Raw genomic sequence first — 113,310 nt, forward strand, 5'->3', positions numbered from 1 at the left:
CGACGCGCCGGCCGCGTTCGATTCCACGAGAGCCGTCGCGAGGCGCTCGAGAGACTGAGACCAGCCCGGCTTCTGGCCACGGGCCATCATCGGATCGCTCGGGATGGTCTGTCGCACCGTGAGGCGTGTCTTCCCGCCCTCTTCCTCGAACGTCACGGTCGTCTCGACTCGGATTTCGTCGTGGTCGAGCGCCGACCAGACGAGGCGCGAAGGCGCCTCCACCTCGCGGACGAAGCCGTCCAACGGGTACTCGGTCCCGTCCGGCGCGCGCATGACGAGCGAGAACGGCCCGCCGGGGCGCAGCGCGACCTCGCCGCGCGGCGCCGTGAAGCCCATCGGCCCCCACCAGCGCGCGAGGTGCGCGTGCGAGGACCACGCCTCCCACACGAGCGCGCGCGGCGCGTCGAAGAGGCGAGAGATGACGACGACTTCGAGCGCCCCGGGCGCGCCTTCAGGGGCGGCGGGTTTTACGGCCATGGCGGGTCTCCTTCTTGGCGGCTTTTTCGTCCCGCGCCTTCAGCTCGCGCAGGTAGTCGTCGAGGCGGTCGAGGCTCTCTTCCCAGAATCGGCGGTAGTGCTCCACCCAGTCCGCGACCTCGCGCAGGCGGCCCGCCTCGAGGCGGCACGGACGCCGCTGCGCCTCCCGGCCGCGCGCGATGAGTCCGGCGCGCTCGAGCACTTTCAGGTGCTTGGAGACGGCCGGCAGGCTCATGTCGAACGGCTTCGCGAGCTCCGTGACTCCGGCCTCCCCCGCGGCGAGGCGCGCGAGGATGGCGCGCCGGGTGGGATCCGCGAGCGCGGAGAACGTGGAGCTGAGGGCGTCAGGCGAGGGCGTCATGATCCGTGTGGCGTACTTAACCACATGGTTAAGTTATGGCGACGGAGTCTCGACGTCAAGGAAATTCTTCAACCCGGATTGCACGCCGCGGCGCGGGCGAGGAGCAGCTCGCGCTCCCTGCGGTTCGCGGCGAGGGCCGCGGCCCTCTCGAACTCCTCCCGCGCCTCGTCCGGGCGGCCGAGCCTCGCGAGGAGGTCGCCACGCACGCTCGGCAGGAGGTGGTAGTCCGCGAGCGCGGGCTCCCCCGCGAGCGCGTCGACGAGCGCGAGGCCCGCGGCCGGTCCGTCCGCCATCGCGACCGCGACCGCGCGGTTCAGCTCGACGACGGGGGACGGCGCCGCCACCGCGAGGTCGCCGTACAGCGCCGCGATCCGCGCCCAGTCGGTCTCCCCCGCCGTGCGCGACTGCGCGTGACACGCGGCGATCGCGGCCTGAAGCGCGTACGGCCCGCGGCCGCCGAGCGCCTCGGCACGCGCGAGAGCCGCGAGCCCGCGCCCGATGAGGAGGTGATCCCATCGGCCGCGGTCCTGGTCGAGGAACAGGACGGGCTCTCCCCGGGGCCCGATCCGCGCCTTCGTCCGCGAAGCCTGGATCTCCATGAGCGCGACGAGCCCGTGGACCTCGCGCTCCGAAGGCGCGAGGGTCGCCAGGATCCGGCCGAGACGGAGCGCCTCCTCGCAGAGCTGCGGGCGCATCCAGTCGTCGCCCGCGGTCGCCGCATACCCTTCGTTGAAGATCAGGTACAGGACCTCGAGGACCGAGGAGAGGCGCGCGTCGCGGTCCGGACCGCGCGGCACCTCGAACGGTACGCGGGCGTCCGCGAGCGTCCGCTTCGCGCGCACGAGGCGCTGGGCGATCGTGGCCTCCGGCACGAGGTAGGCCCTCGCGATCTCCGCGGTGGAGAGCCCACCGAGGAGGCGCAGCGTCAGCGCCACGCGCGCCTCGCGGGAGAGGACGGGATGGCAGGACGTGAAGACGAGCCTCAGGAGGTCGTCGCCGATGTCGTCGTCCAGCGCCGCGTCGAGGTCGGCCACTGCCCTCTCGCGCTCCGCCTCGAGGTCGCGGCCGATCTCCCCGTGCGCGCGCTCGACGCGCCGCCCGCGGCGAAGGTGGTCGATCGCCCGATTCTTCGCGGCCGCCATGAGCCAGGCCGCCGGGTTGTCCGGCACGCCCGTCTCGGGCCAGCGCTGGAGCGCCGCGACGAGCGCATCCTGCGCGAAGTCCTCCGCGAGGCCGACGTCTCCCGTCATGCGCGCGAGTGCCGCGATGAGCCGCGAGGACTCGATGCGCCAGATCGCGTCGATCGCGCGATGGGCCTCGGGAGCGGACACGGGGGAGGATTAGAGCATCGTCCCCTCGTGTCCGCGGTGCATCACGACTTCGACTGCTTTTCGAACTGCGCGCGCAGCTGCGCCTTCCGCTCCTGGCGTTCCGGGGGGACCTCGAGGCCGAAGTCCTCCCATTCCATGACCTGGCGGATCTCGATCTCCGAGTCGCCCGGCATCGGGTTCGGGCAGCGCTTCACCCACTCGATGGCCTCTTCCTTCGACTTCACCTGCCAGAGCCAGAAGCCCGCGACGAGCTCCTTCGTCTCTGTGAACGGCCCGTCGACGACCGTCCGCTTCGTCCCGGAGAAGCGCACGCGGACGCCCTTGGAACTGGGCTGCAGGCCCTCGGCCGCCAGCAGGATCCCGTTCTTGACGAGCTCCTCGTTGAACTTGCCCATGTCGGCGAACGCCTGCTCGCTCGGCATGACGCCCGCCTCGCTGTCCTTCGTCGCCTTGACCATCACCATGAATCGCATTTTCGTCGCCTCCCTTCGGCCGGGATGTCCCCGCCTCCATCCCTACGACGACGGAGGCCCCCCGAAATCGACACGCCGGGCGAGAAATCTTCTCAGCCGCGTTCGAGGCTCCAGCATGTTTCGTGGGGCTCGTGCTCTATCCTCGATCGGGATGTTCGGTCGACGACTCGTCCTTTTGGCCGGCCTGCTCCTCCTCCTGCTCTGCTGCGGGTCGCCCGTCTGGGCCGCGCGGTATCGCGTCGTCGACTCGAACGGAAAACCCGTGCCGGCCGCCCGTGTCTCGATCCTCGGACGCGCGGATTCCGTCGCGGCTGGCCCGCAGGGAGAGCTGACGCTCGTTTCCGAGCCGACGCCGCCCTTCGAGCTCGGCGTCTTCGCGCCGAGCGGCGCATGGCTCGGCAGCGTTCGCGTCGAGCGCCTGCCGTCCGAAGGCTCGATCCAAGATCTGGCCCTTCCCGACGCGCGACGCATCGAGGTAGTCGTGTCGGCTCCGACCACGCCGTCGCTCCTCGCGCCGCCGGCCGACGCGGTCTCGCTCATCCCGCGGCGCGAATGGGAGCAGCGGAACCCGAACCGGCTGACCGAGATCATCGAGACGCTGCCCGGGGTCAGCAAGAGCGACGAGAGCACGAGCTCGGTGCCGGTCATCCGCGGACTCGATCGCGGGCGAACACTCGTGATGCTCGACGACGGCCGGGTCACCGCCGAGCGCCGCGTCGGGCCGTCGGCCTCGTACCTGAACCCGTTCGCCCTCGAGAACGTCGAAGTCGTGCGCGGGCCCGGCACGGTGGCGTACGGCTCGGACGCGCTCGGCGGCATCGTCCACGCGAAAACGCCGATGCCCACTCCCGGCGACTTCGGCCTCCGCTACAGCTTCACCGCGGGAACCGGCGGCACCCCGGAGACGACCGGCGGCGTCGGCCTCAACGTTCCGGTCGGGACGACCGCATTCGGGCTCAGCTTCTACCAGCGGGCCCAGAGCGACTACGAGTCCCCGGCCGGGACGCAGGACAACTCGGCCATGCGGGACCGGGGCTTGTCGGCCCGCTGGCTTGTCCCCGCGGGCGCGACGCGCCTCTGGGTCGGCTACCAGATCGACCAGGTGCGCGAGATGGGCAAGCCCCAGGCAGACCTGCCCACGACGCGCACCTTCTATCCGCTCGAGGATTCGTCGCGGTTCACGCTGGGGCTCGACACCCAGGACGTCCTCGGCTTCTCGTCGGTCGAGCTCCGCGCCTTCGGCGGCGACTACCGGATCGTGACGAACCGTCAGAGGCGTCCCGTCGGGACGACGCCGCTCCGCAACACGATGTCCGACGTCGACGCGAAGGACTTCTCCGTGCGGCTCCTCGGACGGCGGGCGGCCGGACCCGCGGGGCTCCGCGTAGGTGTCGACGTCAACGGGCGCTTCGGCCTCAGCGCCCTCAACATCACCGGGAACTTCGACGCCGCGGGGAATCCCACAACGACCACCATGGAGGTCGCCATCGAGGACGCCCGGCGGACGGACTGGGGCGCCTTCGTCGAGGGCGACGTGCCTCTCGTCGCCGACCGGCTGACGCTCACCGCCGGGCTGCGGGGCGACCTGGTCTCGACTCGGAACACGGGGGGCTACTACGGCGACCGTTCGACCTCGGACGGGGCCTTCTCCGGCTTCGCGACGCTTTCCTTCGACGTGGCCCGGGACTGGAAGATCGCCGCTCAGTACTCGCACGGCTTCCGTGACCCGTCGCTCTCGGACCGCTACTTCCGCGGCGTCTCGGGCCGCGGGTTCGTGATAGGCAACCCGGATCTCACCGCCGAGACCTCGAACCAGTGGGACCTCGCCGTGCGCGGTCGTCTCGGACCGGTGGGAGTCGGTCTCTTCGGCTACGTCTACCAGATCGCAGATCTCGTGGAGCGATACCCGTCGGGGACGGACAACCTCTTCCGGAATCGGGGCGAAGCCCGGATCGAGGGCGTCGAGCTCCAGGCCGACTGGCAGGTGTCGAGGCGGCTCGTCGTGCGTGTCACCGGTTCGCTCTCGCAGGGAAACATCCTCGACGATGGCTCCTGGGCGACCGACATCCTCCCGCCCACGGCCCAGCTCATCGTCGAGCACGAGCCGATCGACGGGCTCACCTGGCGGGCCCGGTTCCTCGCGATGGCGCGCGACGACCGGCCCGGCCTTGCCGAGGTCCCGATCGCGGGCTACGGGCGGCTAGACCTGTCTGCCGGTTACCGCCTCTCCGACTTCCTGACGATCAACGTCTCGGTCCGAAACGTCTTCGACAAGGCGTACGCCGACTCCGCGGACGAGAACAACGTCCTCGCGCCGGGCCGAGGGGCGATCCTGAGCCTCGCGGGACTGTTCTAGGGGGTTCGCCGAAATGAACAGCGCCGAACCGGAACGCGGCGGGCCCGTCGGCCTCGGGTGCGGCCTCTTGCTCGGACTCGCCGTGGGCGCGGCGTGGGTCGTCCTCGACGGATTCCCCCCGTGGACCTTCGTCGTCCCGGCCGTGGCCCTCGCGGCGGTCGCGTACTTCTACGGCGACCGTTTCTGGGAGTGGCTCGCCGAGCACGGCTGGAAGCTGCCCTGGTTCTAGGCCGCCGCGCGCACGCCAGCCGGGCCTCGTGAACCTTTTCCCGCTCCTCCCGTTTGACAACGGCATGAGCGTCCGACCTCTCCGTGCCGCCCTCGCCCTCTGCCTTGCTCTCCCCGCCCTCTCGACGCTCGCCGGGGACTTTGGCGGCGTCGAGCAGGCCCTCCGATCGGAGATGGAGGCGAAGCGGATCCGCGGAGCCGCCGTCGCGGTCGTGCACGGCGACGCCGTCGTCTTCGAAACGGGCCTCGGCGATTCCGACCCGCAGAATCTCCATCCCGTCACCGCGGGGACGTTCTTCCGCATTGGTTCCACGACGAAGGTGTTCGTCGCGACGGCGGCCCTCCTCCTCGCGCACGACGGGCGTCTCGATCTCGACAGGCCGGTGTCCGAATACGTCTCCGGCCTCGCCCCGAAGGTCGGGCGCCTCACGACGAACCAGCTCCTGACCCACACGGCGGGCCTCTTCGACGACGCGCCCATGGAGGGCGCCGGGGACGACGGCGCTCTCGGGCGTGAAGTGCGGACGTGGACCGACGAAAGGGTCTTCCTCCCGCCCGGCCGATTCCTCTCCTACTCGAACCCCGGCTACTGGCTCGTCGGGCACGTGATCGAGACCGTCGCAAAAGAGCCGTTTGCCGATGCGATGGAGCGCCTCGTCCTCAGGCCTCTCGGCATGGCGCACTCGACGTTCCGCCCGGAGGCCGCGGCCCGTCTCCCCCTCGCGTCGCCGTTCGACGGCCGCCGCCGGGAGATCGTGCCTGCTCCCAATCACGCAGGCACTCTGCCCTCCGGATCGCTCTATTCGAGCGCGCGGGAGATGGCGCGCCTGCCGATCGCCCTCATGAACGGCGGCCGCCTCGACGGCCGCCAGGTCCTCCCCGCGGACGTCGTCACCGCCCTTCTCACGTCCCGCGTCGACGTGCCCGAAAGGCCCGGAGGCCGCTACGGTTACGGCCTCCTCTTCGAAACGCGGCGGGGCGCCCGCCACGTCTTTCACACCGGAGGCCGGGCGGGCTACGGCTCGATCCTCCGAATGGTCCCGGACGAGAAGTTCGCCGTGGTCGTCCTCGCGAATCGGACGTCAGCCGTGATGGGCCGGACCGCCGACGCCGCGACCGCCGCGTTCGTCGCGCAGGGTCCCGCGGCGCCGCAGGCGACCTCGAAGCCGTTCCGGAACGACGCCGCGCCCTTCGAAGGGACGTTCGAGTGCCCCATGCCGTTGAAAGTGGAGCTCTACACCCGGGGCGTTCTGCACCTCAAGCGGGGCTTCATGCGGGCACCCCTCAATCGGCGGTCGGACGGCCTCTTCACCGATTCCGTGCTCGTCCTCGCCGTCACGCGCGGGCCGGACGGGCGCGTGGACTACCTCCACACCGAGCTTCACACGCTCGCGCGCAGGAACTGAGGCCGTATCGCCGGAATCGCAGGCCTATTTCAGCCGCGGCGCCAGCCAGTCGACCCACCGGCGGAAGACTTCCCGGGTGCGCACGGGGTCGCCCGGGAAATGGCCCTCGACCGGGATCGCGACGAACGACGTCTCGACGCCGGCTTCCTTCAGCGCCCGGAAGAGCTTGAACGCCTGCGTGTACGGGACGCGGAAGTCGCCGGTGTCCGAAAGGATGAGCGTCGGCGTCTTCGCCCGCGTCGCGTACGTGATCGGCGACTGCGCGCGGTAGAGCGCGTCGCCTCCGGCCGAGAACGGCGTCGCATTCCCCTTCATCGCGTACCGCATCTGGACGTTGAAGTCCGCGAAGGAGTACTGGTCCGCGAGGTCCGTCACGGGGGCGCCCGCGACCGCCGCCTTCCAGCGCGTGTCGTGTCCGATGAGCCAGCTCGTCATGTACCCGCCGTAGGACCACCCCGACACCGCGATGCGCGCCGGGTCGACGAAGCCCTTCTTCACGAGGGCGTCGACGCCCGCGAGAACGTCCCGGCCGGGGCCGTCGCCCGCGTCGTTGAAGATCGCGCGCTGGTAGGCGTTCCCGCGGTTGTCGCTCCCGCGGTAGTTGGGCATGAACACCGCCCAGCCCTGCGCGGCGAACAGATGGGCCGGGGCCGGGAACGCGCGCGTCGACGCGGCCTGCGGACCGCCGTGGATGTAGAGGACGAGCGGGACCTTCGCGCCCGGCGCGAGGCCCGGCGGCAGGACGACGACGCCGTCCTCCTCGAAGCCGTCCGGCCCCTTCCACGTGAACGTCTCGACCTTTCCGAGGTCGCGGCCGGCGATCTCGGCGTTCAGGTCGGTGAGGCGCTTCGGCGCGGACGCGGCCGACGCCATCCACCACAGCTCCCCGGGGCGCCCGGGCTCGCTCCCGACGAACGCGATCGAGCCGTTCGGGCCGACGGACGGGTCGACGAAGAACGACCATGCGGGATTGACGTCGCCGAGCTCGAGCCTCTTCGCGGGGCCGTCCAGCGGCGCCAGCCAGAGCGAGATGTGCGTCCCGTCGTTGCCCCCGACGATCAGGGCCTTCCCGTCGGGCGTCCAGACGGACGCGTAGAGGCACCGGTCTATCGGCTTCGTGAGGTTTACTCCCTCGCCGCCGGCCGCCGACGTCACGTGAATGTCGTTCACGTTGTTCGGGTCGCGGTCGCGCGGGCACCAGTACGAGACCCTCGACCCGTCGGGCGAGAAGACCGGGAACCCCTCGAAGTGCGTCTTGCCCGTCAGCGCGCGGATCGCGCCGGACTCGACGTCGAGGATCCGGACCGTGGCGGCGTCGTTGTCGCCCGAGTGCGGCGTCTCGACGCGGACGAACGCGAGGGACTTCCCGTCCGGCGACCACGACAGGGGCGAGGACGGCGGGCTGGGAGGAAGAGCCGCGGGCAGGCTCCACGCGCCCGACGTCAGCCGCTTCGCCTCGCCGCCCTCGGCCGGAACGAGCCAGACGTGCACCGGCATCGGCGGCTCGGACACGTAGAGGCTGTCGCTGCCGACCTCGAACAGGTCGTTGCCCTTCTCGATCTCGGCCTTGTTCGGCCGCTCGTCCTCGGCGGCGAAGGCGAACGCCTTGCCGTCGGGCCGCCACGCGAAGTGCTGGACGCCCGCCGGCGCGCTCGTCACCTTCCGGGCCTCGCCGCCCGCCATCGGCAGGACGAAGACCTGCGGCTTCGCGTCCTTCCCCGCCCCGTCGGCCGCGAGGAACGCGAGGCGGTCGCCGGACGGCGACCAGCGCGGGTGGGAGACGCCCTTGCGGTCGTGCGTGAGGGCGCGCATCGCGCCCGTCGCGGCGTCCACGAGATTCAGCTCGGGCAGCCACTTGTTCTTCGCGGGGTCCGCGCGCGTCACGACGACGGCGATCGACTTGCCGTCCGGCGAGATCCGCGGCGACGACAGCCGGACGATCTTCTCGAAGTCGTCGACCGAGAAGCGCTTCTTCGCGGGAGCGGAGGCGGCCCCGGGCGCGGTCGGGCCCCGCTCGAGGATTCCACCCTCAGGTTCGAGAAGTATCCGTCGGTCGACGCGTGGGACCAGAGCGCGACCGCGCCCTGGGCGGCGCCGAGCTTGAGGTCCTTCACGACGAGCGCGGGGTTTGCGGCCCCGTTCACGTAGAGACGCGCCGTGGTCCCCGACACGACGATCTTCATCGACGTCCAGGCGCCCGTCTCGAGGTCGGCGTACGCCTCGTAAACGCCCGGGCTCTCTTTCCGCAGCCGGTGCCAGGGGAAATCCGGCAGCGACTCGTACTGCACGGAACGGTTGCGTCTCAGCTGGTCGTCCGCGCGGCCGTTCGTGGGGCGCAGGTAGACGATCTCCCCGCGCGCGCCGCTCTCCGAGAGCCGGAACTCGACGCCGATGAAGCCCCTCGAGTCGGCGGGCGCGCCGGCGCGCGGCGCGCCCGCGACGTCGACCTCGATGGTGCCATCCCCGAAGTCCGCCCCGGTCACGATCGCGACCACGGCCTTGTCCGCGGAGCCCGGCGCGGCCGAAGGCGCCAGGTGCACCGCGCGCCTTCCCCGATACGTTACGACCTCGGCGGCTCCGCCGACGACTTCGAGACCACTCGGTGTGTCGAGGCGGTGCGCCGTCGAAGCGGCCGGAGGGACCGCGGGGGGCGCCGCCGCCGCTGCGGAAATCCAGAGACACGAGGCCAGGACAAGTCCGCGACCGTACATGGATCCTCCATGCGAACCGGCAGTATGTTCGTCGAGGGATCCTACGCAGGCGGGGGGCGAAGGTTTAACAGGAGGAGCCGTCGGACCGCGCTTCGCGTGCCGGCCTGCTGCGCCGCACCGCCTCGCGTCTCCCGAGCTCCTCCCGGACCTCCCGGACGAACTGCGCCTCGAGCGCCGCGCGCACCCGGGCCTCGGCCGCGACGCGGGAGGCCTCGATGAGAGCGCTGCACTCAGGGCAGGCGAGAGGCCTTACCCATGCGCCGGCGACGCCGTGGACGCAGGGGATCCCGGGCAGCGCGAGCGCGATCTCACGTTTCCGGGCGGCGATCCCGTCGGGATCCCATCGACTCCGGAAGCCAAGCACGAGGCGGCCCAGCAGCTCGATTCGCGTGCCCCGAACATAGTCCCGGCCCGGCGAATGAGCCACTCCAGGGGAATTGCTCGCGGTGACGAGAGGAAATGGTCGGGACGGTGGGATTCGAACCCACGACCCCTTGAACCCCATTCAAGTACGCTACCAGGCTGCGCCACGTCCCGACCGGAGACACGCGTCGAAAGGCCGTAAAGCCCTTCGGGGGTAGCGGTTTATACCACGCTGCCGAGCCCGTTGCAGGTCAGTGGCAGGGCGCGTCCGCCGACGCCGGCGCGGCCCCGCCCATGTGCAGGTAGCGCATGACCGGGACGCCGAAGCCACGCGCGATCGTGAGCGCCGCGAACGCGACGAGGAGGACGCCGGCGATCCGCGCGACGTTCCTCCTCCACACGGCCGACAGCATCGACCCGAACGCGGCCGAGAGGAGCAGCGCCGGCACCGTCCCGAGCCCCACGCCCGCCATCGTGAGCGCGCCCTTGAGCGGGCTGCCCGTCGCCGCCGCCGCGCCGACGCCCGCGTAGACGAGCGGGCACGGGAAGAATCCCATCGCCATCCCGACCACGAGCGGGAATCCCGCGGGCCGCTGCTGGAGGAGCGGGCCCATCACGCGCGCCCAGTGCGGCGCGAGCCAGCGCGACAGCGCGTCGTCGCCGCGCCCGAGGAGGCCGAGGAGGGCGAGGCCCGCGAAGAGAAGCGCGAGACCCGCGGCCACCGTCACGATACGTCCGCCCATCGAGAGCGCCGCGCTCTTCACGATCGCGCCGCCGAGGGCTCCGGCGAGCGCGCCCAGGAACATGTACGACGTGGCCTTGCCGAGCTGAAGGAGGAGCTGGCTGGCGAGGAGCCTCCAGCTGCGCGCGCCCGCCGACGCGGCGGCGGCAAACCCGCCGCACATCCCGACGCAATGCGCGGACGCGGCGAACGTGAGGGCGGCGGCGACGGCGAACTCGTTCACGCGGAGACTCCCGGCAGCGGGAAGCGGGTCAACCGCTGCGAGTGGACGACGACGAGAAGGCTCGACGCGATCATCGCGACCGCCCCGAAGAGCGGGTGCAGGAGGCCGCAGACGGCGAGCGTGATCCCGATGCCGTTGTAGAAGAAGGCCCAGAAGAGGTTCAAGTGCGCGGTCCGGACCGTCCGGTGCGCGAGGTCGATCGTCCAGGGCAGCTTTCGGAGGTCGCCGCCGAGGATCGTCACGTCCGCGACCTCGCGCGCGAGGTCCGTGCCGGACTCCAGAGTGACGCCCGCCGACGCGACGCCGAGGGCCGGCGCGTCGTTGATCCCGTCGCCCACCATCACGGGCGACTCCCCTGCCCGCACCGAGGAACGGATCACGTCCAGCTTCCCCTCCGGCGAGAGGCCGCCGGCCGCGCGAAGGCCCGGAAAGTCCGCCGCGAAGGACGTGACGCGGGAAGGAAGATCTCCGGAGAGAACCTCGATGGAGAGTCCGCGTCCCCGGAGCGCGGCGACGGCCTCGGCGGATTCGGGACGGGTGCGATCGGAGAAGAGAAGAGTTCCTGCGAAAGTGCCCGAGCACGAGACATAGGCCGCTGCGAAACCCGGGGGCGCCGACGCGTCGGGAGCGCCTGCAAACGCGGCGGTTCCCACGCGAACGACCTCGCCGCCGATTCGCCCCTCCACGCCTTGCCCCGGCCGCGCCCTGAATTCATCCACCTTCAAAGAAATCTTCTCTTCTCTTTTCTTTTCTCCGGCGCCCGCGGCCGAGCAGATCGCACGGCCCACGGGATGTTCGCTGCCGTGCTCGAGAGCCGCCGCGAGAGCGAGGAGGCCGTCGCGGTCGAACCCTTGAGCAGGGCGCACGTCCGCGAGGGAGAGGATGCCGGTCGTGAGCGTGCCTGTCTTGTCGAGGAAGACGCGCTTCGCCCGCGCCAGCGCCTCGAACACCGCCCCCGAGCGCACGAGAACGCCTGCCGCCGCGGCCCGCCCGACGGCGGCCGTCGAGGCGAGAGGCGTCGCGATGCCGATCGCGCACGGGCAGGCGATGAGGAGGACCGAGAGCGCGTTCATGAGGCCTTCGCCGGGGCCGGCGCGATGCGTCCAGTACGCGAGCGTGCCGGCCGCGACGAGGAGGACGAACGGCACGAACGCGGCGGAGAGCCGGTCGACGAGCGGCGCGAGCGTGTAGCGGCCCGCGCGCGACTCGGCGACGAGCTTCACGAGGCGCGCGACGGTCGTCTCGGGCCCGGTGCGCCGGGCTTCGATCAGAAGGCTCCCGTCCTGGTTCAGCGTGCCGGCCGCCACGTGGTCGCCCGGGCCGCGCGAGGCGGGGACGCTCTCCCCGGTGATCTCGGCCTCGGAGACGCTCGCCGTCCCGTCCACGATCGTGCCGTCCACGGCGATGCGCTCGCCGGGGCGGACGCGGATGACGTCGCCGGGGCGCAGCGCGTCCACGCTGACGCGTTCCTCGAGGCCATTCACGACCCGCGACGCCTCCGACGGGAGCTCCTGGACGAGCGCGACGAGCGCGTCGGTCGTTCGGGCGCGCGAGGAGGCCTCCAGGTATCGCCCGATCGTGACGAAGAGGAGAATTCCCATGGCCGTGTCGAGGTAGATCGGGCCGCCGCCCGACAGGACGGAGCGGACCGAGAGCGCGAAGGCGGCGGCGACGCCGATCACGATGAGCGCGTCGGTGTCGAGGCTCCGGTCCTTCAGGCGCTTGAGTCCGCGGTTCAGGAACGGCAGGCCGAGGAGAAACAGCGCCGGCGTCGCGAGGACGAGGAGCGCCCACCGGACCCACGCCTCGCCCGCGGCGCGGTCCGTCTCGGCGCCGCGCGTGTAGAGGACGAAGCTGCACATCATGACGTTCATGGCGAGAAACGCGCCGACGCCGACCGCCATGAGGAGGCCCGAGACCTGCCCGTGCCCGGAGGCGCCGCCCGTCAGCCGGTGCGCGAGGGCGCAGCCGCCGCAGCAGTAGCAGGGGCCGCTCGGGAGACGGAAGAGGCCCGCGACCGGGAGACCGCAGTGCGCGCAGAGCGGCAGCGGCGGAAGCGTCTGGCTGGACGCCGCGACGGCCGCGACCGCGCTCAACGCCGGGGCGCCGGGGTCGCGACGGGCTGGCCCGTCTCGAGGTTGAGGAGGACGGGGTTTGCCTTGCGCGCGCCGAGCCAGACCCAGATCAGGCCCGCGATCGCGGCGAACGAGACGATCCAGAGGAGCGCGTAGAGGACGCGCCCCTCGCTCGGGTGAAACGAGGCCTTCGGCGTCTTCATCAGCCCTTCCTCCCCGCGACGAACAGCGCGGCGGGAAACGTCTCCGAACGGTCCTTCGCCTTGACGGTCAACGTGAACGGAACGACGCTCGACGCAACTTCCGCCCGCGGCACGCGCACCGTGATCGTGAACCTCTTCTCCGTGCCCGCCGGGACGCTCGGATCCTGCATCCCGTCGAGGGCGACGTCCTTCGGCAGGCCCTCGGACGTCACGCTCAGGGCCACCGGGGTCTTCCCCTTGTTCGTGGCGCGAAGGAGGAACCGCGACTCCGCGAACTCGGAGGGCCCGGCGGCCTGCTCCATGTAGACCGGCGAGAGACGGAAGGAGACGTCCTGACGGAGCGCGATCGCGAGGACGAGCGCGACGCCGAAGCCGACGGTCGACACCGCGACGAGGACGCGCTTGGCGTCCCAATGCTTCAGGCTCGCGCTCCCGAAGTCGAACGCGAGGAGGCCTGGGCGTTTCTTCTTGCCAAGGATCAGGTTGCAGGAGTCGATGCAGTTGCCGCAGCGCGTGCACTCGATCTGGTACGGGCCGTTGCGGATGTCGATCTCCATCGGGCAGACCTTCGCGCAGAGGTTGCACTGGATGCACGGGCCCGTCGTCTCGTCGAACGTCACGTGGAGGCTCCGGCCGTCCTCGAGGATGCCCTGCAGCAGGCCGTACGGGCACGCGGACCGGCAGAAACCCTCGCGCAGGAACGCGAAGTCGAGGAAGAAGAAGACGGCGGTGAGAACCCCCAGGAGACCGACCCACGGACCGACGTCGAAGCGCGCGAGCCGCCGGACGACCTCGGGCAGCGGCGCGAAATATGCCATGAAAAGGACGGAGAAGAGGACCGAGACGGGCGCCAGCAGCCCGAGCGACACGACGCGCACCGCGGCCCCTCTTCCATTCGCAGAGATCTTCCGGGCAATCCTCTTCGCGAGCGCGTCGAGGTCGTTCGCGAACTCGGAGAAGACCATCTGCGGGCACGCGTACGCGCAGTAGACGCGCCCGAGGATGAGCGACGCGGCCCCGACGAGCCACATCGCGAACATGAGCGCGAGCCAGATCAGCGTCCACTCGTCCAGCCAGATCTCGTTCCGGAAGAAATAGAAGCGGCTGATCGTGAAGTCGAACCGGAAGAGGTCGAAGAGCGGAAGCAGCGCGAAGACGACGAGGAACCCCAGCTGGATGAGTCTCCGCTGCTTTGTGAACCGTCCCGTCCACCCCGGAAGTGCCATGGTCAGTACTTCAATCGCGCGTTCGGGACCAGCTCGACCTGGAGCTCCCGGTGGAACGCGTACCGCTGCATCGTGAACGCTCTCGTCGGGCAGCGCGTGGCGCACATCGAGCAGCGGATGCAGGCGGTTTCGTCCTTCAGCATGACCCCGCCGAGGGCGTCGAGCTCCGAGGGCTCGAACGCGGCGAGCGTCTCCTTCGTGATCCCGAGCTGCTCCCCCGCCATCGCGAGGAGGCGCGGGTCGGAGGCGACCTGCGAGAGCCCTACGAGGTGGAGGCAGTCGTCCGGGCAGACGTCGACGCAGCCGTTGCACGCGATGCAGTGCTGGCCCTCGAAGTACGTCTGGACGTCGCAGCGCAGGCAGCGCTCGGCCTGCCGGCGCGCCTCGGCCTCCGGGTAGTTCCGCTCGACCATCCGGTCGGCGGCCGTCGGGAGCTCTTCGGCCGTCGGGGCGTCGGAGGGCGGCAGGCGCCGCTCCTCGACTTCCCAGTCCTGACCCATCGTGTACGCCGCCGGCGACCACTCGTAGTTCAGGACGACGCTCGTCGTCGACTTGCGGAGGTAGTCGTGGATGCTGCGGGCCGCTACCTGGGCCGACGCGATCGCGTCGATGAAGAGGCGCGGGCCGAGGACGACGTCGCCGCCGGCGAAGACGTCCGGACGGGACGTCTGCAGCGTCTCGCTGTCGACCTTGATGAGGCCGCGGTCCGTCAGCTCGATGCCGTCCTCGGGCGTCAGGAAGTTGAATTCGGCGCTCTGGCCGATCGCGAAGATGACGGTGTCGACCTCGATCGTCTCCTTCATGGACTCGTCGAACTTCGGGTTGAACCGCTTCTCGGAGTCGAACACGGAGAGGCAGGACGCGAACTCGACGCCCGCGACCTTGCCGTCCCCGAGGACGGCGCGCGGCCCGAGCGACGTGTGGAGCTGGAGGCCCTCGTGGAGGCCCTCCTCGATCTCGACGGCGTCCGCCGGCATCTCTTCCCGGGACTCGAGGCAGACGATGTGGACCTCGGTGACGCCGGCCCGGCGCGCCGCCGTGCGGGCGACGTCGGCGGTCACGCGGAAGTCCTCGCTCTCGTTCGCGTCGTTGCGGAGCGCCGAGCGCGCGACGTCGAACGCGACGTTGCCGCCGCCGATGACGAGGACGCGCGGTCCGATGTCGATCTTCTGGCCGAGGTTCACGAGCTTCAGGAACTCGAGGCCGTTCACGACGCCCGGCAGGTCGGCGCCCGGGATCTTGAGGCGCCGACTGCCCTGCAGGCCCGCGCCGATGAAGAAGGCCTTGTAGCCCTGCGCCCTGAGGTCGGAGATCGTCAGGCCCGGAGACCCGACCCGCGCGTTGAGGCGCAGCTCGACGCCGAGCGACAGGATCGCGTCGATCTCGGCCTTCACGAGCTCGCGGGGCAGGCGGTAGAGGGGGACGCCGAGCGTCAGCATGCCCCAGGAACCGGGTTTGCCTCGAAAACAGTCACGGCGTAACCGGCCCGCGCGAGGTCGTGGGCGACGGTGAGGCCGCCCACGCCCGAGCCGATCACGGCGATCTTTTCCGCGTAGTTTCCCTTCGGGACGAGCATCCGCTCGTCCGCGTAGCGGTGGTACTTCTCGAAGCTGCCGGTGTCGGTCCCGTGCAGCTCGCAGGCCCAGCGCTTGATCGCGCGGATCGCGACGGGAGCGTCCACGCTTCCGCGGCGGCAGGCCGCCTCGCAGGGCGCGCCGCAGATGCGGCCGCAGATCGAGACGAAGGGGTTCGTCGCGCGCGCCGCCGCATACGCGTCCTCGTCCCGGCCTTCGGCCACCGCCGTCACGTACCCGCAGGCGTCGGTGAACACCGGACACCCGACGCGGCACTTGACCTGCTCGACCCAGTACCGCTCGGCGTCCGGGATCCGGAGCCGCCGGTACGCGGAGGAGATCGCCGTGCTCATGGAGCCCTACTCGCCGTCCTCTCGCGACCTGAACGCGAAGACCAGCAGGCCCACGATGAACGTCAGCAGGATCACGCCGATGACGGCGTGCCAGCCCGTGCCGGGGACCTGCATGATCCGGTTGGCCTCCTGGACGAGCGTCCCGCGCGTGGCGTGCGTCGTTTCGCCGGCCCAGTACGTGAAGAGGTACCAGAGGGCGAAGAGGCAGAAGCCGACGTAGGTGAACTTCAGGAACGTCGGGATCGGCGTCCCGGCGCGCTCCGTGATCCAGCCCCCCGCCAGCTCGTGAATCTTTTCGTCTTTCGGCTTGTCAGCCATTTCCATTTCCTCCGTCGTCGTCGTCCAGCATCCGGTACTTCGGGGTCTCGTCGTCCTTCATCGCGCCGGTCCTCACCGCCCACACGAGCAGGCAGAGCGCCGAGGCGACGAAGGACGCCATGAGGGCGTACACGCCGAAGATCGGATCCCAGACGGCGAGCGTCATGTTCACTGCTCGTAGTCGTGAGCCGGGCGCCAGTCCTTCTGGCGGCCGAGCGACTGGATGTAGGCGACGAGTGCGTCGAGCTCCTTCGCGTCGTTCGCGATCCACGGGAAGGGCGGCATGACGGAGCCGGGCACGAGGGCGCGCGGGTCTTTGAAGTGCGTGACGTGCCACTGGCGGTCGTACTTGCCGCCGACGCGCGAGAGATCCGGCCCGACGCGCCGGGTCCCGAACATGTGCGGGGCGTCGTAGACGAACTCGTCCGGCGTGGAGACGGGGCTCTTCACGCCGCGCCAGCCGTAGCGAACCGTGTCGGCCTCGATCGTGCGCGTCTGCTGCGTGTGGCAGTACCAGCAGCCCTCGCGCACGTAGATCGCACGGCCCTGCATGACGAGCTTCGCTTCGGGGTCGCCGGCCTTCGCCATCGCAGGGTAGTTCTTCAGCCCGGGGACGGGCTTCGTCCAGCTCGCGTCGAAGAACGGCGGCGCGAACGTCGTGAGGATCGCGCCGATCGCGAAGAATCCGACGGCGGCTCCGATGAAGAGACCGCTCGATTTGTCGATCTTGCTCATCGCGTGCTCCTTACGCGGCGGCGACGGCCGCGCGGTCGCGCCGTCCCGTCCACGTCATGAGGAGGTTCCAGAAGAAGATCAGGATGCCGGTGAACATGAGCGTCCCGCCCACGAGGCGGACGAGCCAGTACGGCCTCATGAACTTCACCGTGTCGATGAACGGGATCGTGACGTCGTTCCACTGCAGGCCCTGGAGGAACCCGCCGATCCAGAGCGACACGAAGAACGAGAGCCCGCCGATGAGCCACAGCCAGAACGTCGCGTTCGCGAGCTTGTCGGAGTGGAGGGACGTCTTGAGCATCCGCGGGATCGCGTAGTACGCCGCGCCGATCGCGAAGAACGAGAACGCGCCGAGGACGGCCATGTGGGCGTGCCCGACGATCCAGTCCGTCTTCGAGACGATCGCGTTGACGCTGCGCAGGGAGTGCATCGGGCCCTGGAAGCAGGTCAGGAGGTAGAAGATCGTGCCCGTCATCAGGAACTTGATCGGGACGTTGTCCTTCAGCTGGTGCCATTGGCCCTTCATCGTCGCGAGGAAGTTCCAGACGAGGCTCCAGACCGGGATCATGAGCATGACCGAGAAGAGGATCGCGACCGTCTGCAGCCACTGGCTGATGGGCCCGTGGAGCATGTGGTGCGCGCCCGTCCACACGTAGACGAAGGCGAGCGACCAGAAGCCGACCATCGAGAGCCGGTGCGAGTAGAGCGGCGTCTCGGAGGCCTTCGGGATGAAGTAGTAACCGATCCCGAGGCCGAGCGGCGTGAAGATGAGGCCGACCGCGTTGTGGACGTAGAACCAGTTCAGGTTCGCCTGGTTCGTGCCCGACGTGAACATCGTCGCGAAGTTCCCGACGATGTAGACGACGGCCGTCCAGAGGATGCCGCCCACGATGTACCAGATCGCGACGTACATCTGCTGGTACTTGCGCGTCACGACGGTCATGACGATGTTCAGGCCGAACATCACCCAGGCGATCGTGACGAGGACGTCGAGAACGAACGGGAGCTCGGCGTACTCGAGGCCCTGCGTCATGCCCGCGAGGAGCGTGCCGACGGCGCCGAGAACGATCGCGACCCAGAGGTACAGCGTCGCCATCCCGAGCTTCTCGCTCCAGAGCCGGACGCCGCAGAGGCGCGGGATCAGGTAGAAGGACAGCCCCATGTCGGCGGCGAGGAGCCAGCCGAAGAGCATCCCGTTGACGTGCAGGGGCCGGAGGCGCCCGTACTGCAGCCACGAGATGTTTCCGAGGAGCGTCGGCATGTTGAGCTTGCCGGCGACGATCAGGGCCACGAGGCCCGAGATCACGAAGAAGAGCGAGGCCACGAGGATGAAGCCGAATGCGGCCTTGTCTTCGTGCTCGAGAACCGGGGCCGCGCTGCCTGGTCTGGCCGCGGCCGGGACGCTGCTCATGCGCTTTACCTCCCTGACGTATTGCGGATTTCGGCGACCTTCGCCGGCTCGCTCCTCGGAGCGGGCCGGGTCAGGCTCGTGATGTAGTTGATGAGGTCTCCGATCGCCTTGTCGTCGAGCGAGAAGTCGAAGCCGGCAGCCGGCATCGCCGTCCCCTGGACGCCGTACTTGATGCTCTCGTGGAGCCGCGTGTACGAAACCGACGCGACGAACGGCGCGTTCCGGAGGTTGCGCGGGCGCGGGACGATGTCCTCGGCGTTCGGGCCGTGGCCGTCGGCCTTCTTGCCGTGGCAGCCCCAGCAGCGGTTCAGGAAGATCTCCTCGCCGCGGACGACGCTCTCCTTCGAATACGCCACGGGGTTCGCCGCCGGGATCTGGCGGCCCTTCGGGACCTGGGCGGTCGAGTTCTTCGACCACGTCGCGAGAACGTAGTCGACGAGCGCGGTTGCCCCGGCCTCGCCGCCGAGAACCCTGCCCCACGGCGCCATGCTCGTGCCGGGCACGCCGTTCACGAGGCTCGCGACGAGGCGCTCGCGCGTCTTCGTCCGCATGAACGCCGCCTTCGTGAGGTCGCGCGGCTTCGGGTCGAGGTACTCGGCGATCAGGCCGTTGCCCTGCCCCTTCTCGCCGTGGCAGCGCGCGCAGAGCGCCTCGTAGCGCTTCCCGGGCTCGGGCGGCACGTCCGGCACGCGGCGCGAGAGGAGATAGGCCGAAAGCGACTCGAAGATGTCGTCGGGGAGCGGGTACGGCGGCATGAGGGAGCCGGGCACGACGCTCTTCGGATCGCGGAAGTGCGCGAGCATCCACGTCTCGTCGCGCTGGCCCGCCGTGAAGGCGAGCTCGGGGCCCACGCGTCCGTCGTGGCCGTCGAGCTTGTGGCAGGACAGGCAGCCGACGCGCTGGAGAAGGGCTTCTCCGCGACGTGCGGGCGTCTGCGTCGCGAGGGCGACCTCGGCGTCGTGGCCGACGATGAGCCCCAGCGGCAGCCACTTCGGGCGCTCGGCCTGGGCGGCCTGGAACCGCGCGAGCGGCGCGCGAGAGACGTTCGCGCCCTGCTGGGCCTTCAGGAAGGCGACGAGCTGCATGCGCTGCTCGTCCGTGAGGTCCTGGCCGGGCATCGTGGAAGTCGGGTTGTTCCAGCGCGGGTTCTCGATCTTGGCCTTCACGAATTCCCAGCGGCGGCGGCGGCCGACCTCGGAGAGCTCGGGGCCGATCGAGCCGTAGGAGAGGCCCGCGATCGTGTGGCACGTGTAGCAGGCGCGCTCGAAGAAGAGGCGGCGGCCGGCGTTCACGAGCGGCGCTCCCGGCCACTCGCTCTGCGTGTGGCACTGGACGCAGTTGGACTGGATGAGCGCCTTCGGGAGTACCGGCCACGGCCACTCTTCCCCGCCGTGGGCCTGCTCGGCGTCCACGGCACGGCCCTGCCCGTCGTGGCAGATCGTGCAGCCGAACGTCTCGAACCGGTGGCCGGGGACCGGCGGGTGCGTGCGCAGCGGCTGGTCGGCCTTCGTGAAGCGCGGGTCGTCCGCGGCGATGTGGCAGGTCTGACAGCGGTCGACGCGCTCGGACCCGAAGCTGCGGACGATCGTCTGCTCGATCGCCGGCCGGCGCGCGACGAGAGTCGCCTTGACCGCGTCGTTCGTGGACGCGGCGGCGGCGTCCTTGAAGTACTTCTTCTGGTGGTCCTGCCAGCGCGCGAAGAACTGGTTGTTGAAGACGTAGGCGTGGAGGGCGAGGACGACGACGGAGATGAACGCGAGTGCGGCGCGCATGGGCTACCTCCCCGCCGGGGCCGTGGAAGGCGCGGGTGCGGCCGGAGCCTTGGCGGCGGCGCGTGCTCGGAGGCGGCAGGCTTGTCGAACGGGCTGACGAACGCCCAGTTCGGACCCCGGAAGAACGTCCCGACCACGACGAGGACGAGGTTGACGAGGAGGAGCGTCGTGAACGTCGTCGTCGCGAGCAGGCGGTGCCGCGAGAACCACACGCCGACGCCCTTCGGGCTCCGGTCGAGGTACGGAAGGAGGAGGAGCAGGAGGACGAAGATCGTCGGGATGCCGACGCCGCCCCAGAACGCCGAGTAGGAGACCATCTCCTGGAGGCCGAGGAAGTACCACGGGGCCTTCGACGGGTTCGGCGGATGCGTCGGGTCGGCCGGCGCCTCCAGCGGCGCGTTCAGGACGACCGCGAGGACGAGGATCACGAGGAGCGTCACCGCGAAGACGAACAGCTCCGCGATGAACAGGTACGGCCACGACGAGACGGTGTTGTCGGGCACGTTCCCGACCTTCGGGAACGGCCCGCGCACGATGCCCATGACGCCGAACGTCTTGTTCTTCGCGAGCTTCGCCTTTGGAGCGAGTCCCTCGAGCTTGGCCTGGAGCGCGAGCGCGTTCTTCTCGCCCGCCTCGGGCAGATCCGAGCCTTCGGGGCGCGAGAGGCCGCCGTCCTTGCGGATCCTCCAGAAGTGGACGCCGATCAGAACCGTCATGAAGAACGGGAGGACCGCTACGTGGAGGACGTAGAAGCGGATCAGCGCCTCCTGCCCGACGACGCGGTCGCCGAGGAGGAGGAACCGCACTTGCTCGCCGACGACCGGCGCGTACCCCGCGATCGCCGTGCCGACCGTGATCGCCCAGAAGGCGAGCTGGTCCCACGGGAGGAGATAGCCCGTGAAGGAGGCGAAGAGCGTCAGGAGGAGCAGGATCACTCCGACGACCCAGTTGAACTCGCGCGGCTTCTTGTAGCTGCCGGTGAAGAACACGCGGCAGAGGTGCAGGAGGACGACGGCGACCATTCCGTGCGCCGCCCACCGGTGCATGTTCCGGAGCAGCACGCCGAACGCGACCGTGCCCGAGAGGTCGAGCATGCGGTTGTGGGCCTGCTCGACCGACGGGACGTAATAGAACATGAGCAGGATCCCGGTCACGAGAAGGATCAGGAACAGGCTGAACGACATGACGCCGAGGCCCAGCGTGTAGGTGGCCCTGAGCGAGTTCGTGTGGGTCTTGACCGGGTGGATGTGGAGGAAGAAGTTGCTGAACGTCGTCTGGGACCGGCCGAGGTCCGACGACGGGAGCGGGTTGCGGAAGATCGAGTTCCAGACGTTCGCCGGGAACGAGCGGAGGGTGCCGAGAAAGCCGCTTTCGGATTTCATCGCGTGCGCCTCAGACCTTCAGGAACGTTCCGGCGGGCACGGCCTCGGCCGTGTCGACCTCGAGCTCGCCGTTCGGCGAGAGCGCAATGCGGAACCAAGGCAGGGGCCGCGGCGCCGGGCCGCCGAGCACGGTCCCCTCGGCGTCGAACCGGCTGCCGTGGCAGGGGCAGTCGAAGCCGATCTCGGTCGTCGCAATCACGCAGCCGAGGTGCGTGCACGTGTTCGAGATCGCGCACATGCCGGCCTCGGTCCGCACGATCGTGACGCGCTGGCGCGTCATCGGGAGGCGCGTCCCGGGCGGATAGGCCTCGGGCTTCCCGATGCGAAAGCGCGAGGGCTCGCCGTACGTGACGCGCGGCTTGAAGAAGAGCAGGTTCGAGAACACGGCGACCGCGTTCGCGCCGAAGAGGGAGACGACGCTCGTGATCGTCAGCGCTCTCCGGCGGCTCATCGTCATGCTCGGCTTGGCCTCGGTCGGCTTCGTCATGTCCGCCTCCGCGGTTCGGTGTTCGGACCTTTCCCGTCGCCGCCGTCGTCGGCGAGATCGGGCCAGAAAAGCTGTTCCTTGGTTTTCTCGAGGTCGCGGAACTGTCCGCTGCGGACGCCCCACGCCCACGCGAGCGCGCCGGCGATCCCCATGGAGATTCCGGCCGCAAATAACATTACCGTTATGGTCATCATTGCGGCTTCACGCTTCCGAGGGGGGGAAGGACCGCTTGTGCGCCCATGGCGCAAGGATCGGGAGGCGGGCGCCGCGCAGCCATAGTTCATCTGCCTCATGGAGAGGCAGGTTGAGCGGGAAAACGCCCCGTCTCAGGGGGGCGCGGTCAGGGCTCGGACCGCGAGAGAAGGGCGAGGATTTCCTGCAGCTCGGCCACGGCGCGCGGCACCCGGTCGTCCGCCGGGGCCAGCGGAACGGCCGCGGGAACTTCGATGGGCTGCGTGGTTTCCGGCGCGGGCAGCTCGACGGCCGAGGCTTCGGTGAACGTCGGCGCGGCGGCCTTCGGGGGACGGGGCGGGCGTGGTTTTTCGGCCTTCGCGGGCTTCGGCGCCTCGGGAATCGGCGCGACCGCGGGATTCGTGTCCGCGCCGGCGTCCTTCGACTCGGCCTTCCCGCTCCCCTCGCTCTCGAGGCGCTTCTTGGCGCCGGCGATCGTGTAGCCCTCGTCGTAGAGCAGACGCTTGATCTGCTCGATGAGCTTCAGCTCGCGCGCGCTGTACGTGCGGGGGCCGGGAATGGACTTGTCGGGTGCGAGGACCGGGAACTCGGACTCCCAGTAGCGGAGCACGTAGGGCTGAACGTCCGCGATGCGGCAGACATCCCCGATCTTGTAACGAGTTTCGCCGCCGGAACCGTTCGCTTCGGCCATCTGCAATCCGTTTTTAGCACGGATTTTCGGATTATTTCTCTTTCTTTCCCTCTCGCTTTTCGTCCCCGGGCTTGACGATGAACTTCACGGGGACGCCGTCCAGCTTCCAGTGCTCGCGGATCCGGTTCTGCAGGAAGCGCTCGAACGAGAAGTGCAGCGCCTCGGCCCGGTCCGCGAAGAGCCGCACGAGCGGCGGCTCGGAGGCGACCTGTACGGCGTAGCGGATCCGGAGCTCCCGGCCCGAGCGCCCCTTGGGCAGCTCGCGCTGGAACGCCTTCTGAAGGACGCGGTTCAGCTCGCCGGTGGACATGCGCGTCGCGAAGCGCTTCGCGAGCGCGTCCGCCTCGGTCAGGATCCGCCCCACGCCCTTCCCCGTCAGGGCGGAGATCGGGAGGAACGGCGCGTTGCGCAGGAACACGAACCGCCTCACGACGTCCTGCTTCATCTCGCGGACCTTCTCGTGGTCCTTCTCGACGAGGTCCCACTTGTTCGCGACGAGGAGGAGGCCGCGGCCCGCTTCTTCGGCGTAGCCCGCGATGTGGGCGTCCTGCGCCGTGATGCCGTCGCCGGCGTCGAAGACGATGACGACGAGCCGGGCGCGCTCCATCGACTTGCGCGCCGCCACGACCGAGAGCACCTCGGGGGCGTCGGTCGTGCGGCCCTTCTTGCGGATTCCGGCCGTGTCGACGAGGACGTACTCGCGGCCGTTGACGGACAGCCGGCAGTCGATCGCGTCCCGGGTGGTTCCGGCGATCTCGGACACCATCACGCGGTCGCGGCCGAGGAGCGCGTTCACGATGGACGACTTTCCCACGTTCGGGCGGCCCACGATCGCGATCGGCAGCGGTTCGGTGCGGGTGTCGGGGTCGAGGTCGGGCGGGACGGCGGCCTCGATGGCGTCGAAGATCTCGTCGGCGCCCGTGCCGTGCAGCGCCGAGACCCCCACGACCTGCGGGAAGCCGAGCTGGTACCCGTCCGCCGTCGAGTTCGCAGCGGACTTCGCGTCGATCTTGTTCCAGGCCACCAGAACCGGCTTGCCGAGCGCATGCAGCCGCTGGGCGATTCTCTCGTCTTCCGGCAGCCGGCCCGATACGCCGTCGAGGACGAAGATCAGGAGGTCGGCGTCGACGACGGTCGAGAGCGTCCGGTCGCTGGTCCACGCCGCGAACCCGCCCGCGGCGTCGAGGTCCAGCCCGCCCGTGTCGACGAGCTCGTAGGCGCGGCCGCTCGGCGTCTTCGCGACGACCGCGAGCGCGTCGCGCGTCATCCCCGGCTGGTCGTGGACGAGCGCCCGCCGCTCGCCGGCGAGGCGGTTGAAAAGCGCGGACTTCCCGACGTTCGGGCGCCCGACGAGGACGACCTTGAAGGCGGCCATCAGCGCCGCCTGCGCGGGGCGGGGCCCCGCCTTGGCGAGGCGCCGCGGCGCGGAGCCGGCTTGCGCGCGTGGTGCTGGAGCGCTTCGACGCGGCTCGCGCTCTTCGGGCCCGCGCTCGCCCCCACCGGGACGAAGTCGAGGCCGCGCTTCTCGGAGTCGGCCTTCACGAGCTTGACGCGCAGCCGGTCGCCGAGGCGGAAGACGCGCCCCGTCGAGGCGCCGACGAGGCGGTGCTCGACGTCCTCGAACCGGTAGAAGTCGTCCTGGAGCGACGAGATCGGGATGAGGCCGTCGACGTAAATGTCCTCGAGCGTCACGAAGAGACCGAAGCCGACGACGGCCGAGACGTACGCCCAGAACTCGTCGCCCACGCGCTTGCTCAGGAAGACGAACTTCTTCCACGAGATCGCTTCGCGCTCGGCGGACTCGGCGCGCCGCTCGCGCGACGAGCAGTGCAGCGCGGCTTCCTTGAACCAGCGCGTGCGGCCCTCGGCCTCTTCGGGCCGCGGGGCGCGGCGGGCCGCGATCCACTCCACGAGCGCGCGGTGGACGAGAAGGTCCGGGTAGCGCCGGATCGGGGACGTGAAGTGCGCGTAGTACGTGGCCGCGAGCGCGTAGTGCCCGCGGCAGTCTTCGGAGTAGAGGGCCTTCTTCTGCGAGCGCAGGACGAGGTCGTCCACGAAGCGCTCCTCGGGCTTGCCCTGCGCCTGGTCGAGGATGGCCTGGAACGTCGCGGGCGTGACCTCCTCCTCATCCTCCGGCAGGTCGTAGCCGAGGGGGCCGAGGACGACGCGCAGCGCCGCGAGGCGCGTCTCGTCGGGGCGGTCGTGGACGCGGTAGAGCGCGGGTGTCGGCACGAACACGAGGTGACGCGCCACGGCCTCGTTGGCCGCGAGCATGAACTCCTCGATGAGCCGGTGCGCCTCGTTCCGCACGGCCTTGAGGATCGCGACGGCCTCGCCTTCCTCGCCGAGGATGACGTCCGAGTCCGGCAGGTCGAAGTCCAGAGACCCGCGGCGCACGCGCCGCGACTGCAGCGCATGCGCCGCGCGCTGCGCGACCCCACTCGGGAAGGGAGAAGAAACTTCTTGAGGAGGGAAGGCTGGCGCGCCGTCGCGCCTCTGCCCCTCTTCCTTTTCTAGGAAATCCCCGACTTCGTTGTATGTAAGCCTCGCGCGTGACTTGATGAGCGAGCGGTAGAACTCGCTCTTCACCGTCTCCCCGTGCTTGTCCAGCGTGAGGACCGCCGACACCGTGCGGCGCTCCTCGTCGGGGCGCAGCGAGCAGAGGTCGTTCGAAAGGCGCTCGGGGAGCATGGCGATCGCGCGGTCCGGGAAGTAGACGGATGTGCCGCGCTCGTACGCCTCGGCGTCGAGCGCGCTCCCGACCGGGACGTAGTGCGAAACGTCCGCGATGTGGATGCCGATGCGGAAGCCGCCGTTCGGCAGCTGCTCGGCCTCGATCGCGTCGTCGAAGTCGCGCGCGGTCTCGCCGTCGATCGTCACGATCGTGCGGGCCGTGAAGTCCGTGCGTTCGCGCCGCTCGCCCTCGCCCACCTCGCGCACGGAGGCCTCGGCCTCCGCGATCACGGTTTCGGGGTACTTCCGCGGGATCCCCCACTTGCGGGCCACTACCTCGACGTCCACGCCGGCGTCGCCCTCGAAGCCGATCGTGTCGGTCACCTCGGCGAGCGCGAGGCGCTTGTCGTCGGGCCACGCGATGATCCGGGCCTCGACGAAGATCCCGTCGGGCGCGTTCAGGTCCTTGCCGTCCGGCACCGCGAGGCGCGCGTCGATCTTCCGGTCGAACGGGACGACGAACGTCCCCTCCGGCCCGCGGACGAGCTTGCCGACGACCGTCTCGCGCCGGCGGACGAGCACCTTGACGACCGTCCCGGTCGGGCGCGGGTCGAACCGCGGCGCGCGGCCGCCCTTCGACTTCGGCGCGGCCTTGGCCGCCTCGACGCGGACGAGGACGACGTCCCCGTCGAGGGCGCTGGCGAGTCCGGTCACCGGTGTGTCCGGAACTCCGGGCACTCCGGAGAGGAGGAACGCGCGGCCCTCGCCGCGTACGGCGAGCGTTCCGGCCTGAAAGTCGGTGAACTCGATGAGGGAGAGCTTCTCGCCGCGCACGCGCACGATCTCGCCGCGCCGCTCGAGGTCGGCGACGACGGCGCGCAGATCGTCCTCGTCTGCCGCGGTGGGAGCGAGGCCGAAGACCTTGCGGGCAAGGTCGTTGAAGGGAAGGACGCGCTGGCCCCTCGGCTTGAGAGCCGAAAGGGCCGCTTCACGGATCTGATTGGGGTTCATGAAGAGGGTCTCGAACCCGGCCGTTTCAAGCCTAAATGACTCTGGGCAGGGAATTTCTGGTCGAGCTGGCGATTCCGGGCGGGATGCCCGATGCCGCGCTCAACCGGGACAAGGCTACCACGGAGACGGACAAACCCGCCTCAAGGCCGGTACACCCTTTGCGATTCCGGGGTTGCACGAGGAGGACGCCATGAGAAAACCCAACGACATCTCCAGCCCCATCAGGATGTTGGGCGCCGCAACGATCGCCGTCACGGCGGCCGCCGCGTTCGTCGCCGGCGGCTGCGGCTCCAGAACGGAGCACGCACAGCTCGTCTCGGAGAAGAAATACCTGGCGACGGAGAACCGCCGTGTCTCCGACGCCCTCGAGGCGAAGAACGTCCAGACGCGCGAGCTCGAGGTGGCGCTCCTCGAGGTTCAGAACGGCCTCCAGGAGATTCGCGGCCAGGAGCTCGCCGCGGTCCGCACGTCGATCCGCGTCGCCAGGGAGGGCCGGGCCTCGGCGACCCTGCGCGAGGAGCTGCGGACCGAGGTCCGGACGATCCGGGATGCCGTCCGCGAGAACCTCGCGAAGCTCGCCCGGCTGGAGGCGCAGAGCGCCGAGAGCGGCCTCAAGACCGCGACTCTAGAGAGGCAGACGGGAGAGCTGCGCCGGTCACTCGAGGCGAAGGACGCCCTCGTGAAGGACCTCGACGCGCGCGTCCGCGACCTCTCCCTCGCCGTGAAGACGCAGGCGGCGAGCCTGAAGGAGAAGGACGCCGCCCTGCGCGACGGCGAGGCGCGGCTCGCCCGCAAGACGAAGGAAGCGAACACGGCCTGGGTCGCGGTCGCTTCGAAGCGCACGCTCGCGCAGAAGGGCGTCGTCGCACGCGCGGGCCTCGGCGGGGCGTGGACGCAGACAGGCCGTTTCGACCCGGACGTCTTCCGCGAGGTGGACGTGACGCGGGACCTCTTCGTCGAGATCCCGGCGCCCGCGAAGAGCATCCGCGTCGTGACGGCGCAGCCGAAGGAGAGCTACCGGATCGTCGATGCGGACGCGAAGACGTCGAAGCTCGAGGTCGCCGACGCCGAGGCGTTCTGGAGAGGCGAGCGTTTCCTCGTCGTCATGCTCCCCGACTGAGGTCCGGGGGACCCGCCCTTCTCCTGCCCCGGGCGCCGGGGGGCAGGTTGCGCAACGAAAAGCCCCGCCGGTGAGGCGGGGCCGTTCGTTCAGGCTGGTGCGAAAGGGGGGACTCGAACCCCCACAGCCGGTAAGGGCTACAAGGTCCTGAGCCTTGCGCGTCTACCAATTCCGCCACTTTCGCGCGGGCGAGGAGAATAAGCGGGCCCGAAGGCCCCGTCAATTCCCTAGCGCCGGAAGCCGGCCCGCTCGCGCTCGGCGACGTAGCCGTCGATGCGGACCTGGTCGACCTCGCCGATCTCCGTGAAGCGGATCCCGAACGCGGGGTGGAAATGATCGAGGTCGTTCGTGCGCCTCACCACTTTGCCCGAGGCCCTCAGGGGCTTGGGGTCGTCGGGCAGGAAGAACTCGAGCGTGACGGCGCGGCCGATCGGGATGGGCGTCTCGATCTCGACGAGGACGCCGTTGGACGAAACGTTCAGCATCTTTCCGAGCTTCAGCGAGCCCTCGCTCGTGACGCGGGCGATCGTGTTGACCTCGCGCCGGGCCGGGATGAGCGTGAGGCGGCTCGCCTTGTCGAGGAGCTCGTCGGCCGGGAACGGGGCGAGCATGAAGTCGTTGATGCCGGGGACGAGCGCCTCCTCGAGGTGCGGCATCCCGGCCGGCACGACGAGCATCATCGAGACGGCGCGCCAGTGCGCCTTCTCACGCAGCCGCCGGCAGGCCCCGACGCCGCCGTCCGGAGGGAACGAGGCGTCGAAGATGACGAGGTCGGGGATCTTCTCGGGCACGAGCGCCTCGAGCTCCTCGACGCTCTCGGCGACGCGCACGGCGTAGCCCGCGAGCGAGAGGACCGACGCTCCGCCCCGGAGGAGGCCCGCGGGCGGGCCCGCGAGAAGCACTTTCTTCTTCGCGAAGAGGCCCGAATCGCGCGGGAACGTGCCGGAGTCGGGGGTCACGCCGCACTCCCGTGCCGCACCACGATCGAGCCGCGCGCGATCTCGGCGCCCGCGGCGTCGGAGATCCGTCCGTCGAACTTCACCGAGTCGCCGAAGCGGCCCGCGACAGCCACGTCCACGTCGAAAACGTCTCCCGGGACGGCCTGCCGGACGGCGACGAGGTCCGAGATCCCGGCGAGGAATCCCCGGCGGCCGAGGTCCGCGTCTCCGCCCTCGAGGAGGAGCGCCGACTGCGCGATGAGCTCGCCGTAGAGCGTCGCCGCGAGCGGCCCGCCCTGCGACGCCTGCGCCCCCGCCGTCACCATGACCCGCACGCGGCCCTCCGCCCGGCCCGAGGACGCGACGACCGCGTCGGCGAAGCGGAACGGAAAGACGTGCGGGAGGGGCTGGAACGTCATGCGGCCTTCGCGCGGATGAACTCGCAGAGGGCGTTCACGGAGGCGAACGCCTTCACGCCGACCTCTTCGTCCTGCACCTTGATCCCGAACTCCTTCTCCACGCCGAGCACGAGCTCGAGCGCGTCGATGGAGTCGAGGCCGAGTCCGCCGTCGGCGTCCCCGAAGAGGGGGGTGTCGTCCTTGATGGAGGCCGGGTCCACGTCCAGCTTCAGCTGCCGGACGATCAATTCCTTCACGCGTGGCTTCAAGTCCTCTGATGACAACGTCTCTTCTCCCGTGCCGGTGGAAACCGGATCTTCGAGAATATCAGGCTCAGCCGACGAAGCCGCCGTCGATCCGGACGGTCTGCCCCGTGAGGTAAGCGGCGCCGTCCGTGCACAGGAACGAGACGAAGGGCGCGATGTCCTCCGGGCGGCCGAAGCGCTGGACCGGGACGCGCTTCAGGAAGTCCTCGCGGGCTTCCTTCCCGAGGAAGGAGATCATCTCGGTCTCGACGAAGCCCGGGGCGATGGCGTTGACGGTGACGCCGAACGGCCCGACCTCGGCCGCGAGCGACTTCGTGAACGCGACGAGCGCGCCCTTGGCCGCCGAGTAGTTCGTCTGGCCCGCGCTGCCCGAAAAGGCCGCGAGGGACGAGACGTTCACGATGCGCCCCCAGCGTCGCCTCAGCATGCCGCGCACGAACGCCTTCGTCGTGCGGTACGTCCCGCCGAGGGCCGTGTCCATCACGAGGTTCCAGTTCGCGTCCGGCATGAGAGCAAAGAGGCCGTTCTTCAGGACGGCCGCGTTATTCACGAGGACGTCGATCCCCTCGCGTTCCTTGTCGAGGCGGTCCGCGAGCGCCGTGATGTCCGCGGCGGACGTCACGTCGCACTTCACGGCTTCCCCGCTGCCGCCCGCGGCGCGGATCGCCTCGACGGCCGCCTCGGCGCCAGCGGCGTCCGCGCGGTACGTGAGGACGGCGTGGTACCCGTCGGCCGCGAGGCGCTCGCCGACGGCGCGGCCAATGCCCCTCGAGGCGCCGGTCACGAGCGCAACGCGGGCGCGCGGGGCGTCCGTCACGGGATCACCGGGGCCGGCACCCGATGCGGGCCGGCAGGCACGACGGTGGCGGCGAAGACGTGCACGTCCTCCGGCCGCTCGAGCGACGGCCGCGCGACGATCGCGTCGCGCAGCGTCCAGCGGACGAGACGCGTCAGCACGTCACCGGGGCCGACTTCGGCGAAGCGGTGGATGCCGGCCGCCCTCATCGACGAAAGAGTCGGAGAAAACAGAGATGGAAGAGAGATTTGCTTAGAAAGAACATATGCAGCCTCCGCGCCGTCGGCCACCCGCCGCCCCAGCATGGGGGCATAGAGAGCAGCGCGGGGCTGCCCCACCCTCACACCACCTTCTAAGAAGTTCTTCAATCTCTCGGTTACGGATTCGAGGCTTCTCGAGTGCATCGGGAAGCCGATGCTGAGCATTTCCGCTTTCAGCGCCCGCGGCCGCAGGAGGTCGAGGGCCTCTTCGACCAGATCCCGCTCCCCCGTCAGGACGAACTGCGCCGCCGCGTTCTCCGTCGCGATGGCGAGCCGGGAGAGGTCCGGGCAGACGCCCGCGAGGGCCGCCTCGACATCGGGCCGCCCGAGGCCGATCACGAAGCCCATCGTCCCGTCCGCGTCGCCGCTCGCGCGCGCCTCGGACAGGAGCCGCTCGGCTTCGAGCAGGACGTCGAGGGCCGCCTCGCGCGAGAGGCAGCCGGCGGCGACGAACGCCGCGTACGTTCCGAGGCTGTACCCGCAGGACGCATCCGGCACGAGACCGTGCTCGCGCCGAAGGACCTCGAGCGCAGCCAGGGAAGCGGCGAAGACGCCGACCTGGGCGGGCTTGTCGTCGTGAAGTGAGTCGGACCCCGCGCCGAAGAACGTCGCGCCGATGGAGATTCCGGACCGAAGAGAGATCTCTTCGAATAGTGAAGAGACATATTCAAAGCGCGCCGCCAGCGCCTCGCCCATCCCCGGCTTCTCGCTGAGCTGGCCGGGGAACAGCGCGCCGAACGTGGCGCCGTGGAAGGCGTGGCCCTCCCCGGAAACGCGAGCCGCGGTCATGCGGCGGCTCCTCTTCTCTCTTCTCTCTTCACTTTCAAAGAAATCTTTTCTTTCTTTTCTTCCTCTTCGACTCTCGCGGACGAGATGGGCGCGAACGTCCAACGCTTCAGCCAGCGCCCCCAGCGCGCTTCCGTCCGCCCGCGCCCGGCGAAGTGGACGAGGCGCTGGACGGTCGAGAGGCCCGGCATCTCCGGATGCTCGGGGTCGAATTCCCACGGATGCGCGTAGAGGACGGGCGGAATCCCCGCCGAAAGCGACTGCTCGATCGCCTCCTCGACGCGGCTCTCGCGCGTCAGACGCGAGCACACGCCGCCGCCCCACAGCGCGCGCTGCCCGAAGAACGTCCCCATCAGGGGTGGGACTTCGAGGATGGGCCCTGCGGGCGTCTCGAGAACCGTCGGGCGCGCCGGGTTCGCCGGGTCTCCGACGGGCGGCGCCGTCGTCAGGGACGAGTCGACCGTGAAGCCTTCCTCGACGAGGACGGCGAGCGCCGGATTGTCGGCCTTCAGCATCGACCACTCCGGGGCGCGGAAGGCGGTGACGGGCTTGCCGACGATCTCCTGGAGCGTGTCGCGGCTCCGCCGGATCTCGTCGCGAAACTCCGCGGGCGTTATCTCGAAGACGCGGCGGTGCGTGTCGCCGTGGCAGCCGATCTCGTGCCCGGCCGCGGCGATCCGCTTCACGAGCGCCGGGCTCTGGCGGGCCACCCAGCCGAGGACGAAGAACGTCGCCCTCGACGCCGTCCCGGCGAGAATGTCGAGGATCCGGTCCGTCCCGACGTGCACGCGCTTCTCGCGCGCGGCCCACGTCGCGGGGTCGGAGTAGGCGGCGTGCCCGCACACGTGGAACCAGTCCTCCACGTCGACGGTCAGGATCGGGGAGACGGGCACGCCCGGATTATGACGCGTCGGAATCGAGCGTCTTGTAATACACGGAAAGCCAGGACGTGATCCACGTGTCGCGGAACGGACGGTAGTGCGAGCGCACGCCGTAGATCGTCTTCACGGGCACCGCGGCGAAGCGGCGGACGCGAGGCGCGGCCTTGATGAGGATCTCGTTCTCGATTGAATACCGCTCGGCGCGGAGGTTGAGCGTCCGGAGGAGATCCGCCGTAATCACGCGGTAGCCCGACTGGCCGTCCTCGACGGGCAGGCCCGTCATGCGGCCCAGCACCTTGTCGCCGATGGTGTTCGCCCAGTAGTTCTTCGCGGGCATCGTCGCCGTGTCTTTCAGGCGCGACCCGATGACGAAGTCCGCCCCGCCCTTCGCGGCCGAAAGGAGGGCCGGCAAGTCGGCCGGATCGTGCTGGCCGTCCGCATCCACGAACGCGACGTGCGACACGGGCTCGTTCAGGAGCACGGCGAGTCCGTCTCTCAGGGCCGAACCCTTCCCCCCGTTCGCGGGTCGGACGAGGACGCGGGCTCCAGCGGCGCGGGCCGCGTCGGCGGTGCCGTCGCCGCTCCCGTCGTCCACGACCAGGACCTCCGGGACGACGCTCTTCAGCCCCGCGACCACGCCGCCAACCGTCGAGGCGCAGCGGAAGGCGGGCACGAGCGCGGCGGGGCGAAACTCTCCGGAAATCTTGTCGAACATCACGGTTGGGGATTGACGGGAGAGCCCTGTTTGTGAAAAGTATCACGAGCGACGAATGGGCAGCCCGCTGGCCTTCCTTCCGATCCTGATGATGCTCGTGGGCGCCATGGGCGTCGGAGCCTTGCTCCTCGGCCTGAACTACGTCCTCGGCCGCAAAGTGAGGACGAAACGCAAGCTCTCCCCCTACGAGAGCGGCATGCCCCTCCTCGACGACAGCCACAAGCGGATCAGCGTGAAGTTCTTCATCGTCGCGATGATCTTCATCCTGTTCGACGTGGAGGCCGCGTTCCTCTACCCGTGGGCGGTCGTGTTCCGCGAGGGCGGCATGGCCGTCTTCGTGGAGATGCTCGTCTTCGTCGTCGTGCTCTTCCTCGGCTTCGGCTACCTCTGGAAGAAGGGCGCCTTCGATTGGAAATGATGTGAGCGGCGGAGCGAACGTCCCCGTAGCCGAGCAGGCCGGACTCCCCCGCACGGGCGAGCACGGCGCCCTTTCCTGCGGAAAGGCCCTCTCCTTCTCGAAGGAAGCGCGCGCCGAGCTCGACCGCCTCCTCACCCGCTATCCGACGAAGCAGGCCGCGCTCCTCCCGACCCTCTGGCTCGCCCAGAAGGAATGGGGCTGGATCTCGCGCGAGGCCGTGGACGCCGTCGCCTCACTGCTCGGCCTCGCGCCCGCGTTCGTGTGGGGAGTCGTGACCTTCTACACGATGTACAACCGCGCGCCCGTCGGCAAGCACCTCATCCAGGTCTGCACGTCCATCTCGTGTCACCTGAACGGCGCCGAAGAGGTGTTCCACGAGTGCAAGAAGCGGCTCGGCGGCCTGAAGACCGGCGAGACGTCGAAGGACGGCAAGTACACGGTGATCGAGGTCGAGTGCCTCGCCCAGTGCGACAAGGCGCCGGCCGTGATGGTCAACGACGACGACTACGCGGTGATCACGAAGGACAACCTCGACGCGTTCCTGAAGGGTCTGGGCTGAGGCGATGAGCGGACTCGACACGATTCCTCCCGTCCTTCTCGCCCGCCTCGGCAAGCCGGACTCGCGCGCGATCGACGGCTACGTCGCCGACGGCGGCTACGCCTCCTGGAAAAACGTCCTCGCCGGCGCGAAGTCCGGCGAGTGGACGCCCGCGAAGCTGACGGACATGGTCAAGGCCTCGGGCCTCCGCGGCCGCGGCGGCGCCGGCTTCCCGTGCGGCCTGAAGTGGACGTTCGTGCCGACGAAGGAGAAACGCGGCGAAAAGCCCGTCTACCTTCTCTGCAACGCGGACGAGTCCGAGCCCGGCACGTTCAAGGACCGGCTCCTGATCGAGCAGGACCCGCACCAGATCCTCGAGGGGATGATGCTCGCGAGCTTCGCCCTCGACGTGAAGCACGCGTACATCTACATCCGCGGCGAGATGGTCCACGGCGCCGAGTACCTCAACGCGGCGATCGCGGAGGCGCACGCGAAGGGCTTCCTCGGGACGGACATTCTCGGCTCCGGCGTCGACCTCACGATCACCGTCCACCGCGGCGCGGGCGCGTACATCTGCGGCGAAGAGACGGCGCTCATCGAGAGCCTCGAGGGCAAGCGTGGCCACCCGCGCATCAAGCCTCCCTTCCCCGCCGTGTCCGGCGTGTGGGGCTGCCCGACGGTCGTCAACAACGTCGAGACGCTCTGCTGCGTCAAGCACATCGTCGACCGCGGCGCGGACTGGTTCAAGGGCGTCGGGCGCAACGAGAAGAACACCGGGCCGAAGCTCTATGCCGTCTCGGGCCACGTCGAGAAACCCGGCGTCTACGAGGCTCCGATCGGGATCCCGTGGGAGCAGCTCCTCGCGATGGCGGGCGGCGTGCGCGGCGGGCGGAAACTGAAAGCCGTCATCCCCGGCGGCTCGTCGGCGCCGATGCTCACGGCCGCCGAGATCGCGGGAATCCCGATGGACTTCGACGGCATCGCGGCCGCGAAGTCGATGTTCGGGTCGGCCGCCATCATCGTGATGGACGAGACGACCGACATCCCGAAGGCCGTCACGAACATCGCGAAGTTCTACGCGCACGAGTCCTGCGGCCAGTGCACGCCCTGCCGCGAGGGCACGCCGTGGCTCCTCAAGATGCTCCGGCGCATCGTGAACGGCGAGGGCAAGAAGACCGACCTCGACCTCCTCCTCCAGATCTCGAACCAGATGGGCAACGGCATGACGATCTGCGTCTTCGCCGACGCCGCCATCGCGCCGGTGATCTCGGGAATCACGAAGTTCCGCGGAGAGTTCGAGGCGTACATCGAGAAATCGACAAAGCCGGGATTCGAAACCGCCGCCTCTTCCGACATCACCGCGGCCATCGCGGACCGCACGGCCGCAGGAATGCATTCCTGATGGCGAAAGTAACCGTCGACGGGAAGACCGTCGAAGTCCCGAACGACGCGAACGCCCTCGAGGCGTGTCGCGCCGCCGGCGTCGACATCCCCCACTTCTGCTACCACCCGGCGCTCTCGATCGTCGGCCAGTGCCGCATGTGCATGGTCGAGGTCGAGGGCGTGCCGAAGATCCAGGCCTCGTGCACGGTGCCCGTGCGCGACGGGATGGTCATCAAGGCCTCGACGGAGAAGGCCCTCGCGGCGCGCAACGCCACGATGGAGTTCCTCCTCATCAACCACCCGCTCGACTGCCCCATCTGCGACCAGGCCGGCGAGTGCAAGCTGCAGGACAACGCCGTCGCCGGCGGCCTGCCGGTCTCGCGCACGTCCGAGCCGCGCCGCCAGTTCCCGGGCTACGACCGCACGGAGATCGGCCCCCACGTGATCGCGGACATGACGCGCTGCATCCAGTGCACGCGCTGCATCCGCTTCTGCCAGGAGATCACCGAGACCGGCGAGCTCACGTTCATCGAGCGCGGCGGCCACACGATCGTCTGGACGCACGAGGGCAAGGCGCTCGACAACGACCTGTCGGGCTGCGCCGCGGACGTCTGCCCGGTCGGCGCGCTCACGACGAAGGAATTCCGGTTCCGCAAGCGCGTGTGGTGGCTCGACAAGACGCGCTCGATCTGCGACGGCTGCGAGATCGGCTGCAGCCTCTCGATCGAGCACCGGGACGGCGTCGTCTACCGCTACACGCCCCGCGTCCAGCCCGCCGTGAACGACTACTGGCTCTGCGACTACGGCCGCTTCCGCGCCGAGCAGCTCAACGAGCTCGACTTCACGAAGCCCGAGATCCGGGTCGCGGGAGGCACGGAGAGAAAGCGGACGAACTGGGGCGAGGCGCTCGACGCGGTGAAGACTGCGATCGAGAAGGCACGGGAAGAAGAGAGAGCCAAAGAGAAGATTTCTTCGAGTGTAAGAGTCCTCGGGTCCGCCTTCCTCACGACCGAGGAGGCCTGGCTTCTCGCCACGCTCTGCAAGGATTCTCTGAAGGTGAATGCACCCGAGTTCACCGTGGACATCGGGCCCAGGAGGCGCATCCGGAACAAGAAGGACGGCTGGCTCTACGGAACCGAGGCGGCCCCCAACAGCAGAGGCTGCGAAGCGGCCGGCCTGAAGCGCGCCAAAGAAGACGGGACGACGCCCCTGTCCCTCCTACTTTCAAAGAAATCTTCCTCTTCTCCTTCGGTTCTCTACATTACGGATGCCGAATTCACGGAGAAGGCGAACGACCCTGCTTTTGTTTCCCTCCTTCGGCAGGCGTCCGTCCTCATCGTCCACGCCCGCAAGCGCAACGCGCTGACCGACGCGGCGGACATCGTCCTGCCGGTCGCGTCGCTCGCCGGGACGGAGGGCACGTTCGTGAACGCAAAGGGCCGCGTGCAGCGCGTCGACCTCGCGATCCTCGCGCCGCCCATCGTCCGCACGAGCCTCGAGATCTTCCTGCACCTCGGCGCGAAATACGGCGCCTTCGACACGCAGTGGACCGCCCGCGACGTCTTCGACCGCATGAAGGCGTCCGTCTCCGGCTACGCCGGCCTCGACTGGGATTCCGACGACCTCGTCGGCAACCCGCCGTCCATCTCTCCCGCCGCCGCCTACGACGCCATCGGCCTGAACAAGGACGCCGACGTCGAGGTCTTCACGCGCCCGTCCGTCGCGGCGCCGGATCGCAAGCCGTGAGCCCGACGCTCTCGGCCGCCCTCGAGGGAGCCGGCAAGATCGCCTTCATCTGGGGCGTCGTCCTCGCGGCCATGCTCCCGAACCTCATCTGGATGGAGCGCCGCGTCGCGGGCCTCATCCAGGACCGCCCGGGCCCGAACCGCGTCGGTCCGTTCGGCCTCCTGCAGGCCATCGCGGACACCCTGAAAATGTTCATGAAGGAGGACGTCGTCCCGCTCTACGCGGACCGCGTCCTGCACACGCTCGCGCCGTTCATCCTGCTCGTTCCGGCTATGGCGACGTTCGCCGTCATCCCCTTCGGCTCGAAGATTCCGCTCTTCGGCCGCGAGATTCCGCTCGTCGTCGCGGACGTGAACATCGGGATCCTGTACGTCTTCGCGCTCACCTCGGTCGGCGTCTACGGCCTCGTCCTCGCGGGCTGGGCGTCGAACAACAAGTTCGCGCTCATGGGCGGCATCCGCTCGTCCGCGCAGGTCATCAGCTACGAGCTCTCGATGGGCCTCGCCGCGATCGCGACGCTCATGGCGGCGGGCTCCCTGCGCCTCACGCGCGTCGTCGAATACCAGGCGGGCGGCACGTTCCTGGGGTTCCTGCCGCTCTGGAACTGCTTCACCCAGCCGCTCGGCTGCATCATCTTCATCATCGCGGCGTTCGCCGAGACGAACCGCATTCCCTTCGACCTTCCCGAGGCCGAAGCCGAGCTCGTCGCGGGCTACCACACGGAATACTCGGGCTTCCGGTTCGGCGCGTTCTTCATGGCCGAGTACCTGAACCTCGTCGCCTCCTCGATGATGATGGCGACGCTCTACTTCGGCGGCTGGTCTCTCCCGTTCCTCCCGCACGCCGGGCTCCTCGGCGGCCTCCTGTCGGTCGTCGTCTTCTTCGCGAAGACGATGTGCTTCATCTTCCTGTTCATGTGGGTCCGCTGGACCCTTCCCCGCTTCCGGTTCGACCAGCTCATGGACATCGGCTGGAAGGCCCTGCTGCCGCTCTCGCTCCTCAACCTCCTCTGGACGGGGGCGCTCGTGCTCCTGAAGGTGATCTGATGCCGGCCCTCAGCGGAGAGCTCGTCGTCTTCACGATCGCATCCGTGCTCGCGATCGGGTTCGCCCTCGCGATGGTCGTCCAGAAGACGCCCGTGAGGAGCGTCCTCTCGCTCGTCGTGACGTTCATGGGCCTCGCGATCTTCTCGATCCAGCTCGCGGCGCCGTTCATCGCGGTCCTCATGATCTTCGTCTACGCCGGCGCCATCCTCGTCCTCTTCCTCTTCGTCATCATGCTGCTCAACCTGAGCCAGGAAGCGACCGAGGAGGACACCCGACCCGTCCAGCGCTGGCTGGGGCTCGTGGCCGCGCTCGGCCTCGGCGGCCTCCTGTCCGGCGCGGCCCTCCGGGCGCCGATGCCGAAGGGCGCCGCCCCCGCTCTGACGCCGCTCGCCGACGAGATCCCGACGATCGGCCGGCTCCTCTTCTCCGACTACCTCCTCGCGTTCGAGGCGCTCTCCTTCCTGCTCCTCGTGGCCGCGGTCGGCGCGCTCCTCCTCTCGAAGAGGAGGTTCGAATGACCGGCGTCCTGCCCGGCGTCGTCCCGATGGCCGTGCCCCCCGGCGCGTACCTCGTCGTCGGAACCCTGCTTTTCGCGATCGGCCTCGCCGGCGCGCTGCTCAAGCGAAACGCTCTCTCGATCTTCCTGTCGATCGAGCTGATGATGAACGCCGTCAACCTCCTGTTCCTCACGTACGCGCGCATGCGCGGCGACATGGCGGGACAGATGATCGTCTTCTTCGTGATCGCGATCGCGGCCGCCGAGGCCTCGATCGGGCTCGCGATCTTCGTCGCGCTCTTCCGCGCCCGCCGCACGGTGGACGTGGACAAGATCGCGCTGCTGAAGTGGTAGGCCGCGCATGAACCAGCTCTGGCTCATTCCGGTCCTCCCCCTCGCGGGATTCCTTCTGAACGGCCTCGTCGCGCTTCTCTTCGCGAGCGCCCGCTCGGAGGCGGAGCGCGGCGCCGACCAGCCGAAGGTCCGCCTCCCCTACTTCCAGCGCCTGTTCCACGGCGTCGTCGGCGTCGGCTCGGTCGGCCTCGCGGCCGTCCTCTCGTTCGCGGCCCTCGTCCCGTACGTCCTCGAGTCCCTGAAGAGCCACGAGGGCCTCGCCCCCGTCGTCCAGCACGTCTACACGTGGATGGCCGCGGGCGACTACTCCGTCGACGTCGCGTTCCGCCTCGACGCGCTCTCGGCGCTCATGCTCTCGTTCGTCACGTTCGTCGGGACGCTCATCCACGTCTACAGCGTCGGGTACATGCAGGACGAGGAAGGCTACGGACGCTTCTTCGCGTACCTGAACCTCTTCATGTTCGCGATGCTCACGCTCGTCCTCGCGGACAACCTCCCGCTCCTCTTCGTGGGCTGGGAAGGCGTCGGCCTCTGCTCGTACCTCCTGATCGGCTACTACTACGACAAGGACTTCGCGGCCGCCGCCGGCAAGAAGGCGTTCGTCGCGAACCGGATCGGCGACTTCGGCATGGTGCTCGGGATCTTCGGGATCTTCGCCCTCTTCGGGACGGCCGACTTCTCGTTCGTCGAGCTCGCGAAGCGCGCGGCGCTCGCGCCCGGGTCGCACATCTCCGTCTACGTCGTCTGCCTCCTCCTGTTCCTCGGGGCGTGCGGCAAGAGCGCGCAGGTCCCACTGTACGTCTGGCTGCCGGACGCCATGGCCGGCCCGACGCCGGTCTCGGCCCTCATCCACGCCGCCACGATGGTCACGGCCGGCGTCTACCTCGTCGCGCGCTGCAGCGCCGTCTTCGTCCTCGCGCCCGACGCCCTGACGCTCGTCGCGTGGATCGGCGCGGGCACGGCGATCTTCGCGGCGACGATCGGCCTCGCGCAGAACGACATCAAGAAGGTCCTCGCCTACTCGACGGTCTCGCAGCTCGGCTACATGTTCCTCGCATGCGGCGTCGGCGCGTTCTCGGCGGGCATGTTCCACGTCTTCACGCACGCATTCTTCAAGGCCTGCCTCTTCCTCGGATCCGGCTCGGTCATCATGTCCATGCATCACGAGCAGGACATGCGGAAGATGGGCGGGCTGGCTGCGCGCATTCCGCAGACGTTCCGGACGATGCTCGTCGCGACGATCGCCATCGCGGGCATCGCGCCGCTCGCGGGCTTCTTCTCGAAGGACATGATCCTGGGCTCGGCGGCCGCCTCCGGCCACTGGGGCCTCTTCGCAGTCGGGCTCTTCACGGCCTTCCTGACGGCCTTCTACATGTTCCGCCTCGTCTCGATGACGTTCTGGTCCTCGCCGCGCGGCGACCACCACGCCCACGAGCACGCCCACGAAAGCCCGGCCACGATGACGGTGCCGCTCTGGATCCTCGCCGGCCTCTCCGTCGTCGCCGGCCTCGTCGGCGTACCGGCGGCGCTCGGCGGCTCCGACCTGATCGGCCGCTTCCTCGAGGCGTCCGTCGCCCACCCCGAGATGCACGAGATGTCGCACGGGGCCGAGATCGGCCTCATGGCGTTGTCCCTCGCGGTTGCGTTCGGGGGCATCGGGCTGGCCCTCTCCTGGTATCGCAAGGCCTCCGGCCCGGTCGAGGCCGTTTCCCCGCAGGCCGCTGCCTTCTTCGCGAAGACCGGCGCGCTCGGCCGCCTCGTCGCGAACAAGTGGAACGTGGACGAGGGCATCGAGGCGCTCGTCCTGAATCCCTTCCGGAAGATCGGCACGTTCCTCTGGCGCGGGTTCGACGCCCTCTTCATCGACGGCATCGCGAACGCCTCGGCGTTCCTCGTCGAGCTCGCGGGCGACCTCATGCGCTTCTTCACGACCGGCCACGTCCGCAATTACGCCCTCGCCTTCTCGCTGGGCGCGCTCGTCTTCGTTCTGTACGTGTGGGTGAGGTAGCGCCATGAACCTCCAGCCTCTCGGCGCCGACCTCCTCACGACGCTCGTCTTCCTCCCGTCGCTCGGGGCGCTCGTCCTCGCGCTCGTGCCCGGGGAGTCGAAGACGGCCGCGAAGGTCGTCGGCCTCGCGACCTCGCTCCTCACGTTCGCGGTCAGCGTCGTCATGCTCCGGGGCTTCGACGCGGCGGCCCCCGGCATCGCGGGCTTCGCGATCGACCGCCCGTGGATCCCACGCTTCGGCATCCGCTACCAGATGGGCGTCGACGGGCTCGCCGTCGCGCTGATTCTCCTGACGACGGTCCTCACGGTCTCGGTCCTGCTCGTGGCGTGCGGGCAGAAGATCGACCGGTTCAAGGGCTACGTCGCCGCATTCCTCGTCCTCGAGACGGGCATGCTCGGCAGCCTCGTCGCCCTCGACGTCCTCCTCTTCTATGTGTTCTGGGAAGTCATGCTGATCCCGATGTATTTCATCATCGGGATCTGGGGCGGCAAGCGGCGCATCTACGCCACGATGAAGTTCTTCCTCTTCACGATGGCGGGCTCGCTGCTGATGTTCATCGCGATCCTGTACGCCGCCGGCGTGCACACCCGGACGACGGGCGTCCAGAGCTTCTCGCTCCTCGACTGGACCCGTGCCGCGTCGTCGGGCGCGTGGGGCCTCACACCGGGCGTCGAGGCGCTCCTCTTCGGCGCGTTCGCGCTCGCGTTCCTCGTGAAGGTCCCGCTCTGGCCGCTCCACACGTGGCTGCCCGACGCGCACGTCGAGGCGCCCACCGGCGGCTCGATCATCCTCGCCGGCGTCCTCCTCAAGCTCGGGACGTACGGCCTTCTGCGCTTCGCCTGGCCGCTCTTCCCGAACGCCGCCGCCCGGTACGGACCGTTCATCGCCGTCCTCGCCCTCATCGGGATCGTCTACGGCGCGTGGGTCGCCGCCGCCCAGAAGGACATGAAGAAGCTCGTCGCGTACTCGTCGGTGAGCCATCTCGCGCTCGTCGTCCTCGGCATCGTCGCCGGGACGGGCGCCGCGCTCTCCGGGGCGATCTTCCAGATGATCGGCCACGGCCTCACGACGGGCCTCCTCTTCCTCCTCGTCGGCGTCCTCTACGAGCGGCGCCACACGCGCGAGATGGCCGACTACGGCGGCATCGCGGCGCGGGTTCCCGTGACCACGACGCTGTTCGTGGTTGCCACGCTCGGCTCCGTGGGCCTCCCGGGCCTGAACGGCTTCATCGGCGAGTTCCTGATCCTCGGCGGCGTCTTCCAGGTCAACATCGTCTGGGCCGCGATCGCCGCCACCGGAATGGTCCTCGGCGCGATCTACCTCCTCACGCTCGTCCAGAAGGTCTTCTGGGGCCCCGAGACGGTCCCCGCGAACCGAACCCTGACGGACATCAACGGCTGGGAGCTCGCGGGCGCCTTCCCGCTCATCGTCCTGATCGTCCTCCTCGGCGTCTTCCCGCGGCCGCTCCTGAACCTCGTGGACGGCTCCGTGAGGTCGCTGCAGAAGCCCGCCGCGACGTCGGCGGTCCCCACGGCGGAGGCCGCCCGATGACCGGCTTCCTGCACGTCACCGGAGCGGACTTCGCCGCCGTCGCGCCCGAGATGGTCCTGTGCCTCGCGGCGACGCTCATCCTTCTCCTGGACGCCTTCGCCCGCCCCCTGCGGTCGTTCCTGCCGTATGTCGCCCTCGCGTCCCTCGCGATCGCGAACCTCGCGGGCCGCGACGTGACGGGGACGTTCTTCTCGGGCGCCGTAGAAGTCACCGGCTTCACGCGCTACATGGAGCTCGTGGCCCTCGGGGCCGTGGCGCTCGCCATCCTCGGCGGCGCCGCCGCGCTCGAGCGCGACAAGCGCGACCAGGGAGAGTTCTACGCCCTCCTGCTCTTCGCCGCGGCGGGACTGATCCTCATGGTGCGCGGAGGGGACCTCCTCGTCGTCTTCATCGGCCTCGAGCTGATGTCGCTCTGCCTGTACGTCCTCGCCGCCTGGTACCGCGACAACCCGGCCGCGACCGAGGCGGGGATGAAGTACTTCCTCATGGGCGCCCTCGCGTCGGCGTTCCTCCTCTACGGCGTCGCGACGATCTACGGGCGCCTCGGGACGACGTCGTTCGCGAAGATCCAGGGCCTCGCGTCGACGCCCGGGCTCGTGGCGTTCGACACGATGCTCGCGGCCGGCATCCTCGCCGTCGTCGCCGGGTTGGCCTTCAAGATCGCTCTCGTCCCGTTCCACGGGTGGGCTCCGGACGTCTACCAGGGCATGACGACGCCCGCCGTCGCCTTCCTGTCGACGGCTCCGAAGGCGGGCGCGGTGCTCGTCCTCGCCCGGGTCCTCCACGCGCTCTTCCCCGCCGGGCTCGGCGACCCGTGGCGGCCGCTCCTCGCGATCCTCGCGGTGCTTTCGATTCTCTTCGGGAACATCGTGGCTCTCTCGCAGCGCGACCTGAAGCGCATGCTCGCGTATTCGGGCATCGCGCAGATGGGATACGTGACGATCGCTCTCGCCACGTTCACGACGAGTGCCCTCGAGGGCGCCGGCGTCTTCCTCGCGGGCTACCTCGTGACGAACGCGGCGGCCTTCCTCGCCATCGCGGCGCTGTCGTCCGGCGAGAACGAGCCGAAGGTCCTGTCGGATCTCGCGGGCCTCGGGAGGCGCAAGCCGCTCGCCGCCACGGTTCTGACGCTCTCGATGCTCTCGCTCGCCGGCCTCCCGCCCACGGTCGGGTTCATCGGCAAGCTCCTCGTCTTCCGCGCCGCGGTCGACGGCGGCCTCGTCCCGCTGACGATCATCGGCGTCTTCGGCAGCCTCGTGTCCGTGGGGTACTACCTGCGCGTCGTCTACCACCTCTGGATGAAGGAACCGGTGCGCGAAGTCTCCCTCGTGCCGGACGACGTCCTTTCCGGAGCGGCGTTCCTCCTCACCGCGGCGCTCATGCTCCTCTGGGGCGTGTTCCCGCGCGCCCTCCTCGATGTGGCCCGCCAGGCCGCGGCGGCCCTTCTCGGCCGCTGACGATGTCCGAGAAATCCTGGGACCGTCCCGACGGGGTCGCCGCCCCCACGAGTGAGCGTCTGTCCCTGGTGCTCCGCGGGCTGCGCGCCCTCGAGGCCCAGGGCGTCCACACGGTCTCCTCGTACCAGCTCGCCGAGCGGTTCGGGATGAACCCGGCGCAGATCCGCAAGGATCTCGCGCAGTTCGGCGAGTTCGGCGTGCGCGGCGTCGGCTACCGCGTCGCGGACCTCAAGGCGAAGCTCAAGGAGCTCATGGGCCTCGCGAAGACGCGCACCGTCGTCATCGCGGGGGCGGGCAACCTCGGTCAGGCCCTCGCGGACTCGCGCAACTTCAACGTAGACGGCTTCAAGGTCGCGGCGCTCTTCGACGTCGACGGCCGCAAGGTGGGCGGCCGCTCGCGGACGGGCGTTCCGATCCTCGACATCGCGGAGCTGCCGAAACAGGCTGGCGAAATGAAGGCCGACATCGGCGTCCTCGCCGTTCCGGCCGAGGCCGCCCTCGAGGTCGCGCGCCTGCTCGCGGCTGCCGGCGTGCCGGCGCTCCTCAACTTCGCGCCGGTCTCGGTCCCGCCGACCGAGGGCACGTTCGTGCGCAACGTCGACCTGACGTTCTTCCTCGAGAACCTCTCCTTCCAGCTCGCCGTCAGGCGGCGGTAGGGGGTACTTGATGACGGTTCCTAGATCTGCTCACCGGCCGGTGGCTACTAATAGGAACCTGGGCCTGAATTCGGGCAAGAGTTCCTAGATATGACCACCGCGATTGACGTCGAATACTAGTTAGGCGGCTTAACCAGCTGTGCGCCGTGCCTGTTCACGGAGGGACATGATCGGAACCCCAAACATCCCGGATCGCGTTCAACATCGACGTCTCGGTCCTGTGGCGTCCCGGCGCTCAGAACATAGCCCTCCGCGGCATCTTTAACGGCCGGACCCACCCTCCTATGCCTACACCGGCGTGTTTGCCATTTCCGCTCGCAACCGTTTCGGCGCATCTGGCCAGGTCATCGGGTCACTCCTTTGGCACCCACTGTCCTAGACTCACGCTTCATCTTGGCCGCAGGACACGGCCACGGCGGCGCCGTGCGCATCGCCACGGCCGAGGACGAGCAGCGCTTGCCGGAAATGGACGTTCTTGGGGCGCAGGCCATCTAAACAGGCTTCAGCGCGTACCGGGCGCCGCCTAACACCTCATTGCAGCGGACTCGGCGTCAGTCGCTGCGCTCCTTCCTTCTCGCCGCTGAACTCGATATCGTTAGGCAGCCCTTGCGTCCGACTGGCCCTGTAACTACAATGTAGTTATGGCGTTCGATCTTCGTTTCGAATGGGACGCCGCGAAGAACCGAGCGAACGTACGGCGTCACGGAGTGTCGTTCGAGGAGGCCTCCTCGGCCTTCCTCGATGAGAACGGCATCCTGATCGACGATCCGGGTCACTCCATCGGGGAGGAGCGTTTCGTCCTCCTCGGGCTCACCTCGAGCCTGCGGCTCCTCGTCATCTGCCATTGTTATCGGCAACACGCCGATATCGTCCGCCTCATTTCGGCCCGGAAGGCCGACAAGGGCGAGCGAGAACACTATTTCGGGAGATTCAAAAGATGAGAAAGCACTATGACTTCTCAAAGGGCCGGCCGAACCCCTATGCAAGGCGCCTCAAGCGCCAGATCACGCTTCGCCTGGACGAGGCTACGATCACGTACTTCAGGTCCCTCTCGGTCGAGACGGCAATCCCATACCAGTCCCTGATCAATCTCTATCTCCGGGAGTGTGCCGCGAGCAAGAAACACCTGAGGCTCTCCTGGGAGAGGTCCCCGCAAACCGGGGCTGCCTGAAGACGCACTCCGCCGAGGTCGGCGCCTACTCCGCCCAGAGGACGAGGTTCGTCTCGTTCGGGTGGAGGAGCAGGGGGTGCGACGGGCGGACGCGCACGGAGTACCCGCGGCTGTCCTCCGCAGGCCGGCCCACCGTGCCGGTCCACGTCGCGGTGCCGTCGAGACGGCCCTGCGACGCCAGCGGCGTCGAGAAGCCGGCGTCCACGACCCCGTCGTGATCCGGCTCGCCCTCGAACCAGTCCACCGCGAGATCGCCCGGCTCGAGGCTTCCGAGACGAATCTGGACCTCGACCGTGAAGCTCTCCCCGGGCGCGACGCGCGCCGGCTCCTCGGGCACCGTGGTCACGGAGACGAACCCGACCTCGTCCCACGCGGAGCGGACCTTTTCCTTCCACGCGGCGAGCTCCTTCGCCTTCGCATCGCCGTCCGCAGACAGCATCGAGACACGGCTTGCGGCGGGCGTGTATGCGAGCGACACGTACTCTCCGACCATCCGGTCCGAGTGGAAGATGCGCCCCAGCCGGTGCGCCGACGTCGCCATGCGCGCCGCCCAGCCGGCCGGCACGCCGGAGCGGTCGCCGTTCGGCCGGTCGTAGAAGAGCGGGACGATCTCGGTCTCGAGGCGCTCGTAGAGGGAGTTCGCCATCTCGTCGTCCGGGCGCCCCTCGGTCGCGTCACCGATCGTGAAGCCCGCGCCGTCGCGCGGCGCCTCGTCCCACCAGCCGTCGAGGACGGACAGGTTCAGGACGCCGTTCATCGCCGCCTTCATCCCGGACGTGCCCGAAGCCTCGAACGGCCGGCGTGGATTGTTCAGCCAGACGTCGACGCCCTGCACGAGCCGGCGCGCGAGGCGCATGTCGTAGTCCTCGACGAGGACGACGCGCCCCAGGAACTCCGGCTGCGCCGCGAACTCGCCGACGCGCCGCAGGAAGTCCTTCCCCGCGTGGTCGCGCGGGTGAGCCTTGCCCGCGAACACGAGCTGCACGGGCCGGTTCGGGTCCGAGAGCAGGCGGGAGAGCCGCGCGGGATCCTGGAATATGAGCGTCGCGCGCTTGTACGTCGCGAAGCGGCGCGCGAATCCGATCGTGAAGGCCGTCGGGTCGAGGAGCTGCCACGCGGCGGCGACCTCCACGTCCGGAGCGCCCCGGCGCGTCCGCGCCGCGGCGGACCGGATTCGCACCGTCTCGACGAGAGCCGCCCGGCGGTGCTCGTGCCGCCGCCAGAGCTCAGCCGGGTCGGGGCCGTCGCCTTCGCGCGGGTTGAGAGCCCCGATCTCTTTCGAGGTCCATGAGGGGCCGTGGACGCCGTTCGTGACGGCGCTGATCGGGATCTCCGAGAGCGGCGCGTCCGGAAAGACACCGCGCCACAGGCGGCGCGAGACCTTCGCGTGGAGCTGGGACACGGCGTTCACGCGGGAGGACAGGCGCAGGCCGAGAACCGCCATCGAGAAGTATTCGTTCGGGTCCTCCGGGACCTGCCGGCCGAGGCCGAGGAGCTCGTCGAGGCCGATGCCGTAGGCCTCGAGCTTCTTGTCGAACGTGCGCTGCATGAGGTCCCGCGGGAAGAGGTCGATTCCGGCGGGTACCGGCGTGTGCGTCGTGAACACGTTGCCGGCCGTCGCGATCTCCCGCGCCTCGGCGAAGCTCAGCCCGCGCTCGGCGCGAAGCTGCCGGATCCGCTCGAGCCCGAGGAACGCCGCATGGCCCTCGTTCGCGTGGCGCACCGTCGGCCGGAGCCCCGCGACCTCGAGGGCCCGCATCCCGCCGATCCCGAGGACGATCTCCTGGCGGATGCGCATGTCGGTGTCGCCGCCGTAGAGACGGTTCGTGATCTCGCGGTCGGCGGGCCGGTTCGCGGGCAGGTGCGCGTCGAGGAGGAGGAGCGGCGTCCGCCCCACGCGCACGCGCCGGATCAGGAGATGGACGTCGCGGTCGCCGATACTCACCGTGACGACCGGCGCGACGCCCGCGGGCGTCGGGAGGACCTCCACCGGAAGGTCGAGCGGGTCGACGATCGGGTAGCTCTCCTTCTGCCGGGCGTCCGCCGTGAGCGTCTGCCGGAAGAAGCCCTCGCGGTAGAAGATCCCGACGCCCACGAGCGGCACGCCGAGGTCGCTCGAGGACTTCAGGTGGTCGCCCGCGAGGACTCCGAGGCCGCCCGAGTAGATCGGCAGCATCTCGGAGAGGCCGAACTCTGCGCAGAAGTAGGCGACGCGCACACCCGCGGCGGCAAGGTCCGCGATCCCGGGCACACCCGGCGCCGCGGCGTCCTCCGCGGCGAACGCGGCCGCGGCCGCGTGGACGCGGGTGACGTAGTCCCCGTTCCCGGCCAGCGCCGCGAGACGGGCCGGGTCCACGGACCTGAGGAGCAGGACGGGATTCCCCGAGCGATGCCACTCCTCGGGGTCGAGCTCGCGGAAGAGGGCGCGCGTCGCGGGACGCCACGTCCAGCGCATGTCGCGGGCGAGGTCGGCGAGGGGGGCGAGTTCCGGCGGCAGGGCGGGCGCGGCGCGGTAGGTCCCGAGTGGTCTCATCGGCGCGCGGAGGATAACCGATCGTTCACGGGTTCATCGCACGGACCGTCTTGACCTCGGCGTCGCGCTCGGCGACGTGGGGGTCGTACGGCCTGTACGAGCCCGCATCCGGCACGTCGCGGTACTCCGTATCGCACCGGTAGCAGATGACGACGGGCGGCACGCGCCGCGCGAGGACGAAATCAATCGCGGCGAACGCGAGCAGGACGGGCACGAGCCAGACGCCTCCGAGCCTCCACGCCGCGAGAAGCGCGAGCGTCGCCCCAACCGCGAGAATCGCGCAGCCGAGGCGCTGGTCGAAATCCTTCTGGACGTAGAACGCGGTGGATTTGCAACGAGAGCACGAATCCACCCTCTCCGCGCGGCAAACCGAAGGCGAATGAGAAAAGGCGATTGAGGATTTCTTAGAAGGTGAGGAACAGGAGACCTCGCCGGATGCGCGCTCCGAGGGCGGCGGGAGCTCGATGCGCTCCATGCAGTCGGAGCAATACACGGCCACGCGCACTTGGGGTGGATTATTCCCCTCCCCTCTTCCACCTTCTAAGAAAATCTTCTCTTCGGTTCTCCTCCCACCATACGATCCCAACTGACCGATGCCCCGCTCCCCCGACCGCAACGCCCTCGCGATCCTCGCCGCCGCCCACGCCGTCAACGACGCGTACCAGAGCGCCGTGCCGGCGCTGCTGCCGTTCCTCGTGGCCGACCGGGGCCTCACGTACGCCGCCGCCGGCGGCCTCGTCCTCGCGGCGTCGGCCGTGTCGTCCTTCGTCCAGCCGCTGCTCGGCGCGGCCTCCGACCGCAGGGCCCTCCCGTTCCTGATGCCCCTCGGGATCCTCATCGCGGGCGCCGGCATCGCGGGCGCCGCCCTCGCCCCGACCTACGCGCTCACGGCGGCCGCGGTCGTCTTCTCGGGCGCGGGCGTCGCCGTCTTTCACCCGGAGGCCGCCCGCCACGCGAACTACGCGTCGGGCGACCGGCGCGCGACGGGCATGAGCATCTTCTCCGTCGGGGGCAACCTCGGGATCGCGGCAGGGCCCGCGGTCGTGACGCTCCTCGCCACCGTCGGCGGCATTCCCGGAGTCGCGTGGATGGCCGCTCCCGCGGTCCTCGCGGCGCTCCTCCTCGCGCGCGAGCTCCCCCGCCTCGCCGCCTTCCGTCCGGCCGCCGAGGCCGTCCGGGCGGTCTCGCCCGAGCCCCCGCGCTGGAGGGCGTTCCTCTCCCTCTCCGCGATCATCGCGATCCGCTCGATGATGTCGTTCGGCCTCGCGGCGTTCGTGCCCCTGTGGCTCGTGAGCGCGCGCGGCGTGCCGCGCTCGCGCGCGACGCTCGCCCTCACCGTGATGCTGCTCGCGGGAGCGGCCGCGACGCTCGTCGGCGGGAGGCTGGCGGACCGCTTCGGGCGCCGCCGCGTCCTCGTCGGCTCCCTGCTGCCGCTCGCGCCGCTCATCTTCCTCACCCTCGCGACGCCGGGGCCCGCGGTCCTCGTTCCGCTCGCCCTCACGGGCGCGTTCTCGATCGCGAGCTACAGCGTGGCGGTCGTCATGGGCCAGGAGTACCTGCCGGGCCGCGAGGGGATCGCGGGAGGCGTGACGATGGGCCTCGCGATCGGCCTCGGCGGCGCCGGCGTGCCGATTCTCGGCCTCGTCGCCGACCGCTGGGGCGTGGCGTCGGTTTTCGGCCCGATCGCCGCGCTGCCCGTGATCGCCGCGGCGCTCGCTCTCACGCTGCCGGGCCGCTCCGTTTTCAGACGGGCAGTCCCGACCGCAGCGTGAGGTACGCGGCGAGGAGCTCGCCGACGAGGACGAACACGACGCCGACGTAGAGGAGCCCCGTCGCCGCCTGGTTGGACTTCATGCGGGCCGTCTTCACGACGAACGGCGCGAGGACGAGCGGCGCCGCCAGGCCCCACAGGACGCGCGACCCGAAGAAGAAGCCGTCGCGCATCGGGTCCACGAGGTCGGCGAGCGCGTCGCCGGCCGGCCCGCGCGACGTGCGCGCGAGCCACCCGAGCGCGACGAGCGCGAGCACCGTACGCGCGAGCGCGAGGAGCGCGAGCGCCTCCGTCGCGCGCACGAGGAGGCCGAACGGCAGCGACTTCGAGACGAGGTACCAGTGCCCGAGGTTCATCGCCCAGATGACGCCGCCGAAGAGGAGCGCGCCGAGCACGAGGCCCGCCGCGAGCCACCCCGCGCCGAGCGCGGGGCGCGAGGCGAACGGCTCCACGCCGGTGCGGGAGAGGAGGAGGACGAAGGAAGAGAAGACCGAGAGGAAGAGGGAGGAGAAGAGGAAGATTTTCTTAGAAGGTAATAGGGCGGGGGTGACGTCCGCGCGCGCGATAAGCGTTGCCGCCAGCGCGCCGCCGATGGCCAGAGCAAAGAGAAGCCCCGGGGTCACGACCGATTCGAATCCCCCGCTGGCGCCGCCGCCTCCCGCCGCCCCGCCCGCGGGAGCCGCGACCAGCCCTGTCCACCTTCTAAGAAGAAAACCACCGTTGCCCGAGACGAGACGTGCCAGCAGAAGGCAGGCGGCCGCAATTCCTCCGTGCAACGCAAAGAAACCCCCGGACAGGTCCTTCGAAGGAGTGAGGAGGGTGAAGAACAGGACGCCGACCGCGAGCTGCAGCAGGACGAGCGCGAGGACGTCGGCGAGCACCGGCGCAGTGTAGCCGGTGCCCGCGACTCAGGCCGGAGGCGCGGGGATCGCCGACGGCTCGTGCGCCGCGCCCTCGAGGGCCTCGCGCTTGGCGCGCGCGACGGCTTCGGCGCGGCTGGAGTCGTTCGGGCGGTCGTCGGAAATGCGCCCGTCGCGGATGCGGATGATCCGGCGGGCGTGCGCCGCGATGTCCTCCTCGTGAGTGACGAGGATGATCGCGTTCCCCTGCTCGTTCAGCTCGCGGAAGAGCCGCATGATGTCCTCGCCCGTCGCCGAGTCGAGGTTGCCCGTCGGCTCGTCCGCGAGGAGGAGCGACGGACCCGTGACGAGCGCGCGCGCGATCGCGACACGCTGGCGCTGGCCGCCCGAGAGCTCGTTCGGGTTGTGGTGGGCGCGGTCCGTGAGGCCGACGCGCTCGAGCGCCTTCTCGGCCCGCTCGCGGCGCTCCTTCTTCGGGAGGCCCGAGTAGACGAGCGGCAGCTCGACCTGGGCCAGAGCGCTCGTCCGTGCGAGGAGGTTGAACGTCTGGAAGACGAAGCCGATCTCGCGGTTCCGGATGCGCGCGAGCTCGTCGTCGGTCAGGGTCTGGACGGGCGTCCCGTTCAGCAGGTACTCGCCGCCGGTCGGCGTGTCGAGGCAGCCGATGAGGTTCATGAGCGTCGACTTGCCGGAGCCGGAGGGACCCATGATCGCGACGTACTCGCCGCGGTCGATCGTGAACGTTACGCCGCGCAGGGCGCGGACCTTTTCCTCGCCGACGGAATACGTCTTCTCGATGTCGCGCATCCCGATCAGCATCGGCTTCATCCCATGACCGCCTTCCACGCGACCTTGACGGCCACCGCGACGAGCCACAGGACGATCGGCGTCCACGTGGCGGCGCCCTTCGAGAGACCCGGGAGCTTGCGGAATCCGAGGACGAGCAGGCACAGGACCGCGATCGAGAAGATGTCGACGGACGAGGCGAGCGAGCGCAGGGCGACCGGCGTCGACTCGTCGAGGAACGCGCCGACGTTGGACTTCAGGACGTGCTGCGCGCCCTCCTGCGTGAGGGAGGCGTCGGGCAGCTGCAGGAAGATCGGAATCGAGATCAGGACGCCGACGAGGCTTGGGAGCCCCGAGTGCCCCCAGATCGCGAGGAGCTGCGCGTACCGCGCCTCGGCTCCCATGGCCTTCGCGCCGCCCCAGAGGACGAGCGCGATCACGAAGAAGAAGACGATCGCCGCGACGACGCCGATGCCGAGGTAGAGGGGCGTCATCTTCTTCGCGGCTTCGACCTGCCGCTGGACGACCTCGGGCGAAACCGTGCGGCCACTCTTCTCCATGCGCTTTTCGATCGACTCGCGAATCGTGCGGTCCATGTCGATCTTCGGCATCACGATCCAGAACGACCCCGCCGTCGCCAGCAGAGTGAGGAGGAGCGGCAGCCACCACGTCGGGCGCGCGACGAGCCGCCCGAACGTGTCGGACGGCTTCGTGAACGTGCCGACGACCGCCTCGACGGGGCCGATGCCCGGGACGGGGGCGGAGGCCGCGGGCGCGAGGTCGCTCACCGGACGTTCCCTTCCTCCGCCGGCGCCGGGTCGAGCGACACGTTCAGGCCGCTCAGGACGACGTTCTTCTGAGGGAGGAGGTCGCCGATCGCCTTGTGCCACGAGACGAGGGACTTGAGGTAGCCCGCGACCGCCTGCAGCTCGATCGTGCGTGCGGTCGTGAGGTCGTTCTGGATCTGCGCGACCTGGAACGACGTCGTCATCCCGTTCTCGTACTTCTTCTTCTCGGCATCGAGGTTGCGCTCGGCGAGCTCGCGCGCCTTCGAAGCGGCCTGCACGCTGCGATACGCGGTGTCGATGTTGCGCGCGGCGGTGCGCACCTCGACCTGCAGGTTCGCCTTCGTGATCGCGAGGCTCGTCCGGGCGAGCTCGAGGTCGGCGTTCGCGATGGCGGCGTTGCCCTTCGCGGCGCGGTTCCCGATCGGGATCGCGAAGACGAGGCCGACGCTCCACGCGGGGTAGTCGCCACGGCCGATCTGGGTCAGGGCCGACGAGTAGGAGAGATCGTACGGATTGCCGTCGGCGTCGACGCCGAGCCCGTTCGCCCCAAGACCGGCCCGGCCGTAGCCGCCGGAAAGGTCGAGGCGCGGCCTGAGCTGGTTCTGCTGGTACGAGGCCGTGACCTTCTTCGCCTCGATGTTCAGGAGGGACTGCCGGATCTCGGGCCGGACCTTCAGCGCCGACTCGTAGCCCTGGTTCACGTCCGCGACGAAGCCGGAGCGGAGCGACTCGCGCGTGGGGCGGTCGGTGGGGACGATGGGCCGGTTCCAATCCGGCACCGACTGGACGTTCAGGAGGCGCCGGAGGCGGTCCTGCGCGTCGCCGATGAGGCCCTCGGCGATGATGATGTCCTGCTCGCGCTGGGCGATCGTGACCTCGGTCTGGACGATGTCGATCGGCGCGAGCGCGCCCACGTCGATCTTGATCTTCGTGATCCGGTTCAGGTCCTTGGCCCGGTCGAGCGCCTCCTGCTTCGCCCTGAGGTTCTCGACCGCGTAGACGAGGTCCCAGTACGCGTTCTCGGCGGTCTGGATCGCCGTCTGAACCGCGATGACGAAGCCGTAGGCGCTCTGGTTCTCCCCGATCTTCGCCTGGACGACGAAGCGCTCCGTCACCGTCTTTCCGAAGTTCCGGAGGAGGGGCTGCGTGACGCCGAGCGAGAGGTTGCTCGAGTACGTGGGGTTCAGGAGCGTCCCCGCGCCCACGACGTCGCTGCGCGTGTTCGTCCAGCCGAGGGTGTACGTCGTCCCGTACGGCAGGAGCCCCGTCAGGTAGGGGTTCGCGTATCCGGTCTTCGTCTGGTTGGCCTGGTAGATCGAGCTCCGGGGCGTCTGCGTGTCTTTGATGCCGAGGTCCAGCTCGAACGTCGGGTCGAACGCGCCGCGTGCCGAGAGGATGCCGAAGCGGGACTCCTCCAGCGTGTAGGCGGACACGTCGAGGTCGAGGACGTTCTGGAGCGTCATCTCGATCGTCTTCTGGAGGGTCAGCTCGATCCTGTCTCCCGCGGGGAGGGGGATGGCCTTGCGGGCCTTCGAGCCGATGGGCACGGAAACGGAGTCGTCCGCGAATGCGACGCCGGCGGAAAGGACGAGGGCGAGGGCCGCCGCGGCCGCCCGCCGGCCGGCGCGCGCGGGGCTGCCGGGCTTCTGCTCAGGACTCACGAAAACCTCCTCGAACCGAAAGCCGATGATAGTGGACGGGCACCGTTTCAGAGTACGGCATACGGGCGGAAAGGTTTCCGCCAGAACGGGTTTCTTCAGTTTTTAGAGAGGGGCGTGACAGGCCACCGAGCGCTCGGCGTTCGCCGGATCCACGAGCAAGCGCGGGACCTCCTGCGAGCAGACCGGACGGGCGGACGGGCACCGAGGGTGGAAGGGACACCCCGGAGGCGGCGCGGCGGGCGACGGCGGCTCGCCGGGCGCCTGGAGGGTCGCCGCGGCGGGGTCGCCCGGGTGCCGGCGCGGCTGGGAGGCGAGGAGAAGCGCGGTGTACGGGTGGCGAGGCGCGGCAAAGAGAGCCTCCGTCGGCGCTTCCTCGACGATGCGCCCGAGATACATGACGGCGGTCCGGTCCGCGATCCATCGGACGACGGAAAGATCGTGCCCGATGAAAAGGTACGCCGGCCGCGACGGGGTGTCGCGCTGGAGGTCGAGGAGCAGGTTGAGGACCTGGGCGCGAACCGAGACGTCGAGGGACGACACGGGCTCGTCGAGAACGACGAGGCGGGGCTCCGTCGCGAGGGCGCGCGCGATCGCGATCCGCTGCCTCTGACCTCCGGAGAACTCGTGGGGCTTCTTTCCGAGCGCGGACGAGGCCAGGCCCACCGACGCGAGCAGCCCGGCCACGCGCTCGCGCCGCTCGACGCGCGAGCCGATCCGGTGGATGACGAGAGGCTCGCCGACGATCTCGCCCACGGACTGCCGCGGGTCGAGCGAAGTCGCGGGATCCTGGAAGACGACGCCGATCTCGCGCCGGCGGGCGTTCAGCTCCTTGAGCGGGAGCGACAGCCAGTCGGCGCCCCCGAAGAACACCGTCCCACGGTCGGCGGCGAGGAGCCTCAGGATCAGCCGCGCGGTCGTGCTCTTGCCCGATCCCGACTCCCCCACGAGCGCAAGCGTCCGCGCGGCCGGCAGGTCGAACGCGACACCGTTTACGGCGGCGACGCGAACGGGCGGCGCGAAGAAACCCCCGCGGCGCTCGAACGTCCGGTGGAGATCGCGGACGGAGAGGAGCGGCTCCGCCTCGCCCGGACGCGGGAGCGCGCTCATCGGGCCATCTCCGCGGGAGCGTCGACGAGAAAGCACGCGGCCTCCGAGCCCGTTCCGGGCACGCCGAGCAGCGTGGGCCGCGCGGCCCGGCAGCGGCCGAACGCCTCCGGGCAGCGCGGCTCGAAGGCGCAGCCCCGCGGACGCTGCCCCGGCTCGGGCACGGTTCCCGCGAGAGCCGGCAGCCTCCGCCCCCCTCCGGCCTCTCCGGCAGCGGGGCGCGATGCGAGAAGCCCGCGCGTGTACGGGTGCGCGGGCCGGTCGAAGAGGTCGGCGACCGAGGCGCTCTCGACGATCTCGCCCGCGTACATCACGAGCGCGCGGTCCGCCGTCTCGGCCACGACGCCGAGGTCGTGGGTCACCAGAAGGATCGCGAGGCCGAGCTCGCGCTTCAGGTCGAGCAGGAGCGCGAGGATCTGGGCCTGGATCGTGACGTCGAGCGCAGTCGTCGGCTCGTCCGCGACGAGAAGGCGCGGTCCGCCCGCGAGGGCGAGCGCGAGCATCGCCCGCTGCCGCATCCCGCCCGACATGAGGTGCGGGAGCGCGTCCATCTGCCGCTCCGGGTCCGGCAGGGCCACGCGGTGGAGCCACGTCACGGCCTCGGCTTGCGCCTCGGAGCGCGAGAGTCCGCGGTGGCGGCGCAGGACCCCGGCGAGCTCGGACCCGATCGTCCGCACGGGGTCGAGGGCGCTGCCCGGCTCCTGGAAGACGAGGCCGATCCCGCCGCCGCGCAGCCGCTCCTTCTCGCGCGGCGCCAGCGCGCGCACGTCGCGCCCCTCGAAAATCACCTCGCCCGAAGCGATGCGCACCGGAGGCGGAACGAGGTCGAGGAGCGCGAGCCCCGTGAGGCTCTTGCCGCAGCCGGATTCGCCCACGAGCGCCACGACCTCCCCCGCGAGGATCTCGAACGAGACGCCGTCGACGACCGTCTCCGACTCGCCCGTGAGGCCCGGGACGGCGATCGTGAGGGCGCGGACGGTGAGGAGTGGGGTCGAGGTGGAGGCCGGCGGCGCGCTCACGCCGGCGAGAGCTCCTTCAGCCGCTCACCGACGTCCCGGAACGAAGCGTTCGCGCCGTAGATCTCGAGGAAGGTCTTGTAAGCGTTGTCGCGGTCGCCGAGACCCGCATAGACGCCCGCGAGGTCGTACTGAAGGCCGAGGCGGTCGTCGTCGCGGATGTTCGGGGCGTCGAGGCCCTTCCGGTACCACTTGATCGCGAGCTGCGGCATCCCCTTCTCGAGGAAGCACAGGCCCAGCATCGAGCAGCACTCCACCGCGTACAGAGGGCTCTTGGCCGCGCGCTGGAACTCGCTGATCGCCTCGTCCGTGAGGGACATTTCCTTGTAGGCGATCCCGAGGTTGTAGTGCGTCTCGAAGTCCTCGGGCGAGAGCTGCTGCTCGACGCCCTTCTTGAACTCGCGGAAGATCTCCTCGAGCGGGATCTCGCGCCCGGAGGCGTCCACGGACGCCTCCGGCGTGTGCGTCTCCTGCCGCATCTCCGACTGAAGCTCTCCGGCGAAGTTGAAGAACTCCTGCTCGTCGGAGAACAACGCGGACTCGTCCGTCAGGACGGGGGCGCCGGCCGGCGCCTCGGGCGCCTCTGGCGGGGCGGGCTCCTCGGCGCCCTTCGTCATCTGGTCCGTGAGGGCCCGGCCGAGCTCCGCGTCCAGGACCGACTCGAAGTCTTCCGACAGGATGTCCGAGAGCGCGGGCCTCGCGTCTTCACCGCCGCCGCCTTCGAGGCGCGACCGTCGCTTGGCGATCTGGGGATGGCCGGGGAACTTGCGCTCGAGAGCCTGCAGGCGCTCGGAGGCGTCGACGACCATCCCTTGCTCGAGGCAGAAGTCGATCTCGAGGAGCTCCTCGGCCGACGGCTCGTCCGCCGTGGCGACGGCCGACGGCGGCGGCTCCGGAGAGGACGGCGGCTTCGCGCCGCGCACGCGCGCTCCCGGCGCGGTCGTGCTGCGCTCCGCTTCCGCGGGCTCCCCCATCTCGGCCGACGTCCGTTCGACGAGGAGAGAGTCCAGCGCCGAGACGCGATCCTCGCGGCCGGCGCTCCGGTAGAGGTCCTTGAGCTTCTCGGCCTCGGCGAGCGCGACCTTTCTCCGGCCGCCCTCGAGCGCGAGCTCGAAGACCTTCTCGCGCAGCGCGAGCGTCGCGGGGGCGTGCTTCAGGACGGACCGGAGGTGCTCGATCGCCTTGTCGTAGAGGCCGTACTTGCGGAAGACCTCCGCCTCGCCGAGAGCGCCTTCCACGATGTCGGAGGAAAGGCTGGCCGGAACCTCTTCGGTCGCGGCGGGAAGGGCAGCGCCCGCGGGCTCGGGTTCGGTCGCCGCCTCGAGCTCCGTCGCCGCCTCGAGCTCCGTCGCCGCCTCGAGCTCGGTCGCCGCCTCGAGCTCGGTCGGCGCTTCCACCTCGACGGTCGGCTCGGCCTCCATCGCTGCAGGCAGGCCGGCTGACGCGACCTCCGGGAGAGGCTGCGACGCCGCCCAATCGAAACCGCTCGCGTCCGAATGAGCCGCGCCCTGGCCGAAGTTCGGCGCGGTCGAAAGCGGCGAGACCTCCGGGAGCTGCTCGAGCGCGCCGAGGGCCGGCGCGGGCGCCGCGGCCGGCGTCGGCCGCTTCCCGGACGCCGAGCGGTCGAACGCGGAGGTGCCGGGCTGCGAGAGGCGGCGCACCGCGGCGGGGACGGGGCCAGTCGAGCCCGGGTCGTGGACGAGGTCGCCGTCCTCGAGCTCGAACACGAACTCACCCGTGGACTCGGGCGCCGCCGTAGCGGCGGGCACGGCGGAGAAGGACGGCGGCGGCGGAATGGGAGGAACGGGTGCGGCAGGCGCCCGGCGCGAGCCGGTCACCTCGATCGGCGGCACGTCGAGAGGCGCGCTCTTCTCCAGCGACGCCGGCTCGGAAGCCGGCGGCCCGGGTCGAGGCGTTTCGTCGGCCGGCGCATCGGGCCGGACGGGCGCCGCGGGCGCGGGCTGCGCGCGCCGGCCGCTCGTCTCCATCGACGGCGGCGGGATTGCGGGGCGCTCGCGAGAACCGCTGCGTTCCACTCCGCGCCCGAGCGACGGGTCCAGCTGCGCGAGGCGGTTACGGAACTCCGGCGAATCGGGAACGAGCTTCAGGAGGGCGCGCAGTCCCTCCGCCGCGTCACCGATCCGGTTCTGCTTTCTGTGGAGGTCCACGAGCGCCGAACGCCAGTGAATCACCGCGGCCTGGTCGCCCGCGGCTTCGGCCACGTGGATGACGCGAGAGAGAACGTCCTCGCGGTCGAGGGAAGCCTCCGCGAGCGGCACGAGGATTCCGAGGGCCCTCTTCGCCTCGCCGCGGCGCATGGCCTGGTCCGCGAGCGCGGCGGCGGCCTCGAACGTGAGCGTGGCGGTGCCGCCCGCCTGCTGCACGCGCACCGCGAGCTGGAGGACTTCCTCGCTGGACGCTTCGATGGCCTGGGCCTTCCCGAGCCACTCCTGCGCGTCCTTCACGTCGCCGTCCTGGAGGGCGGCCTCGGCCGCGAGCAGGAACAGGGGCAACGAGCGCGGCGTCGTGTCGAGGGCGCGCTTGACGAAGAGGCGCGCTTCGCGGGAACGCGACGCCGAGACGAGGAGGGGGACGAACGACCGCAGGACCTCGACGTTGTCCGGCGCCATCTGCAGCGCCTTCTCGTAGACCTGGATCGACTCGTCGAGGGCTCCCCGATCCTTGAGGAGCGCGGCGACGATCGTGTATTCCTTGAGCGCGTCGGGCTTGCGGCGGGCCTGCGTGAAGAAGTCCGCGAGCTTGACGTGCAGCTGGATGTTCTGCGGGTCGATTCCCACCATCTTCTGGTAGATGCCGATGGCGCCGATCGCGTTGTCGTTCCGGGCGTGGTAGTCGGCGAGGACCTGGTACTGGCTCTTGGCGTCCGTCGTGAGCCCCTGCTTGGCGTACAGCTCCGCGAGCCGCTCGTAGACGTCGAGTCGCGCCGGGTCGAGGCGGTTGATGCGCTTGTAGATCGCGATGCCGCGCAGGAAGAAGCCGTCCCGCGCGAAATGCTCGGCGATCCGCGTGAGGTACGGGATCGCCTCCTCGTTGCGGTTGAGGCGCGTGTATAGGTCGCCGACCTTGTTGAGGATGTTGATGTCGCCCGGCGTCTCCTCGAGGACCTTCAGGTAGTCCTTGAGAGCCGAGTCGACCTTGCCCTTCTGGAGGCTTTTCTCCGCCGAGGCGAGAAGAGCGTCTCTCTTCGTTCCGGCCATGCTTCAGGCCGCCCGGGGCGCCCCGGCGCGGCGGCGCACGAGGACGCGTTCGAAGGTGAGGCGGTGCTCCGGGCTCGGCCCGTGGCGCCTCAGCGCCGCGAGGTGCTCCGGCGTCCCGTAGCCGCGGTGCGACGAGAAGCCGTAAAACGGGAAGACGTCGTCGAGCTCGTCCATCCGCGCGTCGCGCGCGGTCTTGGCGACGATCGACGCGGCGGCGATCGCCGCGACCCGCGCGTCGCCCCGGATGAAGGCGCGCTGCGGGACGTCGAGGCCGGGCATGTGGACCGCGTCGAAGAACACGAGTGACGGAGTCGCGCCGGCGCGCGCGAGGTTCTCGAGGGCCCGGCGCATCGCGAGAAGCGTCGCGTCCACAATGCCGAGCGCATCAATCTCCGCGGCGGTCGCCGCGCCGACCGCGGCCCCCGCGGCCGCGGCACGGATGCGGACGTCGAGGTCCTCGCGAACCTCGGGCAGGAGCGCCTTGGAGTCGTCGAGGCCGAGGAGCGGCTGCGGCCCCTCGAACACGACCGCGCCCGCGTAGACCGGTCCCGCGAGGCAGCCCCGCCCGACCTCGTCGACGCCGGCGATCAACCGGTGGCCTTCGGCACGCGCGTCGTCCTCGATCCGAAACAATGCAGAGACACGTTTCCTCTCAGACCCCAGGTCGCATGCATTCCGGCCGGCGCCAGGTCCCATCGTGCCTCAACTGTACCCCGCCCCGGGGCGACCCGCGGCGGAGAGTGTGGAGCTTAGTTGTCGCGCTTCTCGGCGATGCGGGCGGCCTTGCCGCGGCGCGCGCGGAGATAGTAGAGCTTCGCGCGGCGAACCTGTCCGTGGCGCTCCACTTCGATGCGCTCGAGGACGGGAGAGTGCACGGGGAACGTGCGCTCGACGCCGACACCCTGGGAGATCTTGCGAACCGTGAACGTCTCCCTCACGCCGCCGCCCTTGCGGGCGATGACGAGGCCCTGGAAGACCTGGATGCGTTCCTTTTCGCCTTCCTTGACCTTGACGTGGACCTTGACCGTGTCGCCGGGAGCGAACGGGGGAACATCCGACCTGAGTCCGGCCTTCTCGGCCATCAGAAGCTTGTCCGACATCTCGGAACCTCCAACACGAAACTGACGGGGGGAATCAGGCAGGGACACGTACATCCGCACCCCGGAAAGTTCGCCCGTAGCCGCCGATTCTACGTGGATCGCGGCCGCCCGGCAAGTCGCTCAAGGGTGGCCCTTTCCTCCGCTGAGAGGGGAGCCCTTTCGAGCAGATCGGGACGGCGCTTCCACGTGGCCTCGAGCTGCTGCTGGCGCCGCCAGCGGCGGATCAGCTCATGGTGGCCCGAGAAAAGGACGTCCGGAACGGCGAGGCCCCGGAACTCCCGCGGCCTGCTGTAGTGGGGGTGGTCGAGGAGGCCGTCCTCGAAGCTGTCCGCGCGAACGCTCCCCGCGTCGCCGACGACGCCGGGCACGTAGCGCGAGACGGCCTCGACGATCGCGAGGGCCGCGACCTCCCCACCGGAGAGGACGAAGTCGCCGAGCGAGATCTCCTCGTCGAAGAGGCCGGCCTCCCGCGTGCGCTCGTCGACGCCTTCGTAACGCCCGCACACGAGGGCGACGCGCGGCCGGGCCGCGAGCTCCTTCGCCACGGAGGCGTCGAACCGGCGCCCCTGCGGGGAAAGGAAGACGACATGCGGCGCCGGAGCGCCCGCCTCGCCCCGCAGCGCGTCCACGGCCGCGAAGATCACGGGAGCGGTGAGGACCATTCCGGGGCCGCCGCCGTAGGGTTCGTCGTCCACCTTCCGGTGGGCGTCGTCGCTGAAGTCGCGCAGGTCCAGGACACGCAGGTCGAGGAGCCCGGCCTCCACCGCTCGGCCGACGAGCGACTCGTCGAAGGGCGAGGCGAAGTACCCGGGAAAGAGAGTCACGACGTCGAAGCGCATGGCGGACCTCAGTCGAGGAGACCTGGTGGCGGATTGAGGACGATGCGTTTTCGCGCGACGTCGACCGACACGACGATGGGGGCCGTGAACGGGACCTCCCGCTCCCCCCGTACCGTCTCGAGGACGAGGATCGGGCGCCCGCCCGCGTCGGCGAGGGAACTGACGCGCCCGAGCCGGCTGCCCTTCTCGTCGAAGGCCTCCGCCCCCTCGATCTCCCAGTGGTAGACGAAGCCATCGGGGCGGGGAGCGACGTCCTGCGCGTTCACGCTCAACTCCGCGTTCCTGAGCGTCGCGGCCGCCGAAACGTCCGAAATTCCTTCGAAGGTGAGGAGAACGCGGTCCTGATGCGGGCGTGCCGCCGCGATGCGGACCTCTCGCACCTCGTGCGCACCGCCGGAGAGGCGGACTCTTAACCCTTCAGAGAATCTCTCCGGAAAATCCGTCAGCACTTCGACGACGACCTCGCCCTTCAGGCCGTGGGGCTTCACGACCCTGCCGATCACGACCCGGTCTTCGGGCGAGGTCACTCGATCGTTCTCGCGCGCCGGCGCTTCGCGCGTCAGGCGGGTTTCGCGATGAGCTTCCGCACGGTCTCGGAGGCGGAGGCGCCCTTCGCGATCCACGCCTTCGCCTTCTCACGATCGAGCTTGAGAAGCGGCGGGTTCTTCGTGGGGTCGTAGTGGCCGAGCTCCTCGAGGACCTTGGCGGTCGGCGTGCGGCGGCTGTCGGAGACGACGATACGGTAGGCCGGGGCGTTCGTGCCGCCGACGCGGCGCAGACGGATCTTGAGCATTTCTTTCCTTTTCTTCTGGACGTCAGCCGCGCATGCGCGCGGCGCCCTTCATCATCTTCTTCATCGAGAGGTATTGCTTGAGGAGCTGGTTGACCTCGGGAACGCTCGTCCCCGAGCCCTTCGCGATTCGCTTCTTGCGGCCGGCGTCGAGGATCTTCGGATCCTCCCGCTCGGCGGGCGTCATCGAGTCGATCATCGCCTCGAGGCTCTTTGTGGCGTTCTCGGGGATCTCGAGGTCGTGGAGCTGCTTCATCGGCCCGACCTTCGGGAGGTGGCCGAGCAGGCTGCCGAGCGAACCCATCTTCTTCAGCTGCGTCATCTGCTCGCGCAGGTCCGTCAGCGTGAACGTGTTCTTCCGGAGCTTCTCCGCCGCGCGGAGGGCCGCGGCCTCGTCGGTCTCGGCGGAGACCTTCTCGATGAGGGTCAGGACGTCGCCGAGGCCGAGGAGGCGCGATGCGGCGCGGTCCGGGTGGAACGGCTCGAGGTCCGCGACCTTCTCGCCGGTGCCCGTGAACTTCAGGGGCTTGCCGACGACCTTCGCGAGCGAGAGCGCGGCGCCGCCGCGCGCGTCGCCGTCCGTCTTCGTCAGGATGACGCCCGTGAGCGGGAGCTTCGCGCCGAACGCCTCCGCCGAGCGCACGGCGTCCTGGCCGGTCATCGCGTCCGCGACGAAGAGGATCTCGTCGGGCTCGGTGGCGGCCCGGATGCGTGCGACCTCGTCCATGAGGACCTCGTCGACGTGGAGCCGGCCCGCGGTGTCGACGATCGCCACGTCGTAGCCGAAGAGCTTCGCATCCTTCACGGCCGCCCGCGCCCGGGCCACGGCGTCCATCTCGCCCTTCGGGTCGAACGCCATCAGGCCGTTCTCTTTCGCGAGCGTCCGGAGCTGCTCGGTCGCGGCCGGGCGGTGCACGTCGGCCGGAATGAGAAGAACCTGCTTGCCGAAGCCCTTCTTGAGGTGGAGGGCCAGCTTGGCCGCGGTCGTGGTCTTGCCCGAGCCCTGAAGGCCGACGAGAAGGATCACGGACGGCCGCTTCTTGATCGCGAGAGGCGCCTGCTGGCCGCCGAGGATGGCCGTCAGCTCGTCCCGGACGATCTTGATGACCTGCTGGGCGGGCGAGAAGGAAGTCAGGACCTCCTGCCCCACGGCCTTCTCCCGGACGGCGGCCGTGAAGTCCTTGACGACGCTCAGGTTGACGTCGGCCTCCAGGAGCGCCGTGCGGATCTCCTTCAGCGCCTCGTCGACGTGGAACTCGGTCAGGTGGCCTTCGCCGCGCAGCTCCTTGAAGACACGCTGCAGCCGGTTGGAGAGGGACTCGAACATCGCCGCGCGGAGTGTATCAGGCGACCTTTCCGGGCCAAGTCACTGACAGGCTTGACAGAACGGGCGTTTCCCGTATCCTCTCCCCGAAGCTCGAGGCGGAGTGCATTCCGTCGGAGTTGGAGTGTTCCCGCCCGTTTCGCACGTCAAGCCCGGTTTCAACACGCTCGTTCCAGAAGACGCCAGAAGGCGCAACGTTCCACAAGAACGAAATCGAAAAAGGAGAACCCAGAACATGAAGAAGCTCACGTCCACCCTCGCCCTCGTCGCCCTCGCCACGTCGCTCGTTGCCTGCTCCAAGCCCGAGGAGAAGAAGCCCGAAGTGAAGGCCGAGGCCCCGAAGGTCGTCGAGGAGACCAAGACGACGTCCACGACCACCACGACTACGGCCCCCGACGCCGCCACGGCGACGACGGCCACGACCACCACCACGGTCACGACGACGTCCGCCCCCGCCACGAAGTAAGTACCGCTCCCTTAACGGAGCACGAGGACGCCCCGGCTCGCCGGGGCGTTTCTCTTTTTTGGGCCGGGCAGGCTGGCAGGTTCCTTGCGAAGATCGGAGATGGAGACGGACCATGACGAAACGCTTCGTACCCGCCCTCGCCCTCCTCGCGCTTCTTGCCGCCGCCTCCGCGCCCGCCGCCGAGCCGGCTTCCGATCCCCGGCCGGCGCCCGTCGCGCCGCGGGCGAGCGTTCCCGCACCGCCGCGAGACGCCGCCGGACGGACGGCGCTCGATTCGATCGTCTCGTCGGATTCGTTCCTGCCGGCCGTCCACATCAACGGCGCGTCGGGCGTCTTCCGCACCGACGTCTGGATCTTCAACCCCGACCCGAACATCAAGGCCGTCGTGGACCTCTACTACACCGAGGCGGACCGCGACGGCGCGGCCTCGCCGGGCATCCGCATCACGCCCGACCTCGATCCGCGCGAGTCGGTGACGCTGTCGGACATCGTCAAGGACTACTTCGGCAAGAGCTCGAGCTACGGCCTCCTCGAGGTGAGGGGCAGCCTCCCCCTCATCGTCACGAGCAACACGTTCAACGTCGCGGGAGCGACGCCCGGCACGTACGGCCAGTTCTCGCCCGGACAGGCCCTCCGCAACGCGCTCGGTTTCGACAACTCGATTTTCGGCGATCTCTACGTCACGGGGCTCGTCAACGATGCGAACCACCGCACGAACGCCGTCGTGATGAACCCGACGGGCACGACTCTCGAGGCGGGCGTCCAACTCGTGGACTCGGTCGGGAACGTCTACAAGACGGTCGTCAAGGTCGTCCCGCCGTACTCCCTCACCCAGCTCAACGACATCTTCTACCAGGATTTCGCTTCCTCGAACCCGCCGCCGGGCGGCCCGTGGCGCCTGAACGTCTACGTGGACCTCTCGAACGGCGCCAAGGTGCTCTGCTACGCCACCGTCACGGACCTCCGGACGGGCGACCCGTACCTCATCCCCGGACAGGCGGCCCGACCGTAGCGTGGCGCGCGCCCTCCTTCTCGACCTCGGCAACGTCCTCGTCCGCTTCGACCACGGGCTGACGCTCGCGCGGCTCGAGGAAGTCACGGGCATTTCCGCAGCCACGCTGAAGCCGCACGTCTTCGGACCGCTCGAGCGCGACTTCGACCTCGGGCGCATCGGCGCGGGCGCGTTCTTCCGCGCCGTGGAAGCGGCCGCGACCCTCCCCCGGCTTCCCGACGACGTCTGGATTCCGGCGTGGCGCGACATCTTCTTCCGAGACGAGCGCGCCCTCGCGCTGCTTCTGCGGCTTGCGCCGGGCGTCACGCCGGTCCTCGTGTCGAATACGAACGCGCTCCACTGGGAGGGCGTTCTCGCCGTCGCTCCCGAGATTCCCCGCCTCCTGCCGCGGCGCGCTCTCTCGTTCGAGATCGGCGCCGCCAAGCCCGATCCGGCGCACTTCGCCGCGGCTCTCGCCCTCGCAAACGCGGCGCCGCGCGACGCCGTCTTCGCGGACGACCGCGCCGAGATGGTCGAGGCGGCGCGGGCGCTCGGGATCGACGCGTTCGTGGTCCGGTCCTCGAAGACGCTGGAGGAAGATCTCGCACGACGGGAACTTCTGAGCTCGTGAGCCGGTGATCCGGGGATATTCTTTGAAGGTGAAGAGGGGAACGGTTCTCGCCGGCGTGCTGATCGCTTTTGCCGTCGCCGCCACCGGCTGCCGCGGCCGCGAGGAGGGTGCTTCGCCGGCGGGTGAGCCTCTCGACCATTCGAAGAAATCTTCCTCTTCCTCCCTCTCTCTCCCCTTTGTCGCCCTCTCCTTCGACGAGGCCCTTGCCCGGGCGCGCGCCGAGAAGAAGCTGGTCTTCGTCGACCTGTACGCGGACTGGTGCACCTGGTGCACGAAGATGGACGAAGAGGTCTTCGTCGAACCGCGCGTTCAGAAGGCGCTTCTCGCCTTCGTTCCGATCAAGGTGGACACCGACAAGAGCAGCGGGCGCGCGGTCGCGAATCGCTATCGGGTCGCGGGCCTGCCCGCGTATCTCGTCGTGAACGGCGACGGGGAGCTCGTGGCGCGCTTCGACGGCTACCTGCCCGTCGAGGCGTTCCTTCGGAAGCTCGGTCGCACCGCGGGCGGCAGCGGCTGAACGCAACGGGCGACCCCTCCCGCCATCCGCTCTTCATGAAGGGCCTCGAGGAGTTCCGCGCCGGGCGCTTCTTCGAGGCGCACGAGGAGTGGGAGTCGCTCTGGATGACGTCGGAGGGCGACGCGAAGCTCTTCCTCCAGGCGCTCATCCAGGTGGCGGCCGCCTGCGTCCACCTCACGCGCGGCAACGCCGCGCCCGGGGTACGGCTGCTGACTCTCGCCGACGAGAAGCTCGCGCGCTTCGCGAACGCCTTCGGAGGAATCAATACGGATTTTCTTAGAAAGGAAATCAGGCAGGCAGCGGAGCGAGTCGGGCGGGGCGACGCGCCGGACGAGGTCGCGAAGGCAATTCGGCTTTAGCGCAGGAGCGGCGCGAGGCGCGCCGCTGCCGCGGCGACGAGCGCCGCGTCGGGCTCGCGGCTCGCGGTGCCGAACGCGCCCGGGCGCCCGACGCCCACCTCGGCGAGCGCGTGCGCAACGTAGCCCCGGAGGCCGAGCGGGCGCGCTCGGCCTTCCGCGGCCTCTCGCAGGACGCCGGCGTACGCCTCGGCGACGCGATCGGGCCGCCGCGCCTCGCCCCAGGCGACTGCGGCCTCCGAGCGCGCATGCGTGCGCTCGGAATCGAAGGCGAGCGCTTCCATCTCGGCCGCCAGCCTTGGCACCTCGTCGCCCCCGACCGGCACCCTGGACGCGAACGCGTCGGGCAGCTCGCGGAACCAGCCAGTGTCCGAGACGATGAGCGGCAGGCCGAAGCCGGCGAGCCGGCAGACCGCGCCCGACGTCTCCCCCATCGTCGGGTGCCTGAGATTCACGCCGAAGTCGGCCGCGGAGGCGGCGCGCCAGAAGTCGTCGTCCGAGAGGTAGCCGCCGAAGGCGACGTCTCCCTCGAGGCCGTGCTCGTCGACGTACCGATGGAGCGGGTCGTCCTCCCCGACCGCACCGCCGACGAACAGGAACGGCCGGCGGCCGGCCGGAAGGGACGCGAGCGCCTCCAGGATCTTCCCGACTCTCTTCGCGGGCGTCACGACGCCCAGCGACGCCGCGACCGGCCGGCCGAGTGGCAGCCCGAGCGCGCGGCGCGCCTCGTCCCGCGGCGTGCGGGGCGCCTCGACCACGTGGTGCGGAATCTCGACCACCCGTGTCTTCGGGCTCTCGCGCAGCACGGCGCCCCGGACGAGCGCCGAGTGTGCGATCACCGCGTCCGCCGCGCGGACGACCGCCGCCGACATCGGGAACGCCCACGGGTCGAGGTCCCAAACCGGGATTCGCGGGCCGCGCCTCCCCTCCTCGGCGTGGGCGCGTCCGCGCGCGCCGTGCGCCGCCTCGAGGGCGCGCGCGTACTCGGCCTCCCGGCCGCGGTCGAGATACGCGGCGGCGAAGAGGTGGTGGAGGACGAAGTCGTGGAGGACGACGACGGCCGGCGTCCGGCGTCCCGGTGCGCACAGCGCCTCGACGGACGGAGCGTGCAGCGGGTCGTTGCCGACCTGGAAAAGGAGGACATCGTGGGCGGCCCGGAGGGCCTTCTCTGCATGGTCGGGTTCATAAGAGACGAGAGAAAGAGAAGATTTCTTTGAAAGTGAAGAGAGGATTTCGAAGTCGTAGTCTGCGATGCCGGAGCGCGTGGGCGGCAGCGGGCCGATGAAGCCGACGGAAAGAGGGGTCATCGAATTCCGCCCGCCTCGAGCAGGGACCTGACCGCATGGCTCCAGCTGATCCCTCTTACCCTTTCAAAGCCTCTCTCTCCGAATTCCCTGGATTTCTCCGAATTCGCCAAAAGGTCGGCGACAGCGGAGCCAAGTGCGGCCGGATCCGGCTGGACGACCCGCCCGTTCTCGCCGTCCACGACGAACTCCAGCGGGCCGCCGGAGTCCGTGCAGGTCACGACGGGCTTTTTCGAGAGAAACGCCTCGAGAGCGATGTAGCCGTAGTCCTCGTCGGCCGGCGGGAAGATGACCGCGCTCGACGTCGCATAGAGGGTCAGGAGCTCCTCGTCCGAGACCCGCCCTGCGAACCGGACGTTCGCGCCGCTCTTCTTCGCGATCGTCTCGAGCCGCGCCCGGTCGGGCCCGTCGCCCGCGATCACGAGGTGGAACTTCCCCGCCGCCGCGGCGCCGATCGCGAGGTCCATCCGCTTCCACGTGTCGAGCCGCCCGGCCGCGAGCGCGAACCCCTGCGACGGCTCCGCGCGGTACCGCCCCGCGAGCGGCGGCGGGTGGTAGAGCGCCTCGGCGGCGATCCCGTTGAACCGTGCGAGGCGGTCGGCGGTGTTCCTCGCGTTCGTGAAGATCTTCCGCGCCTCCCCGAGCCCCGTGCGGTCGGCGTCCGCGATCAGCTCGCGCCAGCGCGTGTCGGCCGGCGACGCCGTGAAGTCGCTCTCGGGCGTCCCGAACCGGTCGTACGCCTGGCGGAACTGGTGGATGAGCCAGACGACCTTGTTCTCGTGCCTCACGAGGTACGACGGGAACTTCATGGGGATGACGAGGTCGACGCGCTTGCCGTCGGCCTCGGAGACGTCGAGGAGCCGCCACGCGAGCGCGGACGTCAGGATCTCCTCGCGCGGATACCACTTGAACGGCAACCTCACGAGCTCGGCCTCGTGCCCGGCCGCGCGGATTTCGCGCACGAGGCCGTCGGCGTGCCGCTCGGCGCCGCCCGAGGCGAACGGCACCTGCGCGTTGCAGACGAGGATGCGGGCCATTTCCGAACCTACTTCACGCCCGTGACGGCGTAGTCCTGCGGCGCGAAGAGGAGCCGCGCGATCGGTGCGAGACGCGGGTCCTTCGCGGCCTCCGCGGTCAGGCCCTCGCTCTCCGGAACCGGAGACCTGAAGTCGACGGAGACGTCCCGGAACCCGCTCGCCGTGAGCAGCTGCGCGAGGGATGGCGCCGGCACGGGCCGCACGTGAGTGAGGTCCATCCAGAACCAGCGCATTGCGTAGACCGACTCCGGGTTGACCGTCTCGAAGAGGACGCGCCCGCCCGCGGCGAGCTTGCGGGCGGAAAGCTCGACGAGGTCGAAAAGCGACGACGGCGCAAGGTGCTCGACCACCTGGAACGCCGTGATCCCGCCGAGCGAGCCGTCCGGCCGGGCGGCGAGCCACGCGAAGAGGTCGGCCGCGTCCACGGCGAGCTTCTTCTCCTTCGCGCGCGCGGCCATGACGGGGTTCGCGTCGCATCCAATGCCCTTCACACCCTCGGCCGCGAGCGCCTCGAGGAACTCGCCGCGGCCGCATCCCAGGTCCGCGACGGGTCCCGGCGCCCCGCGGAAGAGCGCGGCGTCGGACTTCTGCCGGCGGCGGATCTCGTCCTCGCTGCCGCGGAAATGCTCCTCGAAGCTCACGTAGAGGCCCGCGCGCAGCGGGTCGTCGGCGCGGAGAGCGCCGCCGCCGGAATGAGCGCGGATTGCTTCGGACCCTCTCACCTCGGGTGGCGCCCCGGCGACGGCGACGTTCTGCAAATTGCTTCGAAGGGAGGACCAGTCGAGGCGCAGCATCCTGAGACCTTCGCCCGCCTCTTCCACCTTTCTAAGAATCTCCCCGGTCTTCTCGTTCTCTCGCTCTCTCTCCCGGGCGAGCACCTCGAAGCGCACGTCGCGGTCCCTCTCGAGCGCGTCGATCCTCTCGAGGCCCGCGTGGAGGTTCCCTACGATCGCCCCCGCCTCGGCGTCGAGGCGAGCCTCGAGTGCGGCCGTCGCCTCGGAGAGCCGAACCGCCGCCTCCGACCCGACACGCGCAGCGGCCTCCTCCGCGCGGCGCGACGCGTCGCGGGCGGCGACGGCCGACGTCGAGACGTCGCGCATGGCCTTCTCCGTCTCGAGAAGCGCCCCGCGCACGGCCTCGAGAAGCGCGGAATTGAACGTCGATTGGTCGCGCGTGACGATGCGGAGGAGCCTGAGGAGCGCGGCCTTGAGCGGGCGGAGGGCCGCCTCGGCCGGAAGGACCGGGCTCACGAACCGGCCGGCGTTCTCGAGGAGCGCGCGCGGCCACTCGTATGCGGGCCCGGCGCCGGGCGCCGCAAGCGGTGCGCCGGAGCGGGACTCGAGGCCCGAGGAGAGGCTCGCGGAGATCGCCGAGATCTGCGTCACGAGGTCCCGGGCGAGGGCGGCTGCGTCGCGGCCGGCCGCGTCGTCCTTGTTCGGGCTCATCTGTCGCTTATATTAAGCGCGAAACATGAGAAACCACCGCAGGTCCCTCGCCGTCGTCGCCGCCGCTGCCCTCGCCGCAGCGGTCCTGGCCGGTCTCGCCGCGATCGCCGCGGACGGGCCGCCGCCGAACCCGTTCGAGGGCACGCTCTCTCCGCTTTCGTACGAGGGCGAGAAACACCTCGCGAACGTCCGGCAGCTCACGTTCGGGGGCGAAAACGCCGAGGCCTACTGGTCGGCGGACGGGAAGAAGCTCATCTTCCAGTCCACGCGGCCGCCGCACGCGTGCGATCAGATCTTCGAGATGGACCCCGGCGCTCCGGAGAAGACGACGCGTCTCCTCTCGACCGGCAAGGGCCGGACGACGTGCGCCTACTTCTTCCCGGACGGGAAGCGTTTCCTCTACGCCTCGACGCACCTCGGCGGCGACGCCTGCCCGCCTCCGCCCGACATGTCGCACGGGTACGTCTGGGCGCTGTTCCCCGAGTACGACATCTTCTCCGCGAGCGCCGACGGGTCGGGCCTCAAGCGGCTCACGACGACGGCGGGCTACGACGCCGAGGCGACGATCTCGACGGACGGCAAGCGCATCGTCTTCACGTCGGCCCGCGACGGCGACCTCGAGCTCTACGCGATGGACGCGGACGGCTCGAACGTGAAGCGCCTCACGAACACCGTCGGATACGACGGAGGCGCGTTCTTCTCCGACGACGGGCAATGGCTCGTCTACCGGGCGCACCACCCGACGGAGCCGAAGGCCGTCGAAAGCTTCAAGGCCCTTCTCGCCCGCTCGCTGGTGAAGCCGACGACGCTGGAGATCCGCGTGATGCGCGCCGACGGCACGGGCGACCGCCAGGTCACGTCGAACGGCGCCGCGAACTTCGCGCCGTTCTTCTTTCGCGGCGGGCACGACCGGATCCTCTTCTGCTCGAACGCGGCGGACGCGAAGGGACGAAACTTCGACCTCTGGGCCGTGAACACGGACGGCTCGAGCCTCGAGCGCGTCACGTTCAACCCGACGTTCGACGGCTTTCCGATGTTCTCCCCGGACGGCAAGCGTCTCGCGTTCTGCTCGAACCGCCACAACGCGAAAGCCGGCGAGACGAACGTCTTCGTGGCGGACTGGGTGCCCTGACTCCCCGGATCCTCGTCGTCAGGATCCTGCACCCGGCTCGCGCGACTCTCTCGCGATCTCGCGCAGGATCTTCACGAGCATCACGCCCACGGCGAGGGACATCGGCCCGACGAAGACGCCGAGAAGGCCGAACGCCGTGAGGCCGCCGAAGACGCCGAGGAAGACGAGGAGCGTCGAGAGCTCGCTCCCCTTCTGACCGATCAGCATCGGCTTGAGCACGTTGTCCGCGAGCGTCGACGTCACGAGGACGTTCCAGAGGAGAAACGCGATCGCGGTCCCCGTCCGTCCCTTGACGAAGAGGACGACGAGCGCCGGTCCCCACACGATCGCCGTCCCCCCGACCGGGAGAAGGGAAAGGATGCTCATGGCGACGCCCGCGAGAATCGCGGACGGCAGGCCCGCGGCGACCCACGCGAGGGCGCCGGACGTGCCCTGGACGACCGCGCAGAGAAGCGAGCCCTTGAAGATGGACTCGAGCATGCTGCCGAGCGAGCGCACGATCCGCCGCCGTTCGGCGTCGTCGATCGGGATGAGGTCGGTGAGAGCCTCCACCATGCCCTCGCCGTCCCTGAGGAAAAAGAACAGCAGGAAGAGCGTCAGGACGAACGTGACCAGGATGTCGAGAAAGGAAAGCACGGCGGCCCCGCCCGCCGACGCGAGCCAGGAAGAGGCGTTTCGTGCGATCTCGAGGGCCTTGGTCTGGAGGTCCTCCGCCGAAAGACCGACGGTCTCGCGGACCCAGGCCGACACGCGCTCGACGCCGGGGATCGCGAGGACGTCGTTCCACGAGTGGACGTCGCTCTCCTTCAGCCTGGCCGCGGCGGCGGTCGCCGCCCCGGCCGCCTGGTTCAGGATTGCCGCGCCGAGGAGCACGGCCGGCAGAAGGACGACGAGCGCCACCGCGAGCGTGAAGAGTCCCGCAGCGAGGCCCTGGCGGTTTTCAGCCCGGGAGCGGACTCTCGCCCAGAGCGGCCAGAGCGCCACCGCGACGATGGTGGCCCAGAGGATCCCGGAGAAGAATGGGCGCAGGACGGCATAACTCAGCCCGCCCACGGCGACGAGGAGGACGAGCAGGAAGACGATGGGGTACAGGCGGGCACTACGGAACTGCGGCATGACCGTTCGATCATACGAAAGACGTTGATAGACTGGGTGGTTATGCGGCCTGCCGTGGCGCGCGTTCCGCGCCATCCTCCTCCTCCCGAGCCCTCCGACCCGGCCGCCCTCTCGCGGGCGGCGGTCGCGTCCGCGCTCACGCGGGGGTTCGCAGCCGCCGGCGTTCTCGCGGCCTCGCGTCCCGTGACCTGGGAGACGTACCGCGATTGGCTCCGCGAGGGCCGGCATGCGGAGATGGCGTACCTCGAGCGCGACGCGGCGGCCCGCATGCGGTTCGACTCGATTCTGCCGTTCGCGAAATCGGTCGTCGCCGTGGCCCGCGCCGTCCCCGGGACGGGCCGCGGGAACGTCGCGGCGTACGCGCGGGGCGAGGACTACCACCGGGTGGTGCGGCGGCACCTCAAGGGCGTCGTCGACGACGTGAAGCCGCTCGCGCCGAAGGGCTCTCACTTCCGCGTATGCGTCGACACCGCGCCCCTCCTCGAACGCGAGATCGCGGTCCGGGCGGGTCTCGGCTTCATCGGCAAGAACGGGATGCTCATCGTCCCGGGCGTCGGCTCGCACGTCGTCCTCGGGGAAATCCTCACGGACGTCACGCTCGCGCCTTCCGCCTCGCCGTTCACGGACGGCGCGGACCGCTGCGGATCGTGCACGGCCTGCCTCGAGGCGTGTCCGACGCAGGCGTTCGTCGCGCCGCGGGTCCTCGACTCGGCGAAGTGCCTCTCGTACCTGACGATCGAGAAGCGCGGACCGTTCACGGAGGTCGAGGAGGCCGCGCTGAATGGCCGACTCTTCGGCTGCGACGACTGCCAGGACGTCTGCCCCTTCAACGCGGCCCTGGACCCGGCGGGCCCCGCCCGCGGACCCGCGGCCTCGCTGGATCCGGAGGAGATCTTCGGTCTCGACGAGGACGGGTTTCGCGGCCGGTTCTTCGACTCCGCGATCTGGCGCGCCACGCGGAGCGGGCTCGTGCGGAACGCGCGCGCGGCGGTGAAACGGTGAGCGCGCCCGCCACCCTCCTCGTCGTGGCCGGCATCTTCGTGCGCGAGAGGCGGATCCTCCTCGCGCGCCGGCCGGCGGGCCGCCCGTGGGCCGGACTGTGGGAATTTCCGGGCGGCAAGGTGGAGGGCGGGGAGACGCCGGAGGACGCGCTCGTGCGGGAGTGGCGCGAGGAGATGGACGTCACGCCCGTGGGGCTGACTCCATTCACGTTCTCCACGACCGCCGGAGCGGGACCGGGGGACTCCTCACGGCACGTGACGCTGCTTTTCTTCGAAGTGAATGGGATCGTGGGCGAGCCGCGTGCCGTGACGGTCGACGCCGTTCGCTGGTGTTCCGCAGCGGAGGCGCGGCTTCTTCCGACGCCACCACTCGACGCTCCGGCCCTCCGCCAACTCCTCGAGGAGGCCGGCAGCGCCCACTTCCGCGACACCGAATCGGAAGCCGGGCTGGCGCTCGCGCGCGAGCACGCTTCCCGCACGCCTTTCATAGAAAATTCCGAATCTCTCTCCTCGGTCCGTGCCCTGGCGTTCCGGAAGCCCCGGAAGGACGGCGCGGGCACGGTCTCCGGCCTCCTCGTCGCGACGCCGGACGGCGGCGCCCGCGCGTACCGGAACGTCTGCCCGCACGTCCCGATCCCGCTCGACCGCGGCGGCGAGCCGCTCCTGACCGAGGAGGGCTTCCTCGCGTGCCGTAACCACGGCGCGCTTTTCGCCGTGGAAGACGGGTTCTGCGTGGCCGGGCCGTGCGCGGGCGAATCCCTCGAGGCGATCCCGGTGGAGCCACGCGGCGCCGGATGGGCCCTTGCCGGAGGCGGAGCATGAACGACGGCCTGCTCCTCGCCCTCTACGCCCTCTGCGCGATCGGATCGGCGTTCTTCTCCGCGGCAGAAACCGCGATCACGTCCCTGACGGATTCGGCGGTCTTCCGCATGAAAAGCGAGGGCCGGAAGGGCGCCGAGCGCCTGGAGCGCCTGCGCGCGGACCTGCCGAAGACTCTGGGGACGCTCCTGGTCGGGAACACGCTCGTGAACGCGGCCGCCGGCTCCCTCGGCGCGGGCCTCGCGATCTCGGCCTTCGGCGAGAAGTGGGGTGTCCTCGCCGCAACCGTCCTCACGACGATCCTCCTCCTCGTCGTCTCGGAGGTCACGCCCAAGACGCTCGCCGCCCGCCGGCCCGAGGCGCTCGCCATCCTTTTCGTCGGCCCCGTCGAGACTTTCGTGAGGCTCCTGTCCCCCGCGACGATCTTCTTCTCGGCCATCGCCCGATGGATCCTCGGGCCGTTCGGCGTCGGGGAGTCCGCGGACGTCACCGAGGCGGACGTCAAGAGCGTCATCTCGCTCTCGCGCGAGCAGGGCGGTCTCAAGCGCGAGGAGAGCGACCTCCTGCACGCCGTTCTCGCGTTCGGCGACACGCCGGTACGCGACGCGATGGTGCCGGGGGCCCGGATCGTCTCGCTCGACGTCGCGTCGTCGTTCGAGCGGGTCGAGGCGGTCTGCCGCGAGCACCGTTACAGCCGCTACCCCGTCACGCGAGGCCACGAGGACGAGGTCATCGGGGTCCTCCACGTAAAGGACCTCTTCGACGTGACGGACGCCGACGAGGCGACCTTCGACCTTTCGCGCTACCTGCGGCCCGCCGTGTTCGTCCCCGAGCTGAAGCGCGCCGAGGACCTCCTGCGCGAGATGCGGCGCCGCCGCTTCCACATGGCGGTCGTCGTGGCCGAGAGCGGCGCCGTCGCCGGTCTCGTCACGCTGGAGGACCTCATCGAGCAGATCGTCGGAGACATCTTCGACGAGCACGACGAGCCCGCGCGGCCGCCCGTGGCCGAGGGGACCTCCCTGCTCGTCGAAGGAGGGTATCCTCTGGCCTCACTCGAGCGGGACCTCGCCGTCTCGTTCGACGACCCGGAGGCCGAGACGGTCGCCGGATTCCTCCTCCGCAAGTTCGGACGCATCCCCCGCGCGGGCGCTCGCACCCGCGCGGGCGGCGTCGAGTTCCTCATCGAGCGCGCCACTCCCCGGGCCATCGAGCGCGTTCGCATTCTCCGACCGGACGCGCCGCGGCCCGCGGACGACGCCGACAACCGAAAGGCGACCCCATCGTGACCCCGAAGAACCGCATCGTGACCCTCGTCCCCGGCGACGGCATCGGCCCCGAGATCACGGCCGCCGTCGTGGAGATCCTCGCGGCCGCCGGCGCCCCCATCACGTGGGAGCGCCACGACGCCGGGGAGGTCGCGTTCCGCGACACGGGCAATCCGCTTCCACCCGACATCGTGGCCTCCATTCACCGCACCAAGGTCTGTCTCAAGGGCCCGGTCACGACCCCGATCGGCGGCGGCTACAAGAGCGTGAACGTCTCGCTTCGCCAGGCCCTCGACCTCTACGCGAACCTCCGTCCCGTGAAGAACCTCCCGAACGTCGCCTCGCGATACGGGGACCTCGACCTCGTCGTCGTCCGCGAGAACACCGAGGATCTCTACTCGGGCATCGAGCACGTCGTCGTGCCGGGTGTCGTCGAGTCCATCAAGATCATCACGGAAAAGGCCTCCACGCGCATCGCGCGCTTCGCCTTCGAGTACGCCCGCACGCACGGCCGCCGGCGCATCACGGCCGTCCACAAGGCGAACATCATGAAGCTCTCGGACGGTCTCTTCCTCGACTGCTTCCGCACGGTGGCGAAGGAATACGCGGACATCCAGGCCGACGACGTCATCGTGGACGCCGCGTGCATGAAGCTCGTCATGAACCCGAAGCAGTTCGACATGCTGCTGCTCGAAAACCTCTACGGCGACATCATCAGCGACCTCGCCTCCGGGCTCGTCGGCGGGCTCGGCATCACGCCCGGCGCCAACCTCGGAACGCAGTGCGCGGTGTTCGAGTCGGTGCACGGCTCGGCGCCCGACATCGCGGGCAAGGGCATCGCGAACCCCACCGCCCTTCTCCTCTCGGCGACCATGCTCCTCCGCCACATCGGCGAGGACGAACGCGCCGCGCGCATCGAGAAGGCCCTCAACGCCGCGATGGCCGACGGCAGCGCGAAGACGCGCGACGTCGGCGGGACCGCGACGACCGCCGCTTACGCCCAGGCGGTCATCGCCCGCCTCTGATGCCGAAGGTCGTCTTCCTGAACGAGGGCCGCCGCTCCGAGGTGGCCGCCGGCACGACCGTCCTCGCGGCCGCCGACGCGCTGCGCGTCCCGATCGGCCGCGTCTGCGGCGGCGGGGGCACGTGCTCGACGTGCCGCGTCGAGGTCGTGGCCGGGTCCGAGAATCTCTCTCCAATCGGGGAGAACGAGATCGCCTACGACCTCGGACCGAACGTGCGACTCGCGTGCCAGGCGCATGTGCTCGGCGACGTCGGCGTCCGGGTCCTCGTGATCCCGCGCGCCCTGGTGGTGTGACGTGAGCCGCCCCTCCGTCCGCCGCGCGCTCAAGCGCTCCGGGGTCGTCCTGCCGCCCCGGCCTCCGCGCACGGGGCCGCGCAACCTCGGCAGGGTCCCGCCGCCGAAGATCTTCCTTCCCGGCGAGAGCGCCGAGGCGGGAGTCGTCGACTTCTCCGCGATCTTCGGGCGGACCGCGCCCGTCGAGATGGAGATCGGCGTCGGCAAGGGCCGCTTCCTCCTCGGCGCCGCGGCCGCGGACCGGGAGCGCGACTTCTTCGGCCTCGAGATCGAGGCGGAGTACGCGGCGATCGTGCGGGTGCGGGCGGAGCGCGCGGGCCTCACGAACGTCCGCGTGGAGCGGCTCGACGGCAAGGCATTCGTGCGCGCGCGCCTCGCCGCCGGCTGCCTCGCGGCGCTGCACGTCTACTTCCCGGACCCGTGGCCCAAGAAGCGGCACCACAAGCGCCGCCTCGTGGCCCCCGAGTGGGCCTCCGCGGCGGCGCGCGCGCTCGAGCCTGGCGGCCTCCTGCGCGTCGCGTCGGACCACGCGGAGTACTGGGCCGTGATCGACGCCGTCCTGTCTGCGGAGCCTCTCTTTGCGAAGCTCTCTCCCGAGGAGGCCGGCGAGTGGTCGACCGGCACGAACTACGAGTTGAAGTTCCTGAGAAGCGGCCGGCCCATCCGGAAGGCCGTCTTCCGCCGCGTCACGACTCCGGCGTCCGCTCCATCGCCAGCAACGGCTTGAGGAACTTCCGGAAGTAGTCGAAGCCCGAGACGAGGGCCATGGCCATCATGACGTAGAGGGCCGCGCGGCCCGTCTTGCGCCAGAGGCCGATGTCGTCGAGCTTCGCGCCGAGGATCATGAGCGAGATCCCGACGATCTGCGTCCCCATCTTCCACTTGCCGAGCTTGCTCGCCGCGATCGTGATCCCGTGCGTCGCCGCGATCGAGCGGAGACCCGACACCGCGAACTCGCGCCCGATGATGATGCAGACCGCCCACGCGTCCGCCTCCTGGAGATCCACGAGCGAGATGAGCGCCGCCGAGACGAGCAGCTTGTCCGCGATGGGGTCGAGCAGCGTCCCGACCGTCGTCACCTTCTTGTACCTGCGCGCGAACCAGCCGTCCGCCCAGTCCGTGAGCGCGGCGAGGAGGAACACGGCCAGCGCCATGTATTCGCGCGCCGGCAGCTTCGTCAGAAGGAGGACGACGAGGAGCGGAACGAGAAAGATGCGAAGGAGGGTCAGGGCGTTTGGAACGTTGAAGAACACCGGGCCGGGATTCTAGACCCCGCGTTCCGCTCACGCTGGACAGCCCGCCCCGCGGGGCCGAGAATCCCCCTGGTCATGGCCGCGCCCCCCATCGTCTTCGGGACGGACGGCTGGCGCGGCCAGATCGCCCGGGACCTCACGTTCGCGTCCGTCCTGCGCGTCGTCGACGCCGCCGGCGCCTGGAATGTCTCGCCCGAAAACACCGAGCCCGGCGACCCGTGGACGATTCCGCTGGTCCACGACACGCGCTTCCTCTCGCCCGAGCTCGCCGCCGAGGGCGCGGCCCGCCTCGCCTCGCAGGGATTCCGCGTTCTCCTGACCGACCGCCCCGTGCCGACGCCCTGCGCGTCGTGGCACGTCAAGTCCCGCGGCCTGCGAGCGGGCCTCGCGATCACGGCCTCGCACAACCCGGCGCTCTGGAACGGCGTGAAGGTCAAGTCGTGGTTCGGCGGCAGCGCGACGCCCGCGACGTACGACGCCGTCGCGCGTTCCGCGGACCGCCCGCTCCCGGCCCGGGCCGGCGGGGCCGTCGAAAGGCTCGACCTGCACGCCGGCTACCGCGAGGCGATCACGGAACGCGTAGACCTCGCCGCGATCCGCAGCGCCGGCCTGAACGTCCTCTTCGACTCGATGCACGGGGCGGCCGGCACGCTGCTCGAGGAGATCGTCGGGACCGGCCACGCGACGCGGGTCACGACGCTCCGCGCCGCGCGCGACCCGCTCTTCGGCGGCGTCAACCCGGAACCCATCCCAGCCCACCTCGGCGCGTCGCGCGACGAGCTGAGGCGCGAGCGCTACGGCGTCGTCCTGGCGAGCGACGGCGACGGCGACCGCCTCGGCGTCCTCGACGCGAACGGCACGTTCGTGACGCCCCACCGGATCCTCGCGCTCCTCGCCGAGAGCCTCACGGCCCGCGGGCGCATCTCCGGAGGCATCGCGAAGACGTTCTCCACGTCCCTTCTCCTCGACCGCGTCGCGGCGCGCATGGGAGTTCCCCTCTACGTGACGCCGATCGGCTTCAAGCACATCGCCGAGAAGATGATGTCCGGCGAGGTCGCGATCGGCGGCGAGGAGTCCGGCGGCCTCGGCGTCTCGTTCTACCTCCCGGAGCGCGACGGCGTCCTCTCGGCGCTCCTCGTCCTCGAGGCCATCGCCCATTCGGGCGGGTCGTTCGACGCCCTCCTGAAGAAGCAGGACGCGGCCTACGGCGCCTTCGCGTACGGGCGCCGCGACCTGCACCTGCCGATGCCGGTCCTCCGGGCGTTCGTCGCGGACCTCAAGGCGCAGCCGCCCGCGAACCGAGCCGGCCAGAAGGTGACGGGCGTCGAGGACCTCGACGGCGTGAAGCTGGTCTTCGGCGAACGCGGCTGGCTCCTCCATCGCCTCTCGGGCACGGAGCCGATCATCCGCATCTACGCCGAGCACGAAGACGAGGCTGTGGTCGAGCGGCTCCTCGCGGAAACGGTCGACGAACTCCACCGCCGCAGCGGCACGGCCGCCCCCCCCCCCCGCCGGACCTGACGGGCTCAGCGCGCGTCGGCCAGGACGTAGCCGGCGCCGACGAACCGCAGGACCGGCCCCGCGCCGAGGCCGGCGATCGGGTCCGATTCCTCGAGCAGCTCGGGCGTCAGGTCTCCCCCGTACGCCACGACCGCGCGTGCCGCGATCGTGAACGGGTTCTGTCGCTCCACCTCGAAGCGCGCGGGCTCCGACACGACGGAGAGCGCGACCGTGCCCGTGCCGAAGAGCTTCAGGAACGGCTGGACGATCTTGTCGCGGTACTCGAACGCCGGGTCCTCGCGGTACGTGAGCGCCTCGTCGAACCCGAGGAGCCTCGTCGTCTCGACCGACAGGAACTCGTTGGCGAGCGCCTTCAGGTAGGGAACGCGGCCCTGATCCGCGAGGAGGAGAGTTCCCTCCCCCGACGCCGTGACGAGGATGCCCGCGAGCGGGCCGTCGAGGCGGCCGTCCGTCACGAGCGACGGGACACCCTGACGCCCCACGACGACGCCGCGGCGGACCCTCAGCCCGCCCACGCAGGATGCCGACAGGAATCCGCCGGGCCTGGGCGTGAACGGCCCGACGGCCGACGCCACGTCGATTCGGGGAATGCTCCCCGAGCGCGGACGCACGCCCGAGCTGACGAGATTGCGCTTCCCGCTCGCCGCGAGCGAATCGAGGGGCTCGGGCTTTACGATCGGGGTCGGCTTCGTCTCGTCGCGCACCGCCGGCGCCGGACGCGTGGCGTTCGGGTTCGCGGCGGGCGTGAGGGCCGCGGCGCGGACCTCGGCGGCGGCGGCGCGGGCGGTCCGCGCGACCGAGTCGTCGCCCTCGGACCCGTCCTTGAGCTCGGCGCCCGCCAGCCGGAAGTGCTTCTGCGCGGTCTCGTAGGCGTCCGCGCGCTGGGCGATCAGCCCGAGCGTCAGGTGCGCTTTCCGGTGCGCCGGCGCGAGCGCGAGAACCTTTTCGAGCGGGTCCCTCGCCTCGGCGTCGCGGCCCGACTTGAAGAGAATCAACCCGAGGTTGAAGAGCAGGGGAACGGAGTCGTCGTGCTCCTGGAGGAGCTCGCGCGTCTTCGCCTCGGCGGGCCCGAACTGCCCGAGGTGAAAGAGCGTGATCGAGAGGTTCAGGAGGACCTCCGGATCCAGCGGGCGGAGCCGCTGGGCTTCGTCGAACTCGCGCCGCGCGGCCTCGTGGTGTCCACGGGCCATCTCCTCCTTGCCCCGGTTCAGGTGCAGAAGGAAGAGGCCGTGATCGAAGAAGGGTGCGGGCCGGAACGCCCGGGTCGTTTCGGAGCCGCGCGACGCCATCCCGTCTCCCTTACTGCACCCGTCCGAGGACGGGAGCGGGGCGCGCCGAAGCGACGTCGCCCGTATTCGAGAACACCGCGGTCCCGTCCACGCGCGAGACCTTCACGGTCGTCGCCCGTGTCGCCATCCGGACGGAGCCCGTCGGGACGCCCCGGAAGGCGCCGCCGACCGCGGGCACCGACGTTCCGCGGTGGGCGACGAGGACGCGCCTCACGAACTCGCGTGTTTCCGCATAGGGCGGCACGCCGGCGTGCTTCGCAACGGCGTTCTCGCCCGCGTTGTAGCCCGCGACGGCCAGCACGACGTCGCCTTTGAAGAGGGCGAGGAGCGCCGAGAGGTACCGCACGCCGCCGCGGATGCACTGCTCGGCGTCGAAGCGGTCCGACACGCCGAAGCGCTGCGCGGCCGCGGGCATCAGCTGCATCAGCCCACGGGCGCCCTTCTTGGACACGGCCCTCGGGTTGAAATTGGATTCGACCAGCATGACGCTCTTCACGAGCGTCGCGTCGACGCCTTCGGCGCGCGCCTCGGCCTCGATGATCGGGTCGAACGGGGTGGGCGTCGCCCTGCGGTCCACGAGATAGGAGTCGGAAGGGGCGGCGCCGTTCACGCGCCAGCCGCTCCCGATCGCGTCGTTGAAGATGAGGGCCGAGCCGTCCGCCTGGCGGACGAGGTGCACGTCGGCTAGAGCGGCGGTCGCGCACAGCGACACCGCGAACGCTCCCCGGGCGGCAAAGCGGCCGAAGGACATAGCCTACAAATTATAGACGATGGCTCAAGACGCCTGTCCGGTGAGCCTTTCCCGGACCCGGGCCACCCCCGCCGCGAGGGCCGGCTCGATGGCGGCGGCGTCCTTTCCGCCGGCCTGGGCGAGGTCGGGCTTGCCCCCGCCCTTCCCGCCGACGAGGGGCGCCATCGTCTGCGCGAGATCGTGGGCGGACACGCGGGAGACGACGTCCGCCGTGACCGCCGCGAGAAGCGTGACCTTGCCTTCGAACTCGGTCCCGAGAAGGACGACGCCGGACTTCAGCTTCCCGCGGAACGTGTCGGCGAGATTTCGCAGCTCGTTCGTGGGGAGGGACGGAACTCTCCGTGCGAGGACCTTCACCCCGCCGATCTCCTCGATGCCGTCGGCATCGGAACCAGAGGATTCGGAAGAAGAAGAGGAAGATCTCTTTGAAGGTGAAGAGTCGGATGCGAGAGCCAGATCGCGCTTGAGGCCCGCGACCTCCTTCTCTTTCCTTCTAAGAAGATCCTGAATCTCCTTGAATTTCGCAGGGAGCTCGTCGAGAGGCACGTTGGCCGCATGCGTGAGCTGTCCCAGGATCTCTTCGTCTTTCTGCAGACGCTCGACCGCGTTCAGCGCCGTCACCGCCTCGATGCGGCGGACGCCGGCCGCGAGACCCTTGTCCGCGAGGATCTTGAAGGCGCCGATCTCCCCCGTGCGGCTCACGTGGCAGCCGCCGCAGAGCTCGGTCGAGAAGCCGGGCACGTCCACGACGCGAACGCGCTCGCCGTACTTCTCGCCGAAAAACATCATGGCGCCCTTCTTCTTCGCCTCGTCCATGGACATGACGGCCTTCCCCACCTCGCGGTCGCGCAGGACCTCCTCGTTCACGAGGCGCTCGATCTCGCGGATCTCCGCGGCGGTCGTCGGGCGCGAGGCGGCATAGTCGAAACGCAGGCGGTCGGGCGCGACGAGCGAGCCCATCTGCCGAACGCTCTCCCCGAGCACCTGCCGCAGCGCGGCGTGCAGCAGGTGCGTCCCGGTGTGGTTCGCCTGCGTCCTGCGGCGGGTCCATTCGTCGACGGCGAGAGTCACCGTTTGACCGGGAGAAAGAGAACCGGAAGAAATTCTTAGGAGGTGAAGAGTGCTGCGGCCGTTGGGAGCGCGCCGCGTGTCGAGGACGGCGGCAGCGCCCGGTTCGCCCGTCGAATCCTTCCAGAGGAATTCGCCCTGGTCCGCCACCTGGCCGCCGCCCTCGGGATAGAAGACGGTGCGGTCCACAACGCACCAGCCCCTCTCCCCCTTTCTAAGAAAATCGATCTTCTCCCCGGTCTTCTCCGAAAGCAGCCCGAGTACTTTCGCGCCCTCGAGCCGCACGAAATCCTGCTCGGGATACCCGCGGAATTCGGTCGTCCACGAGGGATCGAGCTGGTCGTCGGCGGGAAGTCCGCTCTCGCCTTCAAACTTCGAAGCTCCTTTGCTGCGCTCGCGGGCGGCGGCAAGCTCGCTCTCGAAGCCCGCGCGGTCCACCTGGACACCCTCATCAGAAGAAATCTCTTCGATGAGCTCGAGAGGAACGCCGTGCGTGTCGTAGAGGCGGAAAGCCGCCGCACCCGGCAGCGTCGTCTGCCCTTCCCGCCGCGCGGCGGAGATCGCCTCGCCGACGCGGTCGGCGCCCACGGACATGGTTCGCCGGAAGCCTTCTTCTTCGACCCGGATGGTGTCCGCCGTCGTTTTCCGCTGACTGCCGTTCGGGTCGTGAAGATGAATTCCTTCGAACGACTGGAAGACGGGCGTCGTGAGGTCGGCGAGAAACGGCCCCTCGATGCCGAGGCGCCGCCCGTAGCGCAGCGCCCGCCGAATCACCTTTCTAAGAACATATCCGCGCCCCTCGTTGGACGGCAGGACGCCGTCCGAGACGAGCATCGAGGCTGCGCGGGCGTGATCGGCCACGACGCGGAACGGCGCGTCCTCGACGGCCATGCCGCCCACGTACTTCTTCCCGGAGATCTCCTCGATCTTCCCGATGATCCCGGCGAAGAGGTCCGTGTCGTAGTTGTTGTTCCTGCCCTGAAGGATCGCCGTGATGCGCTCGAGGCCCGCGCCCGTGTCGACGCTCGGCTTCGGGAGCGGGGTCTGCTTGCCCGATGCGTCGCGCTCGAACTGCATGAAGACGAGGTTCCAGATCTCCATGACGCGGTCGCCGTTCCCGTTCGGCGTCGCGTCGCCGGGCACCGACGGCCCCTGGTCGTAGTGGAGCTCCGTGCACGGCCCGCAGGGTCCCGTGTCGCCCATGGACCAGAAGTTGTCCTTCTCGCCGAAGCGGGCGATGCGCTCCTTCGGAAGATACTTGCCCCACAGCTCGGCCGCCTCGTCGTCGTCGGTGTAAACCGTGGCCCAGAGACGCCCGGCGTCGAGGCCGTAGAACGACTTCGAGGTGACGAGCTCCCAGGCGAAGTCGATCGCGTCCTTCTTGAAGTAGTCGCCGAACGAGAAGTTTCCGAGCATCTCGAAGAACGTGTGGTGGCGCGCCGTGTACCCGACGTTGTCGAGGTCGTTGTGCTTTCCGCCCGCCCGAACGCACTTCTGCGAGGACGTCGCGCGCACGTACGCACGCTTCTCCCGCCCGAGGAAGAGGTCCTTGAACTGATTCATCCCGGCGTTCGTGAAGAGGAGCGTCGGGTCCTCGGCGGGGACGAGGGACGAGGACGCCACGCGCGCGTGCCCCTTGCCCTCGAAATAGGAGAGGAACGTTTCGCGGACCCTGCGGGAGGTCCAGCCTTCAGAGGTCGTCATCGGTCGGTTCGCCTTTCGTGCGGAGCGCCTCGAGGACTGCGGACGGCGCGAAGCCCCGCCTCACGAGGTGATCGAACAGTTTCTTCGACCGCGCCTGCCGCGTCAATCCAGCCGGCAGGGCCCGCGAGCGCTTCTCGAGCGCCCGCCAAAGGCTCCTCGCCTCGTCCGCCGGATCCAGAGCCGCGAGGGCGGCGTCCGCGTCCTTCCGTGAGACTCCCTTTGCGGCGAGCTCCGCCGCGATCCGCGAGCGGCCCCGCCCGGATCGCGAACGCGAGGCCGCGAGGGCGGCGGCGGTGCCGGCGTCGTCGAGGAGGCCCCGGTCGGCAAGCCGCTCGAGGCAGGCCTCGACGTCCTCGCGCGCGAACCCCTTCCGCAGGAGCTTCCGGCGCAGCTCCAGGCTCGTGTGGGCCCGGCGCGCCAGGAACGCGAGGGCGGATTCCCGGACCTGCACCTATCCCGTCGACTGGTTCGAGAAGTCGAACGGCGAGTCCGAGTCCCGCGGCCCGACTCCGTCCGGCGCCTGCAGCGAGCCCTCCATGAGCTCGTTCGCGATGTCCGACGTGGACTGGATGCCCTGGATCTTGAGCTTGAACTCGTTGGGGTTCGTCGAGCGGCGGATCGCCTCTTCAAGCGTGATGAGGCCCGTCTTGTAGAGCTGGAAGAGCGACTGGTCGAACGTCTGCATGCCGTACTGCGACGTGCCCTGCTTGATCGCGTCGGTGATGTACTTCGTCTTTTCCTTGTTCTCGATGCAGTCGCGGATGTAGTTCGTCGCGATCATGACCTCGACGGCCGGCACGCGGCCGAGGCCGTCGGCGCGCGGGAGGAGGCGCATCGAGCACACGGCCTTGATGACGGCCGCAAGCTGGAGGCGGATCTGCTTCTGCTGGTGCGGCGGGAAGACCGAGATGATGCGGTTGACGGTCTCCGTCGCGTCCATCGTGTGGAGAGTCGACATGACGAGGTGGCCGGTCTCGGCGGCGACGAGCGCCGTCTCGACGGTCTCGAAGTCGCGCATCTCGCCCACGAGGATGACGTCGGGGTCCTGCCGGAGGGCCGCGCGGATCGCGGACGCGAACGAGCGCGTGTCGACCTCCAGCTCGCGCTGGTTGATGATCGACTTCTTGTCCCGGTGGAGGAACTCGACCGGGTCCTCGATCGTCATGATGTGCTCGGCGCGCGTCGAGTTGATGTAGTCGATCATCGCGGCGAGCGACGTCGACTTGCCCGAGCCCGTCGTCCCGGTCACGAGGATGAGGCCGCGCGTCTCCTCGCAGATCTTCTCGAGGACGGGCGGCAGGAGCAGGTCGCGGATCGTCAGGATGCGCGCGGGAATGACGCGGCAGACGAGGCCGACCGTGCCGCGCTGCTGGAAGATGTTGCAGCGGAACCGCCCGAGGCCCGGCACCGAGTACGCAATGTCGATCTCGAAGTTGTTCTTGAACTTTTCCTTCTGGCGGGCGGACATGATCGAAAACGCCATCGCGATCGTGTCTTCCTGCATGAGCCGCTTGAGGTCGACCAGCGGGATCAGCTCGCCGTCCACGCGGATGATCGGGTGGGCCCCCACCTTCAGGTGGAGGTCGGACGCTTTCCGCTCCACCGAGATCTTGAGGAGGTCGTTGATGTGCATCGATGCCCTCCCGACGTGCCCGGAATTCGGGCAAGGATAGGCTTTTCAGGCACTTGCCGTCAACGGAAGCGAGCCGTTCTCAGGCCGCAGGCTGTATAGTTCCCGCCGCTCGAGGAGGGGTCATGGCCGACGAAAAGGACCATCCGAACGGAGGCGGCTTCACGCGCCGCGGGCTCATCAAGGGCCTCGCGACGACCGCCGTCGCATCCGCGACCGCGGGCGCCGCGGCGCTCGCCGAGGAACGGGCGAAAACGGACACGGCCGGAGCCGGGCTGCCCGTCAGCATCACGCTGAACGGCGCCGTGAAGAAGGGCGTCTTTGCGCCGCGCACGACACTGGCCGAGGCGCTGCGCGACGCCTGGGGCATGACGGGCACGAAGGTGGGATGCGAACGCGGCGCCTGCGGCGCCTGCACGGTCCTCCTCGACGACCTCGCCGTGAATTCCTGCCTCACGCTCGTCCACGACGCGGACGGCCGCAAGGTGACGACGATCGAGGGCCTCGGCTCGCCGGAAGCGATGTCTCCGATCCAGAAGGCCTTCGTGGACGCCGACGCCCTGCAGTGCGGCTTCTGCACGCCGGGGATGGTCGTCTCGTGCGCGGGCCTCCTCGCGAAAGATCCCCATCCGACAACTCACGCCGTCAAAGAGGCCGTCGCCGGCAACCTCTGCCGCTGCGGGACCTACACGGGCGTCTTCGACGCGTGCGCGGCCGCCGCGAAGGCGGGGGTGAACCATGGCTGAAGAGAAGAAAGACAAGGGCAAAGAGAAGATTTCTGAGAAGGTGCCAGAGGCGACGGCCAACGCTGTGACCGTCGAAATTGGCCTCGCCCCCCCATACCCTTCTAAGAAAATCTCCATCTCCCTTCCCCCCGGGGATCCGCGCCCGTATCGAATGGGCGAGCGCCTGGTCACCGGCCGCCGCCGCGCGCGCCTCGACGGACCCGAAAAAGTCACCGGCCGCGCCGTGTTCACGCACGATGCGCACAAGGCCGGGATGCTCCATGCATCCATAGTCCGGTCTCCCCACGCCCACGCGACGATCGTGTCCATCGACACGTCGGCCGCCGAGAAGATCCCCGGCGTCGTCATCGAGAACCCCGGGAAGAAGGTCGTCCGCTACCATGGCGAAGCGGTCCTCGCACTCGCGGCGCCGACGCGCGCCGCCGCCGAGGACGCGCTCCGCGCCGTCAGGGTCGCGTACGACGTCCTCCCCCACACGGTCAGCCTCGCGGCCGCGCGGAAAGACGGCGCTCCGCTCGTCTTCCAGAAGCAGGTCGAGGAGAAGCGCAGCGCGGGCGACGAGCCCGGCGCCGCGGCCGTCCTGCCCCAGACCGGCAACGTGCGCGGGCCGAAGAAGTCCGGCACGGGCGACGTCGAAAAGGCCTTCGCCGAGGCCGACGGCACGCTGGAGATCGTCACGACGACGTCCGTTCAGACGCACGTCCCGCTCGAGACGCACTCCCTGTTCGCGGAATGGACCGGCGACACGCTCGAGGTCCAGGCCTCGACGCAGGGCACGTTCAGCGTCCGGGACGAACTGGCGGAAGTCTTCAAGCTCTCGAAGGACAAAGTCGTCGTGCGCGCCGAGTTCACGGGCGGCGGGTTTGGCGCGAAGTTCGGCGCGGGCGACTACGGCATCTTCGCCGCGAAGCTCGCGAAGAAGGCCGGCAAGCCGGTCCTCATGGCGCTCGACCGAAAGGGAGAGCACCTTTCCGCCGGCAACCGGCCCGACTCGTGGAACCGCGTGAAGCTCGGATACAAGAAGGACGGCACCGTGACGGCCGCCGACTACGAGTCGTTCGGCACGGCCGGCGTCGCGACGGGCACCGGCACCGGCGGGTTCGTGAAGTCCGCGTACGGCTTCCCCGCCGTGAAGGTCGCCGAGTCGGACGTGTTCACGCATCTCGGCCCCGGCTGCGCGATGCGCGCTCCGGGCCACCCGCAGGGGTGCTTCGCCGTCGAGACGGCGCTCGAGGAGCTCGCGAGCCGCCTCGGAATGGACCCGCTCGCGCTCCGGCTGAAGAACGATCCCTCCGAGGTGCGCCGCGCCGAATGGGAGATCGGTGCGAAGGAGTTCGGCTGGTCGCGCCGCCCCGAGATCACGAAGGCGAACGAGGCCGCCGCCGCGGCCGGGAGCCCGCTCCGGCGCGGCCTCGGCTGCGCCGCGTCCCTCTGGTACACGTTCGTCGCGCCCGGTTCGCAGGTGCTCGTGCGCATCCACCGGGACGGCACGGTCGAGGTCGAGAACGGAGTCCAGGACATCGGCGGCGGCGTCAGGACGCCGATCGCGATGGTCGTCGCCGAGGAGATGGGCCTTCCCGTCGCGTCCCTCCGCGTGAAGATCGGCGACTCGCGCTACCCGTTCGGCCCCGCGTCGGGCGGCTCCGTGACGATCGGCTCCCTGATCCCGGCCGTGCGCGCCGCAGCCGTCCACGCGCGCGAAAAGCTCGTGGGCGTCGCCGCGAAGGTCCTCGGCGAGCCCGAGTCCGAGGTCCGGATCGCCGGCGGCGTCTTCTCCGCGAAGGGGAAGACGGTCGACTTCAAGAAGGTCTGCTCGCGCCTGCCCGGCGAGACTCTCGTCGCGACGGGCGACCGTGCGAAGGACTACGACGGGGCCGATACCCGGCTCTTCGGCGCTCAGTTCGCCGAAGTCGTCGTGGACGTCGAAACCGGCGTCGTGGCCGTGAAGAAAGTCGTCGCGGTGCACGACTGCGGACAGCCGGTGTGGAAGACCGGCGTCGAAAGCCAGATCCGCGGCGGCATCCTGCAGGGCATCAGCTACGCGCTCTTCGAGGAGCGCGTCGTGGACGAACGCTCCGGCCGGGTCATGAATCCGGACGTCGAGTTCTACAAGATCCTCGGGAGCAAGGACACGCCGGAGATCGTCCCGCTCCTCGTCGATTTCTACCCCGGCAAGAACAACGCACACGCGCGCGGCATCGGCGAACCGGCCACCGTGCCGACGGCGGCCGCGGTCGCGAACGCGATCGCGCACGCGACGGGCATCCGGCCGACGGCGCTCCCGATCACGCCGGCGAGGATCCTGGCCTTGCTCGGGAAGGTGCCGGCGCGAGAGGTGAGGTCGTGAAGAACTTCGAGAGGCTGCAGCCAAAGAGCTGGGAGGAAGCAGCGCAGCTGCTGGCAACGGCGAAAGAGAAGAAGATTTCTTCTGAAGCAAAGGGAGCCGGGACCGAGCTCCTCGATCGACTGAAGGAGCACAACCTCGCCCCGGACCAGGTGGTGGACCTGAGGCGGCTGACCGCCCACTCTTCCATTCAAAGGAATTCTTCCGGCGCCATTTCCATCGGCGCGTTGGTGACCCTCAGCGCCGTGGCCGAGGGCGTGCGCGCCGACTTCCGGCTCTCGCCGACGCGTGCCTCGGCGCCGCGACGCCGCAGATCCGAAACGCGGCGACGCTCGCGGGCAGCCTCTGCCAGCGCCCGCGCTGCTGGTACTTCCGCTCGGCCGAGTTCCAGTGCCTCAAGAAGGGCGGCGTCGAGTGCCTCGCCAAGTCCGGCGAGAACGAGTTCCATGCCGTCTTTGGAAACAACACGTGCGCGATCGTTCATCCGTCGGCGGCCGGCGTCGCGCTCGTCGCCCTGAACGCACGCATCGAGACGCTCGCGGCGGGCGGCGGCCGGACGATCTCCGCCGCGGATTTCTTCGTCCGGCCCGAGGTCGACATCTTCACGGAGAACGCGCTGAAGAGCGGCGAGCTGATCGTCGAGATCCACGTCGAGAAGCCGCAGGGGCTGCGCTCGGCCTACCGCAAGATCAAGCAGAAACAGGCGTTCGACTGGCCCCTCGCGGACGCGGCCGTCGCCTGGCGCGAGGAAGGCGGCGTCGCGAAGGACGTGCGCATCGTGATCGGCTCCGCCGCTCCCGTGCCCTGGCGGGCGAAGGCGGCCGAAGCGCTCGTCGAGGGAAAGAGGATCGACGCGGCGCTCGCGGCGAAGGCCGGTGCGGCGGCTCTCGAAGGTGCGACGCCCCTCGGCAAGAACGCGTACAAGCTGCCGATCGTCGCCGCGGCCGTCCGGCGGACGCTCCTGGCATCGGCCGGGCTCGCGGACGGGACGGAGGCATTCGGATGAGCGCGCAGGACGGTTACGCCGGATCGGACGCCGTCGCCCTCGACCCGGCGCTGCGCTGCCGCCACCTCCGCACGAAGACGATGTTCGTCGCGACGGGCGACTGGGACGAGCACGCGCGCGAGCACCCGTCCACGTCCGCGGCGTACTGGTGCCTTCAGGTCATGGGGCCCGTCGGGCCGGACGGACAACCCGCCTGCCTCGACGACTGCCGGACCGGCCGCGGCTGCTTCGAGGGCGAAGACTGAGCGAACGGCCGTGAGCGTTTCCGCCGTCCTCCTCGCCGCGGGCGCCTCCACACGCTTCGGCTCGCCGAAGATGCTCGCCCCCGTGCCGCCGAGAGGGCGGCCGATGCTCGCGCACGTGATCGACACGTGGCGCGGAGCGGGCTTCGCGGAGATTGTCGTCGTGCTCGGTTCCGGGGCACGGGAGATTCGGGAGAGGACCGAAGAGGACCTTCTTAGAGTGAGTAAGAGGGGGACAGACGCCGGCGCACGCGACGGACGCTCCGGCGAGGGCGACGACGCCCCCTACCGTTTCGTCGAAAACGCTTCCTGGGAGAACGGCATGTTTTCGTCGATCCGCGCCGGCCTCGCGGCGGCGAGCCCGGCCTCGACACACGTCGCCCTTTCCCCCGCCGATCTTCCCTTTCTAAGAGAATCTTCTCTTCGAACCCTTCTCGAAGCGACGAACCTTCCGGAGGCGGACTCCCGCACGCTTCTCGTCCCCGTCTGCGGTCTTCGCCGCGGGCACCCGCTCCTGATCCCGGCGTTCCTCGTCGCGCGCGTCCTCGCGTGGCCGGCCGACGATCGACTGAACCGTCTCTTCGCGGAGCCCGACGTGAAGGTCCTGCAGCTCGAGGGATTCGACGAGAGCGTCCTCCTCGACGTGGATCGGCCCGCCGATCTCGCGGCCGTCGCAGGTCCTGCCGGAGCCCGCGCGTGAGCACGAAGCTCTTTCTCGACCTTCCCGCGATCCTCGCGGAGCACGGCCGCGCCGCGCTCGCGACCGTCGTCTCCGCGACGGGCTCGACGCCCCGCGAGGCCACGGCCCGGATGCTCGTCCTGCCCGGCGGCGACACGCGCGGCACGATCGGCGGCGGGAAGTTCGAGTCGCTCGTCATCGAGGACGCGAAGAAACTGCTCGACGACCGCGGGCTCCCGTTCACGAAGCGCTACGACTTCCTGCCCGAGGGCCCCGGCACGTTCGGCGCCGTGTGCGGCGGAACCGCGACGGTCCTGCTCGAGGTGCTCGAGCACGCTCCGCGGCTGCTCGTCGTGGGCGCCGGCCACTGCGGCCGCGCGCTCGCGCGCATGGCGTCGTTTGCGGGCTGGGCCGTGACCGTCGCCGACGAGAGGCCCGAGCAGCTCGAGCCTGCCGCATTTCCAGAAGGCGCCGACCTCGTGCAGGTAAAGGAGGACTACTCCGACCTCCCTCTGCCCCGGCCGGACGACTTCGTCGCGCTGGTGTCGCGCGGCCACGTGACGGACGGTCGCGCGTTCCGGCGGCTGCGCGGCGTCCCCGTCGCCTACCTCGGGATGATGGGGAGCAACGCGAAGAAGAAGGTCCTCTTCGACGAGCTGCGCCGGGAGGGCTGGGCCGAGGACGAGCTCGCGAGGGCGCACAGCCCGATCGGCCTCGCCATCGGGGCCGAGTCGCCGGAGGAGATCGCGGTCGCGATCGTCGCCGAGCTCGTCAAGTTCCGGCGCGGGGCCTGACGCCTCAGCGCGCCGCCGCGCCGGCGGCGGCCTTTCTCGCGTACGTCCCGTCGAACACGACCGTCCACGAAGTGCCTCCGTCCGGGGAGGACTGCCAGAGCTGACGCACGCTCCCGTCGGAGCGGCGCTCCCAGGAGATCTGGTGGAGCACCTTGTGGTCCGGCTCGCCACGCGCGGGGACGTGCCCCCGGAGGATCATCTTTCCGCCCACGAGGCTGCCCGCGAGGTCGAGGCGCCCGCCCCGGGAGTCGAGCCAGGTCTGGTGCCATTTCCGGTCGCCGTCGAAGTAGCCGTTGAAGCTGGTGCCCGAGCCGCCGTCGGCGCCCGTCCAGTTCTCCTGCACGACGCATCCATTCTGGATGACGGTCACCCGGTTCTCACCCGCGAACTGTCCCTTCGCGTTCGTCACCGTCCACTCGCCGACCCAGAAGTCGAACTGGCGGTACTCCGGGGACGAACACGCCGACGGCGGGGACAGGAGGCCCGAAATCGGGGACGAAGGCGGGGGCACGGGGTCCGCCACGAAGAGCACGGCGACGAACGCGGTTCCGAGCAGACTCGACATGCGTCCCCCTTCCTGCGTGGTACGCAGGGGGCGTGCCCCGGGTTCTGTCGTGTGCGCGCGGTTACGGGCGGCCGGCCGCGACGCCCGCGTAGACCGGCGTGAGCCAGCCGTAGCGGTCCTCGACGCGGCCCTCGACGATGTCGAAGAACGACTTCTGGATCGCCTCCGTCATCGGCCCGCGCGATCCGTTCCCGACCGGGATCCGGTCCACGGAGCGGATCGGCGTGATCTCGGCCGCGGTGCCCGTGAAGAACATCTCGTCGGCCGCGTAGATCATCTCGCGCGGAATCGTCTTCTCTTCCATCTGGAACCCGAGCTCGCGCGACAGCTGGATCACGGAGAGACGCGTGATGCCGGGCAACGTCGACGCCGAGAGCGGCGGCGTGTAAAGGCGGCCCTTCCAGACGAGGAAGAGGTTCTCGCCCGACCCCTCGGAGATGCGCCCGTTGTGGTCCAGCGCGATCCCCTCGTGATACCCGTTCGTGATCGCCTCCATCTTGATGAGCTGGCTGTTCGCGTAGTTCGCCGTCGCCTTCGCCATTGCGGGCATCGTGTTCGGCGCGATGCGCATCCACGACGAGCAGCAGACGTCGACGCCCTTCTCGAGCGCTTCGGCGCCCAGGTACTTGCCCCACTCGTAGCAGCCGATCGCGACGTCGACAGGGTTCGGGAACGGGTTGACGCCGAGAGAGCCGTAGCCGCGGTAGACGAGCGGCCGGATGTAGCAAGCCGGGAACCCGTTCGCGCGGACGACCTCGAGGGTGGCCTCGCGCAGCTGCTCGAGCGTGTACGGGATCGTCATCCGGTAGATCTTGGCGGACCAGAAGAGGCGGTCGAGGTGGTCGTCGAGCCGCAAGATCGCCGGCCCGCGCGTCGTGTTGTAGCAGCGCTCGCCTTCGAAGACGCCGGAGCCGTAGTGGAGCGCGTGCGTGAAGACATGGATCTTCGCGTCCGCGAAATCCACCAGCTTCCCGTTCATCCAGATCTTCTTGACGTTTTCGAAGCTCATTCCGGCCTCCGGGCCGCGATCCTAACCGAAAGCGTCGAAGATTCGGCCGCTCGATCAGTCCCGGTCGACCAATCGGGCGAGCGCGACGACCACGGCCGTCTCGAGGCGGAGGATGCGGGGCCCGAGCGAAAAGAAAAGAGAAGAGTTTTCTTCGAATAGTGAAATCTCGGGCGGAGCAAACCCTCCCTCGGGACCGATTGCGACGATGGCGGCCCCGTCGAACGGCCCGGAAAGCGCGGCGCCCCCGGCGTCCGCGACCAGCACCCTCTCCCCTCTTACCCTTCCAAGAAAATCTCCGGTGCTCCTCGGGCCCTCCACGAAAGGCACCAGCGTGCGGTCGCACTGCTTCGTCGCCTCCTCCGCGATCCGCACGAGCCGCGGAATGCGCTTCGCGAGAGCCGCGACATGCGCGCGCTGGGAGCGCTCGGCGTCGAGCAGGACGAAGCCGGCCGCGCCGCACTCCGTCCCCTTCTCGATCGCCCACTCGATCCGCGCGGGCTCCGCGCACGCGAGCGCGACGACGACGCGGTTCGCAGGCTCGCCGGGGAGAGGAGAAGAGGAAGAGGAGGAGGAGGAAGAGAAGATTTTCTTGGAAGGTAATAGGGCAATGGCCGTGCCGCCCCCCACGAGAACGGCCCCCGCCCGGGCGCCCTTTCCGTCGACCGCGACGACCTCGTCGCCGTCCCGAAGGCGCCTCGAGCGAACGTGCTCCCGTTCTTCCACCTTCAAAGAAATCTTCTGGTGCTCTTCGGGCCTTGCGAGGTGCTCCGCCAGATCCGGCACGAGCACGCGCGGCGGGCGCGCGGGGGCGCCGTCCCTCTTACGCATTCGAAGAAATCCACGCGCTCCCGAACCACTCGTTCTCCCGAAGCGCACGAACCTCCCGGAAACCCTCTTTCCGAAGCAAATCCTCCCAGTCCCCTTCCCTCTCGACGAGCTGCCCGGAGCAGAGAAGCCTCCCGCCCGGCGCGAGATGCGCGCGCAGCGCGGGGAGAAGCGGCGCGGTTTCCTCGTGGATCATGTTCGCGGCGACGACGTCGAAGCGAGCGGAGGGCCCGATCGCCTCGAGCGGTCCCGCGAACGCGGCGACGCGGGGGACGCCGTTCGCGAGCGCCTGCTCGCGCGTCGCGAACGCGGCTTCGCGGTCGACGTCGAACGCCACGACGCGCGCGGCGCCTTCGAGAGCGGCGACGAAGGCCAGCGTCCCCGTCCCGCACCCCACGTCGAGGACGCGCGCGCCGGAGAGGTCCTCGGCAAGGAGCAGCCGCACGGCGAGGCGCGTGGATTCGTGCGACCCGGTGCCGAACGCGCGGACGGCGGGGAGAAAGAGGCGCCGGACGCCGGGAGGCGCGGAGGTCGCGAGATCGCCGTCATGGGGGTCGAAGAGATAGCGGTCGACGAGAACCGCCCTCCGAAGGGCGGCCGACTCGGCCACCCAGTCGCGGGGGATTTCTTTGAAGGTGGAAAGGCCGGAAAGCCCGAGCGCGGCGAGAGCGGCCATGGCCGCTGGGAGGTCTTCGGAGTCGACCCACACGTTGAGCCCGCCTCCCGGCGCAGCCGCAGACGAGAACTCCAGCCCCCCTAAACCTTCTAAGAAATCTTGGTTCTCTTCGAGCTTTGCAGCAAGCGCCGCGGGGACCTCGATGCGGATCGCGCGCGACTCGATCACGTCCCCAAGAAGTCCTTCAGCCGCTCGAAGAAGCCCTTCTCGTCCTTCGTCGGCGCGCCGGATTCGCCGTCGAACGCGGCCGCGAGCTTCTCGACGGCCTCCTTCTGCGCGTGCGTCATCTTCTTCGGCACGCGGATCGTGACGAGGACGTGCTGGTCGCCCTTGCCGCGGCCGTCGAGCCGCGGAATGCCCTTGCCCTTGAGCGTGAAGACGCGACCCGCCGCCGTGCCGGCGGGCAGGTCGAACGTCGCGTCACCGTGGAGCGTCGGCACCTTCATCGAGCCGCCCATCGCCGCGAGGTGAAACGGGACGGCCCACGCGAGGATCACGTCGCTGCCGTCGCGCCGGAAGATCTCGTGCGGCGCCACGGAGACGAGGACGTACAGGTCGCCGGGGCGCCCGCCGGGCCGCGGCGAGTTGCCCTCGGCCGTCAGGCGCAGCCGCGCGCCGTCGTCGACGCCGGCCGGGATTCCGATGGTGAGCGTGCGCGACTTCCGGACCCGGCCCTCGCCCCTGCACTCGGGGCAGGCGTCTTTCACCTTCTCCCCCGAGCCCGAACACTCGGGGCACGGCCGCGCGACGGCGAAGAAGCCCTGGCGGAACTGGACGCGGCCCTGGCCGCGGCACGTCGGGCACGTCGCCGCGGACGCCCCGCCTTTGCCGCCGCGCCCGCGGCACGCCTCGCAGGCTTCGAAGCGCTGGAGCGGGACGGAGATCTCCGCGCCGAACGCGGCGTCCTCGAACGGGATCGTGACGTCGGCCTTGAGGTCTTCCCCGTTACGCCGGGCGGCGCGAGAGGACTCGCCTCCGAAGCCGAAGAAGTCGCCGAGGATGTCGGCAAAGTCCACGAACTGGGTCGGGTCGAAGCCCGGGCCGCCGGCTCCCCGCACGCCCTCGGGGCCGAAGCGGTCGAAGCGCGCACGCTTGTCCGGGTCGGAGAGGACGGAGTAGGCCTCGGCGGCCGCCTTGAAGCGCTCCTCGGAGGCGGCGTCGCCCGGGTTCTTGTCCGGGTGGTGCCGGAGGGCTGCCTTGCGGTACGCGGCCTTGATCTCGTCGGCCGACGCGTCACGGGCGACGCCCAGCACTTCGTAATAGTCGCGGGTGGACGTGCTCACGGGCGGATCCTACGGGACGGCGATCAGGCCGGTTTCTCGGCGTTCTTGTCCGAATCGCCGCTGCCGCGGCGCTCCTTGGACTCCGGCTTGTAGAGCATCGCCTGCGTGAGGATGCGCGAGACGCCCTTCATGTCGATCATCGCGTCGTCGATCGGCCCGCGCTCGTCCCCAGTCAGGACCTCCCGGGCGTTCTCGAGCGTGCGCTGGACGCGATCCTTCTCGTCGGGCTGGAGGAGATTCCCGAACTCCCGGAAGATCCGGTCGTTCGCGGCGATCATTCCCTCGAGCTTGTTCTTGAGCTGGCGGATCTCCTTGCGCTTGGAGTCCGCCGCCTTGTTCGAGGCCGCCTCTTCGATGATCTTCTCGATCTCGGTCTGCGAGAGGCCGCCGGCCGGGTTGATCTGGAGGCCCTGGGCCTTGCCGGTCGCGAGGTCCTTCGCGGAGACGTTCACGATGCCGGACGAGTCGATCGCGAACGTGACCTCGACCTGGGGCACGCCCTTGGCCGAGGCCGGGATGCCGACGAGCTGGAACTTGCCGAGGGACTTGTTCTCCTTGGCGATGTCGCGCTCGCCCTGCAGGACGTGGATCTCGACCGTCGTCTGGTTGTCGGCGACCGTCGTGAAGATCTGAGTGTTCTTCGTCGGGATCGTCGAGTTGCGCTCGATGAGCTTCACGAAGATGCCGCCGTGCGTCTCGAGTCCGAGGGAGAGGGGCGTGACGTCGAGAAGGACGAGGTCCTTGATGTCGCCGCGCAGGATGCCCGCCTGGATCGCCGCGCCGACGGCGACGACCTCGTCGGGGTTGATCGAGCGGTTCGGAGGCTTCCCGAAGATCGTCTCCACCATCTGCTGGACCTTCGGCGTGCGCGTCTGGCCGCCGACGAGAAGGACCGTGTCCACCTGGTCCGGCGAAAGACCGGCGGCCTCGAGAGCGTTCTTGCAGGGGCCTTCGGTCCGCGCGATGAGGTCGGCGGCGAGCGCCTCGAACGTGTCGCGCGTGAGCAGCTTGTTGATGTGCTTCGGGCCCGACGCGTCCGACGCGATGAACGGGAGCGCCACCATCGTCTCGAGAGCGGAGGAGAGCTCGCACTTGGCCTTCTCGGCGGCCTCCTTGAGGCGCTGGAGGGCGAGCCTGTCCTGCCGGAGGTCGATCCCGCTCGACTGCAGGAACTCCGCGAGGAGCCAGTCCATGATCGCGCGGTCGAAGTCCTCGCCGCCGAGGAACGTGTCGCCCGACGTCGAGAGGACCTCGAACATCCCGTTGTCGATCCGGAGGATCGAGATGTCGAACGTGCCGCCGCCGAGGTCGTAAACGGCGATCGTCTCCTGCTTCCGGTTCTTCTCGAGCCCGTAGGCGAGCGCCGCGGCGGTCGGCTCGTTGATGATGCGGAGGACCTCGAGGCCGGCGATGCGGCCCGCGTCGCGCGTGGCCTGCCGCTGCGAGTCGTCGAAGTACGCCGGGACCGTGATGATCGCTTCCTTGATCTCCTCGCCGAGCGCTTCCTCGCAGAAATCCTTGATCTCGCGCAGGACGAACGCGGCGATCTCCTCCGGCGAGTAGTCCCGGTCCCGGACGCGGATCTTCACGTCGCTGTTCGTCGCCTCGACGAGCGTGTACGAGAGGTGCTCGCGGGCGTGCTTGACCTCGGCGTCCGTCCACTTGCGGCCGATGAGGCGCTTGACGGCGTAGATCGTCTGAGTCGGATTCGTGATCGCCTGGCGTTTCGCGATCTGCCCGACGAGGCGCTCGCCGTCCTCCGTGAAGCCGACGATGGACGGCGTCGTGCGCGCGCCCTCGCGGTTGGGGACGACCTGGGGCGAGCCCACCTCCACCACGGCGACGCAGGAGTTCGTGGTGCCGAGGTCGATCCCGAGTACCTTAGCCAAGAGCGGCCTCCTTCGCGGTCCCGTTCTCCTTGCCCGGCGCTCCTGCAACCTTGACGCGCGCGGGCCTCAGGAGGCGTTCGTTCAGCAAATAACCCCGCTGGAACACCTCGAGGACGGTGCCTGGGGCCGTGTCGGTCGTCTCTTCCTTCACGACGGCCTCGTGAACGTTCGGGTCGAACGGCAGGCCGAGCGCCGGCACCTCGACGAGGCCGTACTTGCGCAGGGACTCGCCGAGCTGGCGGGCGATCATGTCGATGCCCGCCTGGAAGTCCTCGCTCGACGCGTCGCCGCGGTGCGCGAGCGCGCGCTCGAAGTTGTCGAGGACGCCGAGCAGGTCGTGGAACGTGTCGGCGAGGGCGAACTTGAAGTAGTCCGCCTTGTCCTTCTCGGTGCGACGCTTGAGGTTGTCGAAGTCCGCCGACTTGCGCAGGAGCGCCTCGCGCAGGCGGCCGGTCTCTTCCTCGGAGCGGATCGCGCGCTCCTTAATGCCCTCGAGCTCGTCGTGGGCGCGGCGGGCGCGGTCGATCGCGGCCTTCAGCTCGGCCTCGATCGCCGCGATGCGCGGGTCCGGCTGCGGCACCGGCGGCGCAGGAGGTTCGGGAGGCGCCTCCGGCACGCGGGTCGCCGCGGACTCGTCGAGCTTCTGGCGGTGGCGCTCCTCGACGGCCTCGATCGCGCGCTCGGCTTCCTCGAGCGCCTTCGCGACGGCGTCGCGGCTCTCGGTTTCGAGGAAGATGATCCCGTCGTCCTCGTCGCGCCTCTTGCGTCCGGTCACGCGGCGCCCTCCGTGAGCCGGTGGCTCACGTAGCGGCCGAGCTCCTCGACGAGAGGCACGACGCGTTCGTACTCCATCCGGCGCGGGCCGACGACGCCAAGCGCCCCGAGGACGCGGTCGCCCTTGCGATACGGCACGGTGACCACGGCCGTCTGCGTCTCGCCGGTGAAGACGCTGTCCGAGCCGATCACGACCCGGGCACCGGAGAACGACAGGCAGTCCGTCAGGAGGTTCACGAGCCGCGCCTTCTCCTCGAACGCACGGAACATCCTCTTGAGCGCTTCGACGTCACCCCGGAACTCCGGCTTCTCGAGCAGCGACTCGGTGCCGTCGACGAAGACGGCGTCGCCCTCGGGACGGCCTTCCGCGAAGGCCCGCCGCCCGAGCTCGAGGGTGCGGCCGAGCGCGTGATCCATCCGGACCTTCTCCTCGGCGAGGGCCTCGAGGAGGAGGGCGCGGATCTCGTCGAGCGTCTTCCCCGCGTAGTCCACGGTCAGGCGGCGCGAGATGGCGTCGAGCTCGGCCTGCGCGAAGTCGTCGCGCGTCTCGATCAGGCGGCTCTCGACCAGGCCGGCGTCGGAAACCTCGGCCACGAGGATCCGCCGGTCCGTGAGGCGCGTGAAATGGACCGAGTCGAGGACGAAGCGCGCGGACGCGGGCGCCGCCACGACCCCGACCTCTCCCGTGAGCCGGAAGAGGACGCGGGACGTCGCCTGGAAGAACCGATCCGTTTCGAAGGGCTCGGGAGCCAGCTCCTCGGCGATCCGGGCGCGCTCCTCCGCGCTCGGGAGGCGCGTCGTCATGAGCTCGCGCACGAACGCGCGGTAGCCCAGGTCCGTCGGGACGCGCCCGGCCGAGACGTGGGGGTGCGTGAGGAATCCGAGATCCTCGAGGTCGGCCATCGCGTTGCGCAGCGAGGCCGACGAGAGGCCGAACTTCCCGCCCTTCGTGAGCTGACGCGAGGACACCGGGACCGCGCTTTCGATGTACGCGACGATCACCGACGCGAGCACCTCGCGGGATCGGCCGTCCAACCCCTTGAATTCACTACTCATATGCGGCGAGTTGCGCCTCCGAGATCGCCCTCAGGCTCCGAGAACCGTGCACGCGGATGATAACAAACGATCAAGCCCCTCACAGGGGCGCCGCGCATCGGGTTTCGTGACGCTCCGCGCGGAGCGTCATGGGCCCGCGGTGTAAGATGGAAAGTGCTCCGCACCGGAGGTTTGGCGAAGACTCGATGGTTTTTTTCAACTACGCGACGATGCAGATGGCCGCCAAGATCGTGTACTACGGTCCCGGCCTCTGCGGGAAGACGACGAACCTCCACGTGATCTACGGGCGCACGGCGCCCACGTCGCGCGGGGAGATGGTCTGCCTCGAGACCGAGACGGACCGGACGCTGTTCTTCGACCTGCTCCCGCTCGACGTCGGCGTGATCGGGGGCTTCAAGACCCGCCTCCAGCTGTACACGGTTCCCGGCCAGGTCTTCTACAACACGACCCGCAAGCTCGTCCTCAAGGGCGTCGACGGGATCGTCTTCGTCGCCGACTCGCAGCGCCCGATGCGGGATCCGAACGTCGAGAGCCTCAAGAACCTCCGCGAGAACCTCGCCGAGATCGGCCTCACGCTCGAGAGCGTCCCCCGCGTCTTCCAGTACAACAAGCGCGACCTTCCGAACATCCTCTCGATCGACGAGCTCAACGAGTCGCTCAACCCGGACGGGTCGGTCGAGGGCTACGAGGCCTCCGCGACGAACGGAACGGGTGTTTTCGAGACGCTCAAGGCGATCTCGAAGCTCACCCTGCGATCCCTCAAGGGCCGCATGACCGTCGAACAGCGCCGTCCGACCGTCGTCGTGTCGGGCGAGACGCCGGCGCCGATCCCGGCCGCGGCGCTTCACGCCGGGGCCCTCGGCGCGCGCACCTCCGGGATCACGGCCGCAATCGATTCGCTGGGGGAAGCGGGCGGCGCCGGCGAGCCGGCCGCCGAGGTCCGCAACCCGTACGACTCCACGATCTCCCGGCTGCAGCGGCTCCAGTCGCTCCACCGTCAGGGAGTCGACCTCCACGCGGCGAGCGCCTCGGGCACGAGCCTCGCGGCCCTCACCCCTCCCGCCACCGCGACGGCGGGAACGGAAGGTGGCCCCCAGGACGCCCCGTTCGAAGCCGCAAACCTGCCGCCCGCGGACGATCCCGCCGCCGAAGTGAGCTTCGCCGAGATCCAGCCGCCGCCGGACGATCCGCCGCCCGACTCGTCCGTCAAGCACGTCCGCGTGCGTACGAACGTCGACATTCTCTCGGAGCTCGAGAAGCTGCGGAAGATCGCGACGCAGAGGCCGGCGTCGCCCGCGCAGAAGGTCCGGAGCGCCGCCGACGTGTCGCTCGACGACCTGCTCGGCTCCACGCGCAATCGCAAGAAGGACGTCGCGCAGAGTTTCGAGGTCCTCGTCCCGCGCGACGCGCTCGCGAAGAGCCGGCGCGTGAGCGTGGCCCTGCGATTCGGCGACGAAACCGGGGCCGCGATAGGCGCGGAGAAGCGCTTCGACGTCGAGATCGCCGAGTCGCAGGACCTCCAGAAGCTCCTGCTCTCCCTCAAGTTCAACGTGCGCGCCGAATGAAGGGCGCGCGTCTTCTCGCCGTCCTCGGGGTGCTCGTGTCGGCGGGTTGCGCGTCCGTGCCGGCCGGCGAGCAGGCCGCCGCGCCGGCGCCCCCGTCGCCCGACGCCGTCGCGTTCGCGGCGCGGACCCAGGCGACGGACCTCTTCTACCGCGGCAAGGCCTTCGCCCTTGCGGGCGACGCCGACTGCGCGCGTGAAGCGTTCCGCGGCGCGCTCGAGACCTTCCGCGCGGCGGCCCGCCCCGGCAACGGGTCCGATACCGCGTTCGCGGGCGAGCTGTGGGAAAGCGTCGCCGTCTACCGGCCCGCCCTCGACGCCGCCGCCCGAACCGGCGAACCGGAGCGCGCGCCGGCGGAGGACCCGCGCGACAGCCTCGTGGCCGCGGCGCCGACGGCGAGCCCCGAGGAGTTCGAGAAGGCCCGGAGGGAGATCGCCGCCATCCCCTCGGGCGTCTCGTTCGACATCCCGATCGTCGTGAACGAGCAGGTGCTGCGCGCGGTCGCCTTCTACCAGTTCCGCATCCCGCTCGGCTTCGCGACGGCTCTGAAGCGCAGCGGCCGCTACATGGACCTGATGCGCGGCATCCTGAAGGAAGAGGGCGTCCCCGAGGACCTCGTCTACGTCGCGATGGTCGAGTCCGCCTTCAAGCACCACGCGCACTCGCGCGCCGCGGCGCACGGATTCTGGCAGTTCATCGAAGGCACCGGCCGCCGCTATGGCCTCCGTCGCACGCGCGAATACGACGAGCGCAGCGACGCCGTGAAGTCGACACGCGCCGCGGCCGCGTACTTCCGCGACCTGTACGAGATGTTCGGCGACTGGCACCTCGCGATGGCGGCCTACGACGCCGGCGAGGGCCGGATCCTGAAGGGCCTTCAGCGGACCGGGGCCCGCGACTTCTGGGGACTCGCGCAGGGCTCGACGCTGCTCCGCGAGACGCGCGACTACGTTCCGTTCGTTCTCGCAACCGCGCTCATCGCCAAGGACCCGGCGCGCTTCGGGTTCGACGTCGTGCCCGACCCGCCGATCGCGTGGGACAGCGTGACCATCACGAAGCCGGTCGACCTCGGCCGCGTGGCCGGGGCCCTCGGCGCGACGCTCCCGGAGCTCCAGCTCCTCAACAGCGAGCTCCGGACGCGCTCGACGCCGCACGGCGTCCCGTCGTACGACCTCAAGGTCCCGCCGGGCACCGCGGCGCTCGTCGTCGCCCGGCTGCCCGGCCTTCCCGCCGCGCCCGAGGTCGCCGAAAAGCGGATCACGGTGAAGAAGGGCGAAACGCTGACGAGGGTCGCCGCGCGTGCGGGCGTCTCCGTCTCCGAGTTGTGCGACTGGAACGACATCCCGCGAACCGCGAGGCTCCAGAAGGGGACGGTCCTCGTGGTCCCGTCGCGCCCGAAGAATCAGCCGAGAGAGCAGCTCGCCGCGAAGTCCTCGAACCCGCAGGGAGAGATCCGCGCGGTCCCGACCCCGGCGTCCGCGATCACGCGCGCGTCGGACGTCGGCCCGTTCACGGCGGCGCCCGCCGCGGCGACCCCGGCCTCCCCTTCGGCCGCCGCACTCCCGGCGCGCGTCGAGATCCCGGCGGAGGGATTTGCAGAAGCGCGGGCCGTCCCCGCCAGCAGCGCCGCGGCCCGGAAGGTCAAGCACACGGTCAAGCCCGGCGAAACTCTCTACTCTCTCGCCGCGCGATACGGGACGACGATCGACGCGATCCTCCGCGAGAACCGCCTGCGCTCGGCCCAGTCGCTCCGGGCGGGCCAGACGCTGACCCTCACGCTCGCCGTCCTGAACTGAAGCGAGCGCTTCCATGACGGTCGCTCGGGCGCACTCCGCGACGATCGTTGGCCTCGACGGGATTCCGGTGGTCGTCGAGTGCGCGATCGGCGCGGGCCTCCCGGGCCTGACTCTCGTCGGCCTGCCCGACGCCGCCGTGAAGGAAAGCCGCGAGCGCATCCGCTCGGCTCTCCGCCACGTCGGCTTCCCCGCTCCTCCAAAGAACGTCGTCGTGAACCTCGCGCCGGCCGACCTCCCGAAGTCCGGCACCGCGCTCGACCTCGCGGTCGCCCTCGCCATCCTCGCCGCGAACGGCGACGTCCCGGCCGAGGCGCTCGACGGCACGATGCTCGTCGGGGAGCTCGGGTTGGACGGCGCCCTCCGGCCGGTGCCCGGAGTTCTCGCGCTGGCCGAGGTTGCCCGCCGCGAGGGAAAAGCAATCCTCGTCCCCACCGAGAACGCGATGGAAGCCGCCGCCCTCAGCGACCTCGATGTACGTGCGGCCGACCATCTTGGTGCGGCCATCGCTCACCTTCTAGGAAAAATCCCCCTCCCAAGAGCCGAGCCCGAGAACCGCTTGGCGGTCGAGGAGGAGCAGCCCGACCTCGGGGACGTCCGCGGCCAGGCCGTCGCGCGGCGCGCCCTCGAAATCGCCGCCGCCGGCGGCCACAACCTTCTGATGACGGGACCGCCCGGGTCGGGCAAGACGATGCTCGCGCGGCGGCTGCCGGGCCTCCTTCCGCCGCTCTCGCGCGAAGAAAGCCTCGAAGTCACGCGCATCTGGAGCGTCGCCGGCCGGCTGCCCGCGCGGAGCGGGCTCCTCGTCCAGCGCCCGTTCCGGTCGCCGCACCACGGCGCGTCGGCCGCGGCGCTGGCGGGCGGCGGCTCCGATCCGCGCCCCGGCGAACTTTCCCTCGCCCACTACGGAGTCCTCTTCCTCGACGAGCTGCCGGAGTTCCGGCGCGACGCGCTCGAGGCGCTCCGCGAGCCACTCGAAGACGGGGTCGTCTCGGTCGCCCGCGCCGCCGGCGCGCGGACGTTCCCCGCGCGCTTCCTGTTCGTCGCGGCGATGAACCCCTGCCCGTGCGGCCATCGGGGAGACCCGCGCCGCGCGTGCGCGTGCTCCCCTCGTGATGTGGCCCGTTACCGCCGGAAGATCTCGGGTCCGCTGCTGGACCGGATCGACCTCCACGTGGAGGTGCCGGCCCTCTCGTCTTCCGATTTCGGAGCGGACGGCGACGGGGAGCCCTCCCGTGCCGTGCGGGCCAGGGTCGTGGCCGCCCGGGAGGTCCAGCGGGCCCGCACGGGCGATCCGCGGCTCGTCAACGCGGCCCTTTCCGGCCGTTCCGGACGGGCCGCTCTCAAGCCGACCCCCGACGCCAAGGTCCTTCTCGACCGGGCCGTCGACCGGCTCACGCTCTCGGCCCGCGCCTACCAGCGCGTCCTGCGGGTGTCCCGGACGATTGCCGACCTCGCAGGCAAGGCCTCGGCCGGAGCGGCGGAGGTGGCGGAAGCGCTGCGCTTCAGGCCCGGGCGGGAGGCGTCTGAATCACCGTAAGTCGTTGATAAACGGCCGGTTTTCATGATGCATCCAATTCACTTGACAGGTTCCAATCGGGGGCTCAAATTCACCCCGCACACTTCAGGGCCTTCTTGGGTAGGCCGTGCTTTTTTTTGTCCGGGAAGTTCCTGGAACGCACGAGCAGTAACGAGCGAGACGAGATGCCGAAGCGCGAGCACACGATCATCTTCGTGCCCCATGCGAAAGCGCGTTTCAGGCAGTTCCACGTCTCCTCGCGGCTGCTCTGGGGTCTCGGCGCCGCGTTCCTGACGGCCGTCTTCCTGGGCGCCACCTTCTCGATCCTCTGGGTGCGCTCCATCAACAAGAACCGCGAGGTCACGGCGATCCTGGCCGAGAACTCCGACCTGCGCACCCGCGCGGCCCTCACGAACGCCCGCCTCGAGTCGCTCGAGAAGCAGCTGGCCGAGTTCGAGGACCGCACCCGCCGCCTCTCGATCGTCGCCGGCCTCTCGGCCGTGCGCGACCCCGGCACCGGCGGCGTCGGCGGCCTGTCCGCGGCTCCGATCGATCCATCCGCTTCGGCCGACTCGGGGCTCACCGAGGCCGGCCGCCGCGGCGCCCTCCTCTCGTCGCGCCTCCAGCTCGTCGAAAAGCGGCTGGCGACGCAGGCCGACCAGCTCGCGCTCACGCCGACGATCGCTCCCGCCGCCGGTGTCCTGACGGCCGGCTTCGGCCAGCGGCCCGATCCCTTCACCGGCCACCCCGAGTACCACCCCGGAATCGACATCTCGACGCCCGCGGGCAACCGCATCGTCGCGCCCGCCTCCGGCACGGTCGTGAGGGTGGGCGTCGACAAGGGCTACGGGCGGTTCGTCCAGATCGCCCACGGCTACGGCGTCACGACGCTTTTCGGCCACCTGCAGGCGGCGCGCGTCGCCGAAGGCCAACGCGTCAAGCGGGGCGACCTCGTCGCCCTCGTCGGCTCCACGGGCCGCTCGACCGGCCCCCACCTCCATTACGAGGTGCGCGTGGACGGCAAGCCGTCGAACCCGCTCGACTACGTGTTGAACGCCTTCTAAGAATCCCTCTCCTGCTAAACTCCCCGTTCTTCGCGCGAAGCGCGCGGAGCCCACCTTTCATGATCATCGACAAGGCCCTCTCTAAAGTTTTCGGCACGAAGCACGAGCGCGACGTGAAGGCCATGCGGCCCCGCGTGGCGGAGATCAACGCGCTCGAGGCCGGAATCAAGCCGCTCTCGGACGACGAGTTGCGCGCGCGCGTCGCCGCGATCCGCACCCGCGTCCAGGACGCGCTGAAGACGCTTCCCGAGAAGATCGAGGAGCGCCGCACCCTCGCGCGCGAGACGCTGAACAAGGAGCTCGTCGAGACGTTCGCCCTCGTCCGCGAGGCGGCCTGGCGCGCCATCGGCCAGCGCCACTACGACGTCCAGCTCATGGGCGGAATGGTCCTCCACGAGGGCAAGATCTCCGAGATGCGGACGGGCGAGGGCAAGACGCTCGTCGCGACGCTCGCGGTGTCGCTGAACGCCCTCTCGGGACGCGGCGTCCACGTCGTCACGGTCAACGACTACCTCGCCAAGCGCGACGCCGAGTGGATGGGCCAGATCTACAAGTTCCTCGGCTTTACGGTCGGCTGCATCCAGCACGACATGCCGGACGAGGACCGCCGCGACGCCTACCGCTGCGACATCACCTACGGCACGAACAACGAGTTCGGCTTCGACTACCTGCGCGACAACATGAAGTTCGAGCTCGCGCAGATGGTCCAGCGCGGGCACGTCTTCGCCGTCGTCGACGAGGTCGACTCGATCCTCATCGACGAGGCCCGGACGCCGCTCATCATCTCGGGCCCGTCCGAGGGCGAGACGGACATCTACTACAAGGTCGACCGGATCGTCCCGAAGCTCGTCCGCGGCGAAGAGGTCAAGGACAAGTACGGGAACAAGACGACGACCGGGGACTTCCTCCTCGACGAGAAGGCGCACACCTCCTCGCTCACGGAGGAAGGCGTCACGAAGTGCGAGCGCCTCCTCGGCGTCGAGAACCTGTACGACCCCGTCAACATCGACCTCCTGCACGCCTGCCAGCAGGCCCTGCGCTCGCACACGCTCTACAAGCGGGACGTGGCCTACGTCGTCAAGGACGGGCAGGTCATCATCGTCGACGAGTTCACGGGCCGCCTCATGCCCGGGCGCCGCTGGTCGGACGGCCTCCACCAGGCCGTCGAGGCGAAGGAGGGCGTCAAGATCGAGCGCGAGAACCAGACGCTCGCCACGATCACCCTCCAGAACTACTTCCGCATGTACGACAAGCTGTCGGGCATGACGGGCACCGCCGACACCGAGGCCGCCGAATTCGACAAGATCTACAAGCTCGACGTCGTCGTGATCCCGACGAACCGCGACATGGTCCGCATCGACGAGCACGATCTCGTCTACCGCACCGAGCGCGAGAAGTTCGACGCCGTGGTCGAGGAGATCGCCGAGAAGAGCGAGAAGGGCCAGCCCGTCCTCGTGGGCACGATCTCGATCGAGAAGTCCGAGCACCTCTCCACCATGCTCAAGAAGCGGAAGGTCCCGCACGTGGTCCTGAACGCGAAGTACCACGAGCAGGAAGCGACGATCGTCGCGCAGGCGGGCCAGGTCGGCGCCGTCACGATCGCGACGAACATGGCGGGACGCGGCACGGACATCCTCCTCGGAGGCAATCCCGAGTACCTCGCTCGCCAGAAGGCCAAGGACGACGAGGAGCTGTACAAGAAGCTCCTCGTCGAGCTCCAGAAGGAGACGGCCGAGGCCCACGAGCAGGTCGTCGAGCTGGGCGGGCTCCACATCATCGGCACGGAACGCCACGAGTCGCGCCGCATCGACAACCAGCTCCGCGGCCGCGCCGGACGCCAGGGCGACCCCGGCTCCTCGCGCTTCTACCTCTCGCTCGAGGACGACCTCATGCGCATCTTCGGGTCCGACCGCCTGTCGGGCCTCATGAAGCGACTCGGCATGGAGGAAGGGGTTCCGATCGAGCACCGGTGGGTCACGAAGTCGATCGTGCGCGCGCAGGGGCAGGTCGAAGGCCGCAACTTCGACACCCGCAAGCACCTCCTCGAGTACGACGACGTCATGAACAAGCAGCGCGAGGAGATCTACCGGCTCCGCAAGGAGATCCTGACCGGCAAGCTCTCGCGCGACTACGTGATCGCCCTCGCCGAGGACGTCTCGGAGGATTACGTCGACCGCCACTGCCCCGCCGCCAAGGACGTCTCGGAGTGGAACTGGGACGCGTTCGAGTCGCTCGTCTTCGAGACGTACGGCTTCAAGCCTTCCGCGAAGGGCATGTCGACGAGCGAGACGAACGCGGAGCTCAAGGACAGCCTCCGGGCGGCCGTGCGCGAGACGTACGAGGCCAAGGAGAGGTCCGTCGGCCCCGAGGTCCTCCGCGACTTCGAGAAGTTCTTCATGCTCCAGACGGTCGACACGCTCTGGAAAGACCACCTCCTCGGCCTCGACCACCTCAAGGAAGGCATCGGGCTGCGCGGCTACGGCCAGCGCGACCCGCTCGTCGAGTACAAGAAGGAGTCGTTCTCGCTCTTCGAGGCGATGAAGGAAGGGATCGAGGAGCAGATCCTCCAGTACCTGTTCCGTTTCGAGGTCCAGCAGGCCCCGGCGGAGCGCGCCTCACACCAGGAGGTCGCGGTCGAAGTCTCGGCCGGTGAACCCGCCTCGGACGGCTCGGCGTCTTCGCGCCGCGCGGCCGCCGAGCTCGAGAAGAAAGCCCGCCACAGGGAGCAGGACCTCAACTACCAGGGCGCCTACGACCCGACCTCGGGCGGCGACTTCGCGGTCTCGACCGTGAAGGGCGCGGGTCCGAAGGTCGGCCGCAACGACCCCTGCCCGTGCGGCTCCGGGAAGAAGTACAAGAAGTGCCACGGGGCGTCCGGAGCGGCTTCGGCCGGCTGAACGCGTCCCCGTCTTCCCCCGTGTGGTATGAATCCACATGGTGAATGACCGGGACATCCCTCTCGCCCTGACCTTCGACGACGTCCTCCTCCTCCCCGCCCACTCCCGCGTCCACCCCGCCGACACCGACCTCAGGACCCGCCTGACGGACGGGATCCTGCTGAACATCCCCGTGTTGTCGGCCGCAATGGACACCGTCACGGAGTCCCGCCTCGCGATCGCGATGGCGCAGAACGGCGGCCTCGGCGTCATTCACAAGAACTTCACGATCGAGGCGCAGGCCGCCGAGGTCGACAAGGTGAAACGCTCCGAGAGCGGGATGATCGTCGACCCCGTCACCTGCCGCCCGACGCAGAAGATCTCGGAAGCGCTCGAGGTCATGGCGAACTTCCGGATCTCCGGCGTTCCCGTCGTGGACGAGCGCGGCAAGCTGGTCGGCATCCTGACGAACCGGGACCTCCGCTTCGAAACGCGCATGGACCTCCCCATTTCCGAGCGGATGACGAAGGAGAACCTCGTCACGTGCCCGCCCGGGACGACGCTCGAGCAGGCCAAGGAGCTCCTCCACCGCCACCGGATCGAAAAGCTCCTCGTCGTCGACCGCGGCGGCAACCTCAAGGGCCTCATCACCGTCAAGGACATCCAGAAGCAGATCAAGTACCCGAACGCCTGCAAGGACTCGCTCGGCCGCCTGCGCGTCGCCGCGGCCGTCGGGGCTTCGGCCGACCTCAAGGACCGGGCCCGCGAGCTCATCGCGGCGAAGGTCGACCTTCTCGTCCTCGACTCGTCGCACGGCCACAGCGAGGGCGTCCTCAAGGGCCTCGCCGCGCTCAAGAAGGCCTTCCCGTCGACGCCGGTCCTCGCGGGCAACGTGGCGACGGCCGAGGGCACACGCGACCTCGTCAAGCGCGGCGCCGACGCCGTGAAGATCGGGATCGGGCCCGGCTCGATCTGCACGACGCGCGTCGTCACGGGCGCCGGCGTCCCGCAGATCCACGCGATCCTCGAGGCCGTCAAGGGCATCGGGAAGTCGCGCGTGACGCTCGTCGCGGACGGCGGGATCAAGTTCTCCGGCGACGTCACGAAGGCGCTCGCCGCCGGGGCGCACTCCGTGATGATCGGGAGCCTCTTCGCGGGGACGGACGAGGCGCCCGGCGAGACGATCCTCTACCAGGGGCGCACGTTCAAGGCGTACCGGGGCATGGGCTCGCTCGGCGCGATGAAGCAGGGCTCGGCGGACCGCTACTTCCAGGACGAGGAAGAGCCGCGCAAGATGGTCCCGGAGGGGATCGAGGGCATGGTCCCGTACAAGGGCCCCGTCTCGACGCTCCTCGGCCAGCTCACGGGCGGCGTGCGGTCGGGCATGGGCCTGTCGGGGGCGGCCACGCTGCCGGACCTCGTCAAGAAGGCGAAGTTCGTGCGGATCACGGCGGCCGGGCTCAAGGAGAGCCACGCGCACGACGTGATCATCACGAAGGAAGCGCCGAACTACCGCCGGGAAGAGATCTGAGCGGACCGGTCTTCAACGACCACTTCTCGGGGCACGCCGGCGACTACGCGCGCTACCGGCCCGTCTACCCGCCGGAGCTCTTCGACGCCGTCGCCGCGCTCGTGGCGAGGCACACGCTCTGCTGGGACGCCGGCACCGGCAGCGGCCAGGCGGCGTGCGGGCTCGCGGACCATTTCGCCGAGGTCGTCGCGACGGACGCGAGCGCCGAGCAGATCGCTCACGCGGCGCCGTGCCCCGGCGTGACCTATCGCGTCGCGCCGGCCGAGGAACCCGGGCTCGACGACGCGAGCGTCGATCTCGTGACCGTGGGACAAGCGGTTCACTGGTTCGATCAGAAGAGATTCTTCGAAAGTGTGAGAAGGGTCGGGGCTCCGGGCGGCGCCGTCGCGGTATGGGCCTACGATCTCTTTCAGGTTCCCGAATCGACGCGGCTGGAAGCGGTCTTTCACGCCTTCCACGCAACCGTGGAGGCGTACTGGCCCCCCGAACGCGCACTCGTCGCCCGGCACTACGCCGATCTTCTCTTCCCTTTCAAAGAAATCCCCGTTCCGGCGGTGACCATGACGGCCGACTGGAGCCTGGAGAGGGTCCTCGGATACCTTTCGACGTGGTCCGCGGTAAAGCGCTGCGCGAGAGAGACGGGCCGCGACCCGATCGCCGAGTTCGAATCGGCATTCGCCGCGGCCTGGGGCGATCCCGTGGAGCCGAAGACGATCTCGTGGCCGCTCATCCTGCGCGCCGGCCGGATCGCCTGACGGAGCGGCAATTCACGGCGCAGAGCGGGAGGCTCTCCACGAGACCGGAGGCCTCGTACCCGAGCGGTACTCGCCCGCAAGGGTCCCGTCGGGGAGGAGCTCGCCGTCGTAACGGTAGACGTGGACTCCGTCGAAGACGGTCAGGAGCATCCGCTCGCCGTCGAACCAGCCATGGAGCGCGCCGTAGTCGCCCGTGACGGAGAGGAGAGTCCCCGTCAGGACCGCGCCCTTCTGTGCGAACACACCCGTGAGCTTCTCGACCTTGCCGGGCGCTCCGCCGACCTCGACGGCCCACGAGCCGGCGAGGGATTTCCCGTCCTTCGGGGCGGGCGGCAGAGGCGGCGCCGCGCGCGACGCCGTGAACGGAACCTCGGCGACGCCCGAGATGACCGTGCGGCGGTACGTCCCCTCCAGCGCGTCGCCGGCGCGCGTCGCCGTGATCGTCATGTCGTAGCTCGCGATCGCGAGCACCAGCGTCGTTCCGTCCCACGCCACGGACGACAGCGGCGACTCGACGCCGGCGTTCACGAGGGCGCCGGAGAGCTTCCCGCCCTTCCCCGCCGCGATGCGGACGTCGAAATGGACGGGGTATTCGGACGTCGGCACGAGCGCGGCGTGCCAGAGGCCCGCAGGCGCCGCCGCCAGGAGCAGCGCGAGAAGAGGAGCGCTCATTTCTTCCGCAGCTTCTCGCGCAGCGCGCGGAGCGCGTCGGCGCGCTCCTTGAGCGCTTTCTCGCGCCCTTCGCCGTCCGGCCGGTAGTAGTTCCGGCCCTGGAGCGCGTCCGGCAGGCAGGAGAGGCCCGCCGTTTTCTCCGGCAGGTCGTGCGCGTAGCGGTAGCCCTTGCCGTAGCCCGCGTCCTTCATGAGCTTCGTCGGCGCGTTGCGGATCGCGAGGGGCGGCGGCAGGTTCGGCTGCTCGCGGATGTCGTCCGCGGCCTCGCCGTACGCGACGTAGAGCGCGTTCGACTTGGGCGCGAGCGCGAGGTAGACCGCGATCTCCGAGAGCGCGAGCGCGCCCTCGGGCATCCCGATGAAATGTACGGCGTCCTTCACCGCAACCGCGAGGACGAGCGCCTGCGGGTCCGCGAGGCCGACGTCCTCCGACGCGAACCGCACGAGGCGGCGCGCGACGTAGAGAGGGTCCTCCCCCGCCTCGAGCATCCGCGCGAGCCAGTAGAGCGACGCGTCGACGTCCGAGTCGCGGAGCGACTTGTGGAGCGCCGAGATGATGTTGAAGTGCTCTTCCCCGGACTTGTCGTAGAGAAGGACCTTCCGCTTGAAGAGGTCCTCGAGGACGGGGACCGAGAGGACGGGAAGAGGAGAGGAGGAAAAAGAAATTGCTTCTGAAAGGAGTTGGGCGGCGGCGGCCTCCAAGGCAGTGAGCGCCCTTCGGGCATCGCCATCGGCAAAGCGTCCTAACCATTCGAAGGAATCTTCATCCACCGTCACCAGCGAGTTGAGGCCCCTCGTGGGGTCCGCCAGCGCCCTCTTCATCAGCAGAACGAGGTCTTTCTCTTCGATCGCCGGCAGGATGACGACGCGCAGCCGCGAGAGGAGCGCCCCGTTGAGTTCGAACGACGGGTTCTCGGTCGTGGCGCCGACGAGGACGATGTCGCCCGCCTCGACGAACGGCAGGAACGCGTCCTGCTGCGCGCGGTTGAAGCGGTGGATCTCGTCCACGAAGAGGAGCGTGCGCCGGCCGCGCCGCCGCGCCCGCGCGGCCTCCTCCATGACCGTCTTGATCTCCTTGATGCCGGAGGTGACGGCCGAAAACGCGAGGAAGCGCGCTTTCGTCTTCGCGGCGATGATCCGCGCGAGCGTCGTCTTGCCGCTCCCCGGCGGGCCCCAGAAAACGAGGGACGGCACGCGGTCGGCCGCGATCGCGCGCGCGAGGAAAGACGACTCGCCGACGAGGTCCGGCGGTCCTGCGACCTCGGAAAGCTCGCGCGGCCGCATGCGGTCCGCGAGCGGTGCGTCGGAGGGGGGCTCGGCTCCAGGCGACGGAAGCTCGTCGTCGAACAGGTCGCCCGGAGACTCGGCCATTACCCCTTCTGGTCCAGCGAAGCGAGGAGCCCGTCGACCGACTTGACCTCGGGGTGCTCCTTCTTGATCCGGTTCAGGATCTCTTTCGCCTTAGCCTTGTCGCCACGGTCGACACCG

The 113,310-nt window shown here is 69.7% G+C and carries 109 protein-coding genes, 2 tRNA genes and 2 pseudogenes (2 of these 113 only partly in view); 44 read left to right on the forward strand and 69 right to left on the reverse strand.

Going from position 1 to position 113,310, the window contains the following annotated elements:
• The 4 genes from IPL89_07495 to IPL89_07510 all read right to left on the reverse strand — a co-directional run.
• On the reverse strand, positions 1–87 hold the start of the coding sequence (locus IPL89_07495; GenBank protein MBK9063025.1) for an SRPBCC family protein. 735 nt of this gene lie to the left of the window's left edge; the window shows 87 of its 822 coding nt (coding positions 1–87); the start codon lies at positions 85–87; its stop codon lies beyond the left edge, outside the window.
• Positions 88–451: 364 nt separating this feature from the next.
• Positions 452–838 (reverse strand): winged helix-turn-helix transcriptional regulator, encoded by a 387-nt coding sequence (locus tag IPL89_07500; GenBank protein MBK9063026.1) that lies wholly within the window; start codon positions 836–838, stop codon positions 452–454.
• A 68-nt stretch (positions 839–906) separates the two neighbouring features.
• The gene (locus IPL89_07505) at positions 907–2,169 is read right to left on the reverse strand and encodes an RNA polymerase sigma factor (protein ID MBK9063027.1); all 1,263 of its coding nucleotides are present in this window, start codon (positions 2,167–2,169) and stop codon (positions 907–909) included.
• A 41-nt stretch (positions 2,170–2,210) separates the two neighbouring features.
• The gene (locus IPL89_07510) at positions 2,211–2,642 is read right to left on the reverse strand and encodes a YciI family protein (GenBank protein MBK9063028.1); all 432 of its coding nucleotides are present in this window, start codon (positions 2,640–2,642) and stop codon (positions 2,211–2,213) included.
• A gap of 151 nt (positions 2,643–2,793) precedes the next feature.
• Between IPL89_07510 and IPL89_07515 the strand changes: the two genes are divergently transcribed.
• The 3 genes from IPL89_07515 to IPL89_07525 all read left to right on the forward strand — a co-directional run bounded on the left by IPL89_07515 (position 2,794) and on the right by IPL89_07525 (position 6,632).
• A complete protein-coding gene (locus IPL89_07515; protein ID MBK9063029.1) occupies positions 2,794–4,998 on the forward strand; it encodes a TonB-dependent receptor in 2,205 nt (734 codons plus the stop codon).
• 13 nt (positions 4,999–5,011) lie between these two features.
• Positions 5,012–5,227, forward strand: a complete 216-nt coding sequence (locus tag IPL89_07520) for a hypothetical protein (GenBank protein MBK9063030.1) — start codon at positions 5,012–5,014, stop codon at positions 5,225–5,227.
• Positions 5,228–5,291: 64 nt separating this feature from the next.
• Positions 5,292–6,632 carry a beta-lactamase family protein gene (locus tag IPL89_07525; protein MBK9063031.1) on the forward strand — a complete coding sequence of 447 codons (1,341 nt, stop codon included), beginning with the start codon at positions 5,292–5,294 and terminating at the stop codon, positions 6,630–6,632.
• Between the two features lie 24 nt (positions 6,633–6,656).
• Here the strand turns inward: IPL89_07525 and IPL89_07530 are convergent, their stop codons facing one another.
• From IPL89_07530 to rnr, 21 genes and pseudogenes are all read right to left on the reverse strand, one after another.
• Positions 6,657–8,516 (reverse strand): S9 family peptidase, encoded by a 1,860-nt coding sequence (locus tag IPL89_07530; GenBank protein ID MBK9063032.1) that lies wholly within the window; start codon positions 8,514–8,516, stop codon positions 6,657–6,659.
• Positions 8,513–9,172 (reverse strand): hypothetical protein, encoded by a 660-nt coding sequence (locus IPL89_07535; GenBank protein MBK9063033.1) that lies wholly within the window; start codon positions 9,170–9,172, stop codon positions 8,513–8,515. Before IPL89_07535 ends, IPL89_07530 begins: the two co-directional genes overlap by 4 nt.
• A 235-nt stretch (positions 9,173–9,407) precedes the next feature.
• Positions 9,408–9,770 carry a hypothetical protein gene (locus IPL89_07540; GenBank protein ID MBK9063034.1) on the reverse strand — a complete coding sequence of 121 codons (363 nt, stop codon included), beginning with the start codon at positions 9,768–9,770 and terminating at the stop codon, positions 9,408–9,410.
• A 33-nt stretch (positions 9,771–9,803) separates the two neighbouring features.
• Positions 9,804–9,880, reverse strand: a tRNA-Pro gene (locus tag IPL89_07545).
• 77 nt (positions 9,881–9,957) lie between these two features.
• A complete protein-coding gene (locus IPL89_07550; protein MBK9063035.1) occupies positions 9,958–10,671 on the reverse strand; it encodes a sulfite exporter TauE/SafE family protein in 714 nt (237 codons plus the stop codon).
• Positions 10,668–12,767: a cadmium-translocating P-type ATPase gene (gene cadA / locus IPL89_07555; protein ID MBK9063036.1), complete on the reverse strand. Its 2,100-nt coding sequence runs from the start codon at positions 12,765–12,767 to the stop codon at positions 10,668–10,670. The genes IPL89_07550 and cadA overlap by 4 nt, the downstream gene beginning before the upstream one ends.
• Positions 12,764–12,949 carry a hypothetical protein gene (locus tag IPL89_07560; protein MBK9063037.1) on the reverse strand — a complete coding sequence of 62 codons (186 nt, stop codon included), beginning with the start codon at positions 12,947–12,949 and terminating at the stop codon, positions 12,764–12,766. The genes cadA and IPL89_07560 overlap by 4 nt, the downstream gene beginning before the upstream one ends.
• Positions 12,949–14,175: a 4Fe-4S binding protein gene (locus IPL89_07565; protein MBK9063038.1), complete on the reverse strand. Its 1,227-nt coding sequence runs from the start codon at positions 14,173–14,175 to the stop codon at positions 12,949–12,951. Before IPL89_07565 ends, IPL89_07560 begins: the two co-directional genes overlap by 1 nt.
• 2 nt (positions 14,176–14,177) lie before the next feature.
• A complete protein-coding gene (locus tag IPL89_07570; GenBank protein MBK9063039.1) occupies positions 14,178–15,614 on the reverse strand; it encodes an FAD-dependent oxidoreductase in 1,437 nt (478 codons plus the stop codon).
• Entirely contained in the window at positions 15,608–16,102 is a 495-nt protein-coding gene (locus tag IPL89_07575) for an FAD-dependent oxidoreductase (protein MBK9063040.1), read from the reverse strand. The genes IPL89_07570 and IPL89_07575 overlap by 7 nt, the downstream gene beginning before the upstream one ends.
• Positions 16,103–16,108: 6 nt before the next feature.
• Positions 16,109–16,420 (reverse strand): hypothetical protein, encoded by a 312-nt coding sequence (locus IPL89_07580; protein ID MBK9063041.1) that lies wholly within the window; start codon positions 16,418–16,420, stop codon positions 16,109–16,111.
• Positions 16,413–16,541: a cbb3-type cytochrome oxidase assembly protein gene (locus IPL89_07585; protein MBK9063042.1), complete on the reverse strand. Its 129-nt coding sequence runs from the start codon at positions 16,539–16,541 to the stop codon at positions 16,413–16,415. The genes IPL89_07580 and IPL89_07585 overlap by 8 nt, the downstream gene beginning before the upstream one ends.
• 47 nt (positions 16,542–16,588) lie before the next feature.
• Positions 16,589–17,155, reverse strand: a complete 567-nt coding sequence (locus IPL89_07590) for a cbb3-type cytochrome c oxidase subunit II (GenBank protein ID MBK9063043.1) — start codon at positions 17,153–17,155, stop codon at positions 16,589–16,591.
• A 10-nt stretch (positions 17,156–17,165) separates the two neighbouring features.
• Complete coding sequence (locus IPL89_07595; GenBank protein ID MBK9063044.1) at positions 17,166–18,566, reverse strand: cbb3-type cytochrome c oxidase subunit I; 1,401 nt, start codon at positions 18,564–18,566, stop codon at positions 17,166–17,168.
• A 5-nt stretch (positions 18,567–18,571) separates the two neighbouring features.
• Positions 18,572–19,978 carry a c-type cytochrome gene (locus IPL89_07600; protein ID MBK9063045.1) on the reverse strand — a complete coding sequence of 469 codons (1,407 nt, stop codon included), beginning with the start codon at positions 19,976–19,978 and terminating at the stop codon, positions 18,572–18,574.
• Positions 19,979–20,442: 464 nt separating this feature from the next.
• Positions 20,443–21,720, reverse strand: a pseudogene (locus IPL89_07605) (cytochrome b N-terminal domain-containing protein).
• A gap of 10 nt (positions 21,721–21,730) precedes the next feature.
• A complete protein-coding gene (locus IPL89_07610) occupies positions 21,731–22,207 on the reverse strand; it encodes a Rieske 2Fe-2S domain-containing protein (protein ID MBK9063046.1) in 477 nt (158 codons plus the stop codon).
• On the reverse strand, positions 22,204–22,401 hold the full coding sequence (ccoS, locus tag IPL89_07615) for a cbb3-type cytochrome oxidase assembly protein CcoS (protein ID MBK9063047.1): 198 nt from the start codon (positions 22,399–22,401) through the stop codon (positions 22,204–22,206). Before ccoS ends, IPL89_07610 begins: the two co-directional genes overlap by 4 nt.
• A gap of 146 nt (positions 22,402–22,547) precedes the next feature.
• On the reverse strand, positions 22,548–23,090 hold the full coding sequence (locus tag IPL89_07620; GenBank protein ID MBK9063048.1) for a MerR family transcriptional regulator: 543 nt from the start codon (positions 23,088–23,090) through the stop codon (positions 22,548–22,550).
• Between the two features lie 31 nt (positions 23,091–23,121).
• Positions 23,122–24,465: a ribosome biogenesis GTPase Der gene (gene der, locus IPL89_07625; GenBank protein MBK9063049.1), complete on the reverse strand. Its 1,344-nt coding sequence runs from the start codon at positions 24,463–24,465 to the stop codon at positions 23,122–23,124.
• Positions 24,465–26,774, reverse strand: a complete 2,310-nt coding sequence (gene rnr / locus IPL89_07630) for a ribonuclease R (GenBank protein ID MBK9063050.1) — start codon at positions 26,772–26,774, stop codon at positions 24,465–24,467. Before rnr ends, der begins: the two co-directional genes overlap by 1 nt.
• Before the next feature lie 190 nt (positions 26,775–26,964).
• Between rnr and IPL89_07635 the strand changes: the two genes are divergently transcribed.
• On the forward strand, positions 26,965–27,894 hold the full coding sequence (locus tag IPL89_07635) for a hypothetical protein (GenBank protein ID MBK9063051.1): 930 nt from the start codon (positions 26,965–26,967) through the stop codon (positions 27,892–27,894).
• A gap of 95 nt (positions 27,895–27,989) precedes the next feature.
• Here IPL89_07635 and IPL89_07640 read toward each other — a convergent pair.
• The 8 genes from IPL89_07640 to IPL89_07675 all read right to left on the reverse strand — a co-directional run bounded on the left by IPL89_07640 (position 27,990) and on the right by IPL89_07675 (position 32,934).
• Positions 27,990–28,078, reverse strand: a tRNA-Leu gene (locus IPL89_07640).
• A 43-nt stretch (positions 28,079–28,121) separates the two neighbouring features.
• Positions 28,122–28,853, reverse strand: coding sequence for a PilZ domain-containing protein (locus IPL89_07645; protein MBK9063052.1), 732 nt, complete (start codon positions 28,851–28,853; stop codon positions 28,122–28,124).
• Positions 28,850–29,251 (reverse strand): hypothetical protein, encoded by a 402-nt coding sequence (locus tag IPL89_07650; protein ID MBK9063053.1) that lies wholly within the window; start codon positions 29,249–29,251, stop codon positions 28,850–28,852. Before IPL89_07650 ends, IPL89_07645 begins: the two co-directional genes overlap by 4 nt.
• The gene (locus IPL89_07655) at positions 29,248–29,514 is read right to left on the reverse strand and encodes an acyl carrier protein (protein MBK9063054.1); all 267 of its coding nucleotides are present in this window, start codon (positions 29,512–29,514) and stop codon (positions 29,248–29,250) included. The genes IPL89_07650 and IPL89_07655 overlap by 4 nt, the downstream gene beginning before the upstream one ends.
• 49 nt (positions 29,515–29,563) lie before the next feature.
• A complete protein-coding gene (locus tag IPL89_07660; GenBank protein MBK9063055.1) occupies positions 29,564–30,313 on the reverse strand; it encodes a 3-oxoacyl-ACP reductase FabG in 750 nt (249 codons plus the stop codon).
• Entirely contained in the window at positions 30,310–31,341 is a 1,032-nt protein-coding gene (locus tag IPL89_07665; GenBank protein MBK9063056.1) for an ACP S-malonyltransferase, read from the reverse strand. The genes IPL89_07660 and IPL89_07665 overlap by 4 nt, the downstream gene beginning before the upstream one ends.
• Complete coding sequence (locus IPL89_07670) at positions 31,338–32,231, reverse strand: polysaccharide deacetylase family protein (protein ID MBK9063057.1); 894 nt, start codon at positions 32,229–32,231, stop codon at positions 31,338–31,340. Before IPL89_07670 ends, IPL89_07665 begins: the two co-directional genes overlap by 4 nt.
• 7 nt (positions 32,232–32,238) lie before the next feature.
• Positions 32,239–32,934: a glycosyltransferase family 2 protein gene (locus IPL89_07675; GenBank protein MBK9063058.1), complete on the reverse strand. Its 696-nt coding sequence runs from the start codon at positions 32,932–32,934 to the stop codon at positions 32,239–32,241.
• Positions 32,935–32,989: 55 nt separating this feature from the next.
• Here IPL89_07675 and ndhC point away from each other — a divergent pair, with 55 nt between their 5' ends.
• The 13 genes from ndhC (at position 32,990) to IPL89_07740 (ending at position 45,759) form a co-directional block, all read left to right on the forward strand.
• The gene (ndhC, locus tag IPL89_07680) at positions 32,990–33,352 is read left to right on the forward strand and encodes an NADH-quinone oxidoreductase subunit A (GenBank protein MBK9063059.1); all 363 of its coding nucleotides are present in this window, start codon (positions 32,990–32,992) and stop codon (positions 33,350–33,352) included.
• A gap of 1 nt (position 33,353) precedes the next feature.
• Entirely contained in the window at positions 33,354–33,911 is a 558-nt protein-coding gene (gene nuoE, locus IPL89_07685) for an NADH-quinone oxidoreductase subunit NuoE (protein MBK9063060.1), read from the forward strand.
• 4 nt (positions 33,912–33,915) lie between these two features.
• A complete protein-coding gene (gene nuoF, locus IPL89_07690) occupies positions 33,916–35,292 on the forward strand; it encodes an NADH-quinone oxidoreductase subunit NuoF (GenBank protein ID MBK9063061.1) in 1,377 nt (458 codons plus the stop codon).
• Entirely contained in the window at positions 35,292–37,019 is a 1,728-nt protein-coding gene (locus IPL89_07695) for a (2Fe-2S)-binding protein (protein MBK9063062.1), read from the forward strand. Before nuoF ends, IPL89_07695 begins: the two co-directional genes overlap by 1 nt.
• A gap of 71 nt (positions 37,020–37,090) precedes the next feature.
• Positions 37,091–38,065, forward strand: coding sequence for an NADH-quinone oxidoreductase subunit NuoH (gene nuoH / locus IPL89_07700; GenBank protein MBK9063063.1), 975 nt, complete (start codon positions 37,091–37,093; stop codon positions 38,063–38,065).
• On the forward strand, positions 38,065–38,583 hold the full coding sequence (locus tag IPL89_07705) for an NADH-quinone oxidoreductase subunit J (protein ID MBK9063064.1): 519 nt from the start codon (positions 38,065–38,067) through the stop codon (positions 38,581–38,583). The genes nuoH and IPL89_07705 overlap by 1 nt, the downstream gene beginning before the upstream one ends.
• Before the next feature lie 26 nt (positions 38,584–38,609).
• Positions 38,610–38,915 (forward strand): NADH-quinone oxidoreductase subunit NuoK, encoded by a 306-nt coding sequence (gene nuoK / locus IPL89_07710; protein ID MBK9063065.1) that lies wholly within the window; start codon positions 38,610–38,612, stop codon positions 38,913–38,915.
• Positions 38,916–38,922: 7 nt separating this feature from the next.
• Positions 38,923–40,923, forward strand: a complete 2,001-nt coding sequence (gene nuoL, locus IPL89_07715) for an NADH-quinone oxidoreductase subunit L (GenBank protein ID MBK9063066.1) — start codon at positions 38,923–38,925, stop codon at positions 40,921–40,923.
• Between the two features lie 4 nt (positions 40,924–40,927).
• Positions 40,928–42,475 carry an NADH-quinone oxidoreductase subunit M gene (locus tag IPL89_07720; GenBank protein ID MBK9063067.1) on the forward strand — a complete coding sequence of 516 codons (1,548 nt, stop codon included), beginning with the start codon at positions 40,928–40,930 and terminating at the stop codon, positions 42,473–42,475.
• Positions 42,472–43,932, forward strand: a complete 1,461-nt coding sequence (locus tag IPL89_07725) for an NADH-quinone oxidoreductase subunit N (protein ID MBK9063068.1) — start codon at positions 42,472–42,474, stop codon at positions 43,930–43,932. The genes IPL89_07720 and IPL89_07725 overlap by 4 nt, the downstream gene beginning before the upstream one ends.
• A gap of 68 nt (positions 43,933–44,000) precedes the next feature.
• Positions 44,001–44,588, forward strand: coding sequence for a redox-sensing transcriptional repressor Rex (locus tag IPL89_07730; GenBank protein MBK9063069.1), 588 nt, complete (start codon positions 44,001–44,003; stop codon positions 44,586–44,588).
• 641 nt (positions 44,589–45,229) lie between these two features.
• A complete protein-coding gene (locus tag IPL89_07735; protein ID MBK9063070.1) occupies positions 45,230–45,529 on the forward strand; it encodes a BrnT family toxin in 300 nt (99 codons plus the stop codon).
• Positions 45,526–45,759, forward strand: a complete 234-nt coding sequence (locus tag IPL89_07740; GenBank protein MBK9063071.1) for a BrnA antitoxin family protein — start codon at positions 45,526–45,528, stop codon at positions 45,757–45,759. Before IPL89_07735 ends, IPL89_07740 begins: the two co-directional genes overlap by 4 nt.
• A 25-nt stretch (positions 45,760–45,784) precedes the next feature.
• On the opposite strand, the gene glgP is transcribed toward IPL89_07740, so the two are convergent.
• Positions 45,785–48,292 carry an alpha-glucan family phosphorylase gene (glgP, locus tag IPL89_07745; GenBank protein ID MBK9063072.1) on the reverse strand — a complete coding sequence of 836 codons (2,508 nt, stop codon included), beginning with the start codon at positions 48,290–48,292 and terminating at the stop codon, positions 45,785–45,787.
• Positions 48,293–48,317: 25 nt separating this feature from the next.
• A complete protein-coding gene (locus tag IPL89_07750; protein MBK9063073.1) occupies positions 48,318–48,797 on the reverse strand; it encodes a hypothetical protein in 480 nt (159 codons plus the stop codon).
• A gap of 88 nt (positions 48,798–48,885) precedes the next feature.
• On the opposite strand from IPL89_07750, the gene IPL89_07755 reads away from it, so the two are divergent.
• The gene (locus IPL89_07755; GenBank protein ID MBK9063074.1) at positions 48,886–50,064 is read left to right on the forward strand and encodes an MFS transporter; all 1,179 of its coding nucleotides are present in this window, start codon (positions 48,886–48,888) and stop codon (positions 50,062–50,064) included.
• Here IPL89_07755 and IPL89_07760 read toward each other — a convergent pair.
• The 13 genes from IPL89_07760 to ffh form a co-directional block, all read right to left on the reverse strand.
• Positions 50,036–50,944 carry a hypothetical protein gene (locus IPL89_07760; protein ID MBK9063075.1) on the reverse strand — a complete coding sequence of 303 codons (909 nt, stop codon included), beginning with the start codon at positions 50,942–50,944 and terminating at the stop codon, positions 50,036–50,038. The genes IPL89_07755 and IPL89_07760 overlap by 29 nt on opposite strands.
• Before the next feature lie 27 nt (positions 50,945–50,971).
• Entirely contained in the window at positions 50,972–51,739 is a 768-nt protein-coding gene (locus IPL89_07765) for an ABC transporter ATP-binding protein (GenBank protein ID MBK9063076.1), read from the reverse strand.
• A gap of 8 nt (positions 51,740–51,747) precedes the next feature.
• Positions 51,748–52,497: a YIP1 family protein gene (locus IPL89_07770; GenBank protein ID MBK9063077.1), complete on the reverse strand. Its 750-nt coding sequence runs from the start codon at positions 52,495–52,497 to the stop codon at positions 51,748–51,750.
• Complete coding sequence (locus IPL89_07775; protein MBK9063078.1) at positions 52,494–54,158, reverse strand: TolC family protein; 1,665 nt, start codon at positions 54,156–54,158, stop codon at positions 52,494–52,496. Before IPL89_07775 ends, IPL89_07770 begins: the two co-directional genes overlap by 4 nt.
• 102 nt (positions 54,159–54,260) lie before the next feature.
• Entirely contained in the window at positions 54,261–55,265 is a 1,005-nt protein-coding gene (locus IPL89_07780) for an ABC transporter ATP-binding protein (protein MBK9063079.1), read from the reverse strand.
• Positions 55,262–56,281 (reverse strand): ABC transporter ATP-binding protein, encoded by a 1,020-nt coding sequence (locus IPL89_07785; GenBank protein MBK9063080.1) that lies wholly within the window; start codon positions 56,279–56,281, stop codon positions 55,262–55,264. Before IPL89_07785 ends, IPL89_07780 begins: the two co-directional genes overlap by 4 nt.
• Positions 56,278–59,496 carry a hypothetical protein gene (locus IPL89_07790; protein ID MBK9063081.1) on the reverse strand — a complete coding sequence of 1,073 codons (3,219 nt, stop codon included), beginning with the start codon at positions 59,494–59,496 and terminating at the stop codon, positions 56,278–56,280. The genes IPL89_07785 and IPL89_07790 overlap by 4 nt, the downstream gene beginning before the upstream one ends.
• 3 nt (positions 59,497–59,499) lie before the next feature.
• Positions 59,500–60,192, reverse strand: coding sequence for a ribonuclease HII (locus IPL89_07795; protein MBK9063082.1), 693 nt, complete (start codon positions 60,190–60,192; stop codon positions 59,500–59,502).
• 53 nt (positions 60,193–60,245) lie between these two features.
• Entirely contained in the window at positions 60,246–60,596 is a 351-nt protein-coding gene (gene rplS / locus IPL89_07800; protein ID MBK9063083.1) for a 50S ribosomal protein L19, read from the reverse strand.
• 89 nt (positions 60,597–60,685) lie between these two features.
• Positions 60,686–61,435, reverse strand: coding sequence for a tRNA (guanosine(37)-N1)-methyltransferase TrmD (gene trmD, locus IPL89_07805; protein MBK9063084.1), 750 nt, complete (start codon positions 61,433–61,435; stop codon positions 60,686–60,688).
• A gap of 8 nt (positions 61,436–61,443) precedes the next feature.
• Positions 61,444–61,962 (reverse strand): 16S rRNA processing protein RimM, encoded by a 519-nt coding sequence (rimM, locus tag IPL89_07810; protein MBK9063085.1) that lies wholly within the window; start codon positions 61,960–61,962, stop codon positions 61,444–61,446.
• 32 nt (positions 61,963–61,994) lie between these two features.
• Positions 61,995–62,228, reverse strand: a complete 234-nt coding sequence (gene rpsP / locus IPL89_07815; protein MBK9063086.1) for a 30S ribosomal protein S16 — start codon at positions 62,226–62,228, stop codon at positions 61,995–61,997.
• A gap of 22 nt (positions 62,229–62,250) precedes the next feature.
• Complete coding sequence (gene ffh / locus IPL89_07820) at positions 62,251–63,552, reverse strand: signal recognition particle protein (GenBank protein MBK9063087.1); 1,302 nt, start codon at positions 63,550–63,552, stop codon at positions 62,251–62,253.
• Positions 63,553–63,784: 232 nt separating this feature from the next.
• Between ffh and IPL89_07825 the strand changes: the two genes are divergently transcribed.
• The 5 genes from IPL89_07825 to IPL89_07845 all read left to right on the forward strand — a co-directional run bounded on the left by IPL89_07825 (position 63,785) and on the right by IPL89_07845 (position 66,513).
• Positions 63,785–64,015, forward strand: a complete 231-nt coding sequence (locus tag IPL89_07825; protein ID MBK9063088.1) for a hypothetical protein — start codon at positions 63,785–63,787, stop codon at positions 64,013–64,015.
• Between the two features lie 112 nt (positions 64,016–64,127).
• Positions 64,128–65,027: a hypothetical protein gene (locus IPL89_07830; GenBank protein MBK9063089.1), complete on the forward strand. Its 900-nt coding sequence runs from the start codon at positions 64,128–64,130 to the stop codon at positions 65,025–65,027.
• Position 65,028: 1 nt separating this feature from the next.
• Positions 65,029–65,637: an HAD-IA family hydrolase gene (locus tag IPL89_07835; protein ID MBK9063090.1), complete on the forward strand. Its 609-nt coding sequence runs from the start codon at positions 65,029–65,031 to the stop codon at positions 65,635–65,637.
• Positions 65,638–65,665: 28 nt separating this feature from the next.
• Positions 65,666–66,154, forward strand: coding sequence for a thioredoxin family protein (locus IPL89_07840; GenBank protein MBK9063091.1), 489 nt, complete (start codon positions 65,666–65,668; stop codon positions 66,152–66,154).
• Between the two features lie 35 nt (positions 66,155–66,189).
• On the forward strand, positions 66,190–66,513 hold the full coding sequence (locus IPL89_07845; GenBank protein MBK9063092.1) for a DUF309 domain-containing protein: 324 nt from the start codon (positions 66,190–66,192) through the stop codon (positions 66,511–66,513).
• Here IPL89_07845 and IPL89_07850 read toward each other — a convergent pair.
• From IPL89_07850 to IPL89_07860, 3 genes are read right to left on the reverse strand one after another with little or no spacing between them, the layout of a single operon-like run.
• Positions 66,510–67,817 (reverse strand): glycosyltransferase, encoded by a 1,308-nt coding sequence (locus IPL89_07850; GenBank protein MBK9063093.1) that lies wholly within the window; start codon positions 67,815–67,817, stop codon positions 66,510–66,512. The two genes, IPL89_07845 and IPL89_07850, sit on opposite strands and share 4 nt — an antisense overlap.
• Positions 67,814–68,851, reverse strand: a complete 1,038-nt coding sequence (locus IPL89_07855) for a glycosyltransferase family 4 protein (protein ID MBK9063094.1) — start codon at positions 68,849–68,851, stop codon at positions 67,814–67,816. Before IPL89_07855 ends, IPL89_07850 begins: the two co-directional genes overlap by 4 nt.
• An 8-nt stretch (positions 68,852–68,859) precedes the next feature.
• On the reverse strand, positions 68,860–70,296 hold the full coding sequence (locus IPL89_07860; GenBank protein MBK9063095.1) for a class I SAM-dependent methyltransferase: 1,437 nt from the start codon (positions 70,294–70,296) through the stop codon (positions 68,860–68,862).
• 25 nt (positions 70,297–70,321) lie between these two features.
• On the opposite strand from IPL89_07860, the gene IPL89_07865 reads away from it, so the two are divergent.
• Entirely contained in the window at positions 70,322–71,428 is a 1,107-nt protein-coding gene (locus tag IPL89_07865) for a PD40 domain-containing protein (GenBank protein ID MBK9063096.1), read from the forward strand.
• Positions 71,429–71,446: 18 nt separating this feature from the next.
• Here the strand turns inward: IPL89_07865 and IPL89_07870 are convergent, their stop codons facing one another.
• The gene (locus IPL89_07870; protein MBK9063097.1) at positions 71,447–72,544 is read right to left on the reverse strand and encodes an AI-2E family transporter; all 1,098 of its coding nucleotides are present in this window, start codon (positions 72,542–72,544) and stop codon (positions 71,447–71,449) included.
• A 716-nt stretch (positions 72,545–73,260) separates the two neighbouring features.
• On the opposite strand from IPL89_07870, the gene IPL89_07875 reads away from it, so the two are divergent.
• From IPL89_07875 to trmB, 5 genes are read left to right on the forward strand one after another with little or no spacing between them, the layout of a single operon-like run.
• Positions 73,261–74,367: an NUDIX domain-containing protein gene (locus tag IPL89_07875; protein ID MBK9063098.1), complete on the forward strand. Its 1,107-nt coding sequence runs from the start codon at positions 73,261–73,263 to the stop codon at positions 74,365–74,367.
• Positions 74,364–75,650, forward strand: a complete 1,287-nt coding sequence (locus IPL89_07880) for an HlyC/CorC family transporter (GenBank protein MBK9063099.1) — start codon at positions 74,364–74,366, stop codon at positions 75,648–75,650. Before IPL89_07875 ends, IPL89_07880 begins: the two co-directional genes overlap by 4 nt.
• Positions 75,651–75,664: 14 nt before the next feature.
• Positions 75,665–76,654: an isocitrate/isopropylmalate dehydrogenase family protein gene (locus IPL89_07885; GenBank protein MBK9063100.1), complete on the forward strand. Its 990-nt coding sequence runs from the start codon at positions 75,665–75,667 to the stop codon at positions 76,652–76,654.
• Positions 76,654–76,947, forward strand: a complete 294-nt coding sequence (locus IPL89_07890) for a (2Fe-2S)-binding protein (protein ID MBK9063101.1) — start codon at positions 76,654–76,656, stop codon at positions 76,945–76,947. Before IPL89_07885 ends, IPL89_07890 begins: the two co-directional genes overlap by 1 nt.
• Position 76,948: 1 nt before the next feature.
• Positions 76,949–77,674: a tRNA (guanosine(46)-N7)-methyltransferase TrmB gene (gene trmB, locus IPL89_07895; protein ID MBK9063102.1), complete on the forward strand. Its 726-nt coding sequence runs from the start codon at positions 76,949–76,951 to the stop codon at positions 77,672–77,674.
• Here trmB and pgsA read toward each other — a convergent pair.
• Positions 77,634–78,200: a CDP-diacylglycerol--glycerol-3-phosphate 3-phosphatidyltransferase gene (gene pgsA / locus IPL89_07900; protein ID MBK9063103.1), complete on the reverse strand. Its 567-nt coding sequence runs from the start codon at positions 78,198–78,200 to the stop codon at positions 77,634–77,636. The genes trmB and pgsA overlap by 41 nt on opposite strands.
• Before the next feature lie 75 nt (positions 78,201–78,275).
• On the opposite strand from pgsA, the gene IPL89_07905 reads away from it, so the two are divergent.
• Positions 78,276–79,721 carry a phosphoglucomutase/phosphomannomutase family protein gene (locus tag IPL89_07905; GenBank protein MBK9063104.1) on the forward strand — a complete coding sequence of 482 codons (1,446 nt, stop codon included), beginning with the start codon at positions 78,276–78,278 and terminating at the stop codon, positions 79,719–79,721.
• A 5-nt stretch (positions 79,722–79,726) separates the two neighbouring features.
• Here the strand turns inward: IPL89_07905 and IPL89_07910 are convergent, their stop codons facing one another.
• The 5 genes from IPL89_07910 to IPL89_07930 are packed head-to-tail and all read right to left on the reverse strand — an operon-like array spanning position 79,727 to position 86,166.
• On the reverse strand, positions 79,727–81,010 hold the full coding sequence (locus IPL89_07910; GenBank protein MBK9063105.1) for a hypothetical protein: 1,284 nt from the start codon (positions 81,008–81,010) through the stop codon (positions 79,727–79,729).
• A 10-nt stretch (positions 81,011–81,020) separates the two neighbouring features.
• On the reverse strand, positions 81,021–81,761 hold the full coding sequence (locus IPL89_07915) for a lytic transglycosylase domain-containing protein (GenBank protein MBK9063106.1): 741 nt from the start codon (positions 81,759–81,761) through the stop codon (positions 81,021–81,023).
• Between the two features lie 24 nt (positions 81,762–81,785).
• Positions 81,786–84,533, reverse strand: coding sequence for an alanine--tRNA ligase (gene alaS, locus IPL89_07920; GenBank protein ID MBK9063107.1), 2,748 nt, complete (start codon positions 84,531–84,533; stop codon positions 81,786–81,788).
• Positions 84,520–84,984 carry a regulatory protein RecX gene (locus tag IPL89_07925; protein ID MBK9063108.1) on the reverse strand — a complete coding sequence of 155 codons (465 nt, stop codon included), beginning with the start codon at positions 84,982–84,984 and terminating at the stop codon, positions 84,520–84,522. Before IPL89_07925 ends, alaS begins: the two co-directional genes overlap by 14 nt.
• Positions 84,985–86,166 (reverse strand): type IV pilus twitching motility protein PilT, encoded by a 1,182-nt coding sequence (locus IPL89_07930; GenBank protein ID MBK9063109.1) that lies wholly within the window; start codon positions 86,164–86,166, stop codon positions 84,985–84,987.
• A 122-nt stretch (positions 86,167–86,288) separates the two neighbouring features.
• Here IPL89_07930 and IPL89_07935 point away from each other — a divergent pair, with 122 nt between their 5' ends.
• The 7 genes from IPL89_07935 to IPL89_07965 all read left to right on the forward strand — a co-directional run bounded on the left by IPL89_07935 (position 86,289) and on the right by IPL89_07965 (position 91,974).
• Positions 86,289–86,909, forward strand: coding sequence for a (2Fe-2S)-binding protein (locus IPL89_07935; protein MBK9063110.1), 621 nt, complete (start codon positions 86,289–86,291; stop codon positions 86,907–86,909).
• Between the two features lie 151 nt (positions 86,910–87,060).
• On the forward strand, positions 87,061–89,256 hold the full coding sequence (locus IPL89_07940) for a xanthine dehydrogenase family protein molybdopterin-binding subunit (protein MBK9063111.1): 2,196 nt from the start codon (positions 87,061–87,063) through the stop codon (positions 89,254–89,256).
• Positions 89,253–89,771: an FAD binding domain-containing protein gene (locus tag IPL89_07945; protein ID MBK9063112.1), complete on the forward strand. Its 519-nt coding sequence runs from the start codon at positions 89,253–89,255 to the stop codon at positions 89,769–89,771. The genes IPL89_07940 and IPL89_07945 overlap by 4 nt, the downstream gene beginning before the upstream one ends.
• A 41-nt stretch (positions 89,772–89,812) precedes the next feature.
• Positions 89,813–90,259: a hypothetical protein gene (locus IPL89_07950; GenBank protein MBK9063113.1), complete on the forward strand. Its 447-nt coding sequence runs from the start codon at positions 89,813–89,815 to the stop codon at positions 90,257–90,259.
• A complete protein-coding gene (locus tag IPL89_07955; GenBank protein MBK9063114.1) occupies positions 90,256–90,504 on the forward strand; it encodes a hypothetical protein in 249 nt (82 codons plus the stop codon). Before IPL89_07950 ends, IPL89_07955 begins: the two co-directional genes overlap by 4 nt.
• Before the next feature lie 10 nt (positions 90,505–90,514).
• Positions 90,515–91,201: a nucleotidyltransferase family protein gene (locus IPL89_07960; protein ID MBK9063115.1), complete on the forward strand. Its 687-nt coding sequence runs from the start codon at positions 90,515–90,517 to the stop codon at positions 91,199–91,201.
• Positions 91,198–91,974, forward strand: a complete 777-nt coding sequence (locus tag IPL89_07965; protein MBK9063116.1) for an XdhC family protein — start codon at positions 91,198–91,200, stop codon at positions 91,972–91,974. The genes IPL89_07960 and IPL89_07965 overlap by 4 nt, the downstream gene beginning before the upstream one ends.
• Before the next feature lie 4 nt (positions 91,975–91,978).
• On the opposite strand, the gene IPL89_07970 is transcribed toward IPL89_07965, so the two are convergent.
• The 8 genes from IPL89_07970 to hrcA form a co-directional block, all read right to left on the reverse strand.
• A complete protein-coding gene (locus IPL89_07970; GenBank protein MBK9063117.1) occupies positions 91,979–92,539 on the reverse strand; it encodes a hypothetical protein in 561 nt (186 codons plus the stop codon).
• Between the two features lie 61 nt (positions 92,540–92,600).
• Positions 92,601–93,548 (reverse strand): branched-chain amino acid transaminase, encoded by a 948-nt coding sequence (locus IPL89_07975; protein ID MBK9063118.1) that lies wholly within the window; start codon positions 93,546–93,548, stop codon positions 92,601–92,603.
• 54 nt (positions 93,549–93,602) lie between these two features.
• Complete coding sequence (locus tag IPL89_07980; protein ID MBK9063119.1) at positions 93,603–94,376, reverse strand: 16S rRNA (uracil(1498)-N(3))-methyltransferase; 774 nt, start codon at positions 94,374–94,376, stop codon at positions 93,603–93,605.
• Positions 94,369–95,217: a 50S ribosomal protein L11 methyltransferase gene (locus IPL89_07985; protein ID MBK9063120.1), complete on the reverse strand. Its 849-nt coding sequence runs from the start codon at positions 95,215–95,217 to the stop codon at positions 94,369–94,371. Before IPL89_07985 ends, IPL89_07980 begins: the two co-directional genes overlap by 8 nt.
• Positions 95,214–96,332 (reverse strand): molecular chaperone DnaJ, encoded by a 1,119-nt coding sequence (gene dnaJ, locus IPL89_07990; GenBank protein MBK9063121.1) that lies wholly within the window; start codon positions 96,330–96,332, stop codon positions 95,214–95,216. Before dnaJ ends, IPL89_07985 begins: the two co-directional genes overlap by 4 nt.
• A 23-nt stretch (positions 96,333–96,355) precedes the next feature.
• On the reverse strand, positions 96,356–98,221 hold the full coding sequence (dnaK, locus tag IPL89_07995) for a molecular chaperone DnaK (GenBank protein MBK9063122.1): 1,866 nt from the start codon (positions 98,219–98,221) through the stop codon (positions 96,356–96,358).
• Entirely contained in the window at positions 98,214–98,996 is a 783-nt protein-coding gene (gene grpE, locus IPL89_08000; GenBank protein MBK9063123.1) for a nucleotide exchange factor GrpE, read from the reverse strand. Before grpE ends, dnaK begins: the two co-directional genes overlap by 8 nt.
• Positions 98,993–100,030, reverse strand: a complete 1,038-nt coding sequence (hrcA, locus tag IPL89_08005) for a heat-inducible transcription repressor HrcA (protein ID MBK9063124.1) — start codon at positions 100,028–100,030, stop codon at positions 98,993–98,995. The genes grpE and hrcA overlap by 4 nt, the downstream gene beginning before the upstream one ends.
• Before the next feature lie 206 nt (positions 100,031–100,236).
• Here hrcA and IPL89_08010 point away from each other — a divergent pair.
• The 7 genes and pseudogenes from IPL89_08010 (at position 100,237) to IPL89_08040 (ending at position 111,151) form a co-directional block, all read left to right on the forward strand.
• Positions 100,237–100,821: pseudogene (locus IPL89_08010) on the forward strand (gliding-motility protein MglA).
• Between the two features lie 791 nt (positions 100,822–101,612).
• On the forward strand, positions 101,613–103,409 hold the full coding sequence (locus tag IPL89_08015) for a LysM peptidoglycan-binding domain-containing protein (protein MBK9063125.1): 1,797 nt from the start codon (positions 101,613–101,615) through the stop codon (positions 103,407–103,409).
• 13 nt (positions 103,410–103,422) lie between these two features.
• The gene (locus IPL89_08020; GenBank protein ID MBK9063126.1) at positions 103,423–104,946 is read left to right on the forward strand and encodes a YifB family Mg chelatase-like AAA ATPase; all 1,524 of its coding nucleotides are present in this window, start codon (positions 103,423–103,425) and stop codon (positions 104,944–104,946) included.
• Positions 104,947–105,110: 164 nt separating this feature from the next.
• Positions 105,111–105,989, forward strand: a complete 879-nt coding sequence (locus tag IPL89_08025; GenBank protein ID MBK9063127.1) for a M23 family metallopeptidase — start codon at positions 105,111–105,113, stop codon at positions 105,987–105,989.
• A 59-nt stretch (positions 105,990–106,048) separates the two neighbouring features.
• Positions 106,049–108,886: a preprotein translocase subunit SecA gene (secA, locus tag IPL89_08030; protein MBK9063128.1), complete on the forward strand. Its 2,838-nt coding sequence runs from the start codon at positions 106,049–106,051 to the stop codon at positions 108,884–108,886.
• Between the two features lie 37 nt (positions 108,887–108,923).
• The gene (gene guaB, locus IPL89_08035) at positions 108,924–110,396 is read left to right on the forward strand and encodes an IMP dehydrogenase (GenBank protein MBK9063129.1); all 1,473 of its coding nucleotides are present in this window, start codon (positions 108,924–108,926) and stop codon (positions 110,394–110,396) included.
• Positions 110,393–111,151: a methyltransferase domain-containing protein gene (locus IPL89_08040; protein MBK9063130.1), complete on the forward strand. Its 759-nt coding sequence runs from the start codon at positions 110,393–110,395 to the stop codon at positions 111,149–111,151. The genes guaB and IPL89_08040 overlap by 4 nt, the downstream gene beginning before the upstream one ends.
• 12 nt (positions 111,152–111,163) lie before the next feature.
• On the opposite strand, the gene IPL89_08045 is transcribed toward IPL89_08040, so the two are convergent.
• The 3 genes in view from IPL89_08045 to IPL89_08055 are tightly spaced (each overlapping or abutting the next) and all read right to left on the reverse strand, a layout consistent with a single transcriptional unit that may run on beyond the window.
• Positions 111,164–111,823: a hypothetical protein gene (locus tag IPL89_08045; protein MBK9063131.1), complete on the reverse strand. Its 660-nt coding sequence runs from the start codon at positions 111,821–111,823 to the stop codon at positions 111,164–111,166.
• Positions 111,820–113,193 carry a replication-associated recombination protein A gene (locus IPL89_08050; protein ID MBK9063132.1) on the reverse strand — a complete coding sequence of 458 codons (1,374 nt, stop codon included), beginning with the start codon at positions 113,191–113,193 and terminating at the stop codon, positions 111,820–111,822. Before IPL89_08050 ends, IPL89_08045 begins: the two co-directional genes overlap by 4 nt.
• Positions 113,193–113,310, reverse strand: the end of a protein-coding gene (locus IPL89_08055) for a tetratricopeptide repeat protein (GenBank protein ID MBK9063133.1). It continues 605 nt past the right edge of the window; the window shows 118 of its 723 coding nt (coding positions 606–723); its start codon lies beyond the right edge, outside the window; the stop codon is at positions 113,193–113,195. Before IPL89_08055 ends, IPL89_08050 begins: the two co-directional genes overlap by 1 nt.

This window comes from Acidobacteriota bacterium, assembly GCA_016716715.1.
Taxonomy (GTDB): domain Bacteria; phylum Acidobacteriota; class Thermoanaerobaculia; order UBA5066; family UBA5066; genus Fen-183.

Excerpts from the sequence above, each read along its gene's own strand:
- IPL89_07500 (MBK9063026.1), bottom strand. The coding sequence starts at position 838 with ATGACGCCCTCGCCTGACGCCCTCAGCTCCACGTTCTCCGCGCTCGCG.
- IPL89_07510 (MBK9063028.1), bottom strand. The coding sequence starts at position 2,642 with ATGCGATTCATGGTGATGGTCAAGGCGACGAAGGACAGCGAGGCGGGC.
- IPL89_07515 (MBK9063029.1), top strand. The coding sequence starts at position 2,794 with ATGTTCGGTCGACGACTCGTCCTTTTGGCCGGCCTGCTCCTCCTCCTG.
- IPL89_07520 (MBK9063030.1), top strand. The coding sequence starts at position 5,012 with ATGAACAGCGCCGAACCGGAACGCGGCGGGCCCGTCGGCCTCGGGTGC.
- IPL89_07525 (MBK9063031.1), top strand. The coding sequence starts at position 5,292 with ATGAGCGTCCGACCTCTCCGTGCCGCCCTCGCCCTCTGCCTTGCTCTC.
- IPL89_07560 (MBK9063037.1), bottom strand. The coding sequence starts at position 12,949 with ATGAAGACGCCGAAGGCCTCGTTTCACCCGAGCGAGGGGCGCGTCCTC.
- IPL89_07565 (MBK9063038.1), bottom strand. The coding sequence starts at position 14,175 with ATGGCACTTCCGGGGTGGACGGGACGGTTCACAAAGCAGCGGAGACTC.
- IPL89_07570 (MBK9063039.1), bottom strand. The coding sequence starts at position 15,614 with ATGCTGACGCTCGGCGTCCCCCTCTACCGCCTGCCCCGCGAGCTCGTG.
- IPL89_07575 (MBK9063040.1), bottom strand. The coding sequence starts at position 16,102 with ATGAGCACGGCGATCTCCTCCGCGTACCGGCGGCTCCGGATCCCGGAC.
- IPL89_07580 (MBK9063041.1), bottom strand. The coding sequence starts at position 16,420 with ATGGCTGACAAGCCGAAAGACGAAAAGATTCACGAGCTGGCGGGGGGC.
- IPL89_07585 (MBK9063042.1), bottom strand. The coding sequence starts at position 16,541 with ATGGCGTCCTTCGTCGCCTCGGCGCTCTGCCTGCTCGTGTGGGCGGTG.
- IPL89_07590 (MBK9063043.1), bottom strand. The coding sequence starts at position 17,155 with ATGAGCAAGATCGACAAATCGAGCGGTCTCTTCATCGGAGCCGCCGTC.
- IPL89_07595 (MBK9063044.1), bottom strand. The coding sequence starts at position 18,566 with ATGAGCAGCGTCCCGGCCGCGGCCAGACCAGGCAGCGCGGCCCCGGTT.
- IPL89_07610 (MBK9063046.1), bottom strand. The coding sequence starts at position 22,207 with ATGACGAAGCCGACCGAGGCCAAGCCGAGCATGACGATGAGCCGCCGG.
- ccoS (MBK9063047.1), bottom strand. The coding sequence starts at position 22,401 with ATGATGACCATAACGGTAATGTTATTTGCGGCCGGAATCTCCATGGGG.
- IPL89_07620 (MBK9063048.1), bottom strand. The coding sequence starts at position 23,090 with ATGGCCGAAGCGAACGGTTCCGGCGGCGAAACTCGTTACAAGATCGGG.
- der (MBK9063049.1), bottom strand. The coding sequence starts at position 24,465 with ATGGCCGCCTTCAAGGTCGTCCTCGTCGGGCGCCCGAACGTCGGGAAG.
- rnr (MBK9063050.1), bottom strand. The coding sequence starts at position 26,774 with ATGAACCCCAATCAGATCCGTGAAGCGGCCCTTTCGGCTCTCAAGCCG.
- IPL89_07635 (MBK9063051.1), top strand. The coding sequence starts at position 26,965 with ATGAGAAAACCCAACGACATCTCCAGCCCCATCAGGATGTTGGGCGCC.
- IPL89_07650 (MBK9063053.1), bottom strand. The coding sequence starts at position 29,251 with ATGACGTTCCAGCCCCTCCCGCACGTCTTTCCGTTCCGCTTCGCCGAC.
- IPL89_07665 (MBK9063056.1), bottom strand. The coding sequence starts at position 31,341 with ATGACCGCGGCTCGCGTTTCCGGGGAGGGCCACGCCTTCCACGGCGCC.
- IPL89_07675 (MBK9063058.1), bottom strand. The coding sequence starts at position 32,934 with ATGTTCGACAAGATTTCCGGAGAGTTTCGCCCCGCCGCGCTCGTGCCC.
- ndhC (MBK9063059.1), top strand. The coding sequence starts at position 32,990 with ATGGGCAGCCCGCTGGCCTTCCTTCCGATCCTGATGATGCTCGTGGGC.
- nuoF (MBK9063061.1), top strand. The coding sequence starts at position 33,916 with ATGAGCGGACTCGACACGATTCCTCCCGTCCTTCTCGCCCGCCTCGGC.
- IPL89_07695 (MBK9063062.1), top strand. The coding sequence starts at position 35,292 with ATGGCGAAAGTAACCGTCGACGGGAAGACCGTCGAAGTCCCGAACGAC.
- nuoH (MBK9063063.1), top strand. The coding sequence starts at position 37,091 with ATGCTCCCGAACCTCATCTGGATGGAGCGCCGCGTCGCGGGCCTCATC.
- IPL89_07705 (MBK9063064.1), top strand. The coding sequence starts at position 38,065 with ATGCCGGCCCTCAGCGGAGAGCTCGTCGTCTTCACGATCGCATCCGTG.
- nuoK (MBK9063065.1), top strand. The coding sequence starts at position 38,610 with ATGGCCGTGCCCCCCGGCGCGTACCTCGTCGTCGGAACCCTGCTTTTC.
- nuoL (MBK9063066.1), top strand. The coding sequence starts at position 38,923 with ATGAACCAGCTCTGGCTCATTCCGGTCCTCCCCCTCGCGGGATTCCTT.
- IPL89_07720 (MBK9063067.1), top strand. The coding sequence starts at position 40,928 with ATGAACCTCCAGCCTCTCGGCGCCGACCTCCTCACGACGCTCGTCTTC.
- IPL89_07725 (MBK9063068.1), top strand. The coding sequence starts at position 42,472 with ATGACCGGCTTCCTGCACGTCACCGGAGCGGACTTCGCCGCCGTCGCG.
- IPL89_07735 (MBK9063070.1), top strand. The coding sequence starts at position 45,230 with ATGGCGTTCGATCTTCGTTTCGAATGGGACGCCGCGAAGAACCGAGCG.
- IPL89_07740 (MBK9063071.1), top strand. The coding sequence starts at position 45,526 with ATGAGAAAGCACTATGACTTCTCAAAGGGCCGGCCGAACCCCTATGCA.
- glgP (MBK9063072.1), bottom strand. The coding sequence starts at position 48,292 with ATGAGACCACTCGGGACCTACCGCGCCGCGCCCGCCCTGCCGCCGGAA.
- IPL89_07755 (MBK9063074.1), top strand. The coding sequence starts at position 48,886 with ATGCCCCGCTCCCCCGACCGCAACGCCCTCGCGATCCTCGCCGCCGCC.
- IPL89_07780 (MBK9063079.1), bottom strand. The coding sequence starts at position 55,265 with ATGAGCGCGCTCCCGCGTCCGGGCGAGGCGGAGCCGCTCCTCTCCGTC.
- IPL89_07790 (MBK9063081.1), bottom strand. The coding sequence starts at position 59,496 with ATGGCCGGAACGAAGAGAGACGCTCTTCTCGCCTCGGCGGAGAAAAGC.
- IPL89_07795 (MBK9063082.1), bottom strand. The coding sequence starts at position 60,192 with ATGGGACCTGGCGCCGGCCGGAATGCATGCGACCTGGGGTCTGAGAGG.
- rplS (MBK9063083.1), bottom strand. The coding sequence starts at position 60,596 with ATGTCGGACAAGCTTCTGATGGCCGAGAAGGCCGGACTCAGGTCGGAT.
- trmD (MBK9063084.1), bottom strand. The coding sequence starts at position 61,435 with ATGCGCTTCGACGTCGTGACTCTCTTTCCCGGGTACTTCGCCTCGCCC.
- rpsP (MBK9063086.1), bottom strand. The coding sequence starts at position 62,228 with ATGCTCAAGATCCGTCTGCGCCGCGTCGGCGGCACGAACGCCCCGGCC.
- ffh (MBK9063087.1), bottom strand. The coding sequence starts at position 63,552 with ATGTTCGAGTCCCTCTCCAACCGGCTGCAGCGTGTCTTCAAGGAGCTG.
- IPL89_07825 (MBK9063088.1), top strand. The coding sequence starts at position 63,785 with ATGAAGAAGCTCACGTCCACCCTCGCCCTCGTCGCCCTCGCCACGTCG.
- IPL89_07830 (MBK9063089.1), top strand. The coding sequence starts at position 64,128 with ATGACGAAACGCTTCGTACCCGCCCTCGCCCTCCTCGCGCTTCTTGCC.
- IPL89_07845 (MBK9063092.1), top strand. The coding sequence starts at position 66,190 with ATGAAGGGCCTCGAGGAGTTCCGCGCCGGGCGCTTCTTCGAGGCGCAC.
- IPL89_07850 (MBK9063093.1), bottom strand. The coding sequence starts at position 67,817 with ATGACCCCTCTTTCCGTCGGCTTCATCGGCCCGCTGCCGCCCACGCGC.
- IPL89_07855 (MBK9063094.1), bottom strand. The coding sequence starts at position 68,851 with ATGGCCCGCATCCTCGTCTGCAACGCGCAGGTGCCGTTCGCCTCGGGC.
- IPL89_07860 (MBK9063095.1), bottom strand. The coding sequence starts at position 70,296 with ATGAGCCCGAACAAGGACGACGCGGCCGGCCGCGACGCAGCCGCCCTC.
- IPL89_07865 (MBK9063096.1), top strand. The coding sequence starts at position 70,322 with ATGAGAAACCACCGCAGGTCCCTCGCCGTCGTCGCCGCCGCTGCCCTC.
- IPL89_07870 (MBK9063097.1), bottom strand. The coding sequence starts at position 72,544 with ATGCCGCAGTTCCGTAGTGCCCGCCTGTACCCCATCGTCTTCCTGCTC.
- IPL89_07880 (MBK9063099.1), top strand. The coding sequence starts at position 74,364 with ATGAACGACGGCCTGCTCCTCGCCCTCTACGCCCTCTGCGCGATCGGA.
- IPL89_07890 (MBK9063101.1), top strand. The coding sequence starts at position 76,654 with ATGCCGAAGGTCGTCTTCCTGAACGAGGGCCGCCGCTCCGAGGTGGCC.
- IPL89_07905 (MBK9063104.1), top strand. The coding sequence starts at position 78,276 with ATGGCCGCGCCCCCCATCGTCTTCGGGACGGACGGCTGGCGCGGCCAG.
- IPL89_07910 (MBK9063105.1), bottom strand. The coding sequence starts at position 81,010 with ATGGCGTCGCGCGGCTCCGAAACGACCCGGGCGTTCCGGCCCGCACCC.
- IPL89_07915 (MBK9063106.1), bottom strand. The coding sequence starts at position 81,761 with ATGTCCTTCGGCCGCTTTGCCGCCCGGGGAGCGTTCGCGGTGTCGCTG.
- alaS (MBK9063107.1), bottom strand. The coding sequence starts at position 84,533 with ATGACGACCTCTGAAGGCTGGACCTCCCGCAGGGTCCGCGAAACGTTC.
- IPL89_07930 (MBK9063109.1), bottom strand. The coding sequence starts at position 86,166 with ATGCACATCAACGACCTCCTCAAGATCTCGGTGGAGCGGAAAGCGTCC.
- IPL89_07935 (MBK9063110.1), top strand. The coding sequence starts at position 86,289 with ATGGCCGACGAAAAGGACCATCCGAACGGAGGCGGCTTCACGCGCCGC.
- IPL89_07940 (MBK9063111.1), top strand. The coding sequence starts at position 87,061 with ATGGGCGAGCGCCTGGTCACCGGCCGCCGCCGCGCGCGCCTCGACGGA.
- IPL89_07955 (MBK9063114.1), top strand. The coding sequence starts at position 90,256 with ATGAGCGCGCAGGACGGTTACGCCGGATCGGACGCCGTCGCCCTCGAC.
- IPL89_07970 (MBK9063117.1), bottom strand. The coding sequence starts at position 92,539 with ATGTCGAGTCTGCTCGGAACCGCGTTCGTCGCCGTGCTCTTCGTGGCG.
- IPL89_07975 (MBK9063118.1), bottom strand. The coding sequence starts at position 93,548 with ATGAGCTTCGAAAACGTCAAGAAGATCTGGATGAACGGGAAGCTGGTG.
- IPL89_07980 (MBK9063119.1), bottom strand. The coding sequence starts at position 94,376 with ATGCGTAAGAGGGACGGCGCCCCCGCGCGCCCGCCGCGCGTGCTCGTG.
- IPL89_08015 (MBK9063125.1), top strand. The coding sequence starts at position 101,613 with ATGAAGGGCGCGCGTCTTCTCGCCGTCCTCGGGGTGCTCGTGTCGGCG.
- IPL89_08020 (MBK9063126.1), top strand. The coding sequence starts at position 103,423 with ATGACGGTCGCTCGGGCGCACTCCGCGACGATCGTTGGCCTCGACGGG.
- IPL89_08025 (MBK9063127.1), top strand. The coding sequence starts at position 105,111 with ATGCCGAAGCGCGAGCACACGATCATCTTCGTGCCCCATGCGAAAGCG.
- secA (MBK9063128.1), top strand. The coding sequence starts at position 106,049 with ATGATCATCGACAAGGCCCTCTCTAAAGTTTTCGGCACGAAGCACGAG.
- guaB (MBK9063129.1), top strand. The coding sequence starts at position 108,924 with ATGGTGAATGACCGGGACATCCCTCTCGCCCTGACCTTCGACGACGTC.
- IPL89_08045 (MBK9063131.1), bottom strand. The coding sequence starts at position 111,823 with ATGAGCGCTCCTCTTCTCGCGCTGCTCCTGGCGGCGGCGCCTGCGGGC.
- IPL89_08050 (MBK9063132.1), bottom strand. The coding sequence starts at position 113,193 with ATGGCCGAGTCTCCGGGCGACCTGTTCGACGACGAGCTTCCGTCGCCT.